Annotated in this window: 87 protein-coding genes (1 of these 87 cut by a window edge); 43 read left to right on the top strand and 44 right to left on the bottom strand. The window is 60.0% G+C overall.

The window, feature by feature from the left end; translation table 11 throughout:
- Positions 1–197: 197 nt before the first annotated feature.
- Both DES53_RS18645 and DES53_RS18640 read right to left on the bottom strand, forming a co-directional pair.
- Positions 198–1,508 (bottom strand): right-handed parallel beta-helix repeat-containing protein, encoded by a 1,311-nt coding sequence (locus DES53_RS18645; protein WP_170157213.1) that lies wholly within the window; start codon positions 1,506–1,508, stop codon positions 198–200.
- 13 nt (positions 1,509–1,521) lie between these two features.
- A complete protein-coding gene (locus DES53_RS18640) occupies positions 1,522–2,364 on the bottom strand; it encodes an ankyrin repeat domain-containing protein (RefSeq protein WP_113959799.1) in 843 nt (280 codons plus the stop codon).
- A 117-nt stretch (positions 2,365–2,481) separates the two neighbouring features.
- Between DES53_RS18640 and DES53_RS18635 the strand changes: the two genes are divergently transcribed.
- Positions 2,482–4,482, top strand: coding sequence for a CehA/McbA family metallohydrolase (locus tag DES53_RS18635; protein WP_147263481.1), 2,001 nt, complete (start codon positions 2,482–2,484; stop codon positions 4,480–4,482).
- Positions 4,483–4,543: 61 nt separating this feature from the next.
- Here DES53_RS18635 and DES53_RS18630 read toward each other — a convergent pair whose 3' ends face one another.
- Positions 4,544–5,101 carry a hypothetical protein gene (locus DES53_RS18630; RefSeq protein ID WP_113959797.1) on the bottom strand — a complete coding sequence of 186 codons (558 nt, stop codon included), beginning with the start codon at positions 5,099–5,101 and terminating at the stop codon, positions 4,544–4,546.
- A 112-nt stretch (positions 5,102–5,213) separates the two neighbouring features.
- Positions 5,214–6,530, bottom strand: a complete 1,317-nt coding sequence (locus tag DES53_RS18625; RefSeq protein ID WP_170157212.1) for an FG-GAP repeat domain-containing protein — start codon at positions 6,528–6,530, stop codon at positions 5,214–5,216.
- Positions 6,531–6,755: 225 nt separating this feature from the next.
- On the opposite strand from DES53_RS18625, the gene DES53_RS18620 reads away from it, so the two are divergent.
- Complete coding sequence (locus DES53_RS18620; protein WP_113959795.1) at positions 6,756–7,376, top strand: hypothetical protein; 621 nt, start codon at positions 6,756–6,758, stop codon at positions 7,374–7,376.
- 91 nt (positions 7,377–7,467) lie between these two features.
- Positions 7,468–7,791, top strand: coding sequence for a hypothetical protein (locus DES53_RS18615; RefSeq protein ID WP_113959794.1), 324 nt, complete (start codon positions 7,468–7,470; stop codon positions 7,789–7,791).
- A gap of 36 nt (positions 7,792–7,827) precedes the next feature.
- On the opposite strand, the gene DES53_RS18610 is transcribed toward DES53_RS18615, so the two are convergent.
- On the bottom strand, positions 7,828–8,709 hold the full coding sequence (locus DES53_RS18610) for a phosphotransferase family protein (RefSeq protein WP_113959793.1): 882 nt from the start codon (positions 8,707–8,709) through the stop codon (positions 7,828–7,830).
- Positions 8,710–8,909: 200 nt separating this feature from the next.
- Positions 8,910–9,584, bottom strand: a complete 675-nt coding sequence (gene tsaA, locus DES53_RS18605) for a tRNA (N6-threonylcarbamoyladenosine(37)-N6)-methyltransferase TrmO (protein ID WP_113959792.1) — start codon at positions 9,582–9,584, stop codon at positions 8,910–8,912.
- A 139-nt stretch (positions 9,585–9,723) separates the two neighbouring features.
- On the opposite strand from tsaA, the gene DES53_RS18600 reads away from it, so the two are divergent.
- Together DES53_RS18600 and DES53_RS18595 are read left to right on the top strand one after the other, a co-directional pair.
- Entirely contained in the window at positions 9,724–10,518 is a 795-nt protein-coding gene (locus DES53_RS18600) for a 3-keto-disaccharide hydrolase (protein WP_113959791.1), read from the top strand.
- Between the two features lie 50 nt (positions 10,519–10,568).
- The gene (locus DES53_RS18595) at positions 10,569–11,162 is read left to right on the top strand and encodes a hypothetical protein (protein ID WP_113959790.1); all 594 of its coding nucleotides are present in this window, start codon (positions 10,569–10,571) and stop codon (positions 11,160–11,162) included.
- A 28-nt stretch (positions 11,163–11,190) separates the two neighbouring features.
- Here the strand turns inward: DES53_RS18595 and DES53_RS18590 are convergent, their stop codons facing one another.
- The 4 genes from DES53_RS18590 to carB form a co-directional block, all read right to left on the bottom strand.
- Positions 11,191–12,285: an amidohydrolase family protein gene (locus DES53_RS18590; RefSeq protein ID WP_113959789.1), complete on the bottom strand. Its 1,095-nt coding sequence runs from the start codon at positions 12,283–12,285 to the stop codon at positions 11,191–11,193.
- Positions 12,286–12,337: 52 nt separating this feature from the next.
- Positions 12,338–12,631: a hypothetical protein gene (locus DES53_RS18585; RefSeq protein WP_113959788.1), complete on the bottom strand. Its 294-nt coding sequence runs from the start codon at positions 12,629–12,631 to the stop codon at positions 12,338–12,340.
- Between the two features lie 3 nt (positions 12,632–12,634).
- A complete protein-coding gene (locus DES53_RS18580; protein ID WP_113959787.1) occupies positions 12,635–14,104 on the bottom strand; it encodes an adenylate/guanylate cyclase domain-containing protein in 1,470 nt (489 codons plus the stop codon).
- A gap of 138 nt (positions 14,105–14,242) precedes the next feature.
- Positions 14,243–17,551 (bottom strand): carbamoyl-phosphate synthase large subunit, encoded by a 3,309-nt coding sequence (carB, locus tag DES53_RS18575; protein WP_113959786.1) that lies wholly within the window; start codon positions 17,549–17,551, stop codon positions 14,243–14,245.
- A gap of 299 nt (positions 17,552–17,850) precedes the next feature.
- Here carB and DES53_RS18570 point away from each other — a divergent pair, with 299 nt between their 5' ends.
- The 4 genes from DES53_RS18570 (at position 17,851) to DES53_RS18555 (ending at position 22,538) form a co-directional block, all read left to right on the top strand.
- Positions 17,851–18,111 (top strand): hypothetical protein, encoded by a 261-nt coding sequence (locus DES53_RS18570; protein ID WP_113959785.1) that lies wholly within the window; start codon positions 17,851–17,853, stop codon positions 18,109–18,111.
- A gap of 88 nt (positions 18,112–18,199) precedes the next feature.
- Entirely contained in the window at positions 18,200–19,267 is a 1,068-nt protein-coding gene (locus DES53_RS18565) for an ATP-grasp domain-containing protein (RefSeq protein ID WP_113959784.1), read from the top strand.
- Between the two features lie 107 nt (positions 19,268–19,374).
- Positions 19,375–20,952 (top strand): sensor histidine kinase, encoded by a 1,578-nt coding sequence (locus DES53_RS18560; RefSeq protein WP_211325600.1) that lies wholly within the window; start codon positions 19,375–19,377, stop codon positions 20,950–20,952.
- 128 nt (positions 20,953–21,080) lie between these two features.
- Positions 21,081–22,538, top strand: a complete 1,458-nt coding sequence (locus tag DES53_RS18555) for a DUF1501 domain-containing protein (protein WP_113959782.1) — start codon at positions 21,081–21,083, stop codon at positions 22,536–22,538.
- Positions 22,539–22,659: 121 nt separating this feature from the next.
- On the opposite strand, the gene DES53_RS18550 is transcribed toward DES53_RS18555, so the two are convergent.
- From DES53_RS18550 to DES53_RS18520, 7 genes are all read right to left on the bottom strand, one after another.
- Complete coding sequence (locus tag DES53_RS18550) at positions 22,660–26,697, bottom strand: DUF6797 domain-containing protein (protein WP_113959781.1); 4,038 nt, start codon at positions 26,695–26,697, stop codon at positions 22,660–22,662.
- Positions 26,698–26,978: 281 nt separating this feature from the next.
- Positions 26,979–28,061 (bottom strand): sugar kinase, encoded by a 1,083-nt coding sequence (locus DES53_RS18545; RefSeq protein WP_113959780.1) that lies wholly within the window; start codon positions 28,059–28,061, stop codon positions 26,979–26,981.
- A 56-nt stretch (positions 28,062–28,117) separates the two neighbouring features.
- Positions 28,118–28,612, bottom strand: coding sequence for a Uma2 family endonuclease (locus DES53_RS18540; protein ID WP_113959779.1), 495 nt, complete (start codon positions 28,610–28,612; stop codon positions 28,118–28,120).
- A gap of 32 nt (positions 28,613–28,644) precedes the next feature.
- Entirely contained in the window at positions 28,645–29,763 is a 1,119-nt protein-coding gene (locus tag DES53_RS18535) for an Ldh family oxidoreductase (protein WP_113959778.1), read from the bottom strand.
- Positions 29,764–29,900: 137 nt separating this feature from the next.
- A complete protein-coding gene (locus tag DES53_RS33065; RefSeq protein WP_170157210.1) occupies positions 29,901–30,407 on the bottom strand; it encodes a hypothetical protein in 507 nt (168 codons plus the stop codon).
- 159 nt (positions 30,408–30,566) lie between these two features.
- Positions 30,567–32,375 (bottom strand): tetratricopeptide repeat protein, encoded by a 1,809-nt coding sequence (locus tag DES53_RS18525; RefSeq protein WP_170157209.1) that lies wholly within the window; start codon positions 32,373–32,375, stop codon positions 30,567–30,569.
- Between the two features lie 120 nt (positions 32,376–32,495).
- The gene (locus DES53_RS18520; RefSeq protein ID WP_113959775.1) at positions 32,496–33,461 is read right to left on the bottom strand and encodes a phosphoglycerate dehydrogenase; all 966 of its coding nucleotides are present in this window, start codon (positions 33,459–33,461) and stop codon (positions 32,496–32,498) included.
- A gap of 104 nt (positions 33,462–33,565) precedes the next feature.
- On the opposite strand from DES53_RS18520, the gene DES53_RS18515 reads away from it, so the two are divergent.
- Positions 33,566–33,925: a hypothetical protein gene (locus DES53_RS18515; RefSeq protein ID WP_113959774.1), complete on the top strand. Its 360-nt coding sequence runs from the start codon at positions 33,566–33,568 to the stop codon at positions 33,923–33,925.
- 390 nt (positions 33,926–34,315) lie between these two features.
- On the opposite strand, the gene DES53_RS18510 is transcribed toward DES53_RS18515, so the two are convergent.
- The 3 genes from DES53_RS18510 to dnaG are packed head-to-tail and all read right to left on the bottom strand — an operon-like array spanning position 34,316 to position 38,738.
- Complete coding sequence (locus tag DES53_RS18510; RefSeq protein WP_113959773.1) at positions 34,316–35,071, bottom strand: AraC family transcriptional regulator; 756 nt, start codon at positions 35,069–35,071, stop codon at positions 34,316–34,318.
- A 2-nt stretch (positions 35,072–35,073) separates the two neighbouring features.
- Positions 35,074–36,912: an RNA polymerase sigma factor RpoD gene (rpoD, locus tag DES53_RS33940; RefSeq protein WP_113959772.1), complete on the bottom strand. Its 1,839-nt coding sequence runs from the start codon at positions 36,910–36,912 to the stop codon at positions 35,074–35,076.
- The gene (gene dnaG / locus DES53_RS18500) at positions 36,909–38,738 is read right to left on the bottom strand and encodes a DNA primase (RefSeq protein ID WP_113959771.1); all 1,830 of its coding nucleotides are present in this window, start codon (positions 38,736–38,738) and stop codon (positions 36,909–36,911) included. Before dnaG ends, rpoD begins: the two co-directional genes overlap by 4 nt.
- Before the next feature lie 181 nt (positions 38,739–38,919).
- On the opposite strand from dnaG, the gene DES53_RS18495 reads away from it, so the two are divergent.
- Positions 38,920–39,786 (top strand): bile acid:sodium symporter family protein, encoded by an 867-nt coding sequence (locus tag DES53_RS18495; RefSeq protein ID WP_113959770.1) that lies wholly within the window; start codon positions 38,920–38,922, stop codon positions 39,784–39,786.
- A 361-nt stretch (positions 39,787–40,147) separates the two neighbouring features.
- On the opposite strand, the gene DES53_RS18485 is transcribed toward DES53_RS18495, so the two are convergent.
- Complete coding sequence (locus tag DES53_RS18485; protein ID WP_113959768.1) at positions 40,148–40,576, bottom strand: YkgJ family cysteine cluster protein; 429 nt, start codon at positions 40,574–40,576, stop codon at positions 40,148–40,150.
- Positions 40,577–40,748: 172 nt separating this feature from the next.
- On the opposite strand from DES53_RS18485, the gene DES53_RS18480 reads away from it, so the two are divergent.
- Entirely contained in the window at positions 40,749–42,476 is a 1,728-nt protein-coding gene (locus DES53_RS18480; protein ID WP_113959767.1) for a hypothetical protein, read from the top strand.
- A gap of 12 nt (positions 42,477–42,488) precedes the next feature.
- Here the strand turns inward: DES53_RS18480 and DES53_RS18475 are convergent, their stop codons facing one another.
- Positions 42,489–42,884, bottom strand: coding sequence for a hypothetical protein (locus DES53_RS18475; RefSeq protein WP_147263479.1), 396 nt, complete (start codon positions 42,882–42,884; stop codon positions 42,489–42,491).
- A 199-nt stretch (positions 42,885–43,083) separates the two neighbouring features.
- Between DES53_RS18475 and DES53_RS18470 the strand changes: the two genes are divergently transcribed.
- From DES53_RS18470 to vccA, 7 genes are all read left to right on the top strand, one after another.
- On the top strand, positions 43,084–44,034 hold the full coding sequence (locus DES53_RS18470; RefSeq protein WP_113959765.1) for a UbiA family prenyltransferase: 951 nt from the start codon (positions 43,084–43,086) through the stop codon (positions 44,032–44,034).
- 145 nt (positions 44,035–44,179) lie between these two features.
- Positions 44,180–44,902, top strand: coding sequence for a hypothetical protein (locus tag DES53_RS18465; RefSeq protein WP_147263477.1), 723 nt, complete (start codon positions 44,180–44,182; stop codon positions 44,900–44,902).
- 158 nt (positions 44,903–45,060) lie between these two features.
- A complete protein-coding gene (locus DES53_RS18460) occupies positions 45,061–45,612 on the top strand; it encodes a hypothetical protein (protein ID WP_113959763.1) in 552 nt (183 codons plus the stop codon).
- A 640-nt stretch (positions 45,613–46,252) separates the two neighbouring features.
- Positions 46,253–46,783, top strand: coding sequence for a Verru_Chthon cassette protein B (gene vccB, locus DES53_RS18455; RefSeq protein ID WP_113959762.1), 531 nt, complete (start codon positions 46,253–46,255; stop codon positions 46,781–46,783).
- Between the two features lie 2 nt (positions 46,784–46,785).
- Positions 46,786–47,868, top strand: coding sequence for a Verru_Chthon cassette protein C (gene vccC, locus DES53_RS18450; protein WP_113959761.1), 1,083 nt, complete (start codon positions 46,786–46,788; stop codon positions 47,866–47,868).
- Between the two features lie 42 nt (positions 47,869–47,910).
- Positions 47,911–48,582 (top strand): Verru_Chthon cassette protein D, encoded by a 672-nt coding sequence (gene vccD / locus DES53_RS18445; RefSeq protein ID WP_113959760.1) that lies wholly within the window; start codon positions 47,911–47,913, stop codon positions 48,580–48,582.
- A gap of 33 nt (positions 48,583–48,615) precedes the next feature.
- A complete protein-coding gene (vccA, locus tag DES53_RS18440) occupies positions 48,616–52,797 on the top strand; it encodes a Verru_Chthon cassette protein A (protein WP_113959759.1) in 4,182 nt (1,393 codons plus the stop codon).
- A 34-nt stretch (positions 52,798–52,831) separates the two neighbouring features.
- Here the strand turns inward: vccA and DES53_RS18435 are convergent, their stop codons facing one another.
- The 3 genes from DES53_RS18435 to DES53_RS18425 form a co-directional block, all read right to left on the bottom strand.
- A complete protein-coding gene (locus DES53_RS18435; RefSeq protein WP_113959758.1) occupies positions 52,832–53,359 on the bottom strand; it encodes a hypothetical protein in 528 nt (175 codons plus the stop codon).
- Positions 53,356–53,958 carry a hypothetical protein gene (locus DES53_RS18430; RefSeq protein ID WP_113959757.1) on the bottom strand — a complete coding sequence of 201 codons (603 nt, stop codon included), beginning with the start codon at positions 53,956–53,958 and terminating at the stop codon, positions 53,356–53,358. Before DES53_RS18430 ends, DES53_RS18435 begins: the two co-directional genes overlap by 4 nt.
- Positions 53,959–54,076: 118 nt before the next feature.
- The gene (locus tag DES53_RS18425) at positions 54,077–55,405 is read right to left on the bottom strand and encodes a hypothetical protein (RefSeq protein WP_113959756.1); all 1,329 of its coding nucleotides are present in this window, start codon (positions 55,403–55,405) and stop codon (positions 54,077–54,079) included.
- 457 nt (positions 55,406–55,862) lie between these two features.
- On the opposite strand from DES53_RS18425, the gene DES53_RS18420 reads away from it, so the two are divergent.
- Together DES53_RS18420 and DES53_RS18415 are read left to right on the top strand one after the other, a co-directional pair.
- Complete coding sequence (locus DES53_RS18420) at positions 55,863–57,104, top strand: hypothetical protein (protein WP_147263476.1); 1,242 nt, start codon at positions 55,863–55,865, stop codon at positions 57,102–57,104.
- 11 nt (positions 57,105–57,115) lie between these two features.
- Positions 57,116–57,592, top strand: a complete 477-nt coding sequence (locus DES53_RS18415; RefSeq protein ID WP_147263475.1) for a hypothetical protein — start codon at positions 57,116–57,118, stop codon at positions 57,590–57,592.
- Here DES53_RS18415 and DES53_RS18410 read toward each other — a convergent pair.
- The 3 genes from DES53_RS18410 to ruvA all read right to left on the bottom strand — a co-directional run bounded on the left by DES53_RS18410 (position 57,578) and on the right by ruvA (position 58,878).
- Positions 57,578–57,880, bottom strand: coding sequence for a zinc ribbon domain-containing protein (locus DES53_RS18410; RefSeq protein ID WP_113959753.1), 303 nt, complete (start codon positions 57,878–57,880; stop codon positions 57,578–57,580). The genes DES53_RS18415 and DES53_RS18410 overlap by 15 nt on opposite strands.
- Before the next feature lie 2 nt (positions 57,881–57,882).
- Positions 57,883–58,074: a hypothetical protein gene (locus DES53_RS18405; RefSeq protein WP_113959752.1), complete on the bottom strand. Its 192-nt coding sequence runs from the start codon at positions 58,072–58,074 to the stop codon at positions 57,883–57,885.
- Between the two features lie 183 nt (positions 58,075–58,257).
- On the bottom strand, positions 58,258–58,878 hold the full coding sequence (ruvA, locus tag DES53_RS18400) for a Holliday junction branch migration protein RuvA (protein WP_113959751.1): 621 nt from the start codon (positions 58,876–58,878) through the stop codon (positions 58,258–58,260).
- 384 nt (positions 58,879–59,262) lie between these two features.
- On the opposite strand from ruvA, the gene DES53_RS18395 reads away from it, so the two are divergent.
- From DES53_RS18395 to DES53_RS18370, 6 genes are all read left to right on the top strand, one after another.
- Positions 59,263–59,781 (top strand): hypothetical protein, encoded by a 519-nt coding sequence (locus DES53_RS18395; RefSeq protein WP_147263473.1) that lies wholly within the window; start codon positions 59,263–59,265, stop codon positions 59,779–59,781.
- Between the two features lie 211 nt (positions 59,782–59,992).
- Positions 59,993–60,262, top strand: coding sequence for a hypothetical protein (locus tag DES53_RS18390; protein WP_245958203.1), 270 nt, complete (start codon positions 59,993–59,995; stop codon positions 60,260–60,262).
- A gap of 134 nt (positions 60,263–60,396) precedes the next feature.
- Entirely contained in the window at positions 60,397–60,771 is a 375-nt protein-coding gene (locus DES53_RS18385) for an NADH-quinone oxidoreductase subunit A (RefSeq protein WP_113959749.1), read from the top strand.
- 22 nt (positions 60,772–60,793) lie between these two features.
- Positions 60,794–61,111: a Dabb family protein gene (locus DES53_RS18380; RefSeq protein ID WP_113959748.1), complete on the top strand. Its 318-nt coding sequence runs from the start codon at positions 60,794–60,796 to the stop codon at positions 61,109–61,111.
- Between the two features lie 174 nt (positions 61,112–61,285).
- On the top strand, positions 61,286–61,807 hold the full coding sequence (locus tag DES53_RS18375; RefSeq protein WP_147263472.1) for a tetratricopeptide repeat protein: 522 nt from the start codon (positions 61,286–61,288) through the stop codon (positions 61,805–61,807).
- 144 nt (positions 61,808–61,951) lie between these two features.
- The gene (locus tag DES53_RS18370; RefSeq protein ID WP_113959823.1) at positions 61,952–62,644 is read left to right on the top strand and encodes an SDR family oxidoreductase; all 693 of its coding nucleotides are present in this window, start codon (positions 61,952–61,954) and stop codon (positions 62,642–62,644) included.
- 120 nt (positions 62,645–62,764) lie between these two features.
- On the opposite strand, the gene DES53_RS18365 is transcribed toward DES53_RS18370, so the two are convergent.
- The 7 genes from DES53_RS18365 to DES53_RS18330 form a co-directional block, all read right to left on the bottom strand.
- A complete protein-coding gene (locus tag DES53_RS18365; protein WP_113959746.1) occupies positions 62,765–63,124 on the bottom strand; it encodes a glutaredoxin family protein in 360 nt (119 codons plus the stop codon).
- 111 nt (positions 63,125–63,235) lie between these two features.
- Positions 63,236–65,821 carry a protein kinase domain-containing protein gene (locus DES53_RS18360; protein WP_113959745.1) on the bottom strand — a complete coding sequence of 862 codons (2,586 nt, stop codon included), beginning with the start codon at positions 65,819–65,821 and terminating at the stop codon, positions 63,236–63,238.
- A gap of 310 nt (positions 65,822–66,131) precedes the next feature.
- A complete protein-coding gene (locus DES53_RS18350) occupies positions 66,132–67,262 on the bottom strand; it encodes a hypothetical protein (protein ID WP_113959743.1) in 1,131 nt (376 codons plus the stop codon).
- A gap of 227 nt (positions 67,263–67,489) precedes the next feature.
- Positions 67,490–71,077, bottom strand: coding sequence for a serine/threonine protein kinase (locus tag DES53_RS18345; RefSeq protein WP_113959742.1), 3,588 nt, complete (start codon positions 71,075–71,077; stop codon positions 67,490–67,492).
- A 105-nt stretch (positions 71,078–71,182) separates the two neighbouring features.
- Entirely contained in the window at positions 71,183–71,383 is a 201-nt protein-coding gene (locus tag DES53_RS18340; protein WP_147263471.1) for a hypothetical protein, read from the bottom strand.
- 84 nt (positions 71,384–71,467) lie between these two features.
- Entirely contained in the window at positions 71,468–71,983 is a 516-nt protein-coding gene (locus DES53_RS18335; protein ID WP_147263470.1) for a hypothetical protein, read from the bottom strand.
- A gap of 77 nt (positions 71,984–72,060) precedes the next feature.
- Entirely contained in the window at positions 72,061–72,873 is an 813-nt protein-coding gene (locus DES53_RS18330; protein ID WP_147263469.1) for a hypothetical protein, read from the bottom strand.
- A 79-nt stretch (positions 72,874–72,952) separates the two neighbouring features.
- Here DES53_RS18330 and DES53_RS18325 point away from each other — a divergent pair, with 79 nt between their 5' ends.
- On the top strand, positions 72,953–74,026 hold the full coding sequence (locus DES53_RS18325) for a hypothetical protein (protein ID WP_170157208.1): 1,074 nt from the start codon (positions 72,953–72,955) through the stop codon (positions 74,024–74,026).
- A gap of 100 nt (positions 74,027–74,126) precedes the next feature.
- On the opposite strand, the gene DES53_RS18320 is transcribed toward DES53_RS18325, so the two are convergent.
- The 4 genes from DES53_RS18320 to DES53_RS18305 form a co-directional block, all read right to left on the bottom strand.
- Positions 74,127–75,644: a hypothetical protein gene (locus DES53_RS18320; protein WP_113959737.1), complete on the bottom strand. Its 1,518-nt coding sequence runs from the start codon at positions 75,642–75,644 to the stop codon at positions 74,127–74,129.
- 95 nt (positions 75,645–75,739) lie between these two features.
- Entirely contained in the window at positions 75,740–76,414 is a 675-nt protein-coding gene (locus DES53_RS18315) for a dioxygenase family protein (protein WP_113959736.1), read from the bottom strand.
- A 408-nt stretch (positions 76,415–76,822) separates the two neighbouring features.
- Positions 76,823–77,920, bottom strand: coding sequence for a hypothetical protein (locus DES53_RS18310; RefSeq protein ID WP_113959735.1), 1,098 nt, complete (start codon positions 77,918–77,920; stop codon positions 76,823–76,825).
- A 180-nt stretch (positions 77,921–78,100) separates the two neighbouring features.
- On the bottom strand, positions 78,101–79,132 hold the full coding sequence (locus tag DES53_RS18305; protein WP_147263467.1) for a DUF2167 domain-containing protein: 1,032 nt from the start codon (positions 79,130–79,132) through the stop codon (positions 78,101–78,103).
- A gap of 129 nt (positions 79,133–79,261) precedes the next feature.
- On the opposite strand from DES53_RS18305, the gene DES53_RS18300 reads away from it, so the two are divergent.
- From DES53_RS18300 to DES53_RS18290, 3 genes are all read left to right on the top strand, one after another.
- A complete protein-coding gene (locus DES53_RS18300) occupies positions 79,262–79,978 on the top strand; it encodes a hypothetical protein (protein WP_113959733.1) in 717 nt (238 codons plus the stop codon).
- Between the two features lie 83 nt (positions 79,979–80,061).
- On the top strand, positions 80,062–82,815 hold the full coding sequence (locus DES53_RS18295) for a valine--tRNA ligase (protein ID WP_113959732.1): 2,754 nt from the start codon (positions 80,062–80,064) through the stop codon (positions 82,813–82,815).
- 478 nt (positions 82,816–83,293) lie between these two features.
- Complete coding sequence (locus tag DES53_RS18290) at positions 83,294–85,300, top strand: prenyltransferase/squalene oxidase repeat-containing protein (RefSeq protein ID WP_170157207.1); 2,007 nt, start codon at positions 83,294–83,296, stop codon at positions 85,298–85,300.
- Between the two features lie 366 nt (positions 85,301–85,666).
- On the opposite strand, the gene DES53_RS18285 is transcribed toward DES53_RS18290, so the two are convergent.
- The 5 genes from DES53_RS18285 to DES53_RS18265 all read right to left on the bottom strand — a co-directional run bounded on the left by DES53_RS18285 (position 85,667) and on the right by DES53_RS18265 (position 91,349).
- Positions 85,667–85,879 (bottom strand): hypothetical protein, encoded by a 213-nt coding sequence (locus DES53_RS18285; protein ID WP_113959730.1) that lies wholly within the window; start codon positions 85,877–85,879, stop codon positions 85,667–85,669.
- A 147-nt stretch (positions 85,880–86,026) separates the two neighbouring features.
- Complete coding sequence (locus tag DES53_RS18280) at positions 86,027–86,647, bottom strand: redox-sensing transcriptional repressor Rex (protein ID WP_113959729.1); 621 nt, start codon at positions 86,645–86,647, stop codon at positions 86,027–86,029.
- Positions 86,648–86,779: 132 nt separating this feature from the next.
- Positions 86,780–88,057 (bottom strand): DUF1552 domain-containing protein, encoded by a 1,278-nt coding sequence (locus DES53_RS18275; protein WP_113959728.1) that lies wholly within the window; start codon positions 88,055–88,057, stop codon positions 86,780–86,782.
- 39 nt (positions 88,058–88,096) lie between these two features.
- Positions 88,097–90,547, bottom strand: coding sequence for a DUF1592 domain-containing protein (locus tag DES53_RS18270; RefSeq protein ID WP_113959727.1), 2,451 nt, complete (start codon positions 90,545–90,547; stop codon positions 88,097–88,099).
- Between the two features lie 43 nt (positions 90,548–90,590).
- A complete protein-coding gene (locus tag DES53_RS18265; protein ID WP_170157206.1) occupies positions 90,591–91,349 on the bottom strand; it encodes a GDSL-type esterase/lipase family protein in 759 nt (252 codons plus the stop codon).
- A gap of 29 nt (positions 91,350–91,378) precedes the next feature.
- Between DES53_RS18265 and DES53_RS18260 the strand changes: the two genes are divergently transcribed.
- The 12 genes from DES53_RS18260 to DES53_RS18205 all read left to right on the top strand — a co-directional run.
- On the top strand, positions 91,379–91,852 hold the full coding sequence (locus DES53_RS18260) for an EVE domain-containing protein (RefSeq protein ID WP_113959725.1): 474 nt from the start codon (positions 91,379–91,381) through the stop codon (positions 91,850–91,852).
- 22 nt (positions 91,853–91,874) lie between these two features.
- Positions 91,875–92,549: a LamG domain-containing protein gene (locus tag DES53_RS18255; protein WP_113959724.1), complete on the top strand. Its 675-nt coding sequence runs from the start codon at positions 91,875–91,877 to the stop codon at positions 92,547–92,549.
- 110 nt (positions 92,550–92,659) lie between these two features.
- Positions 92,660–93,526 (top strand): RDD family protein, encoded by an 867-nt coding sequence (locus DES53_RS18250; protein WP_113959723.1) that lies wholly within the window; start codon positions 92,660–92,662, stop codon positions 93,524–93,526.
- Positions 93,527–93,555: 29 nt separating this feature from the next.
- Positions 93,556–94,194: a hypothetical protein gene (locus tag DES53_RS18245; protein WP_147263466.1), complete on the top strand. Its 639-nt coding sequence runs from the start codon at positions 93,556–93,558 to the stop codon at positions 94,192–94,194.
- A gap of 18 nt (positions 94,195–94,212) precedes the next feature.
- Positions 94,213–95,295 (top strand): hypothetical protein, encoded by a 1,083-nt coding sequence (locus tag DES53_RS18240; RefSeq protein ID WP_113959721.1) that lies wholly within the window; start codon positions 94,213–94,215, stop codon positions 95,293–95,295.
- 38 nt (positions 95,296–95,333) lie between these two features.
- On the top strand, positions 95,334–95,663 hold the full coding sequence (locus DES53_RS18235; RefSeq protein WP_113959720.1) for a B-box zinc finger protein: 330 nt from the start codon (positions 95,334–95,336) through the stop codon (positions 95,661–95,663).
- Positions 95,664–95,706: 43 nt separating this feature from the next.
- Positions 95,707–97,380, top strand: a complete 1,674-nt coding sequence (locus DES53_RS18230) for a DUF4129 domain-containing protein (protein WP_113959719.1) — start codon at positions 95,707–95,709, stop codon at positions 97,378–97,380.
- Entirely contained in the window at positions 97,370–98,785 is a 1,416-nt protein-coding gene (locus DES53_RS18225; protein WP_113959718.1) for a DUF4350 domain-containing protein, read from the top strand. Before DES53_RS18230 ends, DES53_RS18225 begins: the two co-directional genes overlap by 11 nt.
- Positions 98,782–99,747, top strand: coding sequence for an AAA family ATPase (locus DES53_RS18220; RefSeq protein ID WP_113959717.1), 966 nt, complete (start codon positions 98,782–98,784; stop codon positions 99,745–99,747). Before DES53_RS18225 ends, DES53_RS18220 begins: the two co-directional genes overlap by 4 nt.
- Positions 99,748–99,879: 132 nt before the next feature.
- On the top strand, positions 99,880–101,238 hold the full coding sequence (locus DES53_RS18215) for a DUF58 domain-containing protein (RefSeq protein ID WP_113959716.1): 1,359 nt from the start codon (positions 99,880–99,882) through the stop codon (positions 101,236–101,238).
- Between the two features lie 19 nt (positions 101,239–101,257).
- The gene (locus DES53_RS18210; protein ID WP_113959715.1) at positions 101,258–102,295 is read left to right on the top strand and encodes a stage II sporulation protein M; all 1,038 of its coding nucleotides are present in this window, start codon (positions 101,258–101,260) and stop codon (positions 102,293–102,295) included.
- Between the two features lie 22 nt (positions 102,296–102,317).
- Positions 102,318–102,933: the 5' portion of an RDD family protein gene (locus tag DES53_RS18205; RefSeq protein ID WP_113959714.1), read on the top strand. Its footprint extends 149 nt past the window's final position; the window shows 616 of its 765 coding nt (coding positions 1–616); the start codon lies at positions 102,318–102,320; its stop codon lies off the right edge, out of view.

Here is a 102,933-nt window from a genome sequence, read left to right as displayed (position 1 = left end):
CACGTATCCATGAGCGCTCCTCCCGCAATGGTCACTTCGAGTTTAAGCTCATACCATGGTAAAATACCCCGCATTTTCCTTCATGGCATTGGGCTGAAGCCGAATTCAGGACATGTGCCATGCCTCTTGGTCCTGCTACCTGCTCCTGATTCGGCTGACACCGAATCTACTTTGGGGCAGCATGAGGCGCTCTTGTATTACTTCTCCCTGTGCTTGTATCCCACCTCGCTGCCGCCCTCCCTCCGGTTAAATCCTGTCCCACCCTCAAATTCCTTCTCGGGCGCCACGAAGAGTTTCTTCACGCCGTCGGCATCGCTCATCACAAATTCGCTGTCATCCACTCTCGTCCACTCAAGTGGAATGTAACCCCGCTCACCATCGGTTCTTGGTACCGGTACGATGTAGCTCTTCTCCAGCGTCACTTTTCCTCCGTCCTCGCACTCCACCGGACGTGAACCCACCAAGGTGCATCTCTTCAATTCCACCTCACCCTTGCTCCACACACATGCCCCATCCGTGCCCTTGGGATACTGGGCATACGCAGCCAGGCAATTCTCCAGGGTCGCCTTGCCCCACACGCGGATGTTCCGCTTGTTGCGCAGGGCGATGCAGTCCACAAACACGGACAAGTTTGCTTTTGTATCCCAGCCGCCGTCGGTGTTGTCGAAAGCCCGGCACCTCGTCCAGGTCACGGTGCCTGCCTGCTCCACACAGAAGCCGTCGCCATTCCAGTACTTCTTTCCTGCATCATTGTAGCTGCCCCGTGCGACGCAGTCCGTGAAGTTGATTCCATCGCAGTCATTCTCCACCGCGAAGCCCATCTGGAAGGGTTCCGTGGCCCACTCCTTGCCACCGGCATCCGCGCTGCATCGCTCCATGGTGATGTTCTTGTGTCCCGCCAGGAGACGCAGGCCGCGCTTCGTGAAGTGCTCAAACACGCAATCGCTCACCGTGATGTCCTTGCTGTCGGTTGCCGCCTTGCCTTTGCCCTCGGAGCGAATCCCCTCTCGCGAACCATACACGCGCAATCCCTCGAGCTTGCCGTTGGTGTTTCCACCCAGCAGATGCACAGCTGTGTTTACATCGCGAAAGTCGAGGTCCTTCAGCACCCAGTCACTGGCCTCCTGCATGACGGTGATGACGTGCCCACCGGTCTTGCCGGGGCGGGTCTTGTCGAAGTCTCCAATGAATACCGCACGCTTCCCGCCTTCAGCCAGGCCCGCCAGTACACGCGCTTTTCCATCCGCCCGGGGAGCGATGTCCAGACTGGCGTCCTTGTACTCTCCCGGCAGGAGCCAGAGCGTGGCTTCAGCGGGGAGGGCGTCCCAGGCTCTTTGTAGCCCTCCTGCTTGCGCGGCGGCGGCATGCTCCCGGGAATTGCCATCCTTGTTGCCAGCACCAGCCGGGCTCACATACACATCAGCTTGAAGTGTGAGAGCCATCATGAGCCAGCACGCCGCCGTGACGGGCAGTGCCGGCTGAAACCTGAGTGCAAATTGCGTTTTCATGAGGTGTGTGTCCTTATTCGTCCCAGCCCACCTGGTCGCTGATAATCCAGTAGCCATAGCGGCGGCTGATCACTCCCTTGATGCCTCCCCCGGAGAGCGCTCTTCCAGTCGTGATGCGAATGCTCCAGTGGTAGGAAGTCACCGATTCTCCCTTTCCAAACTCACCTTGAGGTGTGATCTCGATTTCGACCAGCCGACCGGGTTCCTTCGATTGCTTGTGGCGGTATTGGGGTTGCTGATTCTCTACCACCTCCATGAGGGAGAAGTTGACGCGCTTTTCCCCGAGCTCACCCAGAAGGAACATCAGGGTGGAGCCGGGGTCTTTGCCATTCACGCACACGAATGTCGTCAGCTTGGGGTCATTCCAGAATTCGCCCTGAAAGAGTTCCTCAATGACGCCTCGAGGGATGCCGTCCAGCATCGTATCTTTTTCATCCGGGATGGCCAGCAGCTTGCACAACACTTCGTTTCCCTTCTCCATGGCGGAATCAATCGGTCGTTTACCGAAGGCATCCCGTGTATCTCGGTGAGCGCCATGCTTGAGAAGAAATTTCATCATCGCCGGCTGGTTGTGGATGCAACAGAGATGCAGCGCGGTCCAGCTGGCGTGCCCTTCCGGATCCAGCGTGAGCGGTGAATCCACTGGCAGGCCAGCCTGTAGCAGCGCTTTCATCAGTGGGATGTTGCCTGTGGTGGCAGCCACCGAACCTGCACCAGCCAGCTCATGAAGCTCGTCAGGTTCCCGCGTCGTCTCCTTCTCCGAAACCGGTTCCTGGGCGAAAATCAGGACCGGACTCGCGAAGACCATGAGTGCGAGTGAGGCGGGAAGAATGCGAAGGCGCGACATCATCGACATGACAGCAAAGAGTCTTCCTCGCAGGCTAGGATGAATGTTCCAGACCAGCCAGACAATTCGCGCCCGGAGGGGACACGTGAAAGGAGCACAAATTTCGAGCTGTATGCAGATTCTCCGATGTCTTTTGCCCCTTTGTTGAATTCTTCACGTCCCCTTGCAAGAATCATTGCCGCTCTTGGTGTGATGGCTGCGGCGTGGTTCTTCGCCGCTGAATCTTCGCACGAGATGCGCATCCTGGAGTCAAAGACCTTGCACCTCGGTCGCGCGGGTCAGTATGAGTGGGAGATTTACAAGGGGCTGCCGGTGGAAGCCGAGTCGCTGAAATGGCACTTCGACTCAAAGCCCAACGAAACTGAATACACCCTCCTCCTCCGGCAGAAGGATGTGAAGCTTGCGTGGCCGGTTCTGTTGAACGGCAAGAAGCTTGGCACACTCACCACCGCGGAGCCCGCCCAGGACGCCGTCTTTGCCCTTGCTCCGGGAGTCCTCAAGGAGGGTGAGAATGTGCTGGAGATCACGCCTCCACCCAACCTCGACGATATCGAAGTAGGCCCGGTGAGAATCATTCCACAGCCGGTTTCGGAAGCCATTGGTGGTGGTGTCCTCCGTGTGGCTGTCACGGACGCAGCCACGGGAAAAGAGCTGCCCTGTCGGCTCACGATTACCCGTGCGGACGGCACCCTGGCGGCGTTGCGTGCGCAACCTGCGAATGAGACAGCAGCGCGCACTGGGGTGGTCTACACACAGCACGGCAAGGCTGATCTCACCTTGCCGCCGGGAGAGTACGTTCTGTATGCGAGTCGTGGCTTTGAGTGGGGCGTGGCAGAAGCAAAGTTGAGCGTGAAAGCCGGTGGGAATCCACCTGTGAATCTCCAACTCGCGCGTGAGGTGCCCACGGACGGATGGGTCGCCGCAGACAGCCACATCCACACGTTTACATACGCCAGGCATGGTGATGCGACGATTGAGGAACGCATGCTCACCATCGCGGGTGAAGGCATCGAGCTCGCTATTGCCACGGATCACAATCATCACGTGGACTACGCACCGGTCGCCTCTCGCATGGGCATCAGCGACCGCTTCACCACCGCGGTTGGAAACGAAGTCACCACGAAGCACGGTCACTTCAATGCTTTCCCCATCGCACCGGGCGCACCGGTGGTGGACCACACAAAAGATGACTGGTCCGTGCTCATCCCTGCGATGCGCGCCACACCCGGTGTAAAGGTGATCACCCTGAATCATCCGCGGGATCTCCATAGCGGGTTCGTCCCATTGGGGGGGCTGCAATTCTCGTCGGAAACAGGGAAGCACCGGCAGGCAGAAGCCTTGCGGAATGTCGACGCCATGGAGGTCATCACGTCCGCAGCCATGCAGTCGGATATCCACCTCCTGTACCGCGATTGGTTTGCGCTGCTGAATCGTGGTCATCGCATCAGCGCCGTGGGCTCCAGTGACAGCCACGACGTGAGCCGCTTCATCCTCGGGCAGGGGAGAACGTATGTCGCAGTGCCAGATGCGGACCCTTCCAGAGTGGACCTGGAGAAGGTGTGGCAGAGCTATCAGCAGGGACGTCTGCTCGTGAGCATGGGATTGCTCGCGCAGGTGCGTGTGGATGAAAAATTCACCGTCGGAGATCTCGCCACTGGCCTGGGCGAAACCGTGAAAGTGACCGCAAAGGTGTACGGCCCATCATGGGCAAAGGCTGATCACGTGGCGCTCTATGCCAATGGCATCCTTTTCCGCGAACAGAAGATCACCGATGACGGCAAGCCGGGAGAGAAAGCCAGCGTCACATGGGACATTCCCCGGCCGAAACACGATGTGCATCTCGTGGTCATCGCCACCGGCCCGGGAGTCACCGCCCCATATTGGGAGATTCCCCGCCCTTACCAGCCGAACAGCAAGACCTTCAACCCGCGTGTCATCGGCTCGACAAATCCCGTGTGGCTCGACGCAGACAGCGACGGAAAGTTCCAGTCAGCCTTCTCCTATGCAGAGTCCCTGGTGAAACAGCATGGAACTGACGCAGCGAAGCTTAAGGAGGCTCTGCGTGGTTATGATCAGAGTGTGATCACGCAGGTGGCGTCGCTCCCCACCGCAACGGTGAACCCCTGACGATTTGGATTCTCGTCAGGGGTAGCAGGTCACAAGCCGGTTCTTTCTCAAGAACGGCCAGCTACTCCAACGTGTCGACGCCTTTCCCCAAGCGTGCTTCATATCCTTTTGCGATCCGCTCAATCCAAGTTGAGTACTTTTTCTCCTCAGATTGCGGATAGGTCATCTCCCAGCCCGAACAGTACTTGCTGTTGGCCGTGTAGCGTTCGTAGAAGCCGATGCCGTCCTTGGTGACGCCGGAGACCACGTACCACTCCTCCGTCTTGCGCTTGTAGGTGATGGTGCGGTCCGGCGCCGCGAGGGCTGTTTTCCAGCGTGCGGCCACGTCTCCCAGACCATCAATGTTGAAGGAGCCATAGACCAGCAGCGTCACCTTGCCGTCAGCGGATTTGAAGGCCTGGCCGTCACCGTTGTCCGGTGGCCTCGTGGGCGTGAGCCCCGGAGGCACTGGCAGGACCATGCCGAATCGCGCATTGCGGTAAATCTTCCAACCGTCCTTGTCGGCTTCCAGAGGCACGTCCCACTTCTCCTCCTCGGCCTGTATCGAAGCGCCTGGGAAGGTGGTCTGGCACAGAATGAAGAACAGGAGGGCAGCCCGGAGGCAGGAACGTCTCTTCATGGGAGACAGGTTACATGAGTGCGCAGCGCCCGCAATGTCCTGAAACGACGGGGCAGTGCACCCACTCGGAGAGTCAAAATCGCAGAGCGCAGGCGCAGGTGCCGCGCCGCGTCTATTTTGCGGCAGGCAGTTCGGGGCGCAGCACACGTGGGCGGTACTTGCTGTGGAGAATCATCACCTCAGACGGTCCACCATCGAGATTGATGGCCACGGGCTCCGACTGCACGGGTACCTGCTGTCCCCAACAGCGCACGAGGGTGCCAGCCTTCTCATCCAGCGTCCACAGCTCGGCCATCACATCCTCCTTTTTCATGTCGGCATAGCCACGTATGCCGCGTACCACCATCATCTCCTCGGTGCCATCGCCATTCACATCCACATTGCCTACGGAATAGGCCAGCCGTCCTGCCATGGTTGTACCCAGCACGCGTACCGCGCCGTCGGGCTCCACGGCGCATGCGTAGACATGGCCGCCATTGGTGCCCACGAGCATCTCAGGTCTGCCGTCACCGTTCAGATCACCGGTGCCCAGGTTGCAGGCGCCTCCTTTGGGTACATGCCATGGATTGCCAATCTGTTTTAGTGCACCCGCCTGCATCTCCAGCACCCAGACGTCGCCATTGGAATTTCCCACCAGAAGCTCCACCTGCTTGTCCCCGTCAAAATCGCCTGCGATCAGCGACGACGTAGAATGGAAACCGTGTGAATCTGTCAGCAAGATGTCCGTCATGCGTTGCACCTTCCACTCTGGGGATTCCGGATTGACACCGTAGACGAGCAGGGACTGCCACTCGTGCTCTGGCCGACGTTCCTTTTTGTTCAGATAGTTGAGGAGCAGTACTTCAGGCTTGCCGTCATCATCCAGATCCTGCGCCACCAGGTCCTTTGGATCGGGCGAGAAGCGCTCTGGGCTCTCCCACACACGGGTGAATTTTCCTTCCACCGTGCCTTGCAGGATCCACAGCCGCTCGTCTGCCACCACGAGATCGCTGATGGAATCACCATTGAGATCCGCAAGGAGTATCTTTGGAATGAAAGCCTCCTGGGTGACCGTGTTTCCAGATCCAGCCATATCCATCTGGTACTCGGGGTCGTACAGCCTCCGTCCTTTGATGAGGGCCTTCTCCCACCAGGTCTTGGGATTGGACTCATCCCGTGGCACCGTCACGAAAGACATGCGCGTTCGCTTGGGGAAGGCATCCCTCCACGTCTCCCGCCACCCTCCGGAGCTTTCGCGGAAGACTTGCAGTGTTCCGTCATTATGGGCCACCGCAATCAGACGATGCTGCGGATCGTTGAGCGATATCGCCCAGCTGGAACGCTGCTCCGATCCTGCCGCCCTCCACACATCGGTCAGTGTGTCGTACGGTGTCCGGCTGAACCACCACCACGCGTACGCAAGGATCGCGGCGCCAGCGAGGAAGCCCACGGATTTAGAGAAACGCCTGAGTCTGGTGGGTGCATCTTTCATTCGTAGTCAATGATGTCGCGTGCGCTGCGCAGTTCGCAGAGCCGCTTGAGTGGCTCCATCTGGTTGCGATTTTGACGACTGCACGGTTGCCTTGCGGAGTGGAATCATCTGGAATGGCCCCACCCCAGGCTTCCGCGTAGCCTGTTTCAGCCTCAGCCATTTTTTAAAACAGATCTCAACACCATGCACAAAAGAAATTTGCTTCTTCCAGCCTTCGCGCCCTTCCTCCTTCTCTTCGTCGCTTCAGTCTCTCTCTGCCGCGCGGAGCAGTTTGTTCTCTTCGACGTGACCTTTACCTTTACCAAGGAACAGGCGGACAACTCCAAGCCGAGCCCCTCCCACTACTATGTGCGCGGACCGATGATGAATGCGGAGCGCCCCAAGGACTGGACCGCCCCGGTAGACTACCGCAATGGCACCGCGCACGTGCGCCTCGAAGTGCTGGAGAAGCCCGAGGGCGGGGAGGCTACTACCTGGAGTGTGTGTTATATCCCGAACAAGGGGCAGAATCACGGCTACGGTTGCTTCAATACGGATGTGTACAAGGATGCCGGCGTGTTTGAGAAAGACATCCCCATGACGAAGTTCTGGCAAAACGGGGACATTGTCTGGAGCGAGGGCATCAAGGAAATGCATCTCGTCATCAAGGACAACAGCGGTGGCAAAGGCCACGCCCACAAGCGGACGGATCACGGAAAATTCTTCCCCACGAAAGTCCGAATGACCGTCGTTCAGGTCTCAGCAGGAGCGAAATACGACCCGAAGCTGCTGCCGAATCCCCCTGCGGACACGGAGAAAAAATAGGGGAAGGCTGGCTGAAAGGGCGTAACTTCACCGGCGACCTGCCGAATCAGTCTGGAGAAGCCCTTACCGCCATTCTTACCTCCCTCTTGCCATGGCCAGCACATCCAAGCCTACCACTCCTCCGCCGCAACAGCCCAAGCCCGACCTGAGCCGGGATCTGGACCACAATGGCATCGTGGATGCCTCGGATGATCGCAGCCGGGACCTAGACCGCGATGGCGTCATCGGTACTGGCGACCGCCAGGAAAAGGATCTCAATCGCGACAACAAGATCGATGGTTCCGACCAGACCAAACAAGAAGTGCCCAAAGTAGGCACCGTCTTGGGCTATACCAAGGATGGCGAATCCTGGACGCCCCCGGAGCAGAACAACAAGATCCAGCAGCAGCAGACGATCAGACCGAAGCTGGGCTGATGTCGCCTTCGGCTTGGTGATGCTGGTTGCGGTTGCCTATCTCATCTTCTCCAGCCACTCGACGCGTCGCTGCAGCTTGCTTTGCCGTTCCGCGTTGGGGTTGGGGTAGAGCACGGGATACCATGCGGTCATCACCGCCGCGCGGGCGATGAGACTTTGTTGGAGGAGCGTCTCGTCGATTTGGCCTCCGGCTTGCCGGTAGGCAGTCAGGATGCTTTCCGTGGTGTCGTAATCCTCTTCAAGGATCTTCGCGTTCCAGATGACGGAAGCAATGTCCCACTCGACGGGTCCGCAGAAGGTGTCCTCCCAATCCGACCATAGAAGCCCGATGGTAGTGTTCATCAGGTTGCCCATGTGCGCATCACCATGCAGAGGCTGATGTGGGCCATGGTCCAGAACCTCCAGCGACGTGGTGAGATGAGCGCGTAAGAGCGTCAGCGTGGGCTCCGGGAAGGCATTCTTCTCCGTCAGGGTGTCCAGCAGTGCGAGGCTTTCCGTCATGATGGCCAGCTTCGGCAGTGGTTGTGCACAGGAACGCAACACCTCGTGGCACTGATGCAAAGTCCTGCCGATGTCTTCCGGATTCGGTTCTGCATCAATCGAGGTGACGAACTTCCAGAAATTCATCGGGTATCCCAAATGCTCATGCGGTCCTGAGGGCAGACCGTCATGAAGCGAAATGACCGGCGCACCCTTTTCTGTGAGATGCTGCGCGACTGCGTTCTCTCTCTCAAACCACTCCGTGCCCTGCCGTGGCCCATCTACGTCCTGCACCACGCGCGCCACGAGGTCCTCCGTGAGTCGCAGCACCAGTGTGTGGCCATTCTGGAGAATGTCACATCGATCCGGTATGACGCCATATGCCGCCAGCACTTCTGTAGCAGCGCGGATGGGGAGGGCTGTGTCACGTTCGCTCATCTATCCCTGTGCATGTTCTATTCACGTAGGCGATGCAAGATTAAAACACGGCATCGACCCATGCCCTTTGGTAGTCCGCACACTCCGTGTGCGGGTCAGGCGTGGGCGAGTCTGCGATGTTCGAAGGACATGACAGGATACTGGAGCAACGATCTCATGCCCGCACACAGAGTATGCGGACCACCCCCTACGCCAACTCCTCAGTCCACTTTCTCACAACTCCTCACGCACACGCCATTTTTCGCGATCACCCACCGCACGCGCCATCCTCCAATTTCCGTGGCATATTCGCGCATGGCATCCTCGTGATAGGCTGGCTGCGGCTGGAGTGATAACGATTGCGCGATCACCTCTCGCACCTCGGCTGGCACCGCGCTCTCACATTCCCACTCCACCGGCACCGTAGGTGGTGCCTTGTCTGCGAAACTGCTGCGTGCCTCAGGAATCGAGTCCGCATAGCGCACATACGGCTTGATATCGAAGACCGGCGTGCCGTCCACGAGATCCACCCCGGAGACAAACAACCTCGGCGCCAGTTCCCCTTCGAGATCCACCCGATCCAGTTTCACCACCGTCAGGGCCAGCCGGTTTGGGCGAAATGGCGAGCGGGTGGCAAAGACACCCTTCCGTTCATTCCCACCCAGCTTCGGGGGACGCACCATCAAGGTCTTCGGCTCTTCTTCCACAAGGTGGAACTGCGTGATGAGCCACAGATGACTGAAATCCTCGATGCCCCGCACCGCTTCCTCACGCCGATACGACGGCTCAAACTCGATGACCCCCCACGCGCTCGAGGCTAGCCCGGACTGACGCGGCACACCGAACTTGTCCGTATAACACGTACGCAGGGTGGCGATGGGGTTGAGAGTGTGCATGAAGGTATCGGGCGCTAATACCGCGTTTGCTTGGAGAGAAGTCAAGGCGCGCAAAGGCGGAGGGACCTGCGTCTGTGGATCGTGAAAGAGAGTCACGCCATGCCTCCGTTTATCAGCAGCCGGTCCAACTCAAAACATCATGCACAGATTACTTCCGTTTCTTTCACTCCTTGCTTTCGTGCTGCCTGTCGCTGCGGAGGAGAAAGCACCGTCCCCACCAGAGGGATTTATAGCCATCTTCAACGGCAGAAGTCTCGAAGGCTGGAGTGGCAGTGACAAATACTGGTCTGTGGAAGACGGCGCCCTGACCGGTGTGACGGATGGCAAGCTCGACTACAACCGCTTCATCACCTGGAAGGGTGGTCAGGTGAAGAACTTCGAGCTGCGCGTGAAGGTCAAGGTCACCAAGGGTGGCAACAGCGGGCTGCAGTACCGCGGCAAGGAGCGGCCAGACCTCGGTGAATGGGTGGTCACCGGCTATCAGTGCGATGTGGTGCCCGCGCGAGAGGACTACAACGGCATGCTCTATGAGGAGCGTGGCCGCCGCATTCTCGCGCACACGGGAGAGAAGGTGGTCATCGATCCCCAGGGCCAGCCTTGGGTCGTGGGGAAGCTGCCCACGCAAGTCTTCCCACCGGACGAGTGGCATGACTACCGCGTAGTCGTGGAGGGCAATCATCACCAGCATTGGATCGATGGCGTGCAGACCGTGGACGTAGTCGACTTGGATGAAACAGGTCGCGCCTTGGAAGGTGTCGTCGCGGTGCAGGTACACGTGGGTCCCGCCATGAAGATCCAGTACAAGGATTTCTTCGTGAAGCATCTCCCCGCAGACCTGCCGCTACTTACTCCCGCCCAGGCTCCCGTCCCGGCCGATGCGGTCAAAGTAGTGCCGCAGGGAGGCGGGAAGCCCAAAAAGCAGGCGTCCAAGTGAGCTCACTTTTTCCATTGCATGATGCACGGCATGATGCGTGAGGGAGATTTGTGAGCAACAGCGTCAGCCCCATCTTCAATGATGATCCACCGGTTAGAAGAACCGGTGCCAAGAATGATCCGCTGAACCTCTTCCTCCAATTCTTTGCCCTGCTCGTCTGCTTCGGCGTCCCGGCATTGGTCACGGCCCTTTGTCCGGTGGCGTGGGTCAAGTTTGAGCGTCAAGGGGAGCGGGTCTCCGCCAAGGCAAGTGTCTGCCTGTACTTCTTCATCCCGTTCAAAACGTACACCATCGATCCTGTGGTGAGCGTGGGAAGGGACTTCAAGGGTGGATCCACCAGGGTCGAGCGGCGCAGTGGCCGAAACGAGAAGATCACGTCTGAGGATCAGGGCTTCCTCGTCATCAAGGGAGAAAGCCAGGAGGCTCCGGTGCCGGTGACGCCCTTCAACCTCGATTCCGTGCTGGAGAAGTCCAACACCTTCCTGAAGGACTCCCAGGCTACCGAATTGAAAATGTTCGTGGTCGCCAACTGGAAGTTCAGCGTTTTCTGCGGAGGGCTGGCGATGCTGTTGCCCTTGTTGCTGGTAGGATGCATCGTGTACGCCTTGGGCCAGAAACTGTTCGGAGCTAAGAAGAAGGCCTGAAAGTCTGACGTCGCGGCGTGTGCCTGCCTCACGCCACGATGCGCCACGTCAGCTCGATGCCCATGCCCACAGGGAGAGGTGTCACGGGACCGGCGGCGGTCTCCAGCATCTCGACCTTTGAGGACGCCTTCTCCATCTGGAACTGCTGCGTGGAAGCCGGGAACCCATAGAACGCCGGCCCATTGAGGCACAGGAAGCGTTCGAAGAGAGCCTGTCCTTCGGTGGCACCGAGGTCCACCCCAGCTTCTTCAAAGGCCATCGCGTAGAGCTGCGGGGCACAGCCTCCCGTGAAGCAACCCGCTGCACAACCACACGCAGTGGCTTTCGTAGTGTGTGGGGCGCTGTCCGTTCCGGCAAAGTACTTCGCCTGTCCGGCGGTCGTCACCGCTTTCCGCAGCGCAGCACGGTCGTCCTGAAACTTCACGACAGGCAGACAGTACAGATGGTACTTCAGTCCCTGAATCAAATGCCCCAGCGTGTAGAGCAGATGCTGCGGGGTGATGGTCGCCCCGACGTGTGCGGGCGCACTCGCCACAAACTCCGCCGCGGTGCGCGTGGTGATGTGTTCGCACACGATCCGCAACCGCGGATGCGCCTCCACAAGACGAGGCATCCGTTCACTGTAGAAGCGAGTCTCCGCATTCTGCTGGGCATCGATGTACTCGGGCCCACTCAGTGCATGCTGCTCCCCATGGATGCACAGCACCACACCTGCGTCTTCCATGGCTTTGAAGACATCGCTGCCGATGAGCTCATCCATCGGCATCCCGTGCTCCGCATTCGTGGTGCCGTGCGGAGGGTAGTACTTGCAGGCCCGTAGCGCGCCAGAGGCAGCACCTTCGCGAATCATCTCTGCCGTGGTCTGGCGTGTCAGATATAGAGGCACAATGAGTTGCTCAAAGGCATCTGCTCCTGCCGCCCGGAGGTCCGTGGTGTAGCTATCGATGGACCATCCATCACCCTGCGCCGCGCCTGAGACTCTGGAGACCGGCGGCTGGGTATTCGGCATCGCCAGCGCCCCCGCACAGCCCATGTCCTTGTGCGCCTTCACGTAGGCCGCCACCGCGGGCCCCTGACGGAAGTGGGTGTGGAGGTCGAACCATTTGGGAAGAGTGAGGCGCATACGCACTCGTTACCCTTGGATGGCGTAGGATCAATCGTGAGGTGGAGAGCGGCTATAGCTTCGCCACTTCCTCGTCGCTCAGCCGCGTCAGCGTCTGCGTGTCCTCGCTTCCGGTGGCGAAGTACTCATACGTATCCTGGAAGAGGTAGTGCGTCCCGCATACCGGGCAGCGCTTCAGTTCCGGCGAGCTTGCACGGTCCGGACGGATGGTGCGTACATGGTTCAGCTCCTCAGCGATCTTCGGCAGAAAGGTGTCCTCCTCCCGCCGCCCATGCGTCTGGCACCCGGACTGATGGGCGCTGAGTTGCGAGCAGATGCGGCAGGTGGCGTGGCGCTCCTCGCTCATGGATCATGACTTGGCCGGTTCGGTGGGTTGCGGGGTGAAGACCGCCATGGACTGCATCAGTCCCCGCACGGTGAGCACGTTCACCTGGCGCAGGGGGATGCGAACTGGAATTTCGCTGGCGGTGTCACGGCTGAGAAGGATGGCACACCGGTTCTCCTCAGTGGCCGCCTCCAGCCGCGCGGCGATTCGCACGGTTTCACCAATGGCCGTGTACTCCATGCGTTCTTTGGAACCGAGATTGCCCACCAGGGCGTCACCCGTATGCAGACCGATGCCGATGGAAAAGTTCCGGGACGGACCTGGAATCCACTTCTGCTGGATTTTGGAGAGACGCGCCTGCATGTCCATCGCCGCCTCCAGAGCGTTCACCGCATGATGTGGATCTTCTTCCGGAGCGCCGAAGAGCGCCATGAGTCCATCGCCCAGCATCTTGTCGAGGCTGCCATGATGCTGAAAAATGGCCTCGATCATTTCCTCGAAGAATTCGTTCAGGAATCCGAACACCTTCTCTGGCTCCAGCGTGGCAGAAAGGCGCGTGAAATTGTGGATGTCGCAAAACATCACCGTGATGCGTTGCCGCTTTCCGGTGAGGGCGGGAAGATCCCGCGCGGAGGCCAGGCGCTCCGCCACATGGCCGGGCACTGAGCGGGAGAGCGTACCTTTCAGCGCCGCGCGTTCTTGAAGCGAGAGGGCCATCCGGTTCACGGCGCGACCCACCTCGCCAAACTCGTCATCGCGATCGAGGTTGATCCGTGCCTCCAGATTGCCGGAGCTGATCTCGTTGAGCGTGGCCTTGACCAGCGTCAGCGGGGAACTGGCCCACTTTGCCAGCTTGAGGGAGGCCAGCAGCGAAAGCACACTGGCAATGGCCACGGCACCCATCGTGATGAACAGCATGCGTCGCATCTCCGCGCGCACGGAATCCGCGGCCACGTCCACGGCCATGAGCCCCACCGACTTGCCTGAGGCATCCCGCAACGGCACGCTGGCCGTCAGCCAGACGCCGAACTCGTCCATGGTGTAATCTGGGTTCGCCTTGGCCTTGTCCAGTATCAACTCAGTGCCCGCGATGCCTTGGAACGTGACGGGGTCGCCGATATGTGACTTGTCCTTGCTGCCCTGCTCCTCCCCATCCGCGATGTAATCCCAGCCCCCGGGCTCCTTGATCGAAGGACGCATCGTGTACACGAAGATGACCCTCATGTCCGGGTCCTGGTTGGTGTCACGGACGGCACGCAGATGCTTCTCCACTTTCAGGTAGTCCGCGCTGGTCTCATCTGCGCGGGACCTCAGACGCTCGTGTTCCTCCACTGGAAAATTCAGCGCACCCGTGGACGCGATGGCCAGCACTCTCCCCTGCACTTGCTTGAACAGCAGATCACTCGCACCGTGATACACCAGCCATAAAAGCAGCCCGCACGAAAGCGCCGTCACCCCCACAAGGGCGATGGAGAGCTTGGTGCGGTAGCGCATGGTGTGGCGTGGTGGATGAGGGGATTCCCCATACACGGAGCACAAGCAGGCTGTCGAGGCAATTGATGCCAGCTGCGATTTAAACGAGCCTGTGGGTTACCTGCGAATTCTCACGCTGCAAGCCAGCCTGGTGCTGGCTTACTGGTGATACTCCTGGAGCGCCTGGACCTGCACTTCATTCGCCTGAAGTGACTTGATGCCCTTCAGCGCCGCATCGGCCCCACGCATGGTGGTCATGATGGGAATGCGGTTCTGCATGGCCGCCGTGCGGATCTTCACTTCATCGGCACGCGGGTTCTTGCCGGAGGGCGTGTTGATGATGAAGTGCATCTCCTTGTTCTTCATCAGGTCGATGACGTTCGGACGCTGGCCGCTGGCAAGCTTGGGCAGCTTGTTCACGGGGATGCCCGCGCCTTCGATCACCGCGGCGGTGCCAGGCGTGGCGTAGATGTTGAAGCCGAGGTCGGAGTATCCCTTCGCGATGCGCGGGACCACGGCTTTGTCGCTTTCCTTCACGCTGATGAAGATGTTGCCACCCTTGGGCAGCGCGCCGCCGGCGGCCATCTGGCTCTTGGCGAAGGCCATGCCGAGGTCGGAGTCGATGCCCATGACCTCGCCGGTGCTCTTCATTTCCGGTCCGAGCGCGATGTCCACGCCCGTGAATTTGCTGAAGGGGAACACCGCCTCCTTCACGCTGTAGTGCGGAGGTGTGACTTCGGAGGTGAAGCCCAGTTCCTTCAGCGTCTTTCCTGCCATGATCTTCGCGGCAAGCTTCGGAAGCGGCACGCCGATCGCCTTGCTCACGAAGGGAGCCGTGCGGCTGGCACGTGGGTTCACTTCGATGACGTAGAGATCGTCACCCTTCACCGCGAGCTGCATGTTCATGAGGCCGCGCACATTGAGCGCCTTGGCCAGCTTCTTGGCCGCGTCACGAATGCGCCCCTGCATCTCCTCGCTGAGCGAGAAGGGAGGAATCACACAGGCGCTGTCGCCGGAGTGGATGCCCGCTTCTTCGATGTGCTCCATGATGGCGCCCACCACCGTGGTCTCGCCGTCGCTGATGCAGTCCACGTCCACTTCGGTCGCATCTTCCAGGAAGCGGTCCACCAGCACCGGGCGGTCGGGGGTGGCATCCACCGCGTTCTGCATGTAGTGCGTGAGCTCGGCATCCGAGTACACGATCTGCATTGCACGACCACCAAGCACGAAGCTGGGGCGCACGAGGCTGGGATAACCAATGCGGGCGGTGATGGCCAGCGCTTCCTCCGTGGAGGTCGCGGTGCCGCTCGGAGCCTGGGCGAGTTCGAGTTCATCCAGCAGCGCAGCGAAGAGCTTGCGGTCTTCTGCGAGTTCGATGCTCTTGGGCGAGGTGCCGATGATGCGTACGCCGTTTTCCTCAAGACCCTTCGCAAGGTTCAGCGGCGTCTGTCCGCCGAACTGCACAATCACACCAAGCACCTGGTCATCCTTGTTCTCGCTCTCGTAGATGTTCAGCACATCTTCCAGCGTGAGCGGCTCGAAGTAGAGCTTGTCGCTGGTGTCGTAGTCCGTGGAGACCGTCTCCGGATTCGAGTTCACCATGATGGTCTCAATGCCCATCTCGCGCAGCGCGAAGGAGGCATGCACACAACAGTAGTCGAACTCAATACCCTGGCCAATGCGGTTCGGTCCACCACCCAGGATGATGACCTTCTTCTTGTCGCTATCGCGCACCTCATCTTCCACGCCATAGGTGGAGTAGTAATAGGGCGTGTACGCTTCGAATTCTGCGGCGCAGGTATCGACGAGACGATAGGTGGGGGTGCAACGAGTTTCCTTTCTCGCGTCACGAACCTTGCCCGGAGTCGTATCCCAAGCCCGGGCTATCTGGATGTCAGAGAAACCTTGTTTCTTGATTTTGCGTAAGGTGGCTGCGCTCTCGCTGCGATACTCCTCGTTGCAAATGTTGCCCAAGTCCTTCGGCAACTCGCGCACACTCCCGATGTCGCCGGTGTGGCTATTCAGCGAGGCCTGGGAATTCACCAACTCCTCAATCTGCCTCAAGAACCACGGATCAATCTTCGTCAGCTCAAACACCTTCTCCACGCTCCAGCCCTTCGCAAAGGCCTGGCCGAGGAAGAAGATACGCTCAGCATTCGGCACGCTGAGCTTGGTGGTGAGTGTCTCATCATCCACCACCACATCCGCGCCATCGCCGATGAGGCCGAAGCGTTTGATCTCCAGGCTGCGCAGTGCCTTCTGCAGGGACTCCTTGAACGTACGACCGATGGCCATGGCCTCACCCACGGACTTCATCTGCGTGGTGAGCGTGGCATCCGCGCCGGGGAACTTTTCAAACGTAAACCGCGGCACCTTGGTGACCACGTAGTCGATAGTCGGCTCGAAAGACGCCGGCGTCTCGCGCGTGATGTCGTTCTTCAGCTCATCCAGCGTATAACCCACCGCGAGCTTTGCGGCGATCTTTGCAATGGGGAATCCTGTCGCCTTCGAGGCCAGCGCGGAACTGCGGCTCACGCGTGGATTCATCTCAATTACGATCATGCGGCCCGTCTTGGGCTCCACGGCGAACTGGATGTTCGATCCACCCGTCTCCACGCCAATCTCGCGGATGCACGCGAAGGAGGCATCACGCATGATCTGGTACTCACGATCCGTGAGGGTCTGGATGGGGGCGACGGTGATGGAGTCACCGGTGTGCACGCCCATGGGGTCGAGGTTCTCAATCGAGCAGATGATCACGCAGTTGTCCGCGCGGTCACGCATGACCTCCATTTCGAATTCCTTCCAGCCCAGCAGCGACTCTTCAATGAGCACTTCCGTCACGGGCGAGAGATCCAGGCCGCGCGCCACAATGGTCTCAAATTCTTCGCGGTTGTACGCGATACCACCACCGGTCCCACCGAGGGTGTAAGCAGGACGGATGATGAGCGGGTACGGGCTCGGACGACCCAGGAAGGCAGCGATCTCCTCGGAGATGACGTTCGCTTCTTCCATGGTGTGGGCAACGCCGGACTGCGGCAGGTCCAAGCCAATCTTGAGCATCGCGTTCTTGAAAAGCAGGCGATCTTCGCCCTTTTCAATCGCATCCGCCTTTGCGCCGATCATGCGCACGTTGTGCTTCTCCAGGATGCCCGCGCGGTGCAGGGACATCGCCGTGTTCAGCGCGGTTTGGCCACCCAGGGTTGGCAGCAGTGCGTCTGGCTTCTCCTTGATGATGATCTTCTCGACGATCTCCGGCGTGATGGGCTCGATGTACGTGCGGTGCGCGAACTCCGGGTCCGTCATGATGGTGGCCGGATTGGAGTTCACCAGCACGACCTCATAGCCTTCTTCACGGAGGGCCTTGCATGCCTGCACCCCGGAATAGTCAAACTCGCACCCCTGACCGATGACGATGGGACCGGAGCCGATGAGCAGAATCTTGTGAATCGAGGTGTCTTTGGGCATGAGGCGTTACGCGGGCAAAATGGCGTCTTCCCTCGCATGGCATGGCGGCTGTGGCAAGCGGGAGAAAGGTGACATTGCCCGCTTCCTGAAATCTGGCCCCAGTCCGATTCCTTTCACCCGCCACAGACCGGCCCAGGCCAGTCGTGACCCGTTCATTAGGATTGCTTTACCAAATGAAGGCGAAGCGAGTCCGCCAACTTGGTGAAGAAGCGTAAAAATCCCACGCTCAACAGACTGGACAAGCTGACGGCGAACCTACTAGACTGCAAAAGTAAATACACGCACAGCCCGCTCCCGCCATGACTGAACTGCTCGTTTATGCTCCCGGCCTCCGCGAGGAGGAGAGAATCATGCACTTGGGCCATCAGATGGACCTGCTGGCCGCCCGCTACAAGGTGGATGCCTCCCATGACATGGTGTACTTCGAAATCGACGACCCGAGCAGAATCACCCTGAGACAGGTGAATGAGCTGTTCGAGAGCATCGGCCTGAAGCCGCGCTTTGTGGGCCACGTGCCGCCTGAACTGAAGCGTGGGGATGTGACCGAGAGACTGGTCTAGGGTCAGGGGAGACCTTTACATTCCCTTCACAATTCTCCGGCTAGCGATTCATCCGCCGTTTACATACGGATGATTCTGTGGTGGCAAGATGCGAATCGCTGTCACTGGACTGAGTCGAGGAGAGAACCCCCAACCGGGCGCCGCCATTGTGGCCGGCATCCGCGCGGCACACCCTGGTGCCTTCATCATCGGCATGGCGTACGATGCCACGGAGAGCGGCATCTATGCAAAGAATGGCCCGGACGCGGTATACACCATTCCCTTTCCCTCGGAAGGTGCGGAGGCATTTCTGAAGAGGATCGACGAGGTCCGTGCTCGCACGCCTTTTGAGGTTCTCATCCCTACCCTGGACTCCGAGATGGAGCTCATGGTGGATCTTGCTGAGGAACTGCAAGCGCGAGGCATCCGCACTTCCCTTCCGGACAAGGCCACCTACCTGCGTCGCACGCGGGAGCAGCTTTCAGAACTCGCCTCCGTGGCGGGGGTTTCTACGCCCCGGACACATGCCGTGTACACCGTCAGCCGTGCCCTGTTGTTGGGGCGGGAGATGCGGTATCCCATCCTCGTCAAGGGCGCGCACCACGACACCCATCTGGTGGAGAATGAGGCTGAGCTGGCCGGTGCGGTGTCCCTTCTCTTTGCACAGTGGGGCGCGCCGGTGCTGCTACAGGAGGTGATCTCAGGTACGGAGCATCACGCCATGGGCATCGGCGATGGAGAGGGTGGCTTGTTCGGACTGTGTGCCATCCGCCGGCCCAGCATGCACGGCTTGGGCAAGAATGTCGGCGGAATCACAGTGAGGGATGATTCTCTGCGCGAGGTTTGTGAGCGTCTGGTTCGTGAGCTCCGCTGGCGCGGGCCGTTCGAGGTCGTCACCATCATGGACGAGACGGTGCACCGGCACTTCCTCATCAAGATGGCTCCCCGGTTCCCCTCGTGGGTGGGTTTCCCCACGGGATTCGGGGCAAATTTTCCTGCGGCCCTCGCACGGTTCATCGTGAAGGGCGTGGCACCGGACCCTGTGCCGGAGCCCATCCCCGGCTGGTTCTACCTGCAGCATCAAGTGGAGGTGTTTGGGCAGACCAATCAACTCGATGCCCTCTCCGGCGGCGGCTCTTGGATGGGAGAGGACGGAGCCCGGTACCAGCGCGCATGAGCCTGCCAATGTCATCTGGTGGTGGAGATTCTCGCCACAGAGAAGAGGTGCAACCTGACCGCAGATGAATCATGATGGACCCCATGCGAGTCCGGTTTCCCATTCCCGTGAAGCTGCTGGCCGGCTTCCTGGCGAATGTCGCGCTGATCGCGTTGGGCTTCTGGATTGTCTTCCGCTCGCAGTTCGGTGGAGTATCCAGCGAGCTCATGCAGGGCGTCATGGAGCCGCGCATGCAGGCCATGGCTGTGCGTGTTGCCGCGGAACTGCGTGAACAACCGTCCTCGCAGTGGGAAAGCCTCCTGCACGGGCACAGCCAGGCCCTGGGGATTGATTTCTCCCTGTTCGATTCGGAAATCGAGTACGTCACGGGAGTGCACAACACTCTTCCTCCCACCGTTCTGGACATGGTGAGGGAAAAGCTGACCCCCCACCTGCGCCGTCGGGGAGAGGGGAATGGCCCACGCCCGGCACCGCCCCCGCCACCATCTCTAGGGCTTGATCCCTTGGATGACATTTTCGGAAGTTCCGGCGGGCGCCCACCTCCACCACCGCCGCGAGAGCGCGAGGATGAACGGCGTAGTCCACCGCCCATGGACCCCTCCATGGCACGGTACCCCACCGTGATGGCGCACACCAGTTCACCACCGGGCTATTGGGCTGTGATTCGTGTGCCTGCGGTGGCTGCTGAGCGTGGTTACCTGCCGGCGCTCCTCGTGGTGCGGTCAGACACACTTACTGCCGGCGGCGTTTTCTTGGACCCCAAGCCCTGGTTCTACGCGGGCATTGGGGTTCTGGTGCTCTCAGCCCTGATTTGGGTGCCCCTTGCACTTGGTTTTACCCGCAGCATCCAGCGCCTGCGCAGAACGACCGGCCGAGTCGCGGAAGGTGACTTCGAGGTAGCGGTTCCGGACGCAAACCGTCTCGATGAACTCGGCGATCTCGGCCGCTCCGTGCAACAGATGGCCGAGCGATTGGACGGTCATGCAAAAGGGCAAAAGCGTTTCCTCGGAGACATCGCCCACGAGCTGTGCTCACCCATCGCCCGCATGCAGGCCTCACTCGGCATCTTGCAGCAGCGCGCGGAGACAGGCGCGGATGAGAAGAGCCAGCGCTACATGGGGAAACTCGAGGGTGAGCTGCAGCATATGAGTGCGCTGGTGAATGAGTTGCTCAGCTTCTCCAAAGCGAACCTCCGCAGCGAGGTGAAACTCAAGCCCCTGCTGGTGGCCCCCCTCGTGCGCCGTACCCTCCAGCGCGAGGACGCAAGTGAGGAGGCAGGCACCGCGAAGGTGGAGGTGCCGGACCACTTCGTGGTCATGGCAGATGAAGAAATGCTCTCCCGGGCGATTGGAAATCTGGTGCGCAATGCCCAGCGCTACGCTGTCGGCTGCGGCCCGGTGGAGGTCAGTGCAACGCGGGCGAATGGCCACGTGAGCATCACCGTGAGCGACCGCGGACCCGGCGTTTCCGCAGAGGCTCTGCCGCGCCTGCTGGAGCCCTTCTACCGCCCGGACATCGCGCGCTCACGTGAGAGCGGTGGCGTGGGCCTCGGCCTTGCCATTGTGAAGAGCTGCACCGAAGCCTGCGGCGGCAAGGTGGAAATCGCCAATCGGGAGGGTGGGGGACTTTCTGTCACGCTAAGGCTCATGGCAGACTCGGGAACGGACACCGCGAGGGCGGGCTGAGACCCGCGACTGCTGGGTGCCGTTTCCCCTCCTTTTGTGCCTCGTACTGCACAGCTTGTGACCGTGGTGCAATACCCCCGGTTTCCCCGGCGTAATTTCGGCTTCTGGAACTCTCCACTTCTGTTCGCATGAGCCTGCCCGTTTCCGGTCATCCTTTCTCCCGCCGTCAGTGGCTTTCCCGCACCGGCGGAGGGGTTGGCTCGGTTGCGCTGGCCTGGCTGCTGAAGCAGGAGGGCCTGCTGGCCACCAGCGAACGTCTGGAGGCCCACCACTACGATCTGGTACCGAAGCGTCCCGTAGCCCAGCCGAAGGCGCGCGCCATGATCTCGATGTTCATGCAGGGCGGGCCGAGCCACATCGACCTCTTCGACCCGAAGCCGGAATTGGACAAGCTGGACGGCAAGAACTTCCCCGGTGAGGTGAAGTATGACGATGCCGCTGGCGCGAGTCGCGAGGTCATGGCCAGCCCGTGGAAGTTCCGCAAGCACGGCCAGTGCGGCATGGAACTCTCCGAACTGCTGCCGCACCTCGCAAATGTGGTGGATGACATCACGCTCATCCGCTCCATGCACACCGGCGTGAACAATCACGGCCAGTCCATCTACGCACTGGAGAATGGACGTGCCACCGGCGGGCGCCCCACGTTGGGAAGCTGGCTCACCTACGGCCTCGGTTCGGAGAATCAGGACCTGCCCGCGTATGTGGCCCTCACGGACCCGCGCGGTGTGCCTGTGCTCGGCGTGGAGAACTGGACCAATGGCTGGCTGCCTTCCCTGTTTCAGGGCACCGTGGTACGCTCCAAGGAACCGCGCATCCTGAATCTCGACGCGCCCATGTCCCTGAAGGGCGAGGCGCAGGATCGTTATCTGAACTTCCTCGGCAAGCTGAATCACCAGCACCTCGCGCAGCGTCCCGGTGAATCGGACCTCGAAGCTCGCATCCAGAGCTTCGAACTCGCCGCACGCATGCAGACCGCAGCGAAGGAGGCTCTGGACATCAGTCAGGAAAGTGAAGCCACCAAGAAACTCTACGGCCTGGATGATCCCGTCACACAGGAGTTTGGTGCGCGGTGCCTTATTGCCCGGCGTCTGGTGGAGCGTGGCGTGCGTTTCGTGAGCGTGTTCACGGGGAACCAGACTTGGGACCATCATCAGAGCATCATGAGCGGCCTGCCCAAAGCCGTCGGTCAGGTGGATAAACCTTCCGCTGCTCTCATCATCGATCTCAAGGCACGTGGCTTGCTCGACAGCACCGTGGTTCACTGGGGTGGTGAGATGGGTCGCCTTCCCGTGATTCAAAACCGGGCCGGCAGCAGCGGTCGTGCCTCTGTAGGCCGTGACCACAACACCTATGGCTTCAGTCAGTGGGTCGCCGGCGGCGGCTTCCGCGGGGGGTATGTGCACGGTGCCACGGACGAGTTCGGCCACAAAGCGGTGGAGAACATCGTCAACCACTACGACTGGCACGCCACCTTGTTCGAGCTCTTTGGCCTCGATCCGAAGAAGCTCACCTACAAGCGCAACGGCACCGATCAGGTGCTGATCGAGAATCCCGAAGCACGCGTGGTGAGGGAGTTGCTGGTGTAGCAGTCGCCAAGCGCATCAGTTGAAACGCAAAGCAGCAAAGCAACGAAGAGGAGGGCCAGTTCATTCAATCTCCATCCTTTGCTGCTTCGCTGCTTTGCGTTTTACATCATCTCCGCTGAGGTCATTCCACCTTCAGCACCCCGTTCATCACCACCCAGTGCCCTGGGAACGTGCAGAGGTATAGATACTCTCCCTTCTCCATCGGCGCGGTGAGGTGAATGGTGAACTGCTTCTGCGGCATCACCATGTCCGTGTACGCAATCACATCGCCTGACTCCGGCACGTAGTGCTTCGCGGGACCTTCGGGATCGGTGATGAGTTTGTTGCTCAAGTCACCAATCGCCTGGAGCTTGCCGGGCTTGATAAGCACTACGTTGTGCGGCACCACATCGGGATTGTTGAGTGTAAGTGAAATCCTCTCACCCACTTTCACCGTCAGCGTCTTCTGCGCAAACTGCAAACCCAGTGCCGCATCAAGCTGAACAGCACGCCCCTTCTCACCCTCGGCCCAAGGATTGGGCTTCGCAGGCGGGAACGCAAACCCGGCATCCGTCGGCGGCGCGGCCGTGGTGGCTTTCGCGAGCAGCGGCTTGGCATTCGGGAAGTCCGTGAAGGGTTTGCCGAGACGATGGATGGTAGCAAACAGATCATGCGTCTCGTCCTTCGCAGTAGCGATGTGCAGGTGCACCTGATTCGCCACGGGCAGCTCGGGCACTTCCAGAAATACCGTTTTCCCATCGGGCATCACCCGCGTGGAGGTGATTTCCAACACGTCATGTCCCGCCACCTTGGGATGCTTCACACTCCATTCCTGGGAACCATAGGCGCCGGAGTAGAGATAGTTCCAAGCCTGCACGAAGTGCTGCTTCACATTCGCAGCGGTGGCCTTGTCCAAAGGCTGGTTGAAAGTGACCATCACGCCATTCTGCCGCGCCTCCCACTTCACAGGGAAGTTGCTCTGCGGCGTACTCTTGTCACCGGTGAAGCGCACCCGCTGCAGGTGGCCATCTTTCGGGCCGTAGCAACCCCAACCATACATGCCGCTTACATAGAGCTGGCCATCCTTGGGATGAAAGCGTCCGCGTTGTGCTCCGGAAAGGAAGTCGGCGGGAAGCTGCCATGCCAATCCCTGCGGAATGCCCGCGCTCGTATCGCGCAGCACCGCGAAGCCCGTACACGCACCGCAGGAGAAGTGCAGCATGGTCTCCTCGGGCAGTCCAAAGCGTGTGCCCTCCACAAAGGCCTGGCCTCCGCTGCTGTTGTCCACCCCACGCGGCAGATAGATAACAGGCTGCTCCGTGGTGACCCCCGGCTTCGGCCCGCCGAACCCGTAGTAGCTGCCGGTCTTGATCTCACTCACGGCGGAGGTCGGTGTCCAATCCCCCTCCTGCACACTCGTGGTGATGATGCCGGACTTGGAAAGACCGAGTCCGTTCGGATTGCGGAACCCCGTCGCGAGCACCTCCACGGCTGACCCCGGCTTCACCCGGCACACCCCTTCATTGCCTGAGGCAAAATAGAAACGCCCTTCTGTATCGCGTTGCAGCCCCGTGATGTAGTCATGGCCCGACGGCGAGGTGATCATCGCATTCGTCACACACTCGTATTGATCGGCCTCGTCATCGCCATTGAGATCCACCAGGCGCGTAATCTGATCGCGACCGAGGACGTGAATCTTGTCCTCCACAATCAGCAAGCCCTGCGGTTGATGCAATCCCGTGGCGAAGCGTTTCCACTTCAGGTTTGCCAGCTTGTCGTCAATGCCCTTCACGATCCAGACTTCACCTGTCATCGTGCACACCGCGCCGTCGCCATTGGAGAAGAAATCGTGATCGCCAATGAAGAAGAGTGTGCCGAAGGGATTGTCCTCAGGCAGCGTCAACGTATCCAACGCGAATGACGCGTCCTTGCCCACTTCGCCCTTGGTCGTGATGACCTGCGGCCATTGCGCGGTTCCACCCTTAATCAAGTCACGCCAGGGATGCCCGCTGGCCGGTGCTTTCAGTCGCACGAACTTCCCGTTCTCCACCCACGCCGCATCAAGCATCTCCACGCCACCGAGTTGATACGCGAAGATCGTCTTCTTCCCGTTCCGATAGAAACCGTGATACTTGAACGGTTCCTTCGGCTTCACGCCGGCTTCCTTCGTCGCCACCGTACCATCCATCTTCAACCCGGCCATGAAGCCATGGCGCACATCGGAAAGTGAGATGAATCCACCCTGCCACACCACAGGGAAGCTCAGTGTCTCCGGATCAAAGCAGGCCGACATCTCACCCTTGTCCCCTAGGCGAACACACACGGCCTTCGGGATGGTGAGCCCTGCACCTTTGAAAACGCCGCTCAAGAGATCGCCCAGATCCGACTGTGACCAGCGCGCGTCACGCCACGTGTCATCACTCTGGTTTCCCCAGTGTCCCAGCGTGCCACCATCCAGCCCGGGATAGGGCGGCGTCACCGCAGGCAGCTTGTCCGCCCCTTTGAATTGCAACGCCTCCTTCGCGTAGAAGTCGTAGATGCGATCACGATTGACATGCTCCTTGTGATTTGGCCACAGCTCGGGCTGCAGCGGTTCTTTCCTGTACTCGAAAAGCGCCGCACTCACCGCGCCCGCTCCACCACTCGCTTCTTTGAGCGTGGCTTCCTTGTCATCGAAATGCCACAGGGCCAGCGTGGAGTCGGAAATGACCAGCGGCTCACCACGACCCACCGGATTGGAGTTGCCTCGCGAGATACGCACTTCATCAATGATGACATCGCATCCGAGTCCGCCTTCCACGAGACGCCCCACGGCGAAGCTCTCCGGCGGTGCATCAGCGGCGACTTCCTTCACCGGCTCATCCAACACCACTTTCTTGTCCACCGTGATGCGCACCCGATCCTTCTCCAAAATCGCGGAGATGCGGTGCCACTCTCCGTCACACACATTCAGCTTGGACTTGTACTCTCCGCCGCGCTTCGGCATGAACACACTCACGAAGCCGCTCCCGCTATAAGTGTACAGCTCCCAGTGTTGCGGTGACGATTTGGGTCCATTCGCCAGCAGGATATTGAAGCCGCTCTTACCATCGAGTTTCGCCAGGCACTCCACCGTGATGGGAAAGTTCTGGTAGTCCGCCTTCCCGGGAAAGACGATGCCTCCCTTCACCGCGGTGCCCAGCGCCTCACTCTTGGAAGGCACAAAGCTGGGCATGGATGACGCCGTCGTTTTGGGGGAAGCAGCCTTCGGCGTGAGTTCCGGCCATGTGCGTGTCTTGGGCTTGGGCCCGGGCGCCTTGCCATCGAGTTGCTTCACCAGCCACGCGAGGCCATCGAGGTTGTCCATCAGGCGCGCTTCGGCATCCGCACCGGTATGATTCAGGATGCCAATGGGACCGGAATAACCACTGTCCCTGATGTCCTTGATCAACTTCAAATCCAGATCGCCCTGACCCAGCGGCAGGATCTTCTGTCCCTTCTTGTCCCCATCCACCGTCATGCCATTGAGGTTCAGGCAGACGAGATGGGGCTTCATCTTCTGCAGCAGCTCTGGGAACCGCGTCAGGTGCCCGTGACCATGATGCAGATTGTACACGATGCCCACATTGCTGATGCCCTGTGCCTTCAGTGCCTCGATGATCGCAATCTGATTCTCAGGCTCCCCGAACCACGAGCCATGATTGTACAGCCCCACACGCACCCCGATCTTCGCCGCTGCCTCTGCGATGGGCTTGAGGCGGGCTGCCTCCTGCTTCACCCGCGCGGCTTGTTCCTCAGGCGAGTTCGTCGCCGCACCACCACCCGTGACCCACAGGTCACACTTCGTCATGCCGTGCCGCTTGAGCACCTCCAGGATCAACTTCGCATCGTCGTTCATCGAGGTGGGAAACCACCATCCCGTGAGCGTGATCCCATGCTTCTTCAACGCCTCCATCTCCGCATCAAACGTCGGGATGTGCTCCTTGCGGTAGTCGTAGATGAACTGTCGCAGTCCCAGCTTCTCCAGCATCGCCGCCCGTTCCTCCGGCCCGCGTTGCTTCGCATCAAACGGCACAATGCACCACGCCGCCAGATTCTCCCGGCGGTAAATATCCGGAGTGCCCGACTGTGCCGAGGCCGCAACGGCGAGAATCAGCGTGAGGACGGGAGCACGGAAACGCAAAGGAAGGAAAAGCGACATAGCGGAGGAGGAAAAGAAACGCGGACACGCCGCCACCCTCGCATGAAAGTGCAGCCAGGAATTCTACCGCCCTGAGCAAACCCGTCTTGAAATCGCGCGGCTCCTTTTTGTTCCAGAACGGCGCAATCGCCATGTCGTTTGGTTTAACAGTCGTCAAACACACGCCACATATCCAGCTCACTCATAGCCATTTCGACAGCCATGTCCGAGCCTTTGGGAAAGCAAACGATAGTTCGTTTGGCGCGCCGTAAGATTCGCCGACCGTGACCCCGATGGGCAGATTACCGCTGCACCTTCGCATCCCCGCCCTGCGCCAGCTTCAGCACCTCTGGCAGCGTCGCCATGCTGGTATCCCCCGGCGTGGACATCGCCAGCGCCCCGTGCGCCGCGGCAATGTCGAGCGTGAGCTGGTGCTCCTTGCCCTGCAGCATGCCGTAGATGAGTCCTGCCACAAAACCATCGCCACCACCGATGCGGTCGTAGATGTCGAGGTTCGCATAGTCCCTCGAGCGGTAGAACGCATTGCCCATCCACGCGAGCGAGCCCCAGTCGTTGCGTGAGGCCGTGTGCACCCGGCGCAGGGTGGCAGCAGCTACCTTGATATTGGGATAGCGCTCACGCATCTGCTTGATGCCTTCCATCAGCGCGGCTGACTGCGCGGCGAAGATGTCCTGTGGATCGTCATTGCCGCTGATGGCCGCAGGTTCGTTGTCCGTGAGCACGCCGAAAATGACGTCGATGTACGGCGCCAGTTTGTGGTTCAGTGCCTGCGCCGCGGGGAAGCCACCTTTGTCCTGCCAGAGGGAGGGACGGTAGTTCAGGTCATAGCTGACCGTCACTCCGTGGCGTTTCGCTGCCTGGCAGGCTTCGATGGTGAGCTGCGCGGTCGTGTCCGAGAGTCCGGCGAAGATGCCGCCCGTGTGCAGCCATTTGCAGCCGGAGTTTGCGAAAAGGGCATCCCAGTCATAGTCGCCGGGCTTGAGCTGCGATGCCGCGCTGTGACCGCGGTCCACGCATCCCTTGGCTCCGCGAATGCCGAAGCCGCGCTCCGTGAAGTTGATGGGATTGCGCACCTTCCGTCCGATGCCGTCATACGCCACCCACTTCACATGGGTGGTGTCCACACCGCCCTGCAGGATGAGGTCCTCCAGCAGACGGCCGATTTCATTGTCTGCAAACGCCGTCAGCACCCCCGTGCGGAGGCCAAAGCAGCGCCGCAATCCGCGCGCCACATTGTACTCGCCGCCGCCTTCCCAAGCCGTGAACTGGCGCGACGTGCGCACCCTCGACTCGCCTGGATCAAGGCGCAGCAGGACTTCACCAAGGGCGAGGAGATCAAAGGAAGCGGAAGCAGACTGGGACATGGGTCCGCCAGCTAAGCGAGCGACCCGCCGGGTGCAAGCGCTGTGCTTGCAGGGGCTTATTGCTGGCCCACTACCTGAGCAGGAAACTGGGGGAAGAGAGCTGAGACTTCGGACACGGTGGTGGGCGAAACGTAGAAGGAAAGCCGTCCCTTCATATCACATACCCAGACCTCTTTGGCGCCAAAGGCAAAGTACAGCACCACCTTTTCCTGCATTTCTGCTTTGGAATTGGTCGGCGAGTACACCTCTACACAGAGGTCAGGAGCAGCCGTCAGGGTTTCATCTTGGGCATGTGCCTCCTGAAAGGCGTCACTGCCCCAGGCAACGTCAGCAACCTTCACCCCTTCGGTGGTTTGCACTGCCGCCTCGACCAGCAGATATCCTGAGGTGGAGAGCTTGGCGAGGCGAGCATGAATGTCCGATTGCTGACGGCTATGCAGGTGTCGTGCAGGACTCATGACAATCTGGCCGTGCCGATTGGTCTCGATCTTGTATGGCAGATCGGCAAGGGACCGATCTGCGCAGATTTCATCCCAGGTGAGAGCAGGCATGGTGGGTGAAGGGATTCTCCCACCAGCATACGCTACACCTCATAGCTCGGCAACTGCTCCGCCTCGAACTTGGCGAAGCCGCATTCCTCGGCGATCTCGTTCAGTGCGGCAACTTCGGCATCGCTGAAGAGGAGGCCGCCAGCTTTGGCGGTGTGCTTGGCATTGTCTGCTTCGGGCTGGCCGGGGAGCATGCAGTTTTCGTTGCCATGGCCCAGGATGTCCTGCAGCACGGCTTTCACGTTCTCGGCCTGGTTGCGGCCCTTGGCGAAGAGGCCGCTGCCGATCGCATCGGGGTGGATGACCTGGAAGTAGAAGCTGCTCGTGCGCTTCTCGCCGGCGGGCAGGGGCTTGTCCTTGAAATCAGGATGGCCGCCGCCGCCGCGGATGGTGGGCAGGGAGCCGCCGATGAGGGCGCCCATGACTTCGATGAGCAGGGAGAGGCCGTAGCCCTTGTGCGCGCCGAAGGGCAGGAGCCACTGCGCGGCGTGCGGGTCGGTGGTGGGGTTGCCCTCGGCATCCACCGCGGCACCGGGAGGCAGGGGCTTGTTCTCACGGCGGAGCTGCTGCACGCGGCCCATGGCCACGGTGGAGGTGGCCCAGTCGATCACAATCGGGAATCCCGCGGAGTCCGTGGTGGGCAGGCCCCAGGAGTGGGGATTGGTGCCGAGCACGGGGAACTTGCCGCCGAAGGGCACCACTTCACCGAGGGTGCTGGTGCAGTTCGTGTAGGCGATGTAGCCCTTCTTCGCGGCTTCCATCACATAGCCACCGCCCCAGAGGTAGTGAAAGGCATTGTCCACGCTCACCTGGCCGATGCCGTACTGGTCGGCCAGTTCCATGCAGCGCTCCATGGCGCGGAAGGCGACGGACTGCCCCAGCTTGAGCTGCGCGTCCCAGACTTCGCTCGCGGCGAACTTCTTCTCGATGACCTTGATCTCCGCACCCGGCTTGCACCCCCCCACGGCGCTGCCGAAGAGGTGGTCCAGGTGCAGCGCCTTGATGGCGTTGTGCGTGCGGATGCCGTGCGTGGCCGCCATCTCGCAAAAGCGCGCGCCGTCCTCCGCCTCAGCAGCCGTGTAGCCGCGGTGCTGGTAGGCCTTGCGGACGAGTTCGTTGTGGGCGGCGGCGGGAAGGATGCGGTAGGTGGGCATGATCGGTGCGACGGGTAAGCGGTACGACAGTGGGGTCGGGATGAAAAACGACGATTGGGGGTGTGGCAATGGGAAAACTGCCACGCTCAATGCTCTGCAGGCCGCGCAGATCCGTCGCCAGTGTCGCGGTCAGCAGTTCAGCGGCCCGGATTATTCAAAAACGCGGTGCTGCCCGTCGCCTCCGTCCAGCCTGTATCCAGCACAGGAGATTCGTCAGACTGATAGGAGGCGGCATAAGCCACGATTTCGCCGCCGGAGGTTTCGACCCACCAGGTCCATGTTCCATTCGCAAAGGTTTTGGAAGCCTTGTACAGCTCATACTGCCGGGGACGGAGCAAGATACCCGGTCGCGTGGTCCTTTGTCCGTCCAAGCTCATCGCCGCCAGGATGTCGGCAAGTCCCTCTCCCTGAAGTCCCAATTTCAGACTGATGATTTCCGGTGGAGAATCGGGCCGTTGGCGCCTGTGCAAGGGAACATGGGCCCGGAGCAGTCTTGCTCCCACCAGAAGGGCAACAATGTAGACTCCGCAGGTGAGCAGAAAAGGTCCGAGCTGCCGCTGCATCAAAATGAAATACCACCCGAGCACAGCTGCCAGCATGGTCATTACGATGCCGATGGCGGAATGAAGCTGCCTTCTTGTCATGGTGCGACGTTTGCGGTGCGGGCCATGCAGCCCGGTTGAGCTCCGCTATCGCGAAAAGACCCAGTCGCATGGCTGGGCAGATTCTACCACTGGCCCGCCTGAAGCCCATCCTTTTATCCCTTGAACCAGGAAATGCGACAATGCCCTGCTCAGAACACGTCATGTGGCGAGAGCATCGTCCAGCATCCGCTGGGCGACCCCTTGCGCAGGTGGTGGCAGCGGGTGTTGCTTCTGCAGGAGCTCCATCTTCTCACGAAAATCCGGCAGGATGTTCCGGTGCACCTTTTTCATCGTAAGCAGCGTCTGCGCGAGAAGGATGCGTATTGGGATGTTTTCGGGACAGGCCACACTGAGCTGGATGTTCCCATCAATGATTTCGTGCTCACCACTGAGGAAGTGCGCCTGGGTGGTTTCCATGGCCGCGCATCGCACCGCCAGCATTTGCTCCAGTCGCAGGAGATAGTTGGCAAAGAAATCACCCTCGGGAAGCTGGTAGGCGGTGGCGGACACATTTCGCCGCGTCACTTCCGCCACTTCTTCGAGCAAGGCCATCAGCCGGTTTGCCAGATGTGGCAGGCTGTCCTGGGGCGTGGCTGGCATCAGATTACAGCTCAGTTGACCAAGGCATTTCGCATCAATGGTACGAACCAGCCGCAACTCGACGACGTAGGGCTCACTCTGGGCCTGCAGATGAGTGATGACGACATAGTCGGCCAGGGGTTCATCGCGGCGGGCAGAGTTTGCCGCATCTCCGTCACTCCAGCACGCACCCGAGACCACAAAGGCACCAGTGGGTTCTACAATCCAAGGAACAAGGGTGCGAGTGCCTGAGAGTGTTCCAAACCCGATGTATTCGGAGAGAAACAGTGGTAGGGCCCGACTCAGGCGGCCTGGCATGTCAGGCATCTGGGCTTCTATTCTTTTGGAGTTCGTGGCCTGCTCGGCGCTGCTGCCCATGAACGCGATAACCATGCCGTCTGCATCCGGTCGCTCGGGAAAAAGCTCCGAGGCGGGTGAGTCCTGCTTGAGCCACACAGGTCCCTCAATGGAGAGCATGGCGAACTTGAACTCCGGGACAGGGGTCTGCGGGACCGTGGCCAGGCGGGCCTTGGCAATTTCGGTGTCCCAGTAGCTCAGGTGTTGCTGCCAGTCGTGACGCTTTTGGGAGTAGAGGAGGTCCAGGAGCTGTTTGGCCTGTTCTAACTGTCCAAGGTCGAGGCAGGCTTTGATGAGATTGTTGCCCACGGTGAGGCCATGGATCTCTGCTTTGAAGTGAGGTACGGTCACGTGGAGCAGTTCTGGCAGGTGACCGTGATTCCCGAGATCACCGCTCATTTGCATCAGCAGATCCGTCGGCACCGGATTTGTTGCGTGGGAAAGGGCGTCCGAATAATGCGCCAACGCCTCATCCAAGGCTCGCGAGGCGAGGGCGGTGCGGGCCAGCCAAAGTTGTGCACGCCAACTGCCGGGCAGCTTGGACATTCGGCGCGTCGCATCCTGCACCGCCTCCTCGCCATCACGTTTCCGGAAGATCGCGAGATACCACCCAAAACTGCTGTCCAGGTTGGGGTCCAACTCCAGAGAGTGCCAAAGCAGTTCCTCAGCCCGCTTCCCTTCGCCGCGCTTCGAGTGCAACCTGGCCAGGTTGGTGAGGATGACGGGTTCCTCTCCGTGTTTTTCAAGATACCTCCGGAACACCGTCTCAGCTTCCTGGAGCCGTCCTTCCTCCATGAGAACCACCCCCCAGATGCATGTCCCACGCGAGTGGATGGGGTCGATTTCAAACAGGTGCTTCGCGGCGTCGACGACTTTGGAGCCGAGCTCGTCGTTCAGCGCAGCGAGAAGCAGGTCGTACAGCTCGTCCGGCTTGTTCCAGGCCTGACGGATATTGGGAAGCAGGACCTTGTCGCACCACTCGGACTTTGGAATGAGCATCTCACGTCCGTATCCATCGTGGACACGGATCATGTTTGGATCCCTGGCAGGATCGGCAGGTGGAGAAGGAGCCGGAGCGGACGCTGCCGGCTTTTTTCCAAACAGCTTCTTGAAGAAACTCATGCGGATTGCGGCTGCCCCTGCCTATTCCACTTACCACTTGTTCGCCTGAATCACGTCCTTCTCACCCTTGAGCCAGTTCACGAGGTTCAGGGTGGAGCGCATGGCCTGGCGGGGGACGCTTTCGTAGGTGCGGGAGCCGATGTGCGGAGTGATGAGCGCCTTGGGGTGCTTCAGCAGGGGGTGGTCGGCGGGTGGCGGCTCTTCATCGAGCACGTCCGTGCCGTAGCCGCCCACGGTGCCGGCATCGAGTGCGGCAATCATGTCGGGCATGTGCACCAGCTCGGCGCGTGAGGTATTGATGACCAGCAGATCCTTGCGGCAGAGCTTGATGCGCTCGGCATTCACGAGGTGGCGGGTGGAGTCGCTGAGGTTCGCGTGCAGGCTCAGGACATCGATTTCCGGCAGCATGGTCTCAATCTTCTCATGCCGGGTGACGCCGTTCTCCGTGGCGAAGGCTTCGGGCCAGTAGGGGTCCAGCGCGTGCACCTTCATGCCGAAGGCGAGGGCGCGCTTCGCGACTTCCTGGCCGATGCGACCCAAGCCCACGATCCCCATGGACTTATTCCAGATTTCGTGACCGGTAACGCGCTTCCACTGGCCATTGCGCACGGCATTGGCGGAGTCCACGAGGTTGCGCACCAGGGCCAGCAACAGGCAGAAGGTGTGCTCGGCCACGGTGGTGTGGTTCACGCCGGGGGTGAAGAGCACGGGCAGCTTGCGCGCGGTGCACTCGGTGACGTCAATCTTGTCCAGGCCGATGCCGTACTTGCTGATGACGCGGAGGCGGGGCAGGGCCTTGTCCAGCACGCGCTTGGTGATCTCGTCGTCGCCACAGAGGAAGGCATCGAAGTCGCCCGCCAGCTCCAGCATGCGGCTCTCCGGCAGGGGGCCGCGCTCGCGATGGATGTCAAAACCCTGCGCCTCCAGCAGGGCGTGGTGCTCGCCGGGGGTGTCCTGATAGGAGGTCGTGCTGAGGAGGATGCGGGTGCGGGACATGGGAGAGGGCAGATGCAGGGCTGGCTGGTGGTCTTCCAGCAAGACCGGCCAGATGGGGCGGATGCGCTTGGCAGCCCCGCTCAGACCGTGCTAGAAGGGGTGGCATGATGGAAGACAATGAAGACCTGGGCAAGGAAAACGACGAAGACGAACTCGAGCTCGATACCGACCTGCATGATGACGACGGGGACGAGGGCGAGGAGTCTTCGGACGGCAGCCCGGCCGTGGAGCGGAACCTTGGCACCCAGCCGATTGACGCCGTGATGGAAAAGCACGGCCTTAAGAATCACGACGTGATGCAGATGAACCGCGGTGGGCTCACCCACAAGATTGTGCAGAAGGCGCGCAAGGGCCGCCGGATCAAGCCGAACATGAAGGTGCGTGTAACCGAGGCGCTCAATGCCGTGCTGAAGCAGAAGGGCATCGAGGAGAAGTACGGCGTGGGGCAGTTGTTTAATTATTGAGCATTTGCCGGAGAAGGAGGTTGGACTTTCCAGTCCGACAGTGGACGCTGGGTCTTCTGACCCGACTGCTGTTTGTTTAGCGAAAGGACCGTCGGGCCGGAAGGCCCAACGTCCGCAGTCAGGCCAGAAGGCCTAACCTCCGTCGCTGAGCCAGCCACGCGATGGGGCGCATTTGAGCGTCTTTGCCTCCTCTGCATCGAGGTGCACCAACTCTGTTGGCTTCGCGTCACCATGACGGCCACCTGACGTTCCTGCTCCTCTGCGTCCTTGGCTGCTTTGCCCCTTTGCGGTTAACCAGAGTCGTCCCTTCTGCGTAAAGAGCGAGGTCTGCGTGCTGCGCCGTCAGGCCGGAGGCCCAACGTCCGCTGTCAGGCGAGGACGCCTAACCTCCTAGGTGATGCGATAGTGCTCGCGGTAGGCGCGTGGTGTGCGGCCGGTGTGCTTGCGGAACTCGTGGCTGAAGTGGCTCTGATCTGCGAAACCGCACTCAAGGGCAACTTCGGCGAGAGGCTTGTCCGTGAAGACGAGGGCGCGGCTGGCCATGCGCACGCGTAGCTTCCGGATGTACTGCTGCGGCGGCATGTGGAAGACCTGCAGGAACTTCCGCTCAAAGGCGCGCACGCTCAGTCCGGCGAGCGTGGCGAGTTCGCCATTGGTCAGCGGGCCGTGGTAGCCATCGCGGATGCGCAGCAGCACGTTTTCCAAGCCGTGGCCGCCGCCCAGGGAACGTTCGGCGGATTTGAGCGGGCGTGTGGTACCTGTGGTGCCAATGATGCGCCCTCGCGTGTCCCGCAGTGGCAGCTTGTGCGTCACGTTCCAGCGTGCAGCCTGGTCGGCGCCTCCCACGAGCTCGATACGGCCTGCGACCTTGTGTCCTTTTAACACGCGTTCATCATCGAGCACAAACTGGTCCGCGAGGAAAGCCGGAGAAAGATCATAGTCCGTCTTCCCCACCGCCTGGGCTGGTTCCTGCAGATCGTAGTTCAGCAGGAAGGCGCGGTTCACATGCAGGTACCGACCGCGGCGGTCCTTGATCCAGAACTGCACCTCATCCAATCCGTCGAAGAGTTCGGCGAATTGCAGCACTGCATGCTGCACCCCCGCCGGGTGCCGTTTGGCAGAGCCGTGCGGAGGCGTCGGTTTCATGGCTATTGCGTGCCGAAGAATCCGCCCAGCTTCCGGATACGGGTGGGGTGGCGCAGCTTGCGCAGGGCCTTGGCTTCGATCTGGCGGATGCGCTCGCGGGTCACATGGAACTGGCGTCCCACTTCCTCCAGCGTGCGACTTGCGCCGTCCACCAGGCCGAAGCGCTGCTCCAGCACCGCGCGCTCGCGCTCGGTGAGGCTATCCAGCACGTCCTTGAGCTTGTCGCGGATAAGGTTCATCGCCGTGACTTCCATGGGACTCACGGTGTTGCTGTCCTCAATGAAGTCGCCGAATTCGGTGTCGCCCTCGCTGTCGCCCACCTTGGTCTGGAGGGACACGGGCTGCTGGCTCATGCGCAGCACGGCATTCACGCGCTCCACAGGCAGGTGGATTTCATCCGCGATTTCGTCCGGGGTCGGGTCGCGACCCAGCTCCTGCACGAGCTGCTTCTGCACGCGCAGCAGCTTGTTGATCGTGTCGATCATGTGCACCGGGATGCGGATCGTGCGCGCCTGGTCCGCGATGCTTCGCGTGATGGCCTGGCGGATCCACCAGGTGGCATAGGTGCTGAACTTGTAGCCGCGCTTGTACTCAAATTTCTCCACCGCGCGCATCAGGCCCATATTCCCCTCCTGGATGAGGTCCAGGAAGCTCAGGCCACGGTTGGTGTACTTCTTCGCGATGGAAATCACGAGGCGCAGGTTGGCCTCCACCATCTCTGTCTTGGCCTTGGTGGACTCCTTGCTGAATTGCAACGCCTCCGCGTAGTACTTGCGGAAGTCCACCGCCGTCACCCATGCCTGCTGCTCGAACTCTTCGAGTGCTCTGTGCACGTCAGGATTATCCGGCGAGCGGGAGGATTCGATTTCAATCTGGTCGAGCTCGGCAAGGCGCAGCTTCAGCACGCCAATGAGGTCTTCATTGGTCTTCTGCTTGAAGTAGAATTTCGTGCAGAGCTTGTTGATGCCCGAGCGGGTCTGCTCAAAGGCGGCCTGTAGATTGGCCTTCTGCTTGGTACTGGCCTTCATCAGGGCCTGGTACTGCTCGTTGGCCTTCACGATGCCCTCGCGCACCTGGTCGCAGACCTGGCGGAGCTTCTTGAAATAGCTGTCGCGATTTTCGATCTGGCGGTCGAGCACCAGCCGGTCGAAACGCTCCGTGCCTCCGGCGAGAGCATCGCCGAGGTGCAGGTATTCACTCGCGATGAAACCGATGTGCTGGAGGCTGTTGTGGAGATTCGCCTCGGCCTTTTCGATGCGCTTGGAGATGCCGATTTCCTGTTCGCGGGTGAGCAGAGGGACCGCGCCCATCTGCTTCAGGTACATGCGTACCGGGTCATCCAGCATGTCGAGCTGGCCTTCCTCGCGTTCTTCCGCGTGGCTTTCGTCATCCTCCGCCACGAGGGCGACGGACTTGTTCTTCACGCGGTCGACCTGGGTGGGCTCGATGACCTGAATCTCGAGATTCTTCAGGCGGACGAGGATCTCATCCATGAGCTCCGCCGTGACGAACCCGTTCGGCAGGGCTTCATTGAGATCGTCGAAAGTCAGATAGTCCTGCTCCTTGGCCAGACGGATGAGGAAGCGCAGCTTCTCCTGGATCTCCGGTCCGTTGATATCGTCATGGTGTGCCGGTGGCGGCTCCGCGGGACGGGCATTCTTTGGGGGACGACCACGACGGCGCTTGCCGTTCACGGCTCCGTTAACATGGGCATGTGCCGGCGCAGCATCCGGCAACGGATGCTTGCGGGGGCGGCCACGGCGTCGTTTGGGTGGTTCGTGGGACACAACCTGGGCGCTCGTGCTCGCGGGATGATCCTGGGGGGCAGCAGGGACACTCATGGAGCTGTCGGGCCTAAAAACTTCTGCAATTGGCTGCGGCGGTCAAGGTATTCTTTCCTTAGGACCAGTTCCCGCTCCTGCAAACGGGCCATTTCCGCGTTCGGAAGACCGGGTTGTTTGATTTCCAGTTGGATCATTTGAATCAGATTATAGAGCCGGAGCACCTCAAGATTCTCCAAGGCGCACTCAGCGGCTTCCTGGCCTCCCTCAGGCATGGGTAGGGAGAGTTGTCTGGTTACTGCCAGCTCCTCTTCACGGGTGACTTGGGACAGGTGAGCGGCCAGCGCCGCGGGATCGGCGAGGTTCGCTGTGGACTTCCACACCAGCGCGAGCAGTTCGCATCCGGCGAGGTTCTGCAGAATTTCCTCGCGGCCTGTGTTTCGCAGCCAGTTGAGGATTCGCTCATCCGAGAGTGCATAGCGAAACAGCAGGATGGCATTCCTGTCTTGCGGCGGCAGGGTGGGCTGGGGAGCGACGGGTGCCGCCGCGCCGTTGCTTGGGGCGGAGCTTGGCTTTTGCGCCCGGGCAATCTGCCGGCGGAATTCGTCCTCAGGCATGTTCAACCGGCGTGCGATGTTTTGCACGGCGGCGTCGCGCACGATGTTGTTGTCGACCAGGAGGATCATGGATGCCATTTCGCCGGCGAAGCGGCTGCGCTCACGCACCTCGCTGAGATTCCGGTTCGCGGAAGCGGAATCCAGCATGTAGTCAAAGAACTCACGCGCCCGCCCGATATATTCCTGAAACACTTCCACACCCTGGCCGCGGATGAGTGAGTCCGGGTCTTCACCTTGGGGCAGGGGGGCGACTTTTACAGAAAGGCCCGTGGGCGAGAGGATGGTGAAGGCCCGCACAGCGGCTTTGTATCCCGCCGTGTCCGAGTCGAAGCAAAGCACCACTTCCGCGGCGAGCTGCTTCAGTTTCTTTGCGTGGAACTCGGTGAAGGCGGTGCCCAGGGGGGCCACCACATTTTCCACACCATTCGCAAAGGCGGTAATCATGTCCAGCTGGCCTTCGGTGACGATGGCACGATCCGCCTTGCTGATGGCGCGCTTGGATTTGTCCAGGCCAAAAAGGACGCGGCTCTTGCTGAAGATGGGAGTCTCGGGTGAGTTGAGATACTTTGCGGCCTTGGCCTCCTTGTCGAGCACGCGTCCACTGAAGGCGATGCACTCGCCAAATTCATTCCGGATGGGGAACATGAGGCGGTGGCGGAAACGGGGGTACGTGTCGCGTCGGCCGGAATCTTCGTCGGGTCGGGCGAGCAGTCCGGAAGTCACCAGGAGGTTCTCGGTGAATTTGCGTTCCAGCGCCCACTCACGCAGCATGTCGCCATAGGGTGGGGCATAGCCCATCTGCCAGTCCTTGGCCGTTTGCGGACTGATGCCGCGGGACTTCAGGTAGGCGCGGGCATCCTCGGCCACCTTGTGCCGCATGAGCAGCAGGTGGAACCACTCCACCGCCTCCTCGTGCACTTTGAGAAGGGCCTTGCGCACCTTGGCTTCGCGCTCGGCGTTGGCATCGTAGACTTCCTCCTGGATGCGGATGCCTGCCTGCTCCGCCAGCCGCTTCACTGCCTCCACAAACGTGATGCTGGAGTGCTCCATGAGGAAGCGGACGGCATTCCCCCCGGCTCCGCAGCCAAAGCAGTGGTAGGTTCGTTGCGCCGGCCGCACGTTGAAGGACGGCGTCTTCTCCTGGTGAAAAGGGCACAGGCCCACGAAGTTCACCCCGGCCCGCCGCAGCTTCACGTGCCGCCCGATGAGGTCCACGATGTCCGTGGCCTCCAGCACTTCTTGGATGGTTTCTTCGGGGATGCGGGGCATGGGTGGTGGCCGGAACCGGTAAATGTGGCGGGTCTGTCAAGGGGCGCAAGTAGATGGCATTCCATGGGAATCCTTGGGGTCAACGGCGGGAGCTCCCGGGTCCCGGATGCACAGCGGGGAACGGAGTTTTCATGGCTGCCGTTTTCATTGGACAAGAAAGCGTCTCCTGCCACGTCTCGTGATGCCTCCCGATCTTCTGAAATCCGTCCTCCTGCCGCTGGCATTGATCATTCTCATGTTTGGAATGGGCATGACCCTGCGGCTTGCTGACTTCAAGCGAGTGGTCTCCTCTCCCAAGGCTACGCTCCTTGGTTCATTCTGCCAGCTGGTGAGCCTGCCGCTTCTGGCCTTTGGGCTGGCGTATATCTTCAAGCTGCCGCCGGATCTGGCCACGGGATTGATGCTCCTGGCGGTGTGCCCCGGCGGTGCCACATCAAACATCATCACCCATCTCTCGAAGGGGGATACTGCGCTGTCTGTGACACTCACGGCCGTCTCCAGCATCATCACGGTGTTCACGATTCCGCTGCTGCTCGGGCTCTCCATGCAGCACTTCCTCGGTGAGGCACAGGTGATCAGCCTGCCGTTTTTGAAAACCTTTCTCCAGCTCTTGGTGGTGACCTTGCTACCGGTGGCACTTGGCATGTGGCTGAATGCTGCGCGACCCAAGCTCACCGAGCGCCTCTCCAGGACGGTGAATGTCCTTTCCGTGTCCTTTCTGGCACTGGTCATCCTCGCCGCGGTGCTCAAGGAAAAGGATCTTGGTGCACAATTTGCGGTTGCGGGGCCTGCCGCAATCTCCCTGAACATCTGCGGGATGGCTGTCGGCTATGCCGTCGCAGCAATCTTCGCGCTGCCGGTCTCACAACGCCGGACCATCTCCATTGAGGTGGGTATTCAGAATGGCACGCTCGCGCTCGCCATCGCACTGGGTCTGCTGGAGAGTCCGCGCATGGCAATTCCGGCGGTGGTTTACAGCCTCTTCATGTTCGCCAGTGGCGCCTACATGATCCTCCGTCACGGACGGGAGGAGCAAAGGTCGGCTTGAGGAGGTGAGGAGTTCGAGGAAACTTCCAGTGAACACTCATGGCTGTCCCCACGATTTTAGCCCACGTATTTGTCTGGATCGCCTGGTTGGCTTGGATTCCCGCTACTCTGCTCGAGAAAAAGGCGCGGGGTGAATCCGGGGGTACAAGCCTGGTTCCGGTCATTCCCTTGTTCCCGCTGCTTGGGTCAATGGCTATCGCAGGGCTCGATTCGTTGAGGGAACTTCTCGGGTCGAGAACCGTTGGCGGATTTCACCTTGTCGTCCTGACAATCATGATGGCGAGTTGCGCCCTCTCTGGCTGCCGGATACTGATGAAAAAGTAATGGAAGAAGCGAGGGTAAGAAGGGCGGGAGCGCGTTTCTTACAACTCCTCCAGAGCATCCGCCACTGCTCCCTGGATAGGGCGGGGGCCGTCGCCTTTGAGGCGTTCATCCAGAACTTCGAGGCGCCGGATGAGGTCCGCCACGTGCTTCCGCGGGTAGGGACCGCCGGCGGCATCGCAGAAATGCGTGCGGCAACCGAAGGGTCGGTGTGCATAGATCATGCAGCGGCCGTTTTTCCCGAGAAGCGGGCAGGCGCCGTCGTCGCGCTCGGGAAGTTTCTTGCGTCCACTGGCCCGCACGCCGATGGCGGCATACATCGCCTCCCCCTTGGTCAGCATCGGGGTCCTTCCTGTGAGGCGGAACTGGCAACACTCCGTGCTCATGGCACAGATCCGCTCCAAGGGACGCTCCGCCACCGCCTTGTAGATGGCGGCCATTTCCTGGCGGAGTTCGGGGCTGAGGGACATGAGAGGGGGAAGGATGAAGAATAGGCGGAGGAGCCCTGTGGCACAACAAGAGGGTTTGGAGCCGCAGAGACACGGGTGAGGGAAGCAGCTATATTCAAGCACGGATGGGGTTGTGGCAAAAGTGTTGCAGGGAGCTGCTTGCAGGCCTGCGGGCCGTCCGGTGATAAAAGCCATGCACCTCTTCCTCATCGACGCCATCGGCCCCTTCTTTCGCGGGGATGAACGGCGCACGATCAACTGGTCGAAGATTTCCTTCTCCCACTTGAAGATGGAAGGGGATGGAAGTGTGGGACAGTGGGCGCGCATTCGTGAAGACCTGGATGTTTTTTGCGCGAAGGCAGCCTCCATGGGATTCAATGCGGTATCTCTGGATGACGTGACCCATCTCGCGGATCACTCCTGGTATGAGCTGGACATGCGTGCTCGTATTGCCAGATGGCGCACGGAGTTCCGCCGTTGTTTCGAGGTGGTGCGGAGCCATGGCTTGCAGATCTACCTGACCATGGATGTCTTCAGCGCCACGCCAGCGGTCCGTGAGCAACTGGGGCGGCTGCGGTGGACGGTGGAGGATTTCCTGAGTGAACTGCTGGATGGCTTCCTGACAGACTTCCCCGAGGTATCCGGGGTGATTCTGCGCATTGGTGAATCCGATGGCCGCGATGTGGTGGATGACTTCAAAAGCGAACTGTACCTGAAGCATCCGAAGCAGGTGAACCGCTTTCTGAAGACCCTGCTTCCCGTGTTCGAGAAACACTCGCGGAAGCTCATCTTCCGCACCTGGACCGTGGGCGCGTATCGCATCGGGGACCTCATGTGGCATCGCGGCACTTTCACCTCCGTCCTGAAAGGCGTGGAGGACAGTGAGTCGCTCATCGTCTCGATGAAATACGGCGAGTCGGACTTCTTCCGCTACCTGCCGCTGAACAGGAATTTCTTCCGCACGCGCGTGGCGAAGATCATCGAGCTGCAGACGCGTCGTGAGTACGAAGGCTGCGGCGAGTACCCGAGTTTCACTGGTTGGGAATATGAACGCTATGCGCACGAGCTGGCACAAGCGGAGAATATGGTGGGCCTCATGGTGTGGTGCCAGACGGGCGGATGGGTCCCCTTCCGCAGGCTGGCGCTGCTGGAAGAGAGTGCGGTATGGACGGATCTGAACACCTTTGTCACCATCCGCGTCTTCCAGAAGCGGCAGCTCGTGGAGGAGGCGGTGAAGGGTTTTGCGGAGATGAAGGGCGTGCCCAACTGGCGCTCACTGCTGGAACTGCTGCGTTACTCTGACGATGTGATTCGCGAGCTGCTCTATGTGGAGGAGTTTGCCCGGCAAAAACTTTTCTTCCGGAGAGTGCGCATTCCACCGATGCTCCAGGTGTACTGGAACAACATTTTCATCAGTCATAGTGTGAAGAAGGTGCTCATGCACTTTGTGCAGGACAAGGAAGGCTGCCTGCGCGCGGCCACGCTATCCCTGCAGAAGCTCGATCAGATGCAGAAACTCGCCGGCGAGTGCAGCATGCCTGTGGCGGACATCGAATACATGCGGGACACGTTTGGCATCCTCGCCCTCGCGCGTGAGTATTACTTCCGCACCTTCGACGTGGAGATCGAGCAAAAGCTGCGTGCCGCAAAGAAAGCCTACAAGGCGAAGTATCCGAAAGGCGGTCCGCGCCGCCGCTACCGCATCAAGATGCACTTCCAGCCCTTCTGGCTGAAGGCGCGTTACCTCGGCTGGGCGCTGACGCTCCTCATGCGCCGCCGCCGGGGTTATCGCGTGGTGGACCGCATCGTCACGCTGCATGCGCTCTCCATGATCTTCCGCGTCATCTCCAAGCGCAGACCACACTGGATTCCCGCATTTGCCAAGGAGAGTGCGATGGGGGTGGATACGGTGTTCCGGTGATGGAGCACCGCATCATGCGGCATTCGCCCATTCACCGGATCTGTCCAGGGCCACCAAGATCATCTTCACCATTTCATCTTCCGATTCGGTCTCCCCACGCACCAGCGCCTGGGGCCACGGAGCGACATCTTCAGGCATGATATATTCGACCGCATAGCGCTTCTCGTCGGGCGCATAGAGGACGACTTGCCTGAAATAGTCGGGATTCTCGCTGAAGAAATCGTCTTGAGGACGCAGACGCAGCCAGCCGTGGGATACCAGCGCGTAGACCTCCCGGTTGTCTGGCAGCCCGCGCAATCGAGCCACAAGGCGCAGCATGGCCTTGCCGCCGTCACTACAGCCGCCATGGTCGGTGTATATCTCCTCAAGCGTCCCTGAAAGCTGGAATTTGGAGAGGGTGACAAGCATGATGGCCATGAGTGTATTTCCCGGGCGCGCTCGTGCAAGCGTCTGCGGCAGGCACGGGAAGAGAGGCGGGGGCATTCCGCCGGATGTGTGTGGGCCAGGGTCGCGGTCCTGGCTCCCCTTCGGCCCAAGGATCCTTCACGCTGGGGGTTGACTCCGGGGCCGGGACCATTGACTACCCTTGCCCCCGCCTGCCTGCCTCATGCTCGAATATTTCAAGATTTGCCGCCCTGAACACTGGTTGAAGAACATCTTCATCCTGTTCGGCCATGTCGTGGCGTGGGCTCTGGTGCTGAATTTCCAGTGGGACGCCAGCCTCATCGGCGTGGCGGTGCTCTCACTTATTCCTGCGTGCCTCATCGCCTCGGCGAACTACATCCTGAATGAGATTCTGGATGCACCCTTTGATGCGGTGCACCCTACCAAGCGCCTGCGTGGCATCCCCGCCGGGAAGGTAAAGGTGAAGTATCTCTGGTGGCTGAAGGCAGCGCTCATCGTGGTGGCCTTTCTGCTCTGCTGGTGGTGGAAGTTCAACGTGGCCTACCAGACGGCCCTGGTGCTGCTGCTCCTGAGCGGGCTGGTGTACAATGTGCCCCCGCTGCGGCTGAAGGATCGGGCGTTTTTGGATGTCATCGCGGAGTCCTTCAACAATCCCATCCGTCTCTGGCTGGGCTACTACGCGCTGGTGGATCAGCACCACGTGCCCCCGCTCTCCATCGTGCTGGCATGGTGGTCCTTTGGCGCGCTACTCATGACTGGCAAGCGCTACAGCGAGTTCCGTTTCATCGGCGACCGCGAGGTGAGCGGGAAGTATCGCAAATCCTTCCGCGTGTACACGGAGACGTCGCTCATCCTGGCGATGATCACCTACGCGAACCTGTTCTGCTTCTGCACCGGCATCGCCATGGCGGTGTATCCCGTGCTGAACAATCTCGTGCTGGTGTTCCCCGTCATCATCATCGCAGTCATCGCCTACTTCCGCCATGCCATGAAGGAGGAGACGGCCCGCCTTGAGCCCGAGCAGCTCCTGCAGAATCCATGGATCATCTTCTGGACCGTCGTCACCGGAGCGGCCACCATCTGGCTCCTGCTCACGGACACAAACTACGCCCGTGACTGGTTCCACCTGATGCAGCCGGTCAAGTGGGGTTGATGTGCAGGAATCGTGGAATCGTGCGTGTAAGGGGTGCCCGGATGGTGGGCACGGAAGTTTCTCGGGATTTTTTCAACGCCCACCCCCCCTCCCTGTCAGACCGCAGGGACCGGTGACCCCGGTACGGACATCACCCACTACCACCATGAACACCCCAACCCCCCCTGTGTACCCCAACCCTGGCCGCTCGTCTGGCAGGCAAAAGGTGCTTCTAGTGCTGTGCGTGCTCGTCGGTATCATCGGGATCACCGCCTCCGCCGCCACGATCTGGTACTACTACAATTTCAAGGCCGCTCCCTTCAAGCCGGTGAACCTGACCGTGGCCGAAAAGGATACGCTGAACTCCAAGCTCGCCGCCTTGGAATCTGGCAAACTGTCTGAACTGGAGCCGTCCAAGCCGACTCCCAGCCCTGCGGCCACCACGACACCTGCGCCTTCTGACCCTGCGAAGACCATCGTGCTCAGCGAGCGCGAGATCAATGGATGGCTCGCCGACCAGCCTGACTGGGCGGACAAGGTGAAATTCCACATGAACAATGACATGCTGGGCGCCACCTTCCTGCTGCCGATCGATCCTAGTACGAAGTACATCGGTGGCAAAACCATCCGCATCAAGGTCGCCTTCAACACGAAGCTGGATGAGAATCACAAACTGCATTTCAGCCTGGCCAACCTGAGTGTGGGGGGCATTCCTGTGCGCCATGACATCTCCCTGCCCAACGCCTGGCTGGGTGACGCGAAAGGCGTGAACCTCTTTGCGGACAATGGTCCGGGCTCCTTCAATTCCGAATTTCTCCAGCGATTCGCCGCAGGAATTAAGGACTTCAAGGTCGGCAACGGCGAGCTACGAATGGTGCTGAATGACTAGGTGGGCTGGTCCCTGCCTCCCGGCGGCTAGAAATTCAGTGGAAAGCAGATTTTATTAAGAAATTCCGACTTTCAGGATTTTTTAAAATTTCTGCTTTTTTAAGCTTGCCTGAAGTTGATTCATGCGTAGGGTGCGCGCCGCAATCCTACTCTACACGCATGAAAAAAATCGCATCCCTCATCATGTCCGTGGCGCTGGCCTCCAGCGCTTTCGCAGGCCCTGTGAGCTACTCGGGTAAGGGTGGCAAGGCAGTGCAACCCACCGCTCCCGCTCCTCTTGGCTGTGATGCCTTCGGTCCTGGATTCGCCCTCGGCGTTTTCGGTGGCGGGTATCTCCCCGAGAATGACTCCGTGGAAGACGACGTCCTCGGCGGCGGCGTGCTTGCCGAGTACTTCTTCAACGAGTACATCGGTATCCAGGGCACCTACGGCATCTTCGCCACGGATCAGGAACACCATGAGTTCGACGGCGCACTCGTGCTGCGTTACCCCATCACCTCTATCTGCGTTGCTCCCTACGCCATGGTTGGCGGTGGTTTCAGCGTGAACAGCGAGGACAAGGGCAACTACTTCGTCGGTGGTGGTGTTGAAGCCCGCTTCGTCGGCGCCAACAACCTCGGCGTTTTCGCTGACGGTGCCTACCACTTCGCCGCTGATGAAGACGACGCTGACTACACCATCGTTCGTCTCGGCGTGAAGTTCCCGTTCTAAGCGAACTCGAACAGCAACTCACCAACCTTTTAAAAAAGAGGAGCGGGCAACCGCTCCTCTTTTTTTGTCGGGCCTGTGGAGCACGGCCTTTGGTGAGATGCTTGCCCACCCTTGGCGACGGAATCGTCACCACGGTTCACTTTTAGGATGGTGCGATGCCGCGATAAGACGCGCCGGCATTCAACAACTCACCCATGACACCCAAGCATCCGCTCATCGCAGTGTCACTTGTGCTTATCCACGCCAGTGTCCCAGGGCAGGTAGGGCGCAGTCCTTCACCTTTGACGTTGCCGGCACGGGCAATACGGCGCGAAGGGTTTACTGCCAGTCAGTCGGGCCGCAGCCACGCTAGAGGTATGTGGGCCTGCAGGTCGGAGCCCAGTTCTCTATGAACGTCTGTTACAACGCGGATTTTGGCCGGCACATCGACGAGAGCCACACGGCATCTGTCAGTGCGAACATCCGGTTCTGAGGAGTTTTTCAGTGTGTGTGTAAACGGCGGGCCCGGCGGAATTCGTTCCGCCGGGCCCCATTGTTTCCACGAAACCATTTCAGCACACAATTTTTTTCCGGGAGAAAATTTTCTGCAAAACTCCTTATAGACCGTCTTTTGAGTTCCATGCGATAAAAGGGCGCTGCCATGAAACCGCGCGGTCATGGAACTCTATCTGGCTCAGGTTCCGGTGCCACCTTGATTGAGGTGGTCATCACCGTCGGCATTCTCATCACTACGCTGGTTCCGTTGCTGGGACTGCTGTCTGCTGCCATCGATATGAGTGGGAAGGCCGTGTCGGCGAACACGGCCGCGCGGATCTCGGCCAAACTGGTCGGCGATGTCCAGCAGGGTGACTGGTTGGGACTGCTGAGTTGGAGTGACAGGGATGTGTACTTCGATGATCAAGGATGCGAACTCACCGGAGCAAATGCCCAGGCAGAGGCCGTCTATTCCGCCAGAGTGACCCTGGGGCCGGTAACGGGTGTATCGATGGGCACGATTGGTATTCCCAATCCTTCCCTGCGCCAGGTGATGGTCGTGGTGTCGTCTCGCCCCGGTGTCAAAGGCAGGAAGGACCTGGATGACGCGAAGGCGGCCATCACGGATGGCAAGAAATTACCGATGAGTGTGCGTGTCACGCGTGCCATGCTGGTGAATCTCGAGAAGCCGACGTGAGAATGAATACCTCATGCAGCACAGAAGCAGCCGGGTTGGCAGGCCCCCCAGCATTCACGCTGGTGGAGGTGTTGTTGAGTGTCACCATCCTCTCCGTCATCATGGTGAGCACCACGCTCATGCTGGATTCCTCTCTCACCCAGATGCGTATCGCTGAATCCAGGCTGGGGCAGTTCAGGGAGGCGCAGGCTGCTTTTGAAGCAATGACGCTCCGCCTGGCCGGATGCGACATCAATCCCTATTACGACTTTGAGTACCAAAACCAGAATCGAGACACGGTACCCGTGAGCTACGAGTTGCAGTCAGACTTGCACTTCGTGTCGGGTCCCGCGCGGAGTGGATATCAGCCTCTCTTCACGGCGGGACCTTATTCAGGGCATGGCATCTTTTTCCATGGGACCTATGGACTCACCGAGGAGGCCTCGTGGAAGGGCATGGGAAACCTCTTGAATAGCTGGGGATATTTTGTGGAGTTCGGCGACGATAAGGCGTCGCGCGCCACCTTCCTCAATGCCCTGGGGACCACGGCAGATCGAAACCGCTTTCGCCTGAAGGAACTGCAGGTGCCAGCAGAGAAGATGGGGACCTACAATGCGAAGCTGGGCACGGAATCTACCACCGGAAAAATCTTCGCTTGGTTCCGGGACGCGGTGGCGCAGCCGGGGCAGGTGAGCTCCGTCGCAGAAAATATCGTTGCGCTCGTCATCACGCCCCTGCTCCCGCCTGACAGCAAGGACGTACATGGCACCTTTCTAAGTCCCAACGCGCTGGCGCCTTCCTACTACTACGATACCCGAAACTATCAGCATGCGAAGACGCCGGAGGAGAAGGCCACCCGGCATCGGCTGCCACCGCTTCTGCGGCTCACGCTCGTAGCCATCGATGAGGCATCCGCCGAGCGCCTGGAGGAGCGTTACGGCGAGATCAAGCCGGACTTTGGCCTCGATTCCCTGTTCCAGAACGCCATCAATTATGACGAGGACGTCCGCACGCTGGAGTCTGCTCTTCTGAATGAAAAGCTGAGTTACCGCGTTTTCACCACCACGGTACGGCTGCGAAATGCGCGCTGGACCGGAACGTACTAGGCCAAGAACGACCGAAGGAGCAGTCATTGGAGTCATCACATCATGGTACACCATCGCATTGCCCGCAACACTCCTGCCGCCCGCGGATTCACGCTGGCGGAGATTGTAGTGGTGATTGCGATCATGACCATTCTGGTCACCCTCACGGCGTCCTCCATGAATGGATTGATGGGTTCGCTCCATATGAAAGAGGGAGTGACCAATGCTCGCCACATGATGGAGCAAGCCCGGCAGGAAGCCACCACCATGAACCGGGACGTGGTGGTGAGGTTCTACCGGGTGCCAGATGATATGGGCGTGTTGGCCTGGAGGGCCTGTGCTTATGGGACGGAGAAGCTGACTACTGACCCGGATAAGCCTCAATACCATGATCCGACGGTGCCCGGCTACCGGCCGCCCTTCGTCGCCTCATCTCCCATGGAGCGCTTGCCAGGGGACCTCGTATTTCACCCGGCTGCTGCCTATTCTCTTCTGCTTGATGCCACTCAGTCGGCCCTGCAGTGTGGAGAGGAGCTGGCGCCGGACGGAGAGATAAGGCAGTTCACCAGCTTCAGATTCACGCCAGATGGGAGGTGTACGCTGCCTGCAGCCCAGTCCTGGACCATCACCCTTGTGTCTGAGAGGGATCTGGCGAAGTCCCCCGGTCTGCCGCCGGGCTATGCGACCTTGCAACTGGACCCTTCCACCGCGCGTGTGCGGGTGTATCGCCGCTGACTGACTGATTTGCGACATTCCTTCCATCAATCCATGAGAGGCTCGCATCTTCGCCCCACATATCGTCAAGGCACGGCACTCCTACCAGCCCTGTTGATCCTGGGCATGGTGACGATTGTCGTGGTGCTGTTCTTCAGCATGTCCACCGTGCAGATGCGCTCCTCTGCCAGCCAGGCCGCAGTGCATGACGTGACGACCTTGCAGGACATGGCCATGAACAACGCCATTGGCCAGATGCGGATGGGCACCACCGAGAGCAAGGCGCTGTGGATTTCCCAGCCGGGCGCCATCCGCACGTATATCGCGAATTCCGGCCTCGGTTCCCGGGTCTACAAACTTTACAGTGCGCGGGACATGGTGGTGGAGAATAGCATGCTCATCTCCGCCAGTGCGCAGAATCTTGAGACGGACGTTCCCAACGATTGGGACGCACGTCCCGGCACCTACACGGATCTCAATGAACCTGCCCTGGACGAAGCGGGCGATTTTGTGTTTCCCATCGTCGATCCCCGCGTGATGGACATGGTCAGCCCGACGTATCCTGACAGCAAGGTGCCGGAGGGCTTTCAGTACTCGCAGCATCTTGCCGTCAGCAATGCCTCCATCAATGGAGTCCGGCTGCCTGGGAATACCGCCTCCATGCAGCGGCTGCCGATGCCAGTGCGATGGATCTATGTCCTGCAGGATGGCAGCATCGGGGTGATGGATGACTCCACCTCGCCGAAGTTCACACCTTTCTCAGGCCAGTCGCTGGCCAGCAAAGAGAATCCCATCGTGGGCCGGTACGCCTTCTGGACGGATGACGAGTCCGCCAAGATAAACATCAACACGGCCTCCGAGGCCATCTTTTGGGATACTCCCCGGTGCGCGACGAACCGTGAGATCGAGTTTGCTGTGAAACCGCCTGTCCGCAATGAGGTGCAGCGCTTTGGAGGGCATCCGGCGACCACATGTTTGAGCACAGTTTTCTTTCCGGGAGAGAAGCTGGTGCCTGGCTCGACCACCATGAACCAGAAGCTGGAACAGCTCTATGCAATCACTCCGCGGGTGAATGCGGACGGCGGTATCATGGCGGGAAACAGCGTGCCGGTGAACTTCGATACCGACCGGCTCTATGCCTCTGTGGATGAACTTTTGATCGATGACCCAAGTGACATCTCCGGTTTCCCCCTGGCAGGAGGAAAGCGAACTGTGCAGGCCTTGTTCGCCCAGGAGCCCGCACGAGTAAAGCGGCTCCGCTTCTTCCTCACGTCGGAGAGCCGTGCGCCGGAGCTCACGGCGGCGGGCACACCGAGGGTGTCCATCTGGCCGGTGAGTTACCGGCCAGAGCCGCAGAACAACAAGCGTACGTCCTTTGACAATGTCTCCGCATTTGCCAGCACGCTGGGCAAGCATCCCTATCACTTCCGGCGCAGTGGTGCGGCATCCAACATGGATGACTTCTCCAACTACTACAACACAGAGGCAAATGACCCCTTTGGTGTCGGGATGATTCACAACAATCACCTGGCCCAGTACATCATTGAGGGGGCCAGATCCGTGAAGCAGGGATATGCAAAATCCATGACGGAGAAATACGATTCCCGCCATGCTTCCTGGTCCACCAGTGCCTACAACATGGGCTCGTCCCTCGTGGCAATGCTGGAATACATCCGCCAGACCAATGGCAATGACAGCACGCACTCCACGAAGAACGTGAGTCCGCGTGTTCCTGTCGATGCATACACGCAGACCTCGGCAAATTGGATTGGAACGGACACACTTGGCCAGGTCGCCGCGGTGAACATGACCTACTACAGTGCCCCGCTCAACACCGACAACCGCTCACTCAAGCGCAATCAGAACGATGAGGGCAATGACCGCGTTTGGAACACCGGCATCGGTCGCGAATTCACCGTATCCGAGTTTGGCTTGGTGTTCATTCTTGCGGCGGAGAACCCCGCAAGTGGCGCTGCCCCGAAGTTGAACCCTGACCTGGTGAGCAAGCTCAAGCTCCCCGCGGGGGTGAAGGCCATCCAGGTGGGTGTGGTGGCGGAAGGATTCTGCGCCGCGCAGGGATACACCATGATCGCTCCGAGCTCTTCCTTCAATGTGACGCAACTCGGCTCCCTTCGTATCGACACCGCTGGCTTTGGCGCGCGCGGGGTGGGGGGAGCCGTCAATGCGCTGGGGCCGCCGCCGGTGCAGGACACGGTCTCCGGGGAGCCCTACATGGGATGGGGCAGCCTGCTGCACAATGTCTCCCACCTGCAGTACCTCTGCAAAATCAAGCCGAAGGAAACACCCCAGTCCGGACGCATGAGCACCGGAGACTGGTGGGTAGGGTGGGGTGGATCCGGCGGCTACTGGATGTATGCGGATAGCGACACCAATGCCCATTCCCAAATCAGCAGTTTGCGGAAATCGGATTTTGATACTCCCGCCAACACCCTTTCAAACCCGGCCATGTACAGCCGTGGCTACTTCCTGGTCCCCTCCAACGCCACCAGCATGACCATCTCCTCTTCGCGCACCGGGGGCGTGATGGTGGACCGTTGCCTGGAAATCCGCGTGGGGAACCAGCGGGATGGCGACTATGGCGACAGGAGATTGATGGTGGAGATACCGCAGAATCTGGTCGTTCCAGTGCCCGCTGCGCCTGCGGCACTGGGACTCACCTTCAGCAAGCGTTACAAGGACGTTCGCACCTCCGGGGCCACCCGCTTCGGCGCGCCCGAGATCATCGACGTGAATGATGTGGTGCGCACCTGGGTAGTGCGTCACGGAGATTACCGCCTTCCCTACCAACGCTTGAGGGAAGGAGCGGGGGCAGTAGGAGTGGATGCGCGCAAGCGCCTCATGGTGCCGCATCCCGCTTGGGACCCGGCCACTATCAGTGCGGGCCGGTTGCTGATCACACGCACCATTCCCCAAATTCATGCCTTCACCAAGTCCGGAGGCAAGCCACACAAAGTAGGTGGCCCCGGAGGTGTCTCGCCCACGTTTGGCGATGGCATGACATCCTCCAGCCTGGTGAACGGAGTGACCTATAACTCGGATGTGCGACCGGATTTCGTCATCGACTCGGCCTCCGCGACCTTCCGCGCCAACGTCCCGGCGAACTATCCCTACTCCGTGAATCCCACCGATACGCGTGACTGGGACAATGGCACTGGCATAGCGCCAGACGGCGCCTATTGGAACAAGCCGGATGACGGCGCTCAAGTCTTCGACGGTTCCATCCCGCCCTACTTCAGCCAGAACCCATGGGACGGCGTGAACATCAATCAGCGCCCCGCGAATCAAACCACCGCGCCGAACCAGCTCATCCCCTCACCGGTCATGTTTGGCTCCCTGCCGTCCGCGCCATCTACCGGCCTGCAATGGACCACCTTCCTCTTCCGGCCAGACCTCACGCCCGGCTCCGGCCACCTCGGCTCCGCCGATCACAGCACGAAGGGAAACCTCCTTGGCGCACCCCCGGATCACACCTTGCTCGACTGGTTCTGGATGCCCGTGGTGCAGCCCTATCCCATCAGCGAGCCCTTCTCCACCGCGGGGAAGGTCAACATGAACTACCGCATCGTGCCCTTCACCAACATCACCCGCGCCACCGGCCTCCATGCCGTGCTGAAGTCTGAGGAGCTGCTCGCCATCCCCACCAATGCTGGCATGACCTACAAGGACTACACCCAGGCAAACGCGAATGGGAAATGGCGCCACTACATCGATGCTGCTGCCACTCTCACGCAGTGGGAGGAAACCTTCAACCAAGGCCGCTTTTTCAAAAACACCGGTGAGGTGTGTGAGCAATTCCTCGTGCCCAAAGATCAGGGCATTCCCTCGGGCAGCGGCACCGTGGTGAGGAACGCCATGAGGAACTTCTGGAACAACCACCGCCTCACGGGAGACAACACCCTGGAGAGGCCCTACGCAAACATCTATCCGCGACTCACCACCCGGTCGAATACGTTCCGCGTGCACTTCCGCGCGCAGACTCTCAGAAAGGCGCGTTCCTCAGACCCACAAACCTTTCTCGAAGGGAAGGACACCATCATCGCAGAGCGTCAGGGAGATGCTCTCGTCGAGCGCGCCATCGACCCCAATGACCCCGCTCTGATGACCGACGACTACGACTATATCAATAAAGCCCGCAACGGCACCCTGAGCTCTGCCAAGTCCCTGGACAACCTCTACAGCTGGCGCATCCGCAGCATCCGCCGCTTTTCGAGATAAGGGACGCGTGAGGTGCGGCCGTCGTGGAGACCTGTCACTCGTCGCTGACATCCACCCAGTATGCGACCTTTTTGGCGTCCACCATGCAGATGAAGTTGTCCCAGGAGTGATTCGTCACCGAAGAATTCTCGGGACCCTTGTGGATCATGTACCCACCCGAGGAAGGAACGCTGTGATTGATGAAAATCACCGGCGAATCCATTTCACTGAAATAGATGCCGACCAGCTCTTGCAGAACGGAGCGCTCCACTGTGCGCCAGGAAGTGTTGTGCAGGTCTTCTACAAGGAAATCCAGCAGAACGCCGGGTCCATCGGTACGAGAGATCTGCAGGAGGGTCGCACGCGCGACTTTCACCTCGTAGGTCATGTGACCGCCACGGCTCTGTGCATGTTTGCCCTCGCCGAAGAACTGCCGCATGGCGTCAATGTCCAACCTGCCAGTTGGATTCTCCCCGTACTCCAGAGCAAAACCTGAATCATCCCAGACGTGGGGATGCTCCTTCAAGAAAGCCTCGGTGCGCTCGAACATGGTGAACATGCCGGCATCAGCGATGCAGGTCATTTTACCTTGGCACCGGTCATGGCAATCGTCGAGACTGAGCCGTTCTTCTGAAGGTCTTTTCCGTACGACAGGGTCACTTTCACCTCGCTCGTCTTTACACCGGGCACGGTGATGGAGGGAGGCGAGGAATAGCCCGAGCCGCCATCCACCACTTCGAAACCGATGACCGTGCCTTCTTTGACGAGTGCATGGGCTGTGGCGGGCTTGTTCCGCCACAAGCCACCGCGACCTGGAGGATAGCGGTAGAAGTTTGAGACTTCGTCCAGCCGGTCATTGGTGACGCCATGCTTCCCCAGCGCGGACATGAGAGCACTTTTGTTGGCACGTACTTGCTGTGGTTCTGGCTCCCGGCCACCGGCAGCGGGGCGCACATGGCTGAAGGCTTCGCGGAACACCTCATCCGGCACACCCAGCGCCGCTGCGATCAATACCACGGGGCGGCCATGATCGACAGGCACCGTATCGTGCCCACCGGAGAAGACTACCGTCACACGAGTCACGCCGGGAGGGAGCTCATCCTTTGCCGGCAGTGGTGACGTTGAGAGAGATGCCATCAGGGCCATCATGATGGCAGTGGCTTGAAGAGAGCGCGTTTTCATGACGGTCGCGGGATGAAACAACTCTGGTGGTGACATTCCATTCAACCACGCTTTGCTTGAAGAGTTTCGGGGATGCATCGAACAATTTTTTGTCGCCATCTCTCAGGCCTCGCCATTCCTACCGCAACATCCGCCCATGCTCATACGCAAGGTTCACTGCGATGAAGAAGGTCGCGGTGTACATGCCTCGCCACTGGTAGCGGGTGAGCATCTCCTGAAGCTTCGGGCCAAGGAGGCGTTCCTGCACGTCCTTCCCTGCGAGGCAGATGATCCATGCGGCAAAGAGTGGCTCCCGTACGGTGTCATCTTCATACGGGCTGCGTGGATTGCGGTCCGCCCAGAGCGGGAGTTGCGCACGTCCCAGAGCGATGGCCTCTTCGCAGTTGGCCTGTGGTTTCCAGGATGCATTCAGGAATCTCCAGTCGGTGTCGAAGGCAAACTGATTCGCGGAATCATATTTCCCGGCGCGCTCCAGGTGGGTGGCCGCCCTCTCTACAGATGCGGTGAGACCTTGCCGATACGCTTCACGAGTGGCGGCATCTGCTTCTGCATCCGCCAGTGCACGTAGTGCTGCCTGGGACATGGAGTGTGTCCACAGGTAGGTCTCACCCTTTCCGTGCCCTCCGTACTCCAGGCCTTCGGCGCAGATTTCCAGGCGGCTTTTCATGGTAGGTCCAACCTTTTCCTGAAGACGCTCGTGATACTGAGTGAGCCAGCGTTCCTCACCCGTAAGTTGATGCATGGCCCGGAGCAGGAAGAGGAAACGTGCTGCATCATGCGCCGTGGGCCGCACAAAGGTGCCGCGGTAGCCGTACTCAGGCCGTGCACATGGCACGCGCCATTGATGGCCCTCCAGGGCCACCGCAGTGCTCTGCAGCTTCTCCACGATCCGTGTGCGCTCTGAACCAGAGACGAGGCCGCTCCGCACATAACACCACAGCCCATAGAACCATGGGAACACCTGATCCTCAGAACTGGCAGGGTAATGGGACTTCCCGTCTGCACCCAATCCTCGCGGAACGAAGCCGGGTGTTTCACTCCGCTCTGCCAACTTCATCAATCCCGCCGCGATGCGATGCGCCTTCTCCGCAGACTCCTCATCACGCCGCACACTCCAGCGATTGCATAGTCCGTCCAGATACAGTCCGCCGAAGAAAGGACCATCCTCAATCGGTGTGGACCAACTCATGCCATTCGGCTGCGCTGCAGCGCAATGGTCCGCCGTAGGCAGGGTGACTTCACCATTCAGTCCCGCATAGTGAAAGAGGACATCCAGGCGTTTGTCGATGAAGCGCCGCCAGATTTCCTGGTGCGCCTCCTCCGCGACGGTTTCGATGGAGGTTGCCGCCGCCTGAGTCGAAACACCACCTGCTTGCCACAAGGCAACGGCAGCCAGCCCGCTCTTGAGAAAAGCACGCCGCTTCACGAGGGACAGGGAGGCAACCATGCCCGACGATAGAAATGGGCTTACTGGTTGGCAAGCCCACACAGCGCATCGATTCACTACGCTCACGCGGGCGTCTTCAACATAGGGGCGTATTCCACTGGGCGGAACCTACCGAGTGTTTGTCGATTTCCAGAGCATGCGCCTGCTCGATAGTGAACTTCACATCTCCGTATCCTTATCCGCAAGCAGGGCGCTTCTGGTCGACAGGATGCGCTCCTTCGCTACTTCCTGCCCAGCCTCCATCTGAGCCGGGCTCGAAGCTGGCGCAGTGGCTTCTGGCAACGGCCTTTAGGAGCAATTGGAATCCGGTTACATTGAAGTGGAAGAGGCTGAAGTCACGACTCCATCGGCCACATCCTTGAAGGTGGCCTGACCATCCGCTTCTAATCAGTCGGTTAAGTTAAGAGTAGATTGAATTGCAGTGGGAGCGGCCTTCGGGCCGCTCCTTTTTTATTGCGTGTGGCTCTGCCCGGGCACCATCATGGCGCTGATGTTCCAGGACCTCTCCCCATCGGTGACCGAATCCAGAAGGCGTTGGAAGGCCGCCCTCCTGGCAACCCCCGTGGTGTTGTATCCGGCTACGGCATCCGCAAACATGGGCACGCCGCTCATGTGGGCAGGCTCGCTGCACATGCTGATTGGGAATCTGTTCATCGGCATCTTCGAGGGGCTGCTGTTGTCATGGATCTTCAAGACACATCGGGGCGCCTCCATCGGAGTGATGATTCTTGCCAACTATCTTTCTGCCTGGCTGGGCATCGGCATCCTGGGCAATTTCCATCCTTCGGAGCCACTTTCGCTGTCCAATGCCATGAGTTGGCTTGGACTCATGGTCGGCCTTACCTATGTGATGACGTTGCTCCTCGAATGGCCCTTTGTGGTGTGGATGTTCAGGGGCACTCCGCACCAATTGGGAAGGAGCATCCGTGCATCGCTGCTGGTGCAGACTGTTTCGTATGCATTGCTTTGCGCCTATTATGGGTCGGCGGGGCACATGTCTCTCTACACACGCACTGAGCTGGTCAATGCGAGTGCTCTTTCCCTGCCGGAGCACGTGATGGTGTACTACCTGTCCTGCGACGATGGAGACGTGTACCGGAGATCGCTGTCTGGCGGGAAGCCGGTCAAGGTGATGGAGCTGGATTCCAAGTCGGTAGTCGATCGACTGTTTGTTTGCAGAAATGCAGAGCGCCCGGCGGAATGGGATCTGGTGGCACGATTGGAAGCTCCGCGAGGGGGCCAAGTCGAGCTTGTGACGGTGGTTCCCAACCTCAAAGCGACCGTCGCTCCCGGCATCAGGGCGCGCAATGAGGAGCTCGGTCTGGAAGGGCGCATTTGGGAAAACGTGGGAGAAGTCGACAAACTGGGCGACCCTACTTCAGGCCGCTGGTCCTTCCGGACGGGTTACTGGGCGGGAGATGGCCTGAAGGGCGTCGATTCCGCGAGTGGTGAGCGCTGGAAGCTTGCTTTTGAAACTCCCTTCGTCGGCCTGCCTGTGCTCAATGCGGTGCAACTCCCGGGAGACAAGGTGCTCTTCCAGCTTGGGTCCAGTGAGATTTACCTTCTGGATGCGCCTACCCGCCGGCTGGCCTTGCTCTGGAAGGGAAGAGGGCCCGTAGCCATGTTGGGAACCGCCGATGGCAAGATGGACCCGGAGGTGGCGGGTTCTTCGGCTGAGGGCACTGCCGCACAGAGATGATGGTCGAGCGCATGAGCCGCTCCCTCTTCTTTGCCATGGGCACCGCTTTCCTCGTGGCGGCTTACAGCGTCCTGGCATTCACAGGTGAGGAGCGTCACTACCGCCTCTGGTACTACGTACCTGCCGCGGCTCTTGCAGGCAGCCTGGTTGCAGATCGACTTGGCAAGAGGCAGTCCGTAACCTTCTGGCAATGGGCGGTTGATATTGGAGTCGCCTTGCTTGGCCTCGCCCGCCCGTTGTTTGGGGTCCCTCCCGTGTCTGGTCATGCCGTCTTCTCACTCCACGCGATGATGACGGGGCGCAGCAAGACGACGGTGACGCTGGCCATCGTTTCGTTGCTCATCACCTTGTTCGCCAAAATCATCCTGTGGAACTGGGACCGTACCCTGTGGCCGGGCCTCGCTGGCGGAGCAATCAGTGGCTCGGTGTGGAAACTTGCGGGTGCCGGCGTGTGGAAAAGGCCGACAGGAGATTCAATAAACCAGTGACAAGATCCAAGCCAGCAGCAGAACGATGGCGGTCACCCACCAGAGGGTCTTGATGCCCGCAGGCTTCGGACTGGCACTCCCCTTGCCGAACTCCTGCTCAACAAATTCATCGTAGTTAAATTCATCATCATCCGGGAGGTCGACGCCATCATACGTGTAGGCATCTTTTTTCCAGCCCGTGTTGTGGTCGGAACCGCACTCCGGACAGGCCAGTGATTTCGGAGGAACGTCCTCTCCGCATACCGGACAGACTTCTGGCGTGCGAGGTTTGCTGTTCAGGTAGGCCATGACTAGCTTGATTGCGAGCGGGCTGCCTTTTTAGCCATCATGCGCTTCTCGTAGGCGATGCCGCGTGCATGGCTCTCAATGGCAGACATGATGCACAGGGTCACCAGGGCGACCGCCGCAATCCGATGGTACCATTCACGAAGTGCCAGACCGGTGAGAAGCAAAAGCCCACAGCCGATAAACCACCAGAACACGTCTCTTCCAGGAGCGATCGTGACCACCTGGCTAAAAAAGATATCCCATCACGCCGCACGAAAAAGCAAAACTGGCGACAGCACGAATCAGGCTGGAGATGGAGGTGCTTGTATTCATGGGTTCACCAGTGACTTGCCTCTAGCATGCTCAAAGCTGCGCCCATAAGGCAAGCGCATTGTGCCTCACATCCCTCGTAACGCATCGCGAATCAGTTTATCCACCGTCATCTTGTCCGCTTCCGCGCCGGCCTTCTTCATCAGATCCTGCACTGTCTTCTGCGCTTCAGTTTGTTTGAAGCCCAACGTAATGAGCGCCAGTACAGCGTCGGTCTGTACCGCCTGCGTGGGATCGGGCGCGAGGCTGGCGGTGGAGGACTGCGCGGCCTGCCAGGTGCTCACGATGCCGACCTTGTCTTTGAGCTCGAGCACGATGCGCTCCGCAGTCTTCTTCCCTACGCCGTTGATCTTCGAAAGAGCAGCGATGTCGTTGCGAATCACATTGTCCTTGAAGTTCGAGACCGGCATGCCGCTCAGCACGGCCAGGGCCATTTTCGGCCCGATACCGCTCACGCGATCGATGAGGAGCTTGAAGAGATCGCGTTCTTCACTCGTAGCGAAGCCGTACAGGGTGTGATCATGTTCGGTGACGTGGTAGTGCGTGAGGAGCTTCACCTCCCCTGTCGCTCCCGCCAGCTTGTCATAGGTGGTGAGCGGGATGAAGCAGCGGTAGCCGACGCCGTTGCATTCGATGACGAGCTGGTTAGGCAGCGCTTCGACGAGCTGGCCGCGCAGATGGGAAATCATACGATGAGTCAAGCGGTCAACCGCACGCAGTCAAGAGAACGGCATGCAGAACCAACCGCAAGGGACGAGGTTTTGGGGTTGAAGTAGGGCAGGGGTGACCCAAGGTACGCGGGTATGAAGAGAGCCCTCGTTTGGATGGTCCTGAGTTGCAGCAGTGTGCTGTCCCTCGGCGCGGCAGAGCCTGCCAAGGCGAAGCCGTCATCATCCAAAAAGGCAACACCCGCCAAGACGCCAGCAAAGTCGGTTGAGAAACCGAGGACGCCGGAAAAGGAGGCTGCTGCAGCCCCTGCTCCGGTCACCCCTGTCGCATCCTCGGCGGCCTCTGCCACGAAGGCCGTCCCGGTGACCCCGGAGCGCAAGCTCGAGCCATTCCTCCTGCTACCCATGCCGAAGCTGGTCGGTACCTCTAATGCGAAGGCCGTGGGTGGATCCGTCACGACCGTGTTTTGCCCAGCCCGTGAGATAGCGGCATCCCCTTATATCCAAGTGTATACCGATGATGAATTCGCCAAATTAGGCATCAGTGCGGACGCCTTTGAGAAGAAGGCGCGCCAAGCTGCGGAACGGCTGCTCACCGTCTATCGCCCTGAGCTGATTAAAGACGAGGAAGGAAAGGTCCGATATGGCGTCTATCGCGGGGAGAAAGAAATCTTCGCCTGCCTCATGATGGCGCCATCTTTGGGCAAAGTCTTTGAGAATGTCTTTGGAAAAGAAGTCATTGTGGCAATGCCTGACCGCAATGCGTTGTATGTTTTCCCACCGAATCCTTCTGTGGTGGATGATTTTGCCGGGGATCTTGAGGTCCGTTATGAGTCCGCCTTGAATGCGGCCTCGGATGAGGTCTTCATTATCAAGGCCGAAAGCGGTGAAATCAGCGCACTGGGCAGCTTTTCCAGCCGTTAGGAGGGCAGAAAGCTCAGTACGGCATCTAAGCCCGGATCTTTCGAAAAGCCCTCAAACCGGGCCAAAATGGGCCATTTTGGCCGGTTTTTGGGCTCCGGAAGCAACATTCATTCGCCAATTGTTATGCGCCGTGCTATACTAGCCGTCTATGGCTACCGTAAGAAAAACACGTTTTTCGCGTCGGGTTCCTGACCATGTGACAGATGAGTTGGTGAATGTTCTGTCGGATGGCAAGGTGTATGAGTTCAACGTTCTGTTTGGACTGGTTTATGACAACCTGAAGCTGAAGAACGCGGTGAGCGGAGGAGAAGAGATGCTGCGTCTCCGTTCCTATGAGAAGCTCCAGAATCTGGTCAGCCGTGGTCTTGTGGAAAAGAAGCTGAAGAGCTATCGCGGTTTGAAGGGGATCGAGCAGGCGTCCAGCGTGCACACCCTCGCCCGCGCGGAAGCGGCCGCCGCCGCCGCCGCCGCTGCCCGCTAGATTTCCCGACTCGACCGTATCACTCATCCTCAACCTTTTAACCAAGCCGCCCTGGCCAATTGCAGGGCGGCTTTTTTGTAGCCTGGTCCCTGCTTCTTGACGCCGCCGGACTCCCGTCTAGTATCCCCCGACCCATGTTGGAGAATTATCTGCCCGTCCTTATGCAGGTGGCCATCGCCGCCGGCTTTGCTGGAGCCACGCTTCTTGTCAGTGTCCTGGCAGGGAAGGCTGCCCGCCGCAACAAGATGAAGGACTCCGCCTATGAATGCGGCATGCTCCCCCTTGGTGAAGCTCAGCCCCGCTTCAGCGTGAAGTTCTACATTGTGGCGATGCTTTTCGTGCTCTTCGATATTGAGGTCGTCTTCCTTTATCCTTGGGCGATTATTTACAAGGACTACATCGTGGCTCATGGCGCCTCCATTTTCTGGTGGGCGTTGTCGTTCGTGACCATCCTGCTGGTGGCCTTTGGCTACGCCTGGAAGAAAAAGGCACTCGATTGGAGCTCCTAGTGCGACTCTGGAATAGGGAATTATGGTCTGCCAGGTCTCGCTCTTTACTCTGAAGCCCGATGTCACGCCGGAGCGGCTTGAGGAGATGATGTGGACCACGCGCACCACCCTGTTGCGCATCCGTGAAATTCTTCATCTCAATGTGGGCAAGCGCATCCGTGAGAGCGACCCCTGGCATTGGTTCGTGAGCGTGGAAGTGGAGAGCCTGGATAAGCTCGCCATCGCGCAGGATGATCCCCACTACTTCAAATACGTGCGCGAGGTGATTGAATCCAGCGTGGATCAAAGCCAGATCCTCACCTTCGAGATGGAGCCACGCAAGGACGTGAAGTACTCCTGAGCAGGCAGCGGCACGCGGGGCCGCAGGTCGTTCCATACAGGCTATCTTCTGAGGGCTGCATAACGGCATGCGAGGCAATCCATTTATTTTGCGTCCGCGTGGAATCGTCTAGGCTTGACCTTCCTGCACACCTCTGGGCAAAATATTGGTGTCAAAATTACCAACACCACTGCCATGAAGACCTGCCTGATGATCGCGATTGCAGTCCTGGGTACTGCACTGATTTCCGTCCCGGCTCGCGCTGCGGATGATACCTATGTCCTCTTTGAAGAGGGGAAGGCTGCATTCCAAGCAGGCCAGTTTGAGATTGCCCGTGAGAAGCTGAGCAAGGTCGCCGAGCGCAACCCCAATCACGTGCCCACGAACGCGATGCTCGCACAGATCAAGCAGAAGATTGGTGTGGATAACACGAAGCTGCGCAGCACCTACGCCACAGTGATTATCGAGAAGATCGACTTCGCCGATGTATCGCTCGAGGAAGCGGTGGAAGCGCTTCGTCTTCTCGCCAAGAAGGCTTCCGGAGACAAGGTGGTGCCGAATATCATCATCAAGTCCCCTGAAATTGCCCAGAAAACGGTGTCGCTGAACCTGAGCAAGGTCCCCCTCACGGAAGTGCTGAACTACCTTGCCGAAGTGACGGGCGCCCGCATTACCTATGACACTTCTGCGGTGCTCTTCAGCAATCGCGCAGGCTGAGTTTCAGAACCAGCCGTTTTCATCCAGTGTGTGGCGGGTTCCCTTGGGAGCCCGCCATTTTCTTTTGGCAGCAAGAAGCCAGGTCCCGGCAGGAAGCAGTTGAGAAGCCCCTGCAAGTGGGGAGAAGTGCAAGACGCTCGCACCATGGATGCCTCAACCTCGAGTCCCCCGGAATCGCCGCCTCCTATTGCGCTGGTCACAGGTGGCGAGGGGGACCTCGGAAAGGCAATCACCACAGCGCTGCGGTCCCACCCCTATGCCGTGCACGCTCCTGGCCGCAGGGAACTGGATGTCTCTGACCGCGTGTCGATCACAAAATGGTTTGATGGACAGCCATCGGTTGATCTGGTGGTACACTGCGCTGGCGTGCTTCGCGATCGGCGACTTCCCAACATGGAGGAGGAGGACTTCGACACGGTGCTTGATGTGAATCTCAAGGGCGCCTTTCAAGTCTCCCAAGCTGCGTTGAAAACCATGGCCCGCAAACGCTGCGGCCACATCATCTTTATTGGTTCCAATTCCGCGAGATGGGGGAATGCGGGACAGGCAAACTACGCCGCGGCAAAGGCAGGCATCATTGGGCTCACGCACTCGCTGGCGAAGGAGTACGGCGGGCGGAATATTCGCGTGAATTGCATTCTCCCCGGCCTGCTCGAGACGAAGATGACGGCGCATCTGTCGGAGGAGATCAAGCAGAACGTCCGCGATGCGCATTCCCTGCGCCGCTTCAACACGTGCGAAGCGGTCGCGCGGTTTGTGGCATTCCTCGATCGGGATCTGCCACACACGTCAGGTCAGGTGTTCCAGCTCGACAGCCGGGTGAACCGGTGGACGTGAGAAGTGGTCCGCCCACTCCGTGTGCGGGTTCGCGTTGCTCCACCTTTGGGTCGCCGACGCCAGTTCACGTCACCAACCCTGTTCACATCATGACCGCGTACGGAGTATGCGGACCACCCATCAAGCAATGAACTTGATCTGTCCCGGTACCGAACCGCGGGCCATGGCGGCGTGCTGCTCGTCGGTGCAGGAGGAATTGATGGGAGCGTCCGGAGCCGTATCGCTGGATACCAGGAGGTTGTTTTCGACCATCCACTTTTCCACTTCTTCACCGCTGATGTCCGCGAGCATGGTGCCATTGACTTCCACGCAGGGGCTCAGGGGCTGGCCGCTCTTCTGTTCCATTTCCCAGCGGAAGGCAGGATTCTTGATGATGTCCTTCTCCTCCCATTCCAGTCCGTACTTGCGGAAGATGGCGCGGACGCCTTCACTCCATCCACAGTAGGTCTTCAGGTAGGCGGTGATTTTGGGCTGGCTCATGGTGGGATAGAAGGGGTGGAGGATTCGAAGGGAAGTTCTGGCAAAAGGTAGGGTCCAGGGCTGAAAATGCAAGCCGACAGGAGCCACATGGCCGTATCGGCACGGCTGCGGTTACTGGGATTCGTCCGCCAGATTCCCCTGGATGACGATATCTGCGGCGGCACCCTCATTCTTGATGCTGCCCAGATGATTTCCGCGAACGGTGTTGTCTTTCACGGTGCCGGAAACGCCCTCCCCGGCGTAGATGCCAGTCTGGCCATTGGTGCTGACTTCATTCTGCTCGACCTTGGGTTTGAAGCCCGAGCCGAAGATCAGAATGCCGTTTCCTCCGTTCCCTTTGACCTTGTTGCCGATAATGGTGATGGCCTCGCCGGAAGCGCCTGAGGCCAAAATGCCGTCCATCTTGGATCCCTGCACAGTATTGTTAAGAAGTTCGGTGCCCGCGCCTGGAGCCTGAACCTGAATGCCAGCCTGCTGGCTCTCCGTGATGATGCACTCCTGCACCTTGGCTTTCGCCCCCCCATCCATGACGGCAATGCCTATGACATTGCCCTGCAGTTCCGCGCCCACGACATTGATGAACGAGTCCTTCCCTGACACGGCAATGCCTGCGTCGTTGTTGTTCAGGCATCTGGACTGATCAAGGACGCTCACACTGCCTCCGTCTTTGGCCACGATTCCCGCGAAGCCATTCTCAGCGAAGGTGCACTTGGAAAAGGTGGGATGGGTACCGGTGAAACGGATGTCTGCACCGTTCTCACCATTCTTGCGCACATCCGCCTCCGTCAGGGCACCGGATGCACCGCTCTCGAAGACAACCCCATTGACGGTGTTGTTCCGGATGATGCACTTGATGAACTGCGGCTTGCACGCGCCGGTGACCTCAAGGCCATTCCCGAGGCCTGCTTGAATGGTACAGCCATCCATCACGATGCTGCTGACTTTCACCAGGACCACGGGCCAGTTTACCTTCTCAGTCACTTCCGTACCGGTATGTTGGAACACGAAGCCGCTGACAGTTCCTCCCTCGCAATTCTCCGCTGCGAAGACCGATCCAGAGCGGCCATCTGTCTGAATGATCACCTTGCCCGGCACAGCGGCCTTCAGCGTGATGCTGGATTTGAACTTGATCTGCTCCTCGTAAATTCCCTCCGGGATCGTCACGGTGTCGCCAGCTTTTGCCTTGTCGATCAGAGCTTGGATCTTCTGATTCGTAGGCGGAGTAGGCGTGGGTGTTGGGGTCGGGCCGGGGCCAGGCGGCGTCGGCGTGGGGGCAGGACCGGGTCCGGGAGGTGTGGGGGTAGGCGTTGGTCCGGGGCCAGGGCCTGGTGGTGTCGGGGGCGGTTCGGGAGTTGGTGTTGGCGTCGGATCCTGATTGCCGGGATTCACGGCGACTTCCTTACCGAGGAGCTTCTTGAGGTAGGGCGTGTTATTCCAAGCCCACCACCCACCTCCTCCCACGACGGCCAGGATGAAGAACACCGCGAGCAAGCCAACGACCAGCAACACTCCGCCGCTGCCCTTCTTGGTCGCAGGTTGCTGGGTATCATGCGTGGTGGGCGGCTGCACCGGCGTGACGCCGGGGCCTACTTTGATGGCACCGGAACCGATGGGCCGGTTCGGCAGGCTCATCTCCGTGAGGCCGGCTCCGGGACGCACATAAGTTTGCGTCGGTCCATGCGCCGTTGGAAGATGCGCGGCTGAGTGGCTGAAGTTCGTAGGTGCTCCGCCGACGGCTCCGGATCCACCGGGCACCGCGGGAAGCGGTGGCACCTCTGGCTGGCAGGCAGGGGCGAGGCCCAGCCGCTGACGGACTGCCAGAGCACTGGCAGGACGATTTTCCGGAGACTTCTCCAGGCATGCGAGAATCGTCTGCTCCCACTCGATGGGGATCGGTTCACCCGCGGTGATGCCGAATTCCTCACGGCGTTCCGTGAGGCTGGTAACCGGATCATGCTGGAGCTGGGAAATGATGTTGCCTGAGAAGAAAGGCGGCTTGCCGGTCAGCAGCTCATATAGGGTGCTGCCGAAGGCATACAGGTCATCTGTGATGTGGGGCTTCTTGCCGTCTGCCTGCTGGGGAGACATGTAGGCAAGCGTGCCAGTGGAGTTCCCAATACCCAACGTGGCGCGATTCATCGCGTCCGAGATGCTTCGGGCAATGCCAAAGTCCGTCACGCGCAGGTTGCCCTCGCGGTCGATCATCAGGTTCGCAGGCTTCAGGTCGCGGTGGATGACCTTGGCGATGCGGTGCGCATAGTCGAGCGCGTCCAGGAACTGGCCCACCCACAGGGCAATCTGGCGGGTCTCGAACACCTTGTTCGGCTGACGCGTGCGTAGCGCTCCAAGGTTCTCACCGTCGATGAATTCCATGCTGATGGCGGCATGGGTTTCATCCACGAGGAAGTCGTAGATCTTGACGATGTTCGGGTGCGCCAGGTTGAGCCCCTTTTTTGTTTCTTCCTTCAGCTCGTCTACGGCAACATCATCGTAGCGGACTGCCTCAGGAGCGAACTTCAGCGCCACCTCACGGCCCAGACGTTCATCCGTTCCCAGCCACACCACGCCCATGCCTCCGCGCCCCAGCAGCTTCTCCAACAGGAAGCGGTCGAACACCCGATCGCCCTTTTGATGGCCACGCAGGGTCGCGCCAAAGTCAATGTCGTCCAGATTGAGGGGTTTCTTGGGATCGGGCATGGAGGGAGTCTGGGCCGTAGCCGGTGCAATGTGCTCCAAACTCGCCGCGCGGGAAGAAAAAAATGCGGCATGAGGCGCTGCCCCATGCCGCAATTGTAATTTGGCTGCTCTTAGTCGGTCTTCTTCCGGCGTTCAGCGCGGTCGTCACCGCTCTTCCCGCCATCGGCGTGGAGAGGTGCAAGAGAACCGGCAAGGAGGGTGGCAATAAGAACAACAAGGACGGATTTCATAGAGATGGATGGGTGGATGGCTCCAAAAGAGGCGGGCCGGAAAACCCGGCCCGCGTCATCACATCAATCTGGATGTTCTTTTAGAAGCGATACGTGACAGACACGCCGCCCCAGAAATCATCAAAACCTTTGTCGAAGTTGCTGCGGTCGTCGCCGATGTCCCAGCCGTAGTTGCCGGAGAGAGCCACGATCAGGTGGTCACCGATGGAAATCGGCACCTTGACGCCGGTTTCGATCGAGTTCCAGTCGCCGCCCACGCCGTTGTAGTCCTGGTCATAGGAGATGGAGGCGTAGGGGTTCACTGCCACCTTGAAGCCGTTGCCTTCATAGACGGGAATCGAGCTGTCGAGGCGGAACTCGAAGAAGTGACCTTCGAGGATCTCTTCTTCCGAGTGGAAGTAGGAGTACACGAAGTTCGGCGTCACGAAGGGAATATTCACCAGCGCGAGGCGGGCGTAGAGCTCACCCTGGTAGCCGGTGCCCCAGAAGTCTTCCTCGGGGAAGAAGTAGGCGTTGTAGCCGATGGTGCCGTCCAATACGCCACCGATGATGGAGGCGGTGTAGTTCACGCCAGCGACGACTTCGCTGTAGTACTCCGAGCGTTCCACAGGAGAGAAGCGGGGATCGCTTTCTTCCGCGGCCATGATGTAGCCGAGGTTGAAGCCGAAGCCTTCATAGGCTGCCGAGAACTTGGCATACCAGATGGACGACTCGTCGCGGCCGCCGAAGCTGCTCGCGCGCACGTTGTCCAGTCCCTTGAACATGTACTGGCTGTCCCAGCCCGCGGTGAAAGCGAACTCCGGACCGGCAGGGGCGGCGGTTTCCACGACCGGATTCTTGGTCACCACTTCCTTGGAGGAGTAGCTGCTGGTGGTGCGGGTACTCGTGGAGCTGCTGCCCGAAGAACGGCGGGAGGAAGCTACCGGAGCGCTGGAACTCGTGCTGGTGGTCTGGGTGGAGGCGACAACGGCAGCGGTGGTGTCGGCGGAAGAAGCTTGCGAGGCTGAAATTACGGAAGCTTGGGACGGAGCACTGCCGGAGATGGCGATCACCGGGGCCGCCGCTGTGCCGCCACGGGCGGAGTCAGCCGTGGCTGCGCCCAGAGCGCCAACGCCGTAGCCGTAGCTGGAAGAAGGAGCGAGAATGATGCCCGGTACGACTGCCAGGGAGGCTGCAGCCATCAGACCTTTGAGGCGGAAGGTGAGTTTCATGGGGTAAGGGCGTGTGTGTTTGGGGGAGGGAATTATTTACTTATGAGATATTAATAAATACTTCAAATTCTCTAAAATTTACGCCATCCGTCAAGAGTATTCCGGGGTTGATTGAACACACTCCGGTCTGTGTTGTCGGATGACGCCGCGTGCGGATTCTCGCCCATTTGCAGGCGTTGCAAAGAGTCTGTTTCGGCAAATGCGAGCCGTGTCAGAGCGACTGCTTGCTACCGGACCTTTTTGGCTATCCCGTTCACGTCGTAGTCGTCCCGCGTCTTGTTCGCGGAATTCGCCGCAGGATAACATTGGAAGGTGACCCCACCCTGGGCATTGCGCTTGAGCTCGACAATCTCGTCGAAAGTGGTGTCCTTGTGCTGGGGATCTTCCAGAGGAAGCAGCGCGGTCAGGTTGCCAGACGCATCCACCTTGATGTCGCGAATCGTGCTCTGCTGACGTTCCGGTAATCGCCCCTCGGTCGCCCAATTGTCCTGGAGAACGCCCTTGGACAGATCCTCGTCAAAAGTCAGAATGCGGCGTGCGTAGAGCTTTGTCTTCTTGCCGCTGATGTCGACTTCCACCTGGAAGTTGCACTCGAAAGTGTGGCCTCCCCATCCCTCCGCAGGGGCGCTCAACTCGCCCGTTCCGGCTCTCTTGGGGACGGGATGCTTTGCCGCCAGAGTGACAGACGCGACATTCTGGTATTTGGAAATGAGGCGAATCTGATAGAGCCCGGTTGGCACCTCGGTGGTTGCGGAACCATTCCGCAACGAAACAGTTCCAACGCCTGGCTTGGAAAACTCATCACCTTGGAAACTGGCCCGCTCGTCATCGTGGTAGTCCAGAAAGGTAAGCTCAGCCTGGTCGTAGTCAGAGTTGCCGGGGATGGTGATCGGAGACTTTGCGCGCTTGAAGACCACCTCATGTTCATAGGTGCTGGCCTTCGGGTCAGTGATGAGGTGGGACTCTCCCGCAAATCCAAGGGGCGGGGAGATGAGGATGGAGAGCGGGTAGTCGGTGAAGGCGGAGAGGTTCAGAACGAATTGATTGAGCGAGTTCTTCGTGAGCTGCACGCTGCGTCCGTTGGCTTTCACCCGGACGGTCGCGGGGAAAACACGCTTGGTGAAGACCAGCTCCCTTGGTGGCTTGGGTTTCGGCGGGGGTTCAGGTTTCTTCTCCGCCGCCGGGGGTGTCGTCGGAGGTGGCGTCTTCGTTTCGGGTTTGGGTGGCTCCTCTTTTTTCACCTCTGGCTGCGGAGGCGCGGGGAGGTCTACAAGGGTATTCGGAGGAGTAGGTGCCGGCTCAGGCTTGGAAGTGTGCCACCCCTGATAGGCAAAAATTCCCACTGTGACCACGGCCCCGAGCACCAGCAGTGAGGCTCCCGCCGCCAGCCATACGATGGGAGGTACGGGAGTCGAGGCCGGCTTCTTCGGCGTCGCTACAGGTTTGGGCTGCTGCTTCTCCTTCTCCTTGTCCTTTGCCTTCTCCTTGGCAGGAGGTGGCAAAGGAGATGCAGGTTTGACCGGTGTGACCTGAGCTTTTGGGGGCTCTGGGGGTGGAACGGAAACTGGTGGTGAGGGAACCGGGGGTTTGGGCTCCACGGGTGCGACAGAGGCTGCGACCGGTGTCGGAGGGGCAAGGGGAGGTGGCTGCGGGGGAGCAGCAGGAGTGACTGCAGCCACTACAGCCGGAGGAGGCTCAGGCACCTTTGTCTGTGGGGCGGATTGAGGTGTCGGTGTCGGCACTGCGGGAGTCGCAGGCGTCCCAGCGCTCGGTTCCGCAGATTTCGGGCTGGATGTCTTGAGCGGCGATGTCGAGGTCGCGGTAGCGGGCTGCTCGTGCGAGTGCGCGCCGGACTTCATCGCCGCTGCGGAACTCAGGACTCCCGCGTTGCTCCGCGTGCTGGAGGTGTGGGGGACGAGATTGCTCTTCTCTGCCCGCATCATCTTCTCCAGCAGATGGCTGAGGGTGTCGTCGTTGAACGAGCCCTCCAGGCAGCTGGCCAGCAAATGGTTCCCTTCGCGCGAGAGATTGGGGATGGGCCGGTAATTGTTCTTCGACCGGTACATCGCCGAACGCGGCTCCCCCCCGGTGATGAGCCGGTAGATGAGTCCGCCGAAGGCAGCGTTGGGATCGAGGAATTCATCGGCCGCTGAATTCCGCATGGTCATCATGCCGGTCGCGTTGGGATCGTCATCCTCCATGTGCCCGGGCATGGAGGTGGCGCCCTGCCTCAGGGGCACGCACACCAAAAAGGGCGGCCACTGATCCAGTTGAAGCGGTGTGAGGGTATAGGCAGGCGCGGATTCGGCAGGATTGGCCACCAGTGGTGCCAGATTGATCTGATTGAGTTGCAGATCATGCTTCCGGTTGCTGTTACGGGCCTCGTCCAGCACCAGAGCAATCTGACTCAGCACCTGCGCCGCCTCCAAGAAGGGAAGATTTCCGCGCGCCTGTAGGATCTGCACAAGCCGAATCGTGCCCGAGCTGGAGCAGACGGCGTACGGGTGGTCTTCGTGGATTTGGGTGACGAGCGGCAGATCTCCCGTGAGACGCGGCGGGACCGTTTGAGCTGCGCCTGCCAGACGTGCTGGCCACGTGGCAGTGCTGTCGAGCCCATCCTGCAATCGCACTGCGACCACCTCGGCATCTGAGGAGAGATCCTGGGCCTGCCTGGCCTCACCCAGGACGCAGTAGCCGAGGTTCTTCAGCAACTGGAGGCGCGGCGCTTTGGCTGCGGGCTCTGCTTGTGTTGTCGAAGCGCTCTCGGTAGTCGCGGGTAGATTTGTTTCCGTCTTAGGGACCGTCGTGCTGGAGCTGCCGGCGTGGGCCATCACCTCACCCAAGCCAGGCGAGGCGGCCGCTTCGATCACTGATTCCGTCGCAGCGGTGGGCGTGAGTGCACCGGATGGCGCTTTGGCGGCTGCTGTTTCTTTTTCCAGTTCTGCCAGTGCCTCGGTCAGCGCCACCAGGAGGGCATCGGCGTTCTGGTAGCGGTTCTGAGGATCCTTCTCCAGCAACTTGGAGAGCACCGGACGCACTGCGCGTGGCACTCGCATGGAGAAAAGTTTGTCATACGACTTGTGGCTCAGCCGCTCCGCCATCACGGTCAGCGCGCTGCCTGGCACCGGGGGGGCGCCCTCCAGCAGGTACCAGAGGGTCATGCCCAGCGAGAACAAATCGCTGCGCTGATCCAGATCCTCTTCACGAAGCTGCTCGGGGCTGGCGAACATCGGGGTGCCCAGCACCTCGCCCGCCATGGTGAGGCCCGAGGACTCTTCCGTGTCCTCGACTCCCATCTTCACGAGGCCGAAGTCGATGAGCTTCAACACGGGCTCGCCTTCAGAAGAAGCCAGCATCACGTTCGGCGGCTTCAGATCGCGATGGTAGAAGTTTCTCTCGTGCGCGTAGGCAAGCGCCTTGCAGATTTGCCGGGCGAAACCGAGGCACACCGCAGGCGGCACCGGGCCCTTGGCGTTCTTGGTGTAGTGCTCGAGGTCACCGCCCGAGCAGAACTCCATCGCGTAGTACAGGGAGCCATCCGCTTCGCCGAAGTCCAGCACCTCGGCGATGTGGGGATGCTTCAGCTCATGAGCGGCCTGGGCTTCTCTGAGGAAACGCTCCCGCGCTCGGGCATCATTGGCGTAGCGATCATGCAGTACCTTGAGCGCCACGATGCGCTTCAGGAAGATATGTCTGGCCTTGTACGTCTTGCCAAAAGCCCCTCCGCCCAACAGGCAATTCTTGCCGTTGGAGTCGGTGAGGACCTCGAAGTTTCCAAAGCGCATTCCGGGCGCGGCTGACGATGAAGGTGGCATCTAATCGAGATGTGATCCTGCGGCAAGCATCCGCATCTCCCAGCAAGGAAAACGCCAGCCCGGAGGCTGGCGTTTCCAGACACAACACATGAAATTGAGGTGCGACTATCGGGAGTAGCTGGAGGGCGGGGTCACCGCCTCGAAGCTCTCGGGGGCCTTGTACCCACCCACGGAAGCGGGCTTCGTCGTGGTGCGAGTCTTGGTGTGGTAGTGATGCACATGCACCGGGGGAGGGGGCTCGCTCGCGCAGTTCGCAAGGGCACCGGCGCAGAAGGCCAGCGTGGCAAGGGTGGCAAGTCTCTTCATGATGATGATGGCTTGTGGTTTCAGGTTGATTGATGAAGGAGGCTGAATGGGTCCGGCTTGGCTCTGAAGGTGGCTCATGCCCGGTTATTTAGGCGGCGCAACGGCGGCATCAGGAGCAGGATTGAGACCGGCGCCATCGCTCACGCTGGTGGAGCTGCCACCCTTGGCTGCGCCGCGACGACCGACGAGCACGTAGTAGCTGGCCAGGCCATCCGCACGGGCCATGTGCAGGTACACCATGGCGGTACCGTTGTAGCTGGCGCGGAACTGCACACCAGCGAGGCGGGTGCTGCGGCGGTCATCCAGGATCAGGTTGCCCACTTCATCATAGACATACACGTCCACGTCGAGAGCGCTCTGGTCTGCACCGGCCAGGAACACATAGTCGAGACCCTTGGTCACGGGAATAAGGAAGCGAATGGCCTGTCCACCGCCAAGCACACCGGAGTGGTCCGTGGGAGCCATCGAAAAGCCCTTGGCCACATAGCTGGTGGCCATGCGATAGGCGACGTCTTCCGCCTCACGGGGGTCGGCCTTGAGGGCCGCGGTGGAGGCGATCAGGAGAGCGCCGGTGATGAGATGCTTGATGCTGTTTTTCATGGATTTGTAGGTTGGCAAAGAGGTGTTGGGTTTTGCCATTTCATGTTCGCCCTAAGCGTGCCGTGACAGACGAAATCTCAATTCGACACGATCTTCTCCACGATTGCCTTCGAGGCGTCCAGAAGTTTATCCACGCCCTCCTTTGGGATCGATCCCTCGATGGGAATGTTGACGATTCCATAGATGTTTCCCATCTCGGTGACGATGGTCGCCACCTTGGAGGAGTCCTTCACTGCAGGGGGAAGGGACATCAGATCCTTCTTCATCGCATCCACGAGCAGCGGCTCGCGAAGGTAGTTCGAGACAGCGGCGGAGTAGTGCTTCTTCACCACGAATGCGGTGTAGTGCAGGCCCTGCATCCAGCCGGCGCTGATGATCAGCGAGCGGCGGCCGGCATTGCCTTGCGCACGGAGGGACTTCATGATGTCCGTCTGCAGGAAGCCGAGCTCCATGAAGACCTGGAGCCATTCGCCCTTGTTGGCATGGGCGCGAACCGTCTTGGCACGGCTCATTTCCTCGTCCTTCACTCCAAGCTTTTTCGCGAGGTCTTCGATCTGCTTCGAGCAATCATTGAGGCCCTGCACATCGCGAGCCTTGATGGACATCACGCCGTCAGCAATCTTGACGCCGAGCGCGAGGGCAATGTCGGTTTCATCGGAGTATTTGGCCACGTCCACGTCGCGGGCGATTTCACCATAGACGGCCTTCCAGTCTTCATAGGTGAGATTGAGCACCTGGTCGAGACCGAGGAACTTGTCATACGGGCTCGGAAGTCCAATCGGGGCAATCTCTGCCTTGGTGGGGTCGAATCCCGCCTTGTCTTGAGCGGGCAAAAGAGCGGCGGTTGCAGTGGAAAAGAGACAAACCAAAATCGCGGAACGTAGCATCATGGCTGGCGGATCTTGCGGGTTGTTGTAGGATGGGGTGGTACCTTTACAGGCGTGCCGAGGTCTTTCGCAAGTCAATTCCATGAAAACAAGCACAAGCAGAAGGTTTTCCACGATGGGTCAGAGGTCGCTGTGCCTGGCAGGTGCAATAGGATTGCTCTCCCTGCCATCCTGCTTCCAGGGAGACGAGGAGCTCCAGCGGCAACTCATTGAAATGCGCGCAACGCTCGATGCCAAAGACAAGGCCGTGGAAAAAGTCCAGGCAGAACTCGCCGAACTCCAAAGCAAGGCGCAGCGCAGTGGCAGCACAACGTCCGGAGCCGGCAGCGAAGAGCTTGCCAGGGCCAAGCAAACAATCGACGAGCTCAAGCGTCAGCTTGATACGGCGAAGGCACAGGCAAGCAGCGTGTCCGCCTCTGCCGGAGGCACGCCGCTGAAGATCGACATGGATGCCATGGCAGACAAACTCGAAGAGGATCTCACCCGCAAGGCAAAGCAATTGCGCGAGCTGGTGCAGGGTCAGATCTCCGCAGGTCGCATTGATGAGATCTCCCTCAAATCAATCGAGTACCCTCCGCAACTGGTCACGCCCTTCAGCTCGGCAATCACTTTCAATGTCGTTACAGACAACGGCACCCGCCTTCGTCTGCAATTCCCGGTGAGCGCGGATCTCGGTGGGGCCTGGAAGCTTCCTTCGGCCGCCGATGTGCAGACTGCCTACAAGGCCGCGAAAGACAATCCGCAGGGACTTGCTGGAAACACAACTCCCACCCAACCGCAATCATCCACGGGTGGCACGGCTCCGCCGCCGAACGTGGGGGGAGGCGTGCCGCCCCAGCAACCCACCGCTGGTCATGGCGGCGGCATGAGGCAGGTCGATGCCAATACCTTCGCCTTTGATTGGGGTGATGGTGCTGGTGCCGCTCCACGCCAGCCGCAACCGCAAGCCCAGGCACCGCGCCAGCCCCAGGCGCCACAGTCCTCAGGCGGACCGGCAGTGATTTCCAATTTCAATCCAGGTAGCCCCGGCGGTTCCAGCGCGCCTGTTGCACCGGCTCCCGCGCCATCAGCACCCAGTGCTCCTGCAGCCGCACCTTCTGTTCCTGCACCGGTGATGCCGGTCGTGGGTGATCGCGTGATCCGCTTCGACGACTGATTGAGGAAGTCGGGTCGCCCGACCGGACAGCGTATGGCGGGTTTTCCAACCCGCCATTTTCTGTTTTCTTGGGTCTGACTTCGTGATTGAGAAGTTCGGCTCAATCATTTTGCGCCAGTCCCGGGCCTGATGCCCACACCCAGTCAAGGTCACGAGTGCTGCCAGAACCTTGCCCTCCATCATCGATTCCGTTAGGACCTATGGAATAGATGAGATAGCCTCCGCTTTTCGTCTTCAGATACCGCATGGGTCCTCCGTGCATGGGGTCCACTGGGACTTTTTTCACAAATTCAGGTGCCAGTGTTTCCAGCGAATCTGGCAGGCGCTCATACCTTAGCCGATATCGCTCCACAGCACACCAAAGCACCGCAGCATTTGAACTGGCTTGTACCTGTGCGGCTCGTTCAAACATTCTTGGCGTAACGATCTCCGCCAGGGCAAACATGCTATCATAGGAAAGCCACCGGGAATTCTCTTCCAACTGTAGGCTGCGATTGCGAATGGCTTCAAGGCTTCCGGTTTGGATATACTGGAAATCATGCGAAACCGATTGTTTCCACAATGTTCGCGATTCCCGGTGGCGGGCTGCCAACTCTCCCAACCTCCACCCCGAAGGGCGGCTCAGGATCAGCGTTGCCTGCAATTTCTGCAGTCGTTCGGATTGACCAGACAGCATGCTGCCGAAGTCGCCATCGAGAAGGGACGCCAGTTCATTGACGTTGATGTTGAGAAGCGTGTCGGTGGAGAGGACCTGATCTTTCTTGAGTGCCTGCAATAGTCCTTGGAGTGCTTGCACCGATGCATGCTCTTGAATCATCGCGAGTTCAGCATCGCTCAGGGTCACCGCGCCAGCCGTGCGTTGCATGGTATTCAGAGTAGTGTTCCAAAAAGTATTGGCCACCAGAGTCGACAACATGGACATCTGAGTATTCGAGAGGTGTCGGGACAATGAGAATGCCGTGGTCAGATCCCGGACATACTGGGATGTGTCGTCGCATGCCGCGTGGGCAGTAAGTCGCGCCTTCAGCAGGGGGGCGAGTTTGATGACGCTGCTGTTGTGGGGGCTCTTCATTCGGGCTCCCTCTTGATATTCCAATGGCCACCTGCAATACGGACGCCGCACTGCTACGCTGAGCTCATCCCACAAAGAATCATATTGCCTGAGCCTTAGTTGGAGTTCCTTGTTTGGACTGAGAGACAATGGAGGTTCCAATGTAGTGGGCTTCGACCTGGAAGATTCCTTTTCGAGTCCCTTCAAAAATTCCAGCCACTCACGGACATATCTGTCTTCTCCGCGTACTAACCACCCTGTAGGTGTGCTTATCAGCTCATCGTCAGAGGACCGGCGATAGACGGAGGCCAGAGAATTCTTTGCCAGACGCGCGGATGATTCGTCCTGGAAAAGCTCCCGGAAAATCTCCGCCATGGCTACATTTTCAGCGTCCGGCACCGAAGCGGGGATGACATCTTCCAGCCTAACGGGGTCGCCAGCAGCCCTGACTTGGGCGCAGTAATCTTCCCACATGCGCAGGCCTCGCACATGCACGAGCAGCATCAGCATGCCAAGGCTCGCGAACAGCAATGCGATCGCCAGCAGGAGCTTTCTTCGCCATTTCATGCGCGACGCTACCGACCAACGCTCGTGGCGTCACGCAAAAATGCTTTCACTACTTCCGCGCCGAATGACCCTTCGGTCCAGAGAACGCGAGACCTCTACTCCGCCGGCGTCAGTCCTACCACGATATCGCACTTGGCTTCCAGCTCACCGGCCTTGCCGCCGGACTTGGATGTGAAGGGTACGGTCACCGAATCACGCACGGCGCCTTCTGGAAGTCTCTTCCAGATGCCGTCTCGTTCGTTCTGCGCATAGCCTTTGACGTATATCTGAGTGGTGAGCAGTTCCTTGTCGCGCAGTTTCACCTTCATGTGGATGTGTGGCGTGCGACCGGGATAGGGCACGGGCTTGATGGTGCGGAAGAGATAGCCGCCTTTGCTGTCCGTCTCAAACCTGCCAAAGCCCTGGAAATTCCGATCTCGTTTTTCCACATTGCCTCCACTGCGACTGTGCAGATACACGCCGCTCGCATCGCATTGCCAGATTTCCACCACGGCGTTCTTTAGCGGGTTACCCTTTGGATCCAGCACGCGACCGCTGAGATAGGTGATCTCACCCACGGCGGGAGTGGTGCTGTCCTTCAGGATGATGAGATCATTGTCCTGATCCAGGGGCAGCTTGTCCGGGTAGAAGGGCCCCTCGGTGGCCCGAGGTGTCAGTGTCAGCGCTTCGGCAAATACACCCGGCGTCCAAAGCCCTGCGGCACTGAGGGACAGCGCGCGCAAAAAGTGGCGGCGCGAGGCAGAAGAGGCGTACAGGGAGGAGAGTTTCATGAGCCTGGGGCGGGTGGGTTCTATCACTTCATGAAACCGCATCCAGAGGTTGTGGTTGCATGATGTTCCATCCAGAAGCATACCGCTTCGAGTGGAGACAAGGCGATACGAATCTCCGCCACGTAGCCTTCACCAAGGATCGGGGCACTTGTTCCATAGGAGCTGACTAGAGCTTCCAAACAAAACACATCTCCACGCTGAACCCTTCCGCGCCTCGAAATTTGCTCCCGGAGGGAGCGCGGAACGGTAGCCGGTCGGTGAAGGGAGCCTCAGCGACCGCAACCACCGGATCACCCACAAGAAAATCATGGCGTCCCGGAGGGCACGCCGGAAAGGGGCACCGTGGTGATGGGACCTCCATCGAGCTTGCCCCATTTTCGCATGCTCACGCAGAAAGTCGACCCCGCGCTACTCCTCCCGCCGCAGCGGCAGCAGCGTCACACCAGCGCAGTCACTGCATTCCTTGGAAGCTTCATGGTACTGTGTGAGGCAACGCGGGCACCACTGGGTACAACCTTCCTGTGCCGCCGGAGGTGACTCCAAAACCGCAGGCGTGATTTCCTCATGCGCAGAGAGGAACGCACGCAACGCCTCCACCTCGGGTCCATTCCACGGGCGCGTGGAGAAGTTCCCAATCGGCCACCGTGCCTCACGCCAGCAGCGCTTGGCGTGCTGCAAAAGTTCCGCGCTTGACTTGCCCTCCCACTCCAAAAGAGCCGCCAGCGGATGCGCTTCCGGTGAAAGCTGCGCACACGCCCAGGAGTTCGCGCGGATAGAGACACCTGGCAGCATCATTGTGCCCATCACATGGACGAAGGCATCCTTTCTCAGGGCCTGATTCCGGCGCACCATGCGAAACAGGAGAAACGCTTGGATGAACATGTGCAGGAACAACAACCCCACCACAATCAGCGTGATGATGTGGTCGCCATAGCGCCAGTACGTGAGTGGCACCACGAGGAAGGTCCACATGAGGATGGTGCCGCCCTGGATGCTCAGGTGCTTGGTGAGTTTGTGATTCGCGGCTGCCGCTTCCGTCAGCGCAGCACTGTCCAACAACGCACCAGCCCGCTCCAGAAAGGACGCCTCTCTTTCTGATTGAGTCTGGCTCGTCCAGGCATGCACCAGCTTGGCCCAGGCCATGGCACTGGTGGCATGGATGCAGCGTACCCGATGCCCAGGCGCGAGCCGCAGCACGGCACCCTCCGCACCCACCTTCACCTGTTCCCAGGGAATGTGCACCCCGGAACCGCCTTCATCTTCCCAGTAGCAGAGCCCATGCTCATGGGGGACGCACGGCCAGCCCGCGGCCACCACATGGGTGCCCATCCCACGAACTTCGGCAATGCCACCACCCTTTCTCCCAAAGAGGGACCACGGCCGGCGAGGACTCCACGTTCCCGTGAATCCCCGTTGGAACAGCCAGCCACGCGACGGCAGCCACCACAGGCTTTCATAGACCAGGAAGGCGAGCAGGAGGACGATGACGAGTTGCCCGTCCGTCATTTTCGTGATTCGCCTTCAGGTTTGGGGTGGTTCATGCCAGCGCACAAAGATGCTCAAGAGGTTAGGCTTTTAGCCCGACAGTGGGCGTTAGGCCTCCGGCCTGACGGCAGTGAAGTCCTTACGCAGTTAAACGCCAAAGATAAACCAGACCCGCGTCAGGCTATCAACTCCCGTCTGCGCCTACTGATTGAACTGAGATTGGTCACGACGGCCAAAGAGCTTGCCAACGAATTTCCCAATGACAGCCACCACCACCGCAATACCGGCGAAGACAGCCTTGCCGCCCTTCGCGAGAACCGCAAAGAACTTGGCAAAGAGGCCCATCTTCGCAGCAGCAAAGGCCCCGCCACCTACTACCAACCCGCCAATGGTGTAAGAGGCGAGTTTGTCACCTTGTCTGTATTCTGCGTAGGTCTCGCCTTGCACAAAGCGATATCCCGTGAGCAGTTTCTGATAATCAGGTAGGGACGCTTCAAGCTTGTCCGGGTCCACCATGAGGGTCGCCTCCATGACACCTTTTCGGCCCAGCAAACGTGTATTGTAGTTCACATATTCACCCGGGGAGCCTTCCGTGGTAAATCGAGTGGCCCATTCCAGGTTGTTGGTCTTCTCATTGTACTTGGGAGGCACCGCAAACCCGACAGTATGCTGGGCAGGCAGTCCTGCCTCTTTGAGCCTCTCGTTCATCGCAGGTTCATTCTCATGAATCGCTTTGAGCATCTTGTCTGCATTGAGTTCGTCTTTGTCATCATCCTTCACGTAGCCGTCATTCTTGAACTCGAAGAGTACCGACCAGCCTTTCCCATCACTTATGATTAGGCCATCTTCAGTGCCATTCACGAGGTTTCCAGAGCGCTTCATGAGCTCTTGGGCACCTTTTGAGGGGAAAAACACGTAACCTTCCGGAATTTCGATCTCAGCATGGTGGCCGATTTTTCCGGTTCCTTCAGTCTGCGCGCCTAACTTCTTGAAGTCATCGTTTACTTCAGATGCCCCAGTCTCGACTTTGACGCTGTCATCGGAGGGAGATGGCGTCTGCGCCTGGACAAAAGGAACCGCTGCAGCAAGGCCCAGCGCCAGAAAGGTCGCGTGAAGATACGTTTTCATAACAAATCGAATAAGGAAAAACGGAGCGGACAGGGTCGGGCGCACATCATGATCCGGAATTTGTGTTTGGCGAATGAAGAAATGGGAAGCTTTGCCAAGGGCCACGCCCGGTGTTGCAGAGTGCCTGGCGACCTCGGAATTGCGGGCCCGGCTCGCTGCTGCCTGTCCTGTGTTTGAAGATACTTTCAATTGAGGCCCCCTTCGTGAGGGCAGAAATTTTTATACTGCTTTTTCATGACCCCCTTTGCACGAGGCAACGAACGAACCCCCTGGTCACGGCGTGACGAGTCGGGGACGGCGTTCGTCTGGCCTTCGATAGCCTGCCTGATTGCGCTCACCGCGATTGGTTCCCAGTGGTGGGAAAACCATCAGCTGCGCAAGCAACTCGAGGCCAACTCGGTTGCCCATGCGACGGCGTTGGAAAAGCAGGCCACAGTCATCCAGTCGATTCAGAATCAGCGCCATGAGGAGAGACGCCTCATTGAACAAAACTGCCGCGCGCAGGTGCGCTGGATGGAGGAGATGCGGGAGGCCTTTGCGAACTTGCATGAGTCCCGGGAAAATGCCGAAGAGCTGGCACAGCAACTCAACGATGAACGCCGGTACAAGCAGTGGAATGCGCAATCCATCGTTTCCGTGTTCAACTCCGCCGCCTCCGCCGGAGTGGACTGGCGGGGCAAGTCCCGGGACAGGCTGGTGGAAGAAGTGCTGGCGGGCATGACGCCTGCCGTGGGCCCTTTCGCGGGCAAGACCTTCCGGGTGCCCAATTTCTCCCTCGAGGAGGCGTTCCTTTGCTCGCCCTTCATTGCTCTGGACCGCGACAAGGGGCTGATCTACGACCAGAATGGTGCCCAGCCACCTCCGAGTGATGACTCGCCGCTCACGCCGATCGCCGCCCGGAAGCCCGAGGGAAAGAAGCGGCCGTCCGGCCCTCCGGGACGCCCAGAGTAAGCACCTAAGAGCAGGCTGCCCAACGCACGGAGGACCTTCCGCCATTTGCAAACAGGGCCACACGATGCATGCTGTGCGCCCCTATGGCAGAAATCAGCAAGACGTATACGCCGAGCGAAGTGGAACAGCGTTGGTACCAGCGCTGGCTCGATGACAAGTGTTTTGAAGCGGACCCGGCGCGGGTCAGCGACAAGCGCCCGGCGTACTCCATCGTCATCCCCCCGCCGAACGTGACGGGCATCCTGACGCTGGGTCACGTGCTGAACAACACCATCCAGGACATCTTGGCACGCCGCGCCCGCATGCTGGGCAAGGAAGTGCTCTGGCTGCCCGGCACTGACCATGCCGGCATCGCCACGCAGAACGTGGTGGAGCGCGAGCTGCGCAAGGCTGGCGCCATGAAGCATCGCGATGACCTCGGTCGCGAGGCGCTGGTGAACAAGATCTGGGAATGGAAGGACAAGTACGGCGGCATCATCCTGCAGCAGCTCCGTGCGCTGGGTGCCTCCTGCGACTGGTCGCGCACGCGCTTCACCATGGATGAGCACTACTCGAAGTGCATCTCCAAGGTGTTCGTGGATCTCTACAAGAAGGGATTCATCTACCGCGGCAAGCGCATGGTGAACTGGTGCCCTGCTGCCCTCACCGCGCTGAGCGATGAAGAGGTGGAGATGAAGGAGCAGAAGGGCTTCCTGTACTACTTCAAGGTGGAGGTGGTGGAAGAACCCGGCACGTGGCTGACCATCGCCACGACGCGCCCAGAGACCATTCCCGGCGATACCGCTGTGGCCGTGAACCCGAAGGATGAGCGCTATGCCCATCTCATCGGCAAACACATCCGCCGCCCGCTGCCTGTGGAGAATCAGGCCCCGCTTCCCATCGTGGGAGATGAGCACGTGGACTTCGAATTCGGTACCGGCGTGCTGAAGGTGACGCCCGCGCATGACAAGGCGGACTATGAAATCGGCCTGCGCCACAAGCTGCCGATCATCGACATCATGCAGCCCAATGGCGTGATGAATGAACTCGCGGGCAAGGACCTGGCCGGCGTGGAGCGATTCGAAGCGCGCAAGAAGGCTGTGGCCATTCTGACCGAAATCGCCGCCATGGTGAAGGAGGAGCCGCACACGAACAACGTGGGCTACTCTGAGCGCGGTGGCGTGCCCATCGAGCCCCGCCTGAGCGAGCAGTGGTTCCTCAAGTATCCGAGTCAGAAGGAATCACGCGACGTGGTGGCCAGTGGCGAGATGAAGTTCTTCCCCGATCGCTGGGCGAAGGTGTACGACCACTGGATGGGCAACCTCCAGGACTGGTGCATTTCGCGCCAGGTGTGGTGGGGACATCAGGTGCCCGTGTGGTACCACAAGAGCATCCATCCCGAGATCCTCAGCAAGCCGACTTCTGAGTGGGCTTCCTATGGTGACAAGATCCACGTGGGCGTGGAGCCGCCTGCCGATCCGGAAAATTGGGTGCAGGATAATGATGTGTTCGATACGTGGTTCAGCTCATGGCTGTGGCCCTTTGCCACCATGGGGTGGAACATGGATGGTGAGCAGGATGACAAGAATGCCACGTTGAAAGCATTCTATCCCACCACCGACTTGGTGACGGGACCGGACATCATCTTCTTCTGGGTGGCCCGCATGATTATGGCCGGCTTTGAGTGGATGGGTGAGCTGCCGTTCAAGAACGTGTACTTCACCGGCATCATCCGTGACAAGCAGGGCCGCAAGCTCTCGAAGTCGCTGGGCAACTCGCCGGATCCGCTCGACCTCATCGCCAGCTATGGCGCGGACGCCTTGCGCTTTGGCACCATGAAGAGCGCGCCGCTCGGTGCTGACATTGTCTATGACGAGAAGAACGTGGAACTGGGCCGCAACTTCTGCACGAAGCTGTGGAACGCCGTGCGCTTCCGCCAGATGCAGCAGCCGCAGGATGGGGCTTCCGCCACGGAGCAGGAGATCAATCCCGAGTACCTCAGCAATGATGACAAGTGGATCCTACTGCGTCTCAATGCGGCCATCCGTGAAGTGAGCGCTGCGCTGGAGGAGTATCGTTTCAGCGATGCCACCGCTGCGCTGTACCGCTTCTTCTGGAGCGAGTATTGCGACTGGTATGTGGAGGCTAGCAAGGCGATCCTGCAGGGCGAAGATGCGCTGCGCAAGGCGAACACGCTTGCGGTGATCGACTTCGTGCTCGGCAACACGCTGCGTCTGTTCCATCCCTTCCTGCCCTTCATCACGGAGGAGCTGTGGCACGGCATGGGCTTCAACGAAGACATGCCGGAGAACCAGGGCGGCAAGAGCATCATGTTCGCCCCCTGGCCGAAGCCGCTGGATGAGGATGAGCTCGCGCACTTCGGCATCCTGCCGGAGGACGAGCAGGCCGCCGCGAACAAGTACGAGACCGTGAACCTCGGTCGCAACCTGCGCAGCACCTACAACATCGCGAGTAACAAGCGCGTGCGCTTTGTGCTCAAGCCGAACACCACGCTTACTGAGGCGGACATCGAAGTCCTGCGCATCCTCTTGAATGCGGAGCCGCTCCACGCGGAGTCCAACTACACGGCACCGAAAGGCACACCCACCGCGCTCACGCCACTGGGTGAACTCTTCCTGCCGCTGGAAGGCCTCATCGATGTGGATGCCGAGCGCCAGCGCGTGACCAAGGAGCTCACCAAGGCCCAGGCCGAACTGGAGAAGGTGCGCGCCAAGCTCGCGGATGAAAACTTCGCCAAGAAGGTGCCTGCCAAGGTGCTGGACGAGCACAAGCAACGCGAAGCGGATTGGGCGGCGCAGTTGGAGAAGCTGAAGGGGATGCTGGAGGCACTGGGGTGAGCTATGGAGGTGGCATTCATGGAAGTCGAGCGCAGCGTCACGCTTGAGAGAGCGTGAGCTACGACTCGTCCTCCGCGACTGAGGTCACTTGTGTGCGAAGCACCTTGGATTGCGCGCAGCCTGCTGCCGCTTTCCTGAAGTGCAGCCCTGCTGCACACCCCACCGCGACGAAGTCGCCAAGTTTCTTAGGACACATGACTCCAGGAGCGAGTGTCACCATCGCCACAGCAGGCTGTGGACTCTGGAAAGCGGCAGCAGGCTGCGCGCAGTCCAAGGTGGCTTCGCCACACAAGTTTCCCTATGGACGGCGTGGTGATGTCATTGGAATACGATGCTGCGAAGTGCGATGACACGGAAGCGCTTCCCTGCCTGGTGGATGAGCGCGTCCGTCAAACACGATTCACTCTTCGCATCACAGCTTCGAATGCTGGGTGATTTCTGAGTGGCGCGGGGCTGTTTCTTCCCTACTACTTCCGCGTTGTCTGCTGCCCCCACATCGTCATCGAAGGTTTCCCTATTTGAATTGGATGCTGCCATCGCCAGCACCCGCTCGTATTTGCTCTCGTTGCGCAATGCGCAGGGACATTGGGAGGGGTATCTCTCCAGCAGTGCGCTTTCCACGGCCACGGCGATTGTGGCGCTTCGTCAGGTGGATGCTGCCAAGCACGAGTTAGTCATCGCACGTGGCGCGGCCTGGCTGGTGAAGAACCAGAATGAAGACGGCGGCTGGGGAGACACGACCCTCAGCAAGAGCAATCTCTCCACCACGCTGCTGTGCTGGAGCGCGCTGAGGATGTTCGATGGTCAGAGCGATATTGCGAACGAGGGCGTGGCCATCGATCGCGCGAACCACTGGATCGCCTCGCAAGTGGGTTCACTGGATCCGGAGGACATCACAGAGGCGGTGGTGGCGAGGTATGGGAAGGATAAGACCTTCTCGGTGCCCATCCTGATGCTATGCGCGATTTGCGGGACGCTGGGCGAAGATCATGAGGCATGGAGCAAGGTGCTGCCATTGCCGTTTGAGCTGGCAGCCTTGCCTCGTTCGTGGTTTGGCGCGGTGGGCCTGCCGGTGGTGAGTTATGCGCTACCGGCACTGATTGCGATTGGGCATGCGCGCTTTGTGCATGCGCCGCCGGGGAAGTGGAATCCGTTGCGGCTCATCCGCGGCGCGTTGTGGGGGCGCATCTACCCGATGCTGAAGACGCTTCAGCCGAGTTCGGGTGGGTATTTGGAAGCGACGCCGCTCACGAGCTTCGTGACGATGGCCCTTGCGAGTTCGGGGGACAAGGATCATCCCTGTGTGCCTGCGGCGGTGGAGTTTCTTTTGAAGTCGGAGCGCGAGGATGGGAGCTGGCCGATTGATACGAATCTCGCCACTTGGGGCACGACGCTGGCGACGAAGGCGTTGCTGGGTGGAGATTCGGAGGGTGAAGCTGAACAAGAAACGGAACGAGCTACGCTGAGGAAGGAGCTGCGGCCGGTGCGGGAGTGGCTGCTGAAGCAGCAGTATCGCGAGGTGCATCCGTTTACAAATGCTGCCCCTGGCGGTTGGGCTTGGACGGACCTGCCCGGAGGTGTGCCGGATGCGGATGACACCAGCGGCGCGGTCGTGGCGCTGGCGTATCTGTGCGAGACGGACGAGGAACGGCGTGAAGCATTGCCCGCTGCGGAAGCCGGTATCACGTGGTTGCTGGATCTACAGAATCGTGATGGAGGCATGCCCACCTTCTGCCGTGGCTGGGGCACGCTGCCGTTTGATCGCAGCACACCGGAAATCATGGCGCATGCGCTGCGTGGCTGGGCGGCCTGGGAGCCGTATGTGAATGAAGCGCTGCGGGAGAGGATGCGGGGGGCGAAGACGCGCGCGCTGGCCTATCTGTCCAAGATGCGGTGGCGTGTCTGGAAAAGCGGCACGGGATATGTCTCACCCTATGGTGATCAAGTCATGCTCAAAACCAAGCAGCGGCTCCGACTGGGGTCGCTACACTGGTGGCAGCCGCTGTGGTTCGGCAATGAGCACACGCCTGTGGAGAATAATCCCGTCTTTGGCACCGCTTTGGTGCTGATGGGGCTGCTGCATGCGGATCTCACGCTTGAGGGTGGGAGTGTGTGGGGGGTGCCATCGATTTCATTGCAGATGCATCTGCGCTGGCTGGTGGAACAGCAGGGCGATGACGGTGGATGGGGTGGAGACAAAGGTGTGGTGCCCAGCGTGGAGGAGACATCAGTGGTCGTGCACGTGCTGAGCCTGACTCTGCAACGCATGGGAGCCACGTGGGAACATGAAGTAAGGGCAAACGCGCTGGGTGCAGTTGAGCGCGGCGTGACGTGGCTGCTGAAGAAGACACGCAACGGCGCGGAGTTTCCTTCAGCACCGATCGGGTTGTACTTCGCCCGGCTTTGGTATCATGAGATGATATACCCTGTGGTGTGGTCACTGGGAGCGCTCAGGGCAGCGCGTGAGGTTTTGTCGAGGGTCTAGGGAGAAGCTCCCTTAGAACGGATCTCATAAGTCATCGACGACTTTGCCGAACTCGTGGTGAAGAGGCATGGGGCAAGGAGCGGGAACGCCTCGTTCCCGAACCCCAGACGTTTCAAACACTCCGCTCGATGCATGCGACGCCATTTGATATGCCGGGTGTGGCGTAGCGAGTTACATGGAGCACTGTGGCGTTACATGCCACATGCGCTTATGAAGGTCACCCCAGTCGTGCGGGAACGAGGCGTTCCCGGTCCTTGGGTCGGTGCGGAACGTCTTCGGTGGAGTGTGTGCCAGGGCGCTGCTTCTGCTGCGGGTGCCGTCAGGCCGGAGGCCTAACGTCCACTGTCAGGCGGGACGCCTAACCTCCTAGAGGATGGTGCTGTCGTCCTGACGCTCCAGCTTGCCGACCTTCTTTTTGATGATCTCGATCTGTACGGTCATCTCGTGCAGGGCCTTGATGCAGTCACCCATGGTTTCCGCGTCATTCAGGCCGGGGAGGGCGGGATGGATCTTCATGAACTGGAGCGCGATGTTCTTGGCGGCTTCGCGGATCTGGGCAATGGCGGCGGGGCGGTCCATGGAAAGGTGGGGAATCAGTCGGGCGTGAATGGTAACAGAGTATTCAGTAGGTCAGTATTCAGTAATCAGAAACTGACAACGCCACTCAATTTGGGAACCGGGAACTACTGATTACTGTTTACTGAACACTGCTTACTTTCAGGCCGCTCACCGGATGAAATAACTAAGGTTCTCCAGCTCCACCGCGAGGTCCACATTGTTCACCACCACGTTCCGCGGCACTTCGAGCACCACGGGGGAGAAGTTCAGCACGGCTTGGATGCCGGCTTCGACCATGGCGTTGACGACTTCCTGCGCGTGTGTGCCGGGCACGGTGAGGATGGCCATCTTGATTTGATGCTCGCGGATGAAACTCGTCAGGCCGGAGGCGTCGAGAAGCTGGGTTTTGAGCCCTTTCACACGACGGGGATCCGGTTTGGAATCGAAGGCGGCCACGATTTCGAAGCCCTCCTTTTGGAAGCCGCCGTAGCGCAAGAGAGCGGCGCCAAGGTTTCCCACCCCCACGAGGATGACCGGCTGCAGTCGGGAGCGGCCCAGAACTTCGCCGATGGCTGCGCTCAAACCGCCCACATTGTACCCCAAGCCGCGGGTGCCGAATTGTCCCAAATGCGTGAGATCCTTGCGGAGCTGGGTGGATTTCACACCGGCAGCCTTCGCCAGCGCCTCAGAGGAGACGGTCTCGATGTGATTGTCCTTCAAGCGGTTAAGGCAGCGCTGATAGATGGAAAATCGGTAGACGGTTTTGCGAGGGATTTCGGGCTTGGGCACTTGTGATTTTTCACAAGGATACGAGGGAAGTCAAATCGCGGTTGCCCCTACGTCGGGCAACGCGATGGCGGAAACGCCCGGGATTGACGGCCGCTGTGCTCAGATTTGATCCTGCTTTGCCAGCAAGTTTTATCAGGCAAAACCAGCCAGGCTGGAGGCACTGCTGGTGCCGAAGGTGTCGGTCTCCATGCCCAGCTTTTGCAGCATCGGGACGAAGAGGTTGCACAGCGGGGTGTTGTTCTTCGTGTCCATGGCGATGTGCTGGCCATGCTTGAATCCGCCGCCGGCGAGCAGGGTGGGCAGGTTGTGCCAGTCGTGGGAGTTGGCGTTGCCCAGGTTGCTTCCGAAGAGGACCATGGTGTTGTCCATCAGTGAGGACGAGCCTTCCTTCTTTGCCTTGAGCGCAGTGAAGAGGCCATTGAGCGCGCCCATTTCCGCACGCTCCACGAGGCGGAGCTGCTCGATCTTCTGCGGGTCCTGACCGTGGTGGGAGAGGTTATGGTGGTCCATGCTCACTCCGGGAATCTCCGGCACATCACCGCGGCCTTGAATCAGGATCGTGATGAGGCGGGTGCTGTCCGTCTGCAGCGCCAGAGGAACGAGTTGGAACATCAGGTTGATGCGGCCAATGAGATCCTTCTCGTTCTCGATGTCTTTCAGGGGCTGCACGTCCACCTTGGGTTTGGGCTTGTGCACCCAGTCGCCCGCTTTCACAAGGCGCTGCTCCATCTCGCGCACGGAGGTGTAGTACTCGTCCAGCTTCTCACGATCGGCGTTGCCCACGCGTTTTTCGAAGCGCTTCGCCTGCTCACGCACGGCGTCCATGATGCTACGGCCTTCCTTGAGCTTGCGCATCTGGTTGTGCACCTCATTGGGTGAGCCATCGAGGAAGAGGGAGGCAAAGACTTTGGAAGGGCGTGCTTCCGCTGGAATCATCACGCCGCTGCGGGTGTAGCTCTGGCTGTTGTTGCCGCCCGTGTTCAGCACGAGCGAGGGGAAGCGCGTCTCGAAGCCAATCTTCTCCGCGACGTACTGGTCGATGGAGATGGTGTTGCGGAAGCCACCGAGGCCGGGGTGGCGCGCGCTCGTGAGCCAGGTCATCTCGGAGGCGTGACCGTCGCGTCCGCTCTGCTCCGGGTGGGAGAGACCGGAGAAGACCGTGAAGTCATCCCGGTGCTCCTTCAGGATGTCGAGATACGGGGTCAGCGCATAGTCGCGACCAGCAGCCGTGGGGAAGAAATCCGGACCGTAGACACCCAATGCGGAACACACCGTGACCAGGCGCTTCGGCGGAGGCGCGTCCGCAGCGAGCATGGACCGCGACCACATGGCATCCAGAAAAGGCAACGCGAGCGAGATGCCGGAACCGCGAAGGAAAGCGCGGCGGGAGAGCTGGGTAGGCGCGGTCATGAGGCAGGTCAGAGGAACGGAAAAGAGATTCTCTAGAGACTACTTGTTCTGAAACGTGCTACTCAGCACCACTTCTGTCACGAGGGTGCGCAGACCGCCGCCCTGTTGATTCGTTTTCTGCACGATGTCTGCAACGGCAGATCGATCCGCGAAGGTGATGCCCGCACCGGTGGCGTAGGTGAGGAGTTTCTCGGCAATGCAGCGTTGGAGGTCTGCTGGCTTGTCCAGGATGAGTTTCTTGAAGTCGCGGATGCCGGTAAAGGCGCGTCCGTCGGGAAGTTGCCCGGTGGTGTCCACAGGGAGGGCCAGCTTGTACTGCCACACGCCGCGGTTCTCGATCTTCGTGGCGGGACGCTCGCCTTTGTCCTTGCTGCGGTAGCGATCACGCACGCCGCCGATGACATCAAAGGACTCCAGGGCAAAGCCCGCCGGGTCGATCTTGTTGTGGCACCCCATGCAGGACTCCGCGTGGCGGTGTTTGTCCAGCAGCTCACGGATGGTGGTCGCGCCACGCGTGTCCGGTTCCACGCTGCCTACGCCGGGCGGAGGTGGTGCGGGAGGATCGCCGAGGAGACGCTTCATGACCCATGCGCCGCGTAGCACGGGGGAGGTCACGGTGCCGTTCGCGGTGATTTTCAGGATGCTTGCCTGGGTGAGCACCCCGCCGCGAACGCTGTCCGCGGGAAGGCTCACGCGCTGGAATTGCTCACCACGCACGCCATCGATGCCATAGTGCTCGGCGATGCGCGAGTTCAGCATGGCGAAGTCCGACTGGATGAAACTCGTCACTGGGAGGTTTTTGACCAGCACTTCGCGGAAGAAGGACTCCGTCTCGGTGACCATGGCGCGCTTCAGCATTTCGTCGAACTCGGGATACAGATTCGCGTCTGGCGAAGTGGCGTCGATGCTGCGCAGATCGAGCCATTGGCCGGTGAAGTTCGTCACGAAGTCATTGGAACGTTTGTCTTTCAGCATGCGCTCCACCTGGGCGCGCAGGGTGGCAGGCTGGGAGAGTTGCTTTGCGGCGGCGAGCTTGAGCAGCTCGTCATCGGGCATCGTGCTCCACAGGAAGTAGGAGAGCCGCGCAGCCAGTGCGTAGTCGTCCAGTTTGCCAGGCGCTTCGCTGAAAAGGATGAACGGTGTGGAGGTCAGCACCCCACGAATCCCAAGCTGGGCGGCGTAGGAGAAGCTTTCACCCTTGGTGAGGGACTCCTGGGCCATCTTCACGAAGTCATCCACCTCGCCTGCTTCCAGCGGGCGGCGATAGGCACGCGCGGCGAAGGACTCGATGACCTTCTTCACCTCGGCCTGCGGGTCCGCCGGCTTCACCTCATAGGTCTCCGGCTTCTTCTGCTTCGAGTTGTCGACCGTCTTCACGTTCTCCGCACCGAAAAGCTTCACCACCGAGGCAGGTGGCCACACTTGGGATTCCAGTGGGCCTTCCACTTCCACCCACTGCACATTGAGTCCGCGCCCCTTGAAATCCTTCGTGGTGTCGTAGTCGTTCAGGCGCTTGCCGTCTTCATCGTAGCCGACTTTGGAAGGCGTGAAGAGCAGGTGCTCACCGTTGTCGATGCGCGCGGTGAATTCCGCGATACGGGGCTTGTCCTCAGGGAAGTCAAACTGCGCCACCAGCCGCTTCGTGCGGAAGTTGTTTGCGTAAAGGCGAAGGTTGATGTCCTTGCCCGCGCTCTGGTAAGCTTGGGCGGAAACCTTGATGCGGAACGTGCCGCCACGGCGCACGCGGAACTGCCCCAGACCCAGCATGTAGTCCGCATCCGTGAACATGGCCACGCCATCTGGCAGCAGACGGAACACCTGGCGCGAGCGGCTGTACTTCTTCTTCGGATCCGTGGGCGGTTCGTCCGGCAGTTCCAGGTTCTTCTTGATGCTGCCCTCGTCCTTGTAGCTGTAGTGTCCTTTGATGAGCTCGGGACGCTCCTTGGGTGACATTGCCGCTTCCAGGGCTTCATCGGCAGCTTCGAGGTACTTCTCCAGTTGGAGTTGCGAAATGCGCAGGCCTTCTGCCACCGTGTCGAAGCCATGGGCAGGCGTGTCTTCCGGCAACAGGTTTGCCAGCGGAATGTCGATGCCCAGCAAGTCCTGTACCGTGCGCTCGTACTCGTTGCGATTGAGGCGGCGCAGCACCGTGCGGCCGTTCGTGGTCTGTTGTTGAGCGCTCAGGTCACGCAGAGGCTTTGATACGGAAGCGAGAAACTCGGTCAGCGCCTTCGCCTCAGGGCGCTCGCTCTTCTTCGGAGGCATTTCATCTTTGCGCACCTTGTCGAAAATCTTCACCCACAGGTCGAAGTTCTCCCGCGCTTCGGGATTCCAGGAAATCGCGGTGAGATCGAGCCCACCTTTCTTCACATCGGCGTCATGACATTCCGTGCAGTTCTGGCCAAAGAAGGCATCCACCGCCGGTTTGGGCGGGGCGGCATGGAGCAGGCAGGGAAGGCTCAGGGTGGTGAGGCAGAGGGCGCGGAGCATCGTCGGGCGTATACGGAACCTCAAATGCCGGACGAACGCAATCCTATCGTGCAGGTGCCGCGGCAGCCGTCGCTCCCAGCATTTCATTCACCGCTGGTGAAAGCAGGGCGGCCAGCCGGGCATAGCCACTCGCGCTGAAGTGGGTGCCATCCAGCGTGCAATCTGCCCGCCAGCGGTCTGCTTCATCCACCATCGCCTCATACACAGGGAGTACCCGCACATCATCGGGCCAATTGGCCCCGGTCAGGAGCTTGTTTGTTTCCTGGATGCGCTGGCGCAGAGCGCTCTTGGGTTCCGTCCCGCTGGGAGGGATCGTGAGGAGCAGGGTCTTCGCCTGCGGCATCTTGGTTTGAATCATTGCCACCCCTTTCTGGATGCCACGGAACACCTCCTCGGGTTTGTCCGGAGGGTCCATGCCCAGGTTGTTCGTGCCCATCATCAGCACCACCAGGTCCGGCTTCGCCCGGCGGAACTCGAGACGGCGGATGCGCTCCAGGATGTGTTCCGTGCGGTCAGCGGTGAGACCGAGGTTGGCAGCCTTGAGTGGAGCGAAATGCAGATCCCAGTCGGCCTTTCCCGTGTGCTCCCAGAGTTCCGTCAGGGAATCGCCAATGAAACAGACCCGGCAGGGCTGGTTGGTCAGGGTGCCTTGTTGCGTGCCGACGCGGCGCAGCCAGCCAGGTTCCAGGATGGCTTGTGGACGATCCGCGGCGCGGTTGGGCAGCGCTGTGGGTGCCTGACTGTGAGCGTGAGACGCCACCAGACACGCGAGAAGCAAGATCGTGAAATTCGCTTGGCGCATCCACAGCATCCCGCGATGATGACCACACCATGCGCTACTGGCTACTCAAAACCGAACCGGACGTTTTCTCTTTTGACGATTTGAAGAAGCGCGCCAAAAAAACTGAGCCTTGGAATGGGGTGCGGAACTATCAGGTGCGCAACATGATGCGGGATGACATGAAGGTGGGCGACTTGGGGTTCATCTATCATTCCAGTTGTGAAGTGCCGGGCGTCGCCGGTGTGGTGCGTATCTCCAGCGAGGCGCGCCCCGACCCGACCCAGTTCGATCCCGAGAGCGAGTACTATGACAAGGGCAGCAAGAAGGAAGACCCGCGCTGGCTGCTCATCGACGTGACTTGGGAGGCTGACTTCAAGGATTTCGTAACGCTTACCGCCCTGCGCGATGAGCCCCGGCTCGCAGACCTCATCACCCTGCGTCGTGGCAACCGGCTTTCCGTCACGCCCGTCGAGAAGAAACACTTCGACATCATCTGCAAGATGGGCGGCGCCAAGCTGAAGTAACCTTGTCCCATCGCATCCTGCCATGAAAAGACGCATCGTCCGGGCTTTCACCTGTGCGGTGCTTTTGCTGGCGGGCCTGTCTTCGTGCGGTCCCAAGGAACCTGGTACCACCCCTGAGGCGCCCCTGCAGTGGGAGCTTTTTGGCAAGGAGCTGGGCGGACATTGGAAAGAAGCGGAGATGCTTCATTCCGGTGGAGTGCAGCAGGAAACGGACGGTCACACGCTGAAAGCCGGCTCACCAATGACCGGTATCGTCTTTCCCACCTGGGAGAAGGATGGGCTGCCGCTCACGAGTTACCGCCTCACTTATGAAGCCATGCGCGTCTCCGGGAAGGATTTCTTCGGCAGCGTGACCTTTCCTGTCGGAGCTGTGGAGAATTGTGTGACCTTCGTGCTGGGAGGGTGGGGTGGCTCGCAGGTGGGCATCTCTTCCATTGATGGCATGGACGCGACCATGAATGCCACCGGCAGTGTGCAACGGTTTGAGGATGGCAAATGGTACCGCATTCGTATCGAGGTGACTCCGGAGACGCTCTCCGTCTGGCTGGATGACCGCTCCCTGGCGAAGGCGGATATTTCCCGCGCGCAGCTCAGCCTGCGCTCGGGGGAGATCGACCGCTGTGTGCCTTTTGGATTCGCCACCTACGGTACGGAGGGGAGAATCCGCAATTGTGTGGTGGAGCGCCTCGGGAAGTGAAAAATGGTGCTCCGTGAAGGCGGAGCTATTGGGAAGAAGCGGTTGGTGATTGACCTCGGCGCGACTCTCCGCAACCATGCGGCGCTCTGGAATAGGGAATTGCGACGATCATGAACTGGTTTTACGCGGAGAACGGTCAGCAAAGGGGTCCCGTATCGGACTCAGACTTGGCAGCGCTGGCTGAAAACGGTTCCCTGAAGGGGGACACCCTGCTTTGGCGGGAGGGCCTGCCGGACTGGCAGCCCGTGAACCGTGTGCGTCCCGATCTTATTGCCGCCGCAGGCACACCGCTCCTCGGTGGGGTGGCCGTGCCGGAGCAAAACAAGGACCTGCTCGTGCAGCAGATGCGTGAGGGGGTGATCGGTGAACTCACCGCTCCCGGTTCCCTCCGCTATGTAGGTTTCTGGTGGCGTCTGCTGTCGTGGATTATCGACTACATCATCATGCTCGTGGCCCAGCAGGTGATTCAGATGGTGGCGTTCGTGTTGATAGCCGCGATGGGAGCGGCCATGGGTGGGGGGAATGGCAGTGAGATTTTCACCGCCGTGGCCATGCTGGGGGTGATGGCCTTCGCCCTGGCGTTGAATGCCTGGTACCACACCTGGATGGTGAGCCGCTTTGGCGGCACACTGGGGAAAATGGCGCTTGGCTTCAAGGTGGTGACCATGGACGGGCGTTCCCTTTCCTGGCCCCGTTCGCTGGCCCGCTGGGCAGTCAGCGGTGTGTTGAATCACATCATCTGGCTGATCATCATGGTAGTGCCCATGCTGCTCATTCTGTTTATAGGCCTAGGTGGTTTCCAGGGGCTGAATAATATGGAACAGAGCCCTGCCTTTGTGTTCTGGGTGATTGGCATGGTGGTGGCGTTTTTTGTCGGGCTCATCGGCGGCGGTTTCCCATGGTGGATGGCTGGCCTGGACAAAGAAAAGCGTGCCTTGCATGACCGCATCTGTGCCACCCGGGTGGTTTGGAAATAGAAGAGGGACGCATGAATGTGATGACGAACATGATCCGGTGCACGGCTTGCGGTTACCAGATTCCCGCGGCGGTCTTTGCGTCGTCTCGTGAGGGTGCATGCCCGCTCTGTCGCAGGCCGGTACAGGCCGTGCTGCTGCCGGCAATGAGCCAGGCACCGAAGGCGGCCAGTCCGCCGATGCTGCCGGAGGAGCCGCCGGCGCCGGGAGAGGCGACCTGCTTCTACAGTCCGAACCGTCGCGCCACCCACACCTGTTCCCACTGCGGAGTCTATGTTTCCGATGCGTGGTCCGCCCAATGGGGGACTGACTATGTGTGCCTGAAGTGTCTGGACGACCTGCGAGGGCACCGGAAGGATGCCCGCTTCGAAGTGCGCCGGGTGCTGTGGGACAACATCGCGCTCGGCACGGCGCTGCTGCCGTTTTTGATTTGCGTCCCGCTTCTCTTGCTTGGTCCTGCCGCGGTGATTTTCATCGCCTTCCCTGTCATGGCAAGCGTCATCACCGCCCCGCTGGCACTGGCATTCTCCATCTATGCGTGGAAAAAACCCCGTAGCATGGTGCCCCGCGGCGCCGCGCGCACGGTGTGGGCTCTGGTGCTCAGCCTGCTCCAGTGTGGCGCCTGGGGTGCTTTTATTTTTGCAGCCTTGTCCCAGACCTTTTTGCGCTAGTCCAGTGAGACCGACCTCATGAAGAAGCAATTCGCCGACTACACCTGGCTTGCGGGGAACCACGGGAGCAAAGGCTCCCTGTGGCAGGGGCCGGATCATCTTCTGGTGATTGAGGGCAAGGGATTCCTCCTGGCGTTGTCAGAAGTCTACCGGCGTCTGGACTACAAAAATGTCCAGGCGCTCACCCTCACGGAAACGCGGCGCTATGTGTGGATGAGCTTCCTGCTTGGTATCGGAGCGCTGCTGTTTGCGTTGCTCACTTGGGCCACCTGGAACCAGGAGCCCTTCATCCCCATCAGCCTGGCGCTGCCAGCAGGGCTGCTCGCCATCCTGCTTGCGGTGCACCTTGCTCGTGGCCGCACATGCTCATGCACACTGCAGACCGCCGTGCAGGTACTGCGTCTCAAGCCGCTCAATCGTTTGCAAACAGCCCTCCCGGTCATCCAGAGGCTGGAGACCCTCTGCCAGCAGCATCAACAGGGCATGCCCGTGATGACGCCGGAAAGTCTGGCGGCTGCTCCTGCTCCGAGTTCCATGCCGACGCCCATGGGGTACGCATCAGCGGCTGGGATGAAGCCGCCGTGGAGTGGCAGCGGCTGGGTGCTCGCAGCGGGGCTCCTGTCCGTGGGATGGGCGATGGTTCTCGCTGGAGAATTGTTCGTCAGCAACCTCCTGTTCACCGTCTTGAACATGCTCGTGGGTGGGGCTTCCTTCATCATGGCGATCGTCGCCCTGGTCAGAGCCCATTTGCAGAAGGTTCCCGTCGGTCTGTCGGGGGCACTTCTGGGAGGACTGGTGACGCACTTCGGCACGGGGGTGTTGCTGGCGGTCGTTGGCGTGATGAGCACGGCAAAGTTGAACAAGCAGGCCACACCGCTGGAGATCCTGGAACGGAATCAGCGCGCGAGTGAGGATCTTTTCAACAATCTCGCTGCGTGCAGCTTTGGTGAAGCCGGCGCGCTGGGCTGGGCGTTGCTGGGGATTGCCATGGTGCTTGCATGCTGCGGCATTGTGCAGCTCGTCTACTCGCCGAGGAGGAAGGGTGCCGCCGGTGCCACGGGAGCAGCCGTGCCCCCTGCCACACCTCCACCGATGGTTTGAGCAAATCGTAATCGTAACGCAGACCGGAACCCACCGAGATGTCCGCCGCCGCCCCCACTTTCCAGCAAGCGCATTGCCTCAATCATCCACGACGTGAGGCTGCGGCGCGCTGCACCTCCTGCGGCCAGCCATTCTGTCGTGAGTGCGTCACGGAGTTTGATGGACGCATGGTGTGCGGCTCCTGCCATCGCGCCAAACTTCTGGTGAAGGAGAAGCCCAAACGTGACTGGTTTCTCGTCAGTGTACCGTTGCAGCTTCTGCTGGGAGTGGCGCTGCTGTGGGTCACATCCTGGTTTCTGGGCAAGGTGTTGCTGAGCACGCCTTCCGAGTTTCACGAAGGTGCGATGTGGCAGCGATTCGGATTCTAGAAGCGACAGCCGCCTGAATCTTTTGTAACACTATCCCACCAGCATGCCCAAGGCCAGCACGCGCGATCACCGGGACCTCTTCACACTCGTGGAGGAGGGGACCCATCTGCTGCGCCGCGCGCCTGCGTCCCTGTGGCTGGTTTATTACCTGGGGAGCATCCCCTTCGTGATCTACCTTTTCTATTTCTGGAGTGACATGTCGCGCTCCGGATTTGCAGAAGGGCGGCTGCTGGAGTCCTCCCTGCTCCTCGCGCTCCTGTACGCCTTCATGAAGATCATGCAGGCGTGGTTCTGCGATGGCCTGATGGGCATGGTGCAGGGGCGCGAGCAACGGGACCGCATGCCGTTGCGCGGGTGGCTTCGATTGATCGCCTCGCAGATGTGGGTGCATGCCACGGCTCCGTGGGTGCTGGTGGCATCCCTGCTCTCCATGCTGCCGCTGCCGTGGACCTATGCGTTCTACCACAATGTCACCGTGCTGGCCGTGGACCATTTCCGCCGTGGCGGTCGGCACAGGGCGCTGCTGGCACAGGCCATGAGCCAGACCCAGTGGCAGTTCATGCAGCAGATCTCGCTGCTCGCGCTGCTGCAGGTGTCTGCCTTGCTGGTGTATCTCAACATCGTGATCGGCATTGTCATGGTCATGGTCCTTGCCAAGTCTCTCTCAGGTACGGACAACCTCATCAGCCTTACCCAGGGGGGTCTCATCATGAGCACGCCGGTGCAGGCTCTCATCATCAGCCTGGCCTATCTGGTCATGAACCCGGTGATCAAGTCCATCTATGTGCTGCGCTGTTTCTACGGTGCGGCCCGGCGCTCGGGGGCGGATCTGGATGTGCGGCTGCGCTCCGTCCGCACGGCCGGTGGCGCGCTGGCCGCCCTGGTGTTGTTGATGGGCAGCGGCACGCTTCATGGAGCGGGTGCAGAACACAAACCGACGCTCCCCGAGCGGGCGCCCACGGTGTCCAGCGAGCGATTGGACCGCTCTATCCAGGATACCCTGCAGCAGAGTGAGTTTGAATGGCGCATGCCACGCGAGAACATGAAAGGTGACCGGGAAGATTCCTTCCTCGGAAACATCATGCGCGGTTTCACCGACTGGCTGAATGCCTCACTGGAGGACATCGGCAAGGCCCTGGGAGATTTCATGGACTGGCTCTTCGGTGGCAAGGAGCAGGATGATGGCATCGGCAGTGGTGGAGATGCAGCCAGTGCCGCTGGCGGCATGTGGGTGGGATTCATGCCCTACCTGCTGCTCGCGCTGGGTGTGGTGCTTCTCCTGGCACTGGGCTGGATGCTGTTCCGCCACTGGCGGCAGACCCGCAAAACGGAGGTGGTGGACAGCATTGCCGTGCCGGAGATCAACCTTGAGAACGAGAACATTGTGGCCACACAGCTTCCCGAGAATGAATGGCTGCGTCTGGCCCGGGAGAAGATCGAAGCTGGGGACTATCGCCTGGCCCTGCGCGCGCTCTTCCTCGCCACCTTGGCGCATCTGGGGGATAAGAGGCTGCTGCACATCTCCCGCACCAAGTCGAACGGGGACTATGTGCAGGAGCTTGGCTGGCGGGCCAAGGGGCGTTCCGATCTCAATGAGAGCTTTCACCAGCAGGTGCGCACCTTTGACCGGGTGTGGTATGGCTGGCACGAGGTGTCACCGGATCTGATGACGCGCTTCCAGGAGCAACACGAACGCATCACCACCCATGCGACGTAGTCCGGCAGCTTCACTTGCGATTCTGATTGGTCTGGTGCTGCTCGCAGCCTGGGCCTTCAACATGCTGTTGGGCAAACGCTTTGCCGGTGGAGACATTTACGCGCCGGGCTCGTCCCTGCGTGCCGATCCCCTCGGTGCCAAAGCCCTGCATGACTCGCTGAACCGTGTGTCCGGCGTACGCGCTGAGCGGAACTTCCGGGACCTCGACAAACTCAAGGGTGCGCATGACAAGACCCTTCTCTGCCTGATGGTGACTCCGGACGCGTTTGCGGATGGAGAAGATGTGGATGGCGAAGCCATCCTGCGATTTGCCAACGAAGGCGGACGTGTGGTGATCGCCATGCAGGGGCAGAAGTCGGATTGGGACACGGTGATGGACTCCGCGGAGGAGCGACGGGAAGAGAATGCCGAGCGCCGGCGCGAGGAGAGAAAGAAGAGGTCAAAAAAGAAGCCAGCCTCCGAACAAAAGAAGCAGGACGAAAAGGAAAAGAAAGAGAGCCCAAAAGAGAAGGAGGAGTCCCCCGCCACAGACAAGGATTCTGAGGACAAGGATGACTACATCCGCCCTCGGAAATCTTTGAGGACGATGCTTGGTGTGGCTGTGGAGCAGGAAAACTTCGTTATGACCCCGGGTGGAGCGCTGGAACTGAAGACTCCGATGGGCGTGGGAGTGGAGCAGGATACCCTGCCTGAGTGGCACACCCGGACTTCCATCAAGATTGACGATGTAGCCCGCGAGAAATGGAAGGCGCTTGGACTCCTGGGGCAGGATGTGGTGCTGGCTTCGCGCGCGACGGAGGCAGGTGGCAGCATCATTCTGGCAACGGACTCCTACTTCCTCACAAACGAAGCGCTGTACCGTGAACCTTCGACGAGGTTTCTGTCATGGTTGCTGGGACCCGCGCAAACGGTGATCTTTGAGGAGACTCACCTGGGCACTCTGGAGAAGCCGGGCGTCATGACCCTGGCGCGGCGTCACCGGCTGCACGGGTTGTTCTTCGGGGGCATGCTGTTGTTTGCACTCTTTGTGTGGAGGAGCAGCATGAGTCTCGTGCCCACGAGAGATGATGATGCGCCCAGCCGCACCGTGGCTGGACGTGGCGCCACGGCTGGCCTGGTGAGCCTGCTGCGGCGTGGCATTCCGTCTGCCCAGGTCTTGCGCCGGGGATTGGAGGTGTGGGAGCACGGCTCGCGTCAGCGCTCTCCCGCCATGCAGGCTCGCATTGATCAGGCGCGCCAGCATTTGCCATCGACGGAAGCCACGCGTGTGCCTGGTGGGGCCTTGCGCTCCATCTACCGGCTGATGTGTGACATGCTGAATCCTCGAGCGACCACCTCTTCAGCAGCTCCTTCGCTGCCGTCGTCCCTTTCCAAATCTGACAACAGCTCCCGCTCCAACTCATGACTGAATCCCTGGAACAACTGAAAATCGCGCTCGCGGAAGCCCGGGCGGAAATCGCCAAGGTCATCATCGGCCAGCAGAACGTGATTGAGCACGCGCTCATCGCCATCTTCACGGGACAGCATGTGCTCATTGAAGGTGTGCCGGGGGTGGGCAAGACGCTCCTGGTCCGCACACTGGCGAAGGTATTGGGAGGTGACTTCGCTCGCATTCAATTCACGCCGGACCTGATGCCGGCGGACATCACTGGCACCAGCGTCTTCAACCTCAAGGAGAGCAACTTCGTGCTGGTGAAGGGACCGGTATTTACGAGTTTCCTGCTCGCAGATGAAATCAACCGTGCGCCGGCGAAGACGCAGTCCGCACTCTTGCAAGCCATGCAGGAACGCCTGGTGACCATCGACAACGAGACGTACGCACTGCCGCCGAGTTTCACGGTCTTCGCCACACAGAACCCGGTGGAGTACGAAGGCACCTATCCGCTGCCCGAGGCGCAGAAGGACCGCTTCATGTTCAAGGTGAACGTGGGTTACCCCAATCGTGATGAGGAACTCAATCTGGCAGGACGCATGCTGGGACAGGAGTCCCCCGAATCGGTGCTGGAGAGTGGCGCTGTGCGTCAGGTGCTCACCGCGGATCGTGTGATTCAGCTTCGTGCTGCCCTGCAACTCGTGACGGTACGTGAGGAACTGGTGGCATACATCGTGGATCTCGTGCGCGCCACGCGTGAGCACGAGGCCATGCTGGTCGGTGCCGGGCCACGTGCGACGCAGGCTCTCATCCTTGCCAGCCGTGCCCGCGCGGCTCTCGACATGCGCGACTTCATCACGCCTGACGACGTACGCGCCCTCGCGGAGCCGGTGCTGGGACATCGCCTCCTGTTGCGCCCCGAGTTCGAAATCGAAGGTCTCACCGTGACGGAACTCATCCACCGCGTGCTGGAGGCGGTGCCTGTTCCGAGGTGATCCAGTAAACAGTATTCAGTAGGTCAGTGAACAGTGAGTACGGAATGCGGAATGAAGCTGGATGGTTGAAATCTGATTACTGAACACTGACTCACTGATTACTTTTCATTCCACCTCACAGGATTCACCACCTTGATCCTCCCTTCCAATCGTCTCCTGCTATTCATCGCGCTGCTGGGCATTCCGCTCTTCACGCTGCTGGGCATGCAGGACATTCCAGGTGCGGCCATTGCGATTGCGGCGGTGTTGGTGCTGCTCACGCTGGCACTGGATGCACCCAGCGCTCTGGAGTCCATCCGTGCGCTCCGGGTGACATTGCCGGACATGACCCGCACGTCGAAGGGGCGTGAACTGGAGATTGAGGCGGTGGTCGAGAATCCTGGGCTGCGCTGCAAGCTCCTGCGCATCGGCCTTCCTTTCCCGAGGGAGCTGGATTGCGAGAAGCCGATCCTGGAGTTCACGTTGAAATCGAACACAGAGCGTAATCTCGCCAAGTGGAAGGTGCGCGCCATTGAGCGGGGGAGGCTGATCATCTCCCAGTGCTATCTGGAAGGCACTTCACGATTCGGCTTCTGGCATGGGCGGCGTACGGTGAAGGTGAACGCGGAGATCCGCGTGTATCCGGATCTGAGCCGCGAGCGCAACGTGCTGGCTCCGCTGTTCTTCCGCAAAGGCGCCATCGGGGTGCACAACGTCCGGCAGATCGGAAAGGGACGCGAGTTCGAGCAGCTGCGCAGCTATGTGCCGGGTGACAGTTATGATGACATCTTCTGGCGTGGCACGGCGAAGCATCGCTCACCCATCACGAAGATGTTCCAACTTGAGCGTACCCAGCAGCTCTATGTGGCCATCGATGCTTCGCGGCGCAGCGCCCGTGCGCTGGATGTACCGGGGCAGGATGCGGAGGCCGGCATCGTGGCAAAGACGCAACTGGAGCGCTTCATCCAGGCGGCGCTGGTGCTGGCTCTCGCGGCCGAGCAGCAGACGGACAAGTTTGGCCTCATCATCTTCTCCGATACGGTGCACCGCATCATTCCAGCCGGTGGTGGCCGCGGGCACTATGATGTGATCCGGGATGTGCTCTACACACTGGAGCCACGTGTGGTGAGCCCGGACTACGAGGACGCCTTCATCCACATTGGCAACCGTCTGCGCCATCGTTCGCTGCTTCTCTTCCTCACCGACCTTGGAGAACCCTGGCTGGCGGAGCAGTTTGTGGACGGCGTGGAATTCATCGCCCGGAAGCACGTCGTGCTCACGCACATGCTGGGGCAGCGTGAGATTCAGCCCATGTTCCAGCGGGGTGATGATGTGAAGGATGATGATGCGCTCTATGGAAAGCTCGCGGGGCAGATGCTCTGGAACGACCTGCAGGATACCACGCGCGTGCTGAAGCAGCGGGGTGTGCATCTCACTTCATCACTTCAGGAGAACCTGGTGGCCGATGTGGTGAGCGAGTATCTGAAAGTGAAGAAGCGGCAGTTGCTCTGATGACCCCAGCACCACCACCATGATTGCCGATCTCAAGACTTTCATCGAACGCGAACGCCCTCACTGGAAGGAACTGGAGCGTGAGCTGGAAAAGATTCGCGAGCATCTCGCGGACCTCTCCGACCTCAAGTACGCACGCCATGTGCTGGGGCTCTACCAGCGCACGTCCTCGGATCTCGCGCGTTTGCAAGGCAGCTCATCGGAGCCCGAGTTGAGAGCGTATCTGGAGAATCTCGTGGGCTCTGGCTATGCGGAGATTCACAGTGCCACACGGGATCGCAGGCACTTTCGCCCGTGGCAATGGCTGGTGCAGACTTTCCCCCAGGCATTTCGCCGTCAGATCTGGGGTTTCTGGATGTCTGTGGCACTCACGCTGGTCGGCGCCCTGCTGGGGGCATTCCTCATCAGCAAAGGTGTGGAGGGGCGGGAAGCCATCTATCCCTTCCCGCATCTGGTTCATCAAACGCCGAGTGAGCGCGTGGCGCGTGAAGAACAGCGTGGCACGGAAGCCGTTTCCAAGGGCCGGGATGATCTTGAGGGAAGGAAGGCGACCTTTTCTGCCGAGCTCATGCGGAACAATATCAGTGTCACGTTCCGCGCCATGGCCTTCGGCATGACGTGGGGCATCGGTACCTTGCTCATTCTCTTCTACAATGGGGTGGTACTGGGGGCGGTGGTGTTCGATTATGTGAGTGATGGGCAGACGGTCTTCATGCTAGGCTGGCTGCTGCCGCACGGCTCCGTGGAGATCCCGGCGATTCTGTTGGGGGGGCAGGCAGGCCTCATCTTGGGACGTGCGCTCATCGGGTGGGGGACACCTGACAGTCTGCGGACCCGCTTCCGAAAGATCACACCCGATCTCGCTACCATCGCAGGTGGGGCTGCGTTGCTCCTGGTGTGGGCCGGGATTATCGAGGCCTTCTTTTCCCAATATCATGAGCCCGTGCTGCCTTACTGGGTAAAGATTCTCTTTGGCGCAGTGCAACTCGTGGCCCTTGCATGGTTCCTGTTCTTCTGCGGGAAGCCCAAGGCGGGCGCGGATGAATTGCAGCGCTGAGCCACTCTCTCCTCTCAACGACATGTCTTCGCGTTCTGCCACCTTGAACATCTCCACACCGGAGGGGGTGACCTTCTCTCTCCCCCTGGCGGGGCCGATCACCCGCAGCCTCGCATTTTTCATCGATTTTGCGGTGATGTCGGCTGCCTGGAACCTGGTGGCCATCCTCATCAAGCCGCTCTTTTTCTTGATGCAGGATCTGGCCCTGGGCGTCGCTGTGTTGATGCAGTTCGCCTTCGTGGAAGGCATGCGCATGATGATGGAGCTTCTTTGGCGCGGGCAGACCGTCGGGAAGAAACTGATGGGCCTGCGCGTCGTGGATGAGCAGGGGTTGAAACTTCGCGCCTCGCAGGTGGTGATCCGCAATCTGCTGCGCTTTGTGGACATGCTACCACTCTTTTATGCACTTGGCGGTTTGGTTTCCCTTTTCAATGCCCGAGCCCAGCGTCTGGGAGATCTGGCCGCCGGCACGGTGGTGGTGCGCACGGTGAAAACCCAGCCCCCCGACGTGGCGGCGGTGCTGGCGGGGAAGTTCAATTCCTTCCGTGAGTGCCCCCACATTGAGGCCAGATTGAGGCAGAAGGTGACCCCGGAAGAGGCCCAACTCGCCCTCAATGCCCTGGTGCGGCGCGACGATC

Source organism: Roseimicrobium gellanilyticum, assembly GCF_003315205.1.
Classification (GTDB): Bacteria; Verrucomicrobiota; Verrucomicrobiia; order Verrucomicrobiales; family Verrucomicrobiaceae; genus Roseimicrobium; species Roseimicrobium gellanilyticum.
The sequence above is the reverse complement of the archived record's forward strand: the minus strand, read 5'-3'. Positions and strand labels throughout refer to the sequence as shown.

Bases quoted from the DNA above. Each gene is read 5' to 3' on its own strand.
- DES53_RS18645 (WP_170157213.1), bottom strand. From the start codon at position 1,508: ATGAAAACGCAATTTGCACTCAGGTTTCAGCCGGCACTGCCCGTCACG.
- DES53_RS18640 (WP_113959799.1), bottom strand. From the start codon at position 2,364: ATGTCGATGATGTCGCGCCTTCGCATTCTTCCCGCCTCACTCGCACTC.
- DES53_RS18635 (WP_147263481.1), top strand. From the start codon at position 2,482: ATGTCTTTTGCCCCTTTGTTGAATTCTTCACGTCCCCTTGCAAGAATC.
- DES53_RS18630 (WP_113959797.1), bottom strand. From the start codon at position 5,101: ATGAAGAGACGTTCCTGCCTCCGGGCTGCCCTCCTGTTCTTCATTCTG.
- DES53_RS18620 (WP_113959795.1), top strand. From the start codon at position 6,756: ATGCACAAAAGAAATTTGCTTCTTCCAGCCTTCGCGCCCTTCCTCCTT.
- DES53_RS18615 (WP_113959794.1), top strand. From the start codon at position 7,468: ATGGCCAGCACATCCAAGCCTACCACTCCTCCGCCGCAACAGCCCAAG.
- DES53_RS18610 (WP_113959793.1), bottom strand. From the start codon at position 8,709: ATGAGCGAACGTGACACAGCCCTCCCCATCCGCGCTGCTACAGAAGTG.
- tsaA (WP_113959792.1), bottom strand. From the start codon at position 9,584: ATGCACACTCTCAACCCCATCGCCACCCTGCGTACGTGTTATACGGAC.
- DES53_RS18600 (WP_113959791.1), top strand. From the start codon at position 9,724: ATGCACAGATTACTTCCGTTTCTTTCACTCCTTGCTTTCGTGCTGCCT.
- DES53_RS18590 (WP_113959789.1), bottom strand. From the start codon at position 12,285: ATGCGCCTCACTCTTCCCAAATGGTTCGACCTCCACACCCACTTCCGT.
- DES53_RS18585 (WP_113959788.1), bottom strand. From the start codon at position 12,631: ATGAGCGAGGAGCGCCACGCCACCTGCCGCATCTGCTCGCAACTCAGC.
- DES53_RS18580 (WP_113959787.1), bottom strand. From the start codon at position 14,104: ATGCGCTACCGCACCAAGCTCTCCATCGCCCTTGTGGGGGTGACGGCG.
- carB (WP_113959786.1), bottom strand. From the start codon at position 17,551: ATGCCCAAAGACACCTCGATTCACAAGATTCTGCTCATCGGCTCCGGT.
- DES53_RS18570 (WP_113959785.1), top strand. From the start codon at position 17,851: ATGACTGAACTGCTCGTTTATGCTCCCGGCCTCCGCGAGGAGGAGAGA.
- DES53_RS18565 (WP_113959784.1), top strand. From the start codon at position 18,200: ATGCGAATCGCTGTCACTGGACTGAGTCGAGGAGAGAACCCCCAACCG.
- DES53_RS18555 (WP_113959782.1), top strand. From the start codon at position 21,081: ATGAGCCTGCCCGTTTCCGGTCATCCTTTCTCCCGCCGTCAGTGGCTT.
- DES53_RS18550 (WP_113959781.1), bottom strand. From the start codon at position 26,697: ATGTCGCTTTTCCTTCCTTTGCGTTTCCGTGCTCCCGTCCTCACGCTG.
- DES53_RS18545 (WP_113959780.1), bottom strand. From the start codon at position 28,061: ATGTCCCAGTCTGCTTCCGCTTCCTTTGATCTCCTCGCCCTTGGTGAA.
- DES53_RS18540 (WP_113959779.1), bottom strand. From the start codon at position 28,612: ATGCCTGCTCTCACCTGGGATGAAATCTGCGCAGATCGGTCCCTTGCC.
- DES53_RS18535 (WP_113959778.1), bottom strand. From the start codon at position 29,763: ATGCCCACCTACCGCATCCTTCCCGCCGCCGCCCACAACGAACTCGTC.
- DES53_RS33065 (WP_170157210.1), bottom strand. From the start codon at position 30,407: ATGACAAGAAGGCAGCTTCATTCCGCCATCGGCATCGTAATGACCATG.
- DES53_RS18525 (WP_170157209.1), bottom strand. From the start codon at position 32,375: ATGATCCGTGTCCACGATGGATACGGACGTGAGATGCTCATTCCAAAG.
- DES53_RS18520 (WP_113959775.1), bottom strand. From the start codon at position 33,461: ATGTCCCGCACCCGCATCCTCCTCAGCACGACCTCCTATCAGGACACC.
- DES53_RS18515 (WP_113959774.1), top strand. From the start codon at position 33,566: ATGATGGAAGACAATGAAGACCTGGGCAAGGAAAACGACGAAGACGAA.
- DES53_RS18510 (WP_113959773.1), bottom strand. From the start codon at position 35,071: ATGAAACCGACGCCTCCGCACGGCTCTGCCAAACGGCACCCGGCGGGG.
- rpoD (WP_113959772.1), bottom strand. From the start codon at position 36,912: ATGAGTGTCCCTGCTGCCCCCCAGGATCATCCCGCGAGCACGAGCGCC.
- dnaG (WP_113959771.1), bottom strand. From the start codon at position 38,738: ATGCCCCGCATCCCCGAAGAAACCATCCAAGAAGTGCTGGAGGCCACG.
- DES53_RS18495 (WP_113959770.1), top strand. From the start codon at position 38,920: ATGCCTCCCGATCTTCTGAAATCCGTCCTCCTGCCGCTGGCATTGATC.
- DES53_RS18485 (WP_113959768.1), bottom strand. From the start codon at position 40,576: ATGTCCCTCAGCCCCGAACTCCGCCAGGAAATGGCCGCCATCTACAAG.
- DES53_RS18480 (WP_113959767.1), top strand. From the start codon at position 40,749: ATGCACCTCTTCCTCATCGACGCCATCGGCCCCTTCTTTCGCGGGGAT.
- DES53_RS18475 (WP_147263479.1), bottom strand. From the start codon at position 42,884: ATGCTTGTCACCCTCTCCAAATTCCAGCTTTCAGGGACGCTTGAGGAG.
- DES53_RS18470 (WP_113959765.1), top strand. From the start codon at position 43,084: ATGCTCGAATATTTCAAGATTTGCCGCCCTGAACACTGGTTGAAGAAC.
- DES53_RS18465 (WP_147263477.1), top strand. From the start codon at position 44,180: ATGAACACCCCAACCCCCCCTGTGTACCCCAACCCTGGCCGCTCGTCT.
- DES53_RS18460 (WP_113959763.1), top strand. From the start codon at position 45,061: ATGAAAAAAATCGCATCCCTCATCATGTCCGTGGCGCTGGCCTCCAGC.
- vccB (WP_113959762.1), top strand. From the start codon at position 46,253: ATGAAACCGCGCGGTCATGGAACTCTATCTGGCTCAGGTTCCGGTGCC.
- vccC (WP_113959761.1), top strand. From the start codon at position 46,786: ATGAATACCTCATGCAGCACAGAAGCAGCCGGGTTGGCAGGCCCCCCA.
- vccD (WP_113959760.1), top strand. From the start codon at position 47,911: ATGGTACACCATCGCATTGCCCGCAACACTCCTGCCGCCCGCGGATTC.
- vccA (WP_113959759.1), top strand. From the start codon at position 48,616: ATGAGAGGCTCGCATCTTCGCCCCACATATCGTCAAGGCACGGCACTC.
- DES53_RS18435 (WP_113959758.1), bottom strand. From the start codon at position 53,359: ATGACCTGCATCGCTGATGCCGGCATGTTCACCATGTTCGAGCGCACC.
- DES53_RS18430 (WP_113959757.1), bottom strand. From the start codon at position 53,958: ATGAAAACGCGCTCTCTTCAAGCCACTGCCATCATGATGGCCCTGATG.
- DES53_RS18425 (WP_113959756.1), bottom strand. From the start codon at position 55,405: ATGGTTGCCTCCCTGTCCCTCGTGAAGCGGCGTGCTTTTCTCAAGAGC.
- DES53_RS18415 (WP_147263475.1), top strand. From the start codon at position 57,116: ATGAGCCGCTCCCTCTTCTTTGCCATGGGCACCGCTTTCCTCGTGGCG.
- DES53_RS18410 (WP_113959753.1), bottom strand. From the start codon at position 57,880: ATGGCCTACCTGAACAGCAAACCTCGCACGCCAGAAGTCTGTCCGGTA.
- ruvA (WP_113959751.1), bottom strand. From the start codon at position 58,878: ATGATTTCCCATCTGCGCGGCCAGCTCGTCGAAGCGCTGCCTAACCAG.
- DES53_RS18395 (WP_147263473.1), top strand. From the start codon at position 59,263: ATGCCGAAGCTGGTCGGTACCTCTAATGCGAAGGCCGTGGGTGGATCC.
- DES53_RS18385 (WP_113959749.1), top strand. From the start codon at position 60,397: ATGTTGGAGAATTATCTGCCCGTCCTTATGCAGGTGGCCATCGCCGCC.
- DES53_RS18380 (WP_113959748.1), top strand. From the start codon at position 60,794: ATGGTCTGCCAGGTCTCGCTCTTTACTCTGAAGCCCGATGTCACGCCG.
- DES53_RS18375 (WP_147263472.1), top strand. From the start codon at position 61,286: ATGAAGACCTGCCTGATGATCGCGATTGCAGTCCTGGGTACTGCACTG.
- DES53_RS18370 (WP_113959823.1), top strand. From the start codon at position 61,952: ATGGATGCCTCAACCTCGAGTCCCCCGGAATCGCCGCCTCCTATTGCG.
- DES53_RS18365 (WP_113959746.1), bottom strand. From the start codon at position 63,124: ATGAGCCAGCCCAAAATCACCGCCTACCTGAAGACCTACTGTGGATGG.
- DES53_RS18360 (WP_113959745.1), bottom strand. From the start codon at position 65,821: ATGCCCGATCCCAAGAAACCCCTCAATCTGGACGACATTGACTTTGGC.
- DES53_RS18350 (WP_113959743.1), bottom strand. From the start codon at position 67,262: ATGAAACTCACCTTCCGCCTCAAAGGTCTGATGGCTGCAGCCTCCCTG.
- DES53_RS18345 (WP_113959742.1), bottom strand. From the start codon at position 71,077: ATGCCACCTTCATCGTCAGCCGCGCCCGGAATGCGCTTTGGAAACTTC.
- DES53_RS18340 (WP_147263471.1), bottom strand. From the start codon at position 71,383: ATGAAGAGACTTGCCACCCTTGCCACGCTGGCCTTCTGCGCCGGTGCC.
- DES53_RS18335 (WP_147263470.1), bottom strand. From the start codon at position 71,983: ATGAAAAACAGCATCAAGCATCTCATCACCGGCGCTCTCCTGATCGCC.
- DES53_RS18330 (WP_147263469.1), bottom strand. From the start codon at position 72,873: ATGATGCTACGTTCCGCGATTTTGGTTTGTCTCTTTTCCACTGCAACC.
- DES53_RS18325 (WP_170157208.1), top strand. From the start codon at position 72,953: ATGAAAACAAGCACAAGCAGAAGGTTTTCCACGATGGGTCAGAGGTCG.
- DES53_RS18320 (WP_113959737.1), bottom strand. From the start codon at position 75,644: ATGAAATGGCGAAGAAAGCTCCTGCTGGCGATCGCATTGCTGTTCGCG.
- DES53_RS18315 (WP_113959736.1), bottom strand. From the start codon at position 76,414: ATGAAACTCTCCTCCCTGTACGCCTCTTCTGCCTCGCGCCGCCACTTT.
- DES53_RS18310 (WP_113959735.1), bottom strand. From the start codon at position 77,920: ATGACGGACGGGCAACTCGTCATCGTCCTCCTGCTCGCCTTCCTGGTC.
- DES53_RS18300 (WP_113959733.1), top strand. From the start codon at position 79,262: ATGACCCCCTTTGCACGAGGCAACGAACGAACCCCCTGGTCACGGCGT.
- DES53_RS18295 (WP_113959732.1), top strand. From the start codon at position 80,062: ATGGCAGAAATCAGCAAGACGTATACGCCGAGCGAAGTGGAACAGCGT.
- DES53_RS18285 (WP_113959730.1), bottom strand. From the start codon at position 85,879: ATGGACCGCCCCGCCGCCATTGCCCAGATCCGCGAAGCCGCCAAGAAC.
- DES53_RS18275 (WP_113959728.1), bottom strand. From the start codon at position 88,057: ATGACCGCGCCTACCCAGCTCTCCCGCCGCGCTTTCCTTCGCGGTTCC.
- DES53_RS18270 (WP_113959727.1), bottom strand. From the start codon at position 90,547: ATGCTCCGCGCCCTCTGCCTCACCACCCTGAGCCTTCCCTGCCTGCTC.
- DES53_RS18265 (WP_170157206.1), bottom strand. From the start codon at position 91,349: ATGCGCCAAGCGAATTTCACGATCTTGCTTCTCGCGTGTCTGGTGGCG.
- DES53_RS18260 (WP_113959725.1), top strand. From the start codon at position 91,379: ATGCGCTACTGGCTACTCAAAACCGAACCGGACGTTTTCTCTTTTGAC.
- DES53_RS18255 (WP_113959724.1), top strand. From the start codon at position 91,875: ATGAAAAGACGCATCGTCCGGGCTTTCACCTGTGCGGTGCTTTTGCTG.
- DES53_RS18250 (WP_113959723.1), top strand. From the start codon at position 92,660: ATGAACTGGTTTTACGCGGAGAACGGTCAGCAAAGGGGTCCCGTATCG.
- DES53_RS18245 (WP_147263466.1), top strand. From the start codon at position 93,556: ATGATCCGGTGCACGGCTTGCGGTTACCAGATTCCCGCGGCGGTCTTT.
- DES53_RS18240 (WP_113959721.1), top strand. From the start codon at position 94,213: ATGAAGAAGCAATTCGCCGACTACACCTGGCTTGCGGGGAACCACGGG.
- DES53_RS18235 (WP_113959720.1), top strand. From the start codon at position 95,334: ATGTCCGCCGCCGCCCCCACTTTCCAGCAAGCGCATTGCCTCAATCAT.
- DES53_RS18230 (WP_113959719.1), top strand. From the start codon at position 95,707: ATGCCCAAGGCCAGCACGCGCGATCACCGGGACCTCTTCACACTCGTG.
- DES53_RS18225 (WP_113959718.1), top strand. From the start codon at position 97,370: ATGCGACGTAGTCCGGCAGCTTCACTTGCGATTCTGATTGGTCTGGTG.
- DES53_RS18220 (WP_113959717.1), top strand. From the start codon at position 98,782: ATGACTGAATCCCTGGAACAACTGAAAATCGCGCTCGCGGAAGCCCGG.
- DES53_RS18210 (WP_113959715.1), top strand. From the start codon at position 101,258: ATGATTGCCGATCTCAAGACTTTCATCGAACGCGAACGCCCTCACTGG.